Genomic DNA, 112686 nt, shown 5'->3' with positions numbered 1-112686 from the left:
GCGGTGCGGTGTTCGGCTACCTGGCCGGCATCATCTACTGGTTCCCGAAAGCCTTCGGCTTCAAGCTGCTTGATCGCTTCGGCCGTTACTCCTTCTGGTGCTGGCTGCTGGGCTTCTACTTCGCCTTCATGCCGCTGTACGTGCTGGGCTTCATGGGCATGACCCGTCGTCTGAACCACTTCGACAACCCGGCCTGGGTGCCGTGGGTGCAGGTGGCCGTGGTCGGGGCGGTGCTGATCGGTATCGGCATCGTGTTCACCGTGGTGCAGTTCGTCACCAGCTACATCAAGCGCAAGGAAAACCGCGACGTCACCGGCGACCCGTGGGATGGCCGCACCCTGGAGTGGGCGACGTCCTCGCCGCCACCGTTCTACAACTTCGCGGTCATCCCGACGGCGGACAAGATCGACGCCTTCTATGAGGCGAAGAAGAACGGTGTCGAGCTGATGCCCGCGCCGGAGCACTACGAGCCGATCCACATGCCGAAGAACACCGGTAACGGCCTGGTGGTGTCGGCGTTCGTCATCGCCTTCGGCTTCGCCATGATCTGGCACATCTGGTGGCTCGCCATCGTGGGTCTGGTCGGCGCCGTGGTCAGCTTCATCGTGCGTTCCTACGACGAAGACATCGACTACTACGTGCAGCCCGAAGAGATCGCGCGGATCGAGCAGGCGCACCACCAAACCAAAGCCAACGCAGTCGTACAGGCATAACCATGACCGCTTACGAACCCCACTATCCACACGACGCTCATGGCCACGGCCATGAGCACCACCACGACACCAGTGGAATCAAGCTGTTCGGCTTCTGGGTTTACCTGATGACCGACCTGCTGATCTTCGCCACGGTGTTCGCCACCTTCGCGGTGCTGAGCAACTCCTTCGCCGGTGGCCCCACCGCGAAGGAAATGCTCGGTGGCGGCCTGCACCTGGTGCTGGTGGAAACCTTCGCGCTGCTGTTCTCCAGTATCACCTACGGCATGGCCATGCTGGCCACCTACCGTGGCGACAAGGGTGCGGTGCTGCGCTGGCTGGGCATCACCTTCCTGTTCGGCGTGGCCTTCATCAGCATCGAGCTGTACGAGTTCCGCCACCTGATCCATGAAGGTGCCGGGCCGCAGGTCAGCGCCTATTGGTCGGCGTTCTTCACCCTGGTCGGCACCCACGGCCTGCACGTCAGTGCCGGTCTGCTGTGGATGCTGGTGCTGATGTTCCAGGTCGGCAGCCGTGGCCTGACCGACACCAACAAGACCCGCGTGGGGCTGCTCAGCCTGTTCTGGCACTTCCTCGACGTGGTGTGGATCTGCGTGTTTACCGTCGTCTACCTGATGGGGGTGCTGTAATGGCTCACCAAGACAATCACGCCGCTCACGCTGTGGGCTTCAAGGATTACCTGATTGGTTTCATCCTGTCGGTGATCCTCACCGTGATCCCTTTCATGCTGGTCATGCATCCTGAAGCACTGGGCCTGAGCCGTGGCGCGACCCTGATTACCGTGGTGCTCTTCGGTCTGGCGCAGGTGCTCGTCCACCTCGTGTACTTCCTGCACATGAAGACCGACGCGGAAGGCCGCTGGAACGTGATTTCGATGATCTTCACCGTGTTGATCATCGCGTTCGTGGTCGGCCTGTCGGTCTGGATCATGTGGAGCATGCACTATCACATGATGACCAACTGATGCTGGCTCTCCTGAAGCAGTACCTCAACCTCGCCAAGCCAGGCATCGTCTTCGGCAATCTGATTTCCGTGACGGGTGGTTTCTTCCTGGCTTCGCGTGGCGATGCGAACCTGGCGCTGTTCCTCGCGACAGCGCTAGGGGTTTCGCTGGTGATCGCCTCAGGCTGCGTGTTCAACAACTACATCGACAGGGACATCGACCAGAAGATGGAGCGCACGCGTAATCGCGTCCTGGCGCAGGGGCTGGTGTCCCCTGTGCACGCCATCGTCTATGCCTGCGTGCTCGGGGTAGCGGGGGTGGCCGTGCTGTACGCCGCCACCAACACCCTGGCGGTGATGCTGGTGCTCATGGGTTTCGTGGTCTACGTCGGCCTCTACAGCCTGTGGCTCAAGCGTGGCTCGGTGTATGGCACCCTGGTCGGTAGCCTGTCCGGGGCGGCTCCGCCCGTGGTCGGCTACTGCGCGGTGAGCAACGAGTTCGATGCTGGCGCGGCCATCCTGTTGTTGATCTTCAGCCTGTGGCAGATGCCGCATTCCTATGCCATCGCCATCTTCCGTTTCAATGACTACCAGGCCGCGAACATTCCGGTGCTGCCCGTCATCAAGGGGATCTCGGCTGCCAAGCGGCAGATCGTGCTGTACATCGCGGCCTTCGTGGTCGCGACCCTGATGCTGACGCTCAGCGGTTACGCCGGTTACAGCTACTTCGTGGTCGCTGCCTTGAGCGGCGCCTACTGGCTGTGGATGGGCGTGTCGGGTTACAAGGCCGTCGATGATCGGGTGTGGGCGCGCAAGCTGTTCACCTTCTCCATCGTCACCATCACCATGCTCAGCGTGATGATGTCGGTGGATTTCATCTCCTCGCCCGAGCAGGTATTGGTGACTTCCATCAATCACCTGTGCAGCCAGTTCGCCAGTTCAGCGCAGGGGCTCTGCGCGGTGGTGGCGGGTATCTGATCGGCATAGTGGGAGGGGCTTCAGCGGCGGCGGTTGTTGCTGAGGCGCTTCCCACTGTGTTTTTGCCGTAGGGGGTTGGTGGACTGTTCGCTTCGCTACGAGCGGCCGGCGTTCCGGTCCACCCTACGGCATGCCGTGAATCTTCAGCTTTGGCCAGCGGGCTAGCCAGTTCTTCTCATGCAACCTCTGTCGGTACAGCGGCAGTTTCTCACCGCGAAAACGTTCGCTCGGGCGCACGATGAGGGCGAACAGGTCGTCCAGCCCGAGTGGTGCGGCAACGTCGATGCAGTCGTGTTCATCCATGCGCACGGCGACTGCCGTTGCGGTTTCCGGCCAGTGCATCATCGCCTCGGTGGCCGAGGTATAGGGCGCGTCGCCATTGCGCAGGTGCATGCGGGCCTGATTCTTCACGGACCAGGTGACGCTGCCGTCGTCGCCTTGCAGCCGTGCTTCGAGTTTGGCGTCGTGCTCGGCGGTGGTTTGCTGGCGGTCGAACCAGATCACGTCGATGTCGGGCGGCAGCGGTGAGTGCGTACGTTGGTGGAGGTGATCCCAGACGGCGCTGCGCACGAAACCGGCAGCCACCCAGCAGTCGGGCAGGCCGAGGTTACGTACCTGTTTGAGGATCAGCAGGCGTTGCGGGTCGGCCTTGATCAGGACCTGGATACGAGCGATGGGCGTCATGCGTGCAGCCTATCAGCCGCCGCGTTTTACTGCCTGCTGCGCGGTTGGCTGACACAGCGCCTCGACCATCCGTACCAGGGCTTCGATCACCTCGTCCCGGCCAAGCAGCGACCTTTCCTCGACGAGATAGCGGGCTGTGGTGTATTGCACCGCGTTGATCAGCACGAACAGCAGCGCCGGCAGATTCTCGATCCGGTACTCGTCGACATGACGCATCAGGTACTGGCGACACAGCTCGGTCATTTGCCTTTCCAGGGTCTGGAATACCGGCGCTGCATTCAGTCGCTGCCAGTGCCGCAGCAATTCGCGTTGCGTCGGGTCGCCAGCGACCTGCTCGAAGATGCCAAGCAGCACTGCGCGGGTCACCGTGGCGATGTCCCCACCCAGCAGCGGGGGCAGGCGTTCGTGAACCACGCCCATCAGCCGCTCGGCCTTTTGCATCAACAGCGCATCGACGAGCATCTCCTTGTTGGCGAAGTACTGATAAAGCGAGCCGATGCTGACGCCGGCGCGTTGCGCGACGTGATTGGTGGTGAGCCGATCCAGGCCGCGGTCGGCGATTTCCAGGGCCGTGGCCTCGAGCAGCAGGGCGATCATCTGGTTGGCGCGATGCTGCTTTGGCTGCTTTCTCATGCGCGTCCCGTCCGCGAGTTGTTTGCGAGCAATTAGTCGCAATAGCGTAGAGCGACCCCATCAGCAGGCAACCAACCAAGGTATGAAAACCTCCATCGACTCCCGCGTTATCCCGACCCGCCATGGTGCGGACATGCTGCGTGCACGGCAGGTGGCTGCGCCGATTCGGCGTTTCATCAAGGGGGCGAGTGAGCCTGAGCCTGCGCATTGGCAGGCCATCGGTGAGTCGCTGTTGCAGGGCGATGCGCCCATGGACGAGCTGGTGGAGTGGATGTTCGAGGTCGGCCTGGCGCAGGCCATGCCACTTTATAACCAGGCGTTGGCGCAGGGTGTGGCGGCGGTGACCGATGCGCCGCTTGCCCTGCAACGCTTCTTCGCGAGCATCGAGGTGATGCCGGATTGGCTGGATCGCGCACGCTTGCTCGAGGGCGCTCGGGTCTGCTGTCTGTCAGGTTTGACCGGCATGCGTGTGCTGCGTGATCTGGGTTTGCTGGCGGGTTATCAGGCCTCGGCGATCAATCGCACCTTGGTGTTGACTGGCGCGTTGGAGAAGGGCGCTCAGCGCCGTGTCGCGGAAACCACCAAGTGGTGGGTCGACTGTACGCGGCCGGGTGGTATGGATCGCGGTGCTGCCGGTTACCGTGGCACCTTGCACGTAAGGTTGGTGCATGCGCTGGTGCGTCGGAGCGTGTCAGACATGGCCGAGTGGGATGCGGATTATCACGGGGTGCCGATCAACCAGGGCGACATGCACGCTACCTACCTGGCGTTCTCGGTGATCTTCCTGATCGGCCAGCGCATGCTCGGTGTGCCGCTGTCGGTGGGCGAGCGTGAGGCGGTGATGCATCTGTGGCGTTACATCGCCTGGTTGATGGGCGTGGAGGCGCGGTGGTTGCACCTTCATGAGAACGATGCCGTGCGCGCGCTCTACCATAACCTGCTGTCGCAGGCGCCGGCCGATGCCAGCAGTCGTCAGCTTGGCTCGGCGCTGATCGATGAGCCGCTGCAGCGGCATTACCCGAACCTGCCGTGGCTTCGCGGCCGGCTCAATCGGGCGATTCACCTGAGTATCGCGCGCACCTTCATAGATGCTGAGGGATGTCGTGCCCTGGGGCTGCCGGAGCGCATTCTGCCGTGGTATCCGCTGCTCAGTGCGCCACCGCGCTATGTGCTGTACCGCCTGGCACGCTGCCTGCCGGGTGGGCGTCAGTGGCTGATCGAGCGCGGAGGCCGTCGTCAGGAGGCCTATCTGTCGACGCTGTTCGGTGCGGGTCATGCGAGCCTGGCATCACCGCTGCAGATCGCCTCGACTGAGCCCTGACCGCGCTCTGCATTGTCTCCTCGCTGTCGCCGCGACGCCGGACTTGGCGCCGCCTGCGGGATTCGACCAATGGACGCCGGGCGGGCTCTGTTCAAGTCGCAGGCGCCTGTGTAATGTAGATTTCGGGTGTCACGCGCATGGTGCGCATGGCAGGTTTAATCGTGCTGGTCGGGCCGCCGCACACTGCCTCTGCGTGCGCCCATGAATCAGCATCCTCCCTCCAAGGTCGTGCCGGCTGCACGGCGCCTGGCCGACAAGGCCTTCGCCAGCCTTGAGAAATTCCTCCATATCGAAGCGGTCAGTGGCATCGTCCTGCTGATTGCCGCCGCCATCGCGCTGATCTGGGCCAACTCGCCTTACGCCGCCAGCTACGAACACCTCTGGCACACACCGCTGTACGTCGGCATCGGCGATTTCAGCCTGTCCTATTCGCTGCACTTCTGGATCAACGATGCGCTGATGACCGTGTTCTTCCTGGTCGTCGGCATGGAGATACGCCGGGAGATCCACGATGGTTCGTTGTCGACGGTCGGTCAGGTGGCTTTGCCGATGGTTGCGGCCATCGGCGGGGTAATGGTGCCGGCGCTGATCTACCTGTCGCTGAATGGAGCAGAAAACGTGCGCCATGGCTGGGCGGTGCCGACCGCCACCGACATCGCCTTCGCCGTGGGCGTGCTGGCTATTCTCGGTCGCTCGATTCCATCTTCCGCGCGCATCTTCCTGCTCACCCTGGCGATCATCGACGACATCATCGCCGTGCTGATCATCGCGCTGTTCTATTCCGAGGGGCTGGCGCTGGAAGGCTTCGCCATCGCCGGTGTGGGGATGCTCATGGTGCTCGGCCTGCAGCGCATCGGCGTTGGTTGCGCCTGGTTCTATCTGCTGCCGGGCGCGTTGCTGTGGTTCGGTCTGCTCAAGACCGGTGCGCACCCGACCCTGGCCGGGGTGGTGCTGGGGTTGATGACGCCGGTACGCCCGGTGCGTTTCGAGGATCGACCGCTGGAGCTGGCTCGCGATGCGCTGCGCGCCCTCGATGACCGTTCCACGCCCGAGGTGCTGGCGCACTCCGTGCGCAATCTGCGCTATGCCCAGCGCGAGCTGATGCCGCCGGCCGTGCGTGTGCAGATGGCGCTGCACCCGTGGGTGGCCTACGGCGTGATGCCGCTGTTCGCACTGGCCAACGCCGGCGTGGCGCTGAGCGATGTGGATCTCACTCAGGGTAGTGGTATGAGCGTGATGCTCGGTGTGATGCTGGCGCTGGTGGTGGGCAAGCCGGTGGGCATCATGCTGTCGAGCTGGCTGCTGATCCGCGTCGGTGGTTGCCGCATGCCGGAGGGCATGAGCTGGAACTGGATGTGCCTGGTGGGTTGCCTGGCCGGCATCGGTTTCACCATGTCGATCTTCATCGCCAACCTGGCGTTCGCCTCGCCGGCCCTGCTCAGCGCGGCGAAACTCGGTGTGCTGCTGGCCTCGGTCACGGCGGCGGTCATCGGTCTGACACTGGGCTGCGCGATGGTAAAGCGAGCGCGTCTGCACACAATCTGAATCTTTCGGGCCTGCTGAAAGGGTGGCGCTTCTGGTTCAATAGCCAGGCTGCGGATCGGCGTCAGGTGCTGCCTGGCAGCCGAACCGAGGAGGCCATTGAATCGATGAAGGAGACGTCTGATGAGTCTGTCACGCCTGCGCAGCATCTTCGCCTGGGTGCTGGTGTTGGTGCTGCTGATTGCCGTGGTGCTGCTGGGCGTGCGCATCGCCGGGTTGTCCTCGTTGCCGGAGCTGGAGCCCTGGCATCGGCTGATACTCGATGAGCCGAGCGCCGCCGAACTCGATGACATGGACTGGGCCGCCTACCAGGCTGCCGAGGAGCAGGTGTTCGAGGCGCTGCGCCGCCAGATCATCGAGCCCCTGAGTGACGGTAATGCGCATAGCTATAACCGCTACTCCAGTGCCAGCCCGGTGTACCCGGGCAACCTGCCACGCGACTGGAACCGTTCCTTCATCCTGCAACCACCGGGCAAGGCGCGTGGCGTGGTGGTGCTGCTGCACGGCCTGACCGATTCGCCCTACAGCCTGCGGCATCTCGCTCAGCATCTGAGCGAGCAGGGTTTCGTCAGCCTGGTGCCGCGCATGCCGGGCCACGGCACGCTGCCGTCCGGGCTGACCGATGTTCGTTGGGAACAATGGCTGGCGACCACTCGGATGGCGGTTCGCGAGGCGCGTGAGCAGGTGCCGGATGGCCCGTTGTATCTCGTCGGCTATTCCAACGGCGGTGCCCTGGCCCTGCGTTACAGCCTGGCGGCATTGGAGGATCGGAGCCTGGCGATGCCGCAGCGGCTGGTACTGATCTCGCCGATGGTCGGCGTCACCAGCTATGCGCGCTATGCCGGGCTGGCAGCGTTGCCGGCCGTGCTGCCAGCGTTCGCCAAGTCGGCCTGGATGAACGTGCTGCCGGAGTTCAATCCGTTCAAGTACAACTCCTTCCCGGTGCATGCCGCGCGGCAGACCTACGAGCTGACGCATGAGGTGCAGGGGGCCTTCGACAGCGCCGCGCGCGCTGGGCGGCTGGCGCAACTGCCGCCGGTGCTGGCCTTCCAGTCACTGGCCGACAGCACGGTGAGCACGCCGGCGGTGGTGCATGACCTGTTCGAGCGTCTGCCCGCCAATGGCAGCGAGCTGGTGATCTTCGACATCAACCGTTCGCAGGCCATCGGCTCGTTGTTGCGCCCGGACATGAGCGGTCTGCTGGAGCAGCTCGTACCACCGGCGCAGCGTGACTACGACCTGACCGTGGTCGGTGTGGGCGAGCAGGGCGGGCACCAGGTCGAGGCGCGTCGCATCGCTGCAGGCGAGCGTGAGGCGGTGGTCACGCCGTTGAACGTCGAGTACCCGAGCCAGCTGTTCTCGCTGTCCCACGTTGCCTTGCCGTTCCCCCCGGACGACCCGCTGTATGGCAGCGAACCGACTTCCGAGGAGTTCTATGGCGTGGCCCTTGGCACGCTGGCGCCGCGCGGGGAGCGGGGCGTGCTGGTGGTCGGGCTCGCCGGCCTGCAGCGCGTGACCTCCAACCCGTTCTACGCCTATCTGCGTGAGCGTATCGACGAAGACCTGTAGGGCGGCAGCGCGAGGCTGCTTGGGCTTGGGCTCGGTGCGCACGGTGCACCCTACGGGTGTATTGGCTTGATCGGAGTAAGGTTCAGGTTACAACCGGAAGCGACCGACCAGGCCATCCAGCTGGGTCGACAGTGCCTGCAAGTCGCTGCTGGCCTGGTTGAGCTGATCGGCGATGTGCGTGGTGCCGACGGTCAGTTCGTTGATGTCGACGATATTGCGGTTGATGTCCTCGACCACGCTGGACTGTTCTTCGGTGGCGGTGGCGACCTGGATGTTCTGATCGCTGATCTGACCGATATGGCTGTTGATCTGCTCCAGCGCCGCCGATGCCTTGCTCGCGTATTCCACCACCAGCGCGCTCTGCCGTTGTCCCTTGGCCATGGCCTCGACGGCCGAGCGTGACTCGTTCTGCAGGCGGTCGATGACCTGCTGGATTTCCTCGGTGGAGGCGCCGGAACGGCTGGCCAGGGTGCGTACCTCGTCGGCCACCACGGCGAAGCCACGGCCCTGTTCGCCCGCACGTGCAGCCTCGATGGCGGCGTTGAGAGCGAGCAGGTTGGTTTGCTCGGAAATGCTGCGGATGGTGTTGAGCGTGGTGCTGATGGCGTTGGTCTGTGCGGCCAGCGCTTCTATCACCTTGGCGGCCTGCTCCAGTTCGCCGTTGAGGGCGTCGACCTGACGATGCGCCTGGCTGACCACGGCGCTGCCGTCGCTGGCATGCTGAGTCGCTTCGCGGGCGACTTCTGCGGCGTTCTCGGCGTTACGCGCGATCTCGTTGACGGTCGAGCCCAGCTCGTTGATCGCGGTCGCTACCTGTACCGTGCGGTCGCTCTGCGCGGTGCAGTTGCTTTGCGTCAGGCGCGCGCGTTCGGCCACATCGCGGGCCATGCCCGAGAGCTGGCGCGAGTTGTCGGCGAGCTCGCGCATGGCGCCATGCACCTTGTCGATGAACTGGTTGAAGCTGCGCGCGATCTCGCTCAGCTCGTCCTGGCCGGGCAGGTCGATGCGGGTATTCAGGGCCAGGTTGTCGGCGGCCTGGCCCAGGCTGTTCTGCAGCACGCTGACGCGGCGGCGTAGCTGGATGACGATCAGCCAGGAAATGAGGATCGAGACCAGCAGGCCGGTGACGATGATGGCGATTTGGCGGGTCAGGCCATCGTCATAGCTTTGCGCGCTATGCAGGTTCTGTTGCTCGGCCTGCTTGAGCAACGCATCGAGCAGGTCGTTGGCACCCTGGCGCATCACCCCGTAGGTCTTGGCGTACTGATCGCGGTAGATCTGCTGCGCCCTGGCCATGTCGCCAGCGTCGAAGGCGGCGAGCATCGGGTTCAGTTCGTTGTTGACCATCGCCTCGAACTGATCCAGCAGTTGCTGCGCCTGCGCCTTGCGCTCCGGGTTGACCTGGGCAGCCACGGCCTGGCGCATCGCTTCGCGCATGCCGGGCACGTCTTCGTTGCGGGCGTCCTGTACGCGTGATTTCACGCCACGTTCGTCACGCAGCGGGGTTTCCTGCAACAGCATCATGTCGAGGCCTACGCGCATGCGCGGAATGCGCGACGCCACCTCGGCCATGGCGCGCATCGGCGCGGCGGTATTGAGATAGAGCACCTCCGTGTCCCGGTGCATGCTCGACATGCTGCTCAGGCTGGTCAGCGCCACCAGCAGCAGGGCGATGCAGGGGATCGCCACCGCGATGATCAGGCGGGTTTTCAGAGAGAGGGCGTCGAGGCGCATGGGGATACTCCATTTCGAGATAAGGCGCAGGGCAATGCTCAGCCTATCGGGCCGATGTTGCCGCTTCTGTATCGGCAGCGATGGCCCGACGCATGAGGGCAAAGGCGACCTCCGTAGCGAAAAGGAGTAGGCCAGCACAATTACCGGCCAGGAGGGCGCGACACCCTACGTAACCTTATCCTGATGCTTAACTGACTGGCATTAGGCGATGGCCGGCCATCAGGCCGGCCTTCGACGTTCAGGCTTGCAGCAGCGTATCCAGTTCGCCGCCGCGCTCCAGTGCGGCAAGATCATCGAAGCCGCCGACATGGCGTTCGCCGATGAAGATCTGCGGCACACTGCGGCGGTTGCTGCGTTGCAGCATTTCCGCCAGCCGCTGTGGCGAACTGCCCACGTCGATTTCCTTGAAGGCCACGCCCTTGCGCGTCAGCAGTGCTTTGGCGTTCACGCAGTAGGGGCAGTGGCCGGTGGTGTAAAGAGTGACGGCTTGCATGGCGCACCTCCTGTCTTGTCAGACGGCTACGGGCGGAAAGTCGACATCGGTTTCCGCCAGGTTGTTGAGGTAGTTGGTCAGCGTCATCAGGGCGACGTTGGCCACCACTTCGACGATGGCGGCATCGCTCAGCCCGGCCTCACGTGCGGCCTGCAGTTGCGCATCGCTGAGGCGGCCGCGACTATCGACGACCTGTTGGGTCAGGCGCGCCACGGCATCGAATTCGCCGTCACGGGCGCTGCGAATATCCGCCTCGCTCAGGCCAGCCTTGCCGGCGAACAGGGTGTGCGCGGCCAGGCAGTATTCGCAGCCATTGACCTGCGAGCTGGCCAGCGCCACCACTTCGCGCGCCTTGGCATTCAGCGTGCCCTTGCCGAGCGCCTGGGACAGCGCCAGGTAGCCGCTCAATGCCGCAGGGGCGTGAGCCAGGGTGGCGAAGGTGTTGGGAATGAAACCGAGGCCCTTGCGGATGCCTTCCAGTTGCGCCTGGGCGCTGGCCGAGGCTTGTTCGAAGGGCAATGCAGTGATACGCGTCATGGTGATTCTCCAGTCTTGATGGGGAGCTTGTTGTTCAAGCCTGGAGCCATGCTAGTGAATCGATCTGGCTTTTCGGATTCAGATCGTCGATGTTATGCGACAGATCGTCCAGGAGTGCGCAATGACCATGGATCGCCTGTCCAGCCTGCTGCATCACTTCAACCTGCACGCCAGCACCTTCCACCGTGGCGGGTTCTGCGGCACCAGTAACCATGGCGAGCATGAGCCGCATGGCTACATTCACCTGTTGCGCGCCGGGCGCATGAGCTTTCGCGAGGGCGATGGCCGCGAGCTGCGCCTGGAAGAACCGAGCCTGATGCTGGTGGCGCAGCCGCGCCTGCACCGGATGACGGCCAGCGAGGCCGATGGCGCCGAACTGGTGTGCGCCACGCTGGCGTTCGACGGTGGTATCGACAATCCGCTGTCGCGCGCCTTGCCTGGCGCCATCGTCAAACCGTTGCGCGAGCTGCCGAGCCTGAGCGGTTGCCTGGACTGGCTGTTCGCCGAGGCAGAAGGGGAGGACTGCGGTCGTGAGCTGGTGCTCAACCGCCTGTTCGAGTTGATGGTGATCCAGCTGCTGCGGCATTTGATGAACAGCCGCGAGCTGGCTTCGGGGATGATGGCCGGGTTGGCCGAGCCGCGCCTGGCGCGTGCGCTCAATCAACTGCATGAGAGACCGGAACATGGCTGGTCGGTGGCCGAGCTGGCGGCGCTGGCTGGCATGTCACGCGCCAGTTTCGCGGCGCATTTTCACCAGGTGGTCGGCGCCACCCCGGCGGATTATCTGGTGGGCTGGCGCGTCAGCCTGGCACAGAAGCGCCTGCGTGAAGGCCGGCCCATGGCGCTGATCGCCGATGAGGTCGGCTACGAAAGCCCCTCGGCGCTGGCGCGTGCGTTTCGCCGCAAGGTCGGAGCCAGCCCCAGTGAATGGTTGCGCCATGCTGTTCCCTGACGTGTGCAGCGGCTTGCGGCAAGCGGTCGGTAACGATCGCAGGTTCGTGCAATCCGCTGCGCTGGCGTAACATCGCGCCTTGCCCTCGTTTCAGAGCCCATGCGCATGTTTGAAATTGTCCCCACCAGTCCCGAGAAATATCGTCAGCAGACCCGCCGTATCACGATGCTGGTGGCGGCGATCTTCGTCATCCTCGCCATGTTGCTGGCGACACTCAGCGTGCAGCTGTTCGGTGAGCCGGGTGGTGACGACAACTTCCGCTGGAACCTGCTCGGTGTGCTGACTGGCTTTACCCTGACAGCGGCACTGGTGCGCCTGCAGTTCTGGTCACGCCCGTGGATGGCGCCGGCCGTTTACGGCTGGCGGCTCAAGCGCAGCCTGATGCGCATCACCAACGTCATGCATCACGTCAAGGCGGGCGTTGCCCAGGGCGATGAGACGGCAATGAAACTGCTGCGCTTCTATCACCTTGGCGTAACCCAGATGCACCAGCTCGATGGCAACTCCAGTGAACTGAGCCAGATGGTTCACGAGATCGACGCGCACCGAGAGGCGATGGAGCAACAGGGGCTGGATGTGGAGCAGACTCGCCTTGACCTAGCCTGGGTCGAAGCAGTCAAGCGCATAGAGACCACGCGCGCCTGAGGGCGATCAGGCGTGCCGCGCGATATCCTTGATGTAAAGCGCTTCGACCTTCTCCCTCGCCCAGGGCGTCTTGCGCAGAAATTTCAGACTCGACTCGATGCTCGGCTCATGCTGGAAGCAGCGGATGCTGATCAGCTGTCCGAGCCGATCCCAGCCGTGCTTGTCGACCAGCGCCTGGAGAATGGCCTTGAGCGTCAGGCCGTGAAGGGGATCGTTGCTCATCGTGTTCGACTCGGGAGTGGGAGCGGCGATTCTACCGGGAATCGCGCTCAGTAATCGCTCCAGATACCGGCGTCGTACATCAGCCGCATCGTGTAATTGAGCTGCAGGGTCTGGTTGCCACCACAGGCGATCTCTATCTGCTTGCTCTGAGCGGAGGGCGGTGTGACGAGGATGGACGATGCTCCTCTGAGCGGATCGAACAGTGTGTATTGGTACCCACCGTTGCTGAATTCGATGGAGGCATTGCCGTTACCGAAGGAGTTGTAGGTAAACGAACCCAGCGGTGGTTTCTTCTGCTTCGGGTAGGTGAATTCGACCTTGCCGTGCCGGGATGCGCGGTACTGCATATAGCCTGAGGTGCGGGTTACCTCGCGGGACGAACAGAACGCGTAGGCGCGACTGCCGGCCTCGCAACTCCACAGGGTGAGTTCATCTTTGCCACACAGAGAGCTTGGCCAGTACTCGCTGGCGAACTGTTGCCAGGTGGCTGTCAGGATGGAGTCGACGGGTGTGCGCTCCTCCCCGAGAGCAGATGTGGACGTCAGGGCGAGAAGGCCCATCGAAACGGCTCCGATCAGGTTGTTCATCCTGCCACCACACCCCTGAAGTACTCCGTGCGCTCGATGGTCATTCTCAACTTGCATTCCTCGACCTGAACGCCTTGCCAGGGCGAAGGCGTCGAAGAGATACCCGCGAACTGACACTCGGCATCGCGGAAGTTCAGCCACGCCCGTTGTGCTGCGCGAAACAGGCTGACCAGCTCGGTGTTCGGCCAGGTCTGACGCAGGGCGCGTTCTTCTTCCTCGATGCGTTTCAGGGCGAGCTGGTATTCGGCGTTCAACTGTTCATCCACCACCTTGGCTTTCTGGGCGATGCACAGGTAACCGGCCATCACGCCACCACCCTGGGCGTTGCAGGGATCTTCGTCTGCCTCGGCGGCGAGGACAGTGGTCGAAATGAGTAGAAGTAGAGGGTAGAGGTATTTCAACGGTCGTCTCGACAGTCAGGGTGAAGGAGGAAGAGTTCGTCTTGTCAGCTTTAAATGGTGGGGCGTGCAGTCTCCAGCAGGGCTTCCATGAGCAGGGGCTCTGAGTCCGATAAAGACTTGATGCCTTCAACGCACAGATGAATTTCGTCCGACATCCAAAGCAGCCGCTCGCGGGATTGGCCTTTTGCGAGCAACGCCAGTTGATAGCAGTGAAGGCCAAGCGCGTTCATCTCCGAGGTGTCGTTGAATCTCTCCAGAATGAGCTGCGCCAGTTGAGCGATTTCTGACTCATTGGGCTCGTTGCGAACGAGATCCAGCGCTTCGGGGTCTGTCGGCAGGTCTCCCAATGCGAGGTCGATGAGATAGCAGGGTGGTTCACTGGTGCCCAGAATCATCCCATCTGCCCAAGCGATCAACTCGTCCGGTGTTAGCAACCCGATACGGTTTGCGAGGATCATGATTCTTGATTGGGAGAGGAGTGAGGGCATTTCTACTCGTATTGGCGGCAGGCGCAAGTTGTTTCGATTGGAGGCGAAAACTAGGGTCTGTACGAAAAGTCGTCGAGCGAAGGTCAGGCAAGGCAAAAACAGGCGAGGAAGCGGAGTTTACATGCTGTAAATGAGCATTCTGAGCCTGTTTTTAACGCAGCATCACCGAGCGCAGACACTTTTCGTACAGAGCCTAGAGAATGAACAGAGTGAGCAAAAAGTATGGATTGCTTCTTTGTCTCCCTTGTTTCGGACTTTTCTCTTTGTGCTGATTTATTCCCAGTTGCCATCCACGAAAATATTTGCGCCACGATACAATATGGTGATTTCAGGGAAAGTGATATCCCTGCGGTAAATTATTTCGCGTACCCAACTTCCTGAACTGATTGGGTTATCCTCCACTTCGGCTTCAAAGTTGAAAGAGAATACCAGGCAATGACTGGCGTTGTTTTGATACAACGCATTTTCAAAAAATAGCAGGGTAAATGCATCGGCTGGGCTAAAACATTGGTAGGAGGGGCTAAGATAAATTCCATTTTTTCCACCCGTGCGCGTGGCGTTGATGCGTTTGTTAAGGTTGATTGCGGTATAGCCGGCTGCTGAAGTTAAGTGGATATAAATTGGTCGGCCATTCCAGCTGCCTGCATTCAAACGTGTGTTGAGAAGTGAATCGCGATTTCCCGTTGGTTTCCATGCTGGCATATAGTTTCCTACTTGAGTTAGAGGGAAATGAAAAGAAAAGTGGGTGAAGTAAAAGAGCAGATTTATTTTTCGATTGCTTAGGGTGCTAATAAATAAATTTTCCCCTTTTCCTCCGTCCCAGTGAGCGCAGCGAGCGGTTTGAGTCACTTGAGCCATTTGTTATGGCTCGCCACTGCGGGGCAGATTATAAAAAATCTTCATGCCCTTCCAGGTCGGGAGTTGCGTAAACATTAATTTTGTATTTTTTCTGAAGCACACTGATGACTTGCTGGACGTGTGCTCCTGGCTTAGCGGATTTGACTTGATGTTTCATTGAGGAAAATGTATCTAGGGTTATCTTGTTTTTTTCGATGAGTATCCAAATATAAGAGTCAGATTGCAGTCCATGCTCGACATTATCGAAATATTGAGATAGGTACTGCTTTAGCTCTTCATGAAATTCCCAATATTCTTCTGAGTACTCCATTTCGGCGAATATCATCGACTTCTCCTGAAGGGTCTAACGTTTGGCTAAGGGGCGGGCTTTAGCCAGTCCCGAGTGAGCGGCTTGAACCAGTTGTTATATGTGCCTGGCACTAGTAGATAACCTCTGGCTCTTGATCTGCCATGAGCATGATGTAAAGACAGAGGAAGTCAAGGCCGACTTCGTCCGAGTGCTTAACTTGTTTTTTAAATGGCGGGTTCAAGCGTTTCATAACCAGCTCGCCGTCTTTCCATGCGCCGCTCCAGCCAAAATATGGCGGTAATGGTGACCAGCGCTCGGTGTAGTGATATTGGCCATTTTTTATTCCTTCCAATATCCATGTGGCTCCATCAAGCCCGGCATTCTTCTCTTCGGAAGGTAGCGTCCAGAATTGTGCACCATTCAGAAAACTTTTAAGGTTCTGAAGATGGGTTTTAGTTAGTTCAGTTTTTTCTCCGATAATAAGGTTCGAGGATGATTTCTGGAAAATTTTTTTATGATTAAAGTTGGTTTGCTAGTGGGGGTTAGGTCGATTGTGTAGGTCAGAGTGCTGTTTGAGCTGCGAGACCAATAAAAACGATAGATTTCTTTGTTGGGTGATGTGGCTAGATTTTTAATCGGCTGCTCATTAATAGTGTCTAGCTCCCTCATCAAGCTACTGCTGGGTTCACTCGCATAGCAATTAATTGCGAGTATCAAAGAGACTAAAGCTAGTAGTGATTTCATAAGGTACACATAACGTTTAGTTAAGGGGCCGGCTTCAGCCGATCCCGAGTGAGCGAAGCGAACGGTTTGAACCAGTTGTTAGGCGCACACTAGCTGACCGGTGCACGTTTAATTCTGGTTTTTGTTTTGTCGGTGGATAGATCCCAGACTAATAGCGATAGAGCACATAGTGCTAGCGATATTGAGAGCGCTATCCATGATTGTCTTAATAAAGAAACTAGTCCTGCTGCAATGCTCCCTGACGATAGTAACCAAAATATGGCTTCGGTAAGAGCCTCTCCATTGGCAACTGGTGCTTTAGGCAGGCTTGCAAGTACGTAGCTTGCAGAGAGAATGGATAATGAAATTCCCAATATAGCATGCCCTGAAACTCCACCTGTAAATAGGCCATAAATTAAGAAGAAGGGAGAAAAGATGTAAGCGAGGGCGTAAAAGAATACGCTTAAGGCATGTTTTAGCTCAGGGTGCATTGGAAACTTCCTTGTGATCGCTTAACGTTTGGTTAAAGGGCGGGCTTTAGCCCGTCCCAGTGAGCGCAGCGAGCGGTTTGAACCAGTTGTTAGGTGCTCCACTGTGTTATTGCCGTATCAATATCGTTTTCCCAGCAGTGCTCAAGTAATGTGCTCATGTATTTTGTTTTGAGAATAATTAAACTTTTATGCACTGCCTGTCGTTGTTCGGCCGAAAACTCTGAAAATTGCAAAGACTCTGCATTTAATCCTATTTGGTTAATGAATAGACACATGTAAGGCGAGCCTTCTTTGTCGTTCTGCCCTGTTACGGCTAGTTCGATAAATCTTGGTATATAATAGCCCATTGCCTGAGGTGTTAAAAAGGAAGAGACACCCCAGCATACAGTACCAATTTGTTCAGGTGACAAATCGCGCTTGTTTACATTATTGATCTCGTCGTTATGATCTCTACATTCTTCGCAGTGTTCAATATCTGTAGCTGACTCAGGCTTTTCAAAGGCCTCGAATAATTGATACGTACTTTCTACGAAACCAACGATATCCACGATTGCACCTAACGTTCAGGTTAAGGGGCAGTCAAGCGCGTAGCAGTTTGACTGCCCCAGTGAGCGAAGCGAGCGATTTGAACCAGTAGTTAGAGGCTCATATGTACTCAATTGCTTGCCCTGCTTTTATATAGCCATAGATCATGAAGCCAGTAGCTGTGGCGCCACCTGGGACGTGAATGATTTTGAGCGCATTTAATACATTGCTTTTTTCTTGCTCTGTTTGGCAGGAAATTTCAAGCCATTCAATGCACTCGTACCCGCCAATGCGAAAGTGATAAAGCCAATCGTGATCCCAGTTGGAAATGTAACCATTATCAATGCAACGGGTTCTGTAGCTTGGGCTTGGATCAAGGGCGGCCATAGTAAGCCTGATTTCATCCCACTTTGTGTTGTTCATGACACTTGCAACGCTGCTGTCCATAGCATGTGCCTCTAACGTTTGGTTAAGGTGCGGGCTTTAGCCCGTCCCAGTGAGCGAAGCGAACGATTTGAACCGATTGTTAACCGGCAACGTCTTAGACACGATACCCACGGATTGTGATGCCTTCCGGAGAAACCTCGATGGGGAACTGGCCGATCTTTTCCAAAACCGCCACAACAGTGGCCGTATCTTGCTTCTTTTCATACGCCACGCCAGCCCTCGGTTTAAACGCATGTGGAATGAAGACGAACTCCAACCACCGATACTCGAACGGCTGAAACTTACCATCAGCAAAACGTGTAGGTTGTAGATCCCATTCATCAGGGAAAGACACCTCAATGAAATGCTCCGTATCAATAAACTTCCATCGTACTCGCTCAAGCGGAATACCAGCAGAAATCACTGCACGAAATAGCTTTAGCCATTTTGCACTACTCATATAGGAGGTGCTGTAGTTTGCTGCAGCCTGCCGATACTCGACGTCTTCGCTTTGGTTCACTCCATATTCTCTCTTTGCCGGCTAACGTTTGGTTAAGGGGCGGGCTCTAGCCCGTCCCAGTGAGCGAAGCGAGCGATTTGAACCATTTGTTATAGGGCTCACTCCTCAAGCGCCATTTTTATGAAGCACTGGAGTAGCCCCTCATCTTCATAAAGTTCTCGATACTCTGCGAAAGGCAGGTTTCCTTCGTTGTATTGTTTTTCAAAGAATACCTGTAAATGCCACTCATCTGGATCGGCCTTATTGAAATCGAAGTCAATGCCGCCTACATCTGCGGTTCGATATATGTCTACGCCAACTCCGTGAGTCCGATACATCCAGTTTGTCCCGGGAATTTGCTTATTTCCTCGGTTTTCTAGTTTTAGTATTTCCTCAGCGAATTCCAAATCAAATACACGGACAAGAAGCTCCTCGGCCCACTTTCTGTGGGCATACCACAGCGGTATGAGTTTTCGAATCTTGTCGAGGTTATCCATGTTTGCCCTATAACGTTTGGTTAAGGGGCGGGCTTTAGCCCGTCCCAGTGAGCGAAGCGAACGGTTTGAACCACTTGTTAGGCTCCTGTAGTGATACAAAAGAGCAGTTCAATGCTAGGTGCTTCGGGGGGCGACTGATGTAAATCGTAGGACTCTTGGATAGTCTGCTTTAGCCAGGTGTATTCTGAAGAGGTAGTAATTGCGCACTCGAATGCTGTGCCCTGATGCAAAGCTGAATGACCAAGACGGCCACCTGGAAGACGAATCCAGCCCTCCCAGCCAAATACTGGAATTTTGAGTTGTTCCATAAGTGCAATTGCTTCAAGAGCCAGCGGCAAGGGAAGAACGAGCTCCCTCGTTGATGCTGAATACTGTTGGAGATTCTCAAGGCTCATGTTGTGCCTAACGTTTGGTTAAGGGGCGGGCTCTAGCCCGTCCCGAGTGAGCGAAACGAGCGACTTGAACCATTTGTTAGCTGTCAACTGCCCAAAATTCATTCTCTAGGGCTTCCTTTGCAAGTTCTGCTGCGTGGTTATTGTAGAGTGGGCATGCTGCAACGTACTGCAGAAACTCACGGCAAACTCGTTTCTTCCCACCGTCAATTTTAGAGAACTTATCTCGCGAGTATTCCCTAAGCTCGTCATCGTCATCATTCAGTCTGAAGTGGATTATCACACTCCAAGCACTAGAATACTTTGGGCAATCAAATTGCTCTGGAAACCTAAGCAGAGCGACCATGTACGCAGGCAGATAGAACTCAACACCGCTCGAATCTAGGTAGCAAAGCGAGTAATGAAGGCAATCTTTCAGGTGCTCCAGCGGAACATCCCACCACTCACCTATGTAATCCTTCTCAAGTGTAATCTTCCTCAATTCTGTTTCGTCAGAAATCCAATCATCCATCGCCATTGCCGCATACAGGCCACAATGAGTTGGAAATGGGATGGAGCCAAATTCCTCATGTATTTTTCGAAGCAGAGCGGACGCGTTGGTCATGGTGTGGACAGCTAACGTTTGGTTAAGGGGCGGGCTTTAGCCCGTCCCAGTGAGCGAAGCGAGCGGTTTGAACCATTTGTTAGGCGTTTTTGAATAATTTCATTTTTATGTATGAGAGCAATAGCGGGGCGGTAATGATAAAAATTATTACTGCCGAAACCGAGTAGTGCACTGCGGTTGATTTGTAGATTGCAAGGCATAGGAAGTAAATTGAAATTATCAGTGCCGCAAAAAATTTTCTTCTTGTATTTAGATAGAATAACGCGGTCATGGCAGTTGATATTGCGATCACTGTGACAATGAAGCCGATTGATCCGTAACTTGGATCTCTTGCAGCTAACTTTAAACTAATGAATGGATAGCTGAGTGCGAGCGCCCCAAAAAATAGACACGCAACCCAGCTTAGAATGTCTGAAATTTTGAATGTGACTTTTATGACTGCTGAGATCATGATTTGCCTAACTATAAATAGACACCAAATGGTGCATAACCTGCGGCCTGCTTTGGTGGATAACCTTCCTTGTCATCGTGCGATTCCCTGTCTAGGCTGGTGCTTTCCGGGTCAGGACGACCATTTTGGAAGGTTATGCACCATGGATGATAAGCCTCGTTTACTCGATCAGATGCGTGATCGAATTCGCCTCAAACACTACTCCATCCGTACCGAGCGAGTCTATTGCGAGTGGGTGAAGCGTTTCATTCGCTTTCATCGTTACAGACATCCCCAGGATATGGGCGCTGCGGAGGTTGAGGCCTTCCTGACTGATCTTGCTGTACGGCGGGATGTCTCGGCTTCTACTCAGAATCAGGCACTGGCGGCGCTATTGTTTCTTTACAAGGAAGTGCTGGGGCTGGATCTGCCTTGGTTAGCCGATATTGTTCGGGCGAAGAAGCCGCAACGGTTACCGGTGGTATTGTCTGTCGATGAGGTGCGTCGAGTGCTGAGTGGGCTGGATGGCGATATTTGGTTGGTGTGCAGTCTGCTGTATGGCACGGGGATGCGTTTGATGGAGGCACTGCGTTTGCGCATCAAGGATGTGGATTTCTCCCGATACGAAATCATCATTCGCGATGGTAAGGGTATGAAGGATCGCGTGACCATGCTGCCACAACGCTTGGAGCAACCGCTGCGCAATCACCTTGCGGTGGTGAAGGCGCTGCATGAGTTGGAGTTGGCGCAAGGGCGCGGCGATGTATGGTTGCCTTTTGCCTTGTCTCGCAAGTACCCCAATGCGCCCCATGAACTGGGCTGGCAGTATGTCTTCCCGGCAGCTGGGTTATCAGTTGATCCGCGCTCCGGAGCCGTGCGGCGTCATCATCTGGATGAGAAGCGTGTACAGCGCACTCTCAAACGAGTAGCCAAAGCGACCGGTATCGTAAAGCCCATTTCACCTCATACGTTGCGTCATTGTTTTGCGACGCATTTGTTGGAGGCCGGGCAGGATATTCGTACTGTTCAGGAACTGCTTGGTCATGCAGATATCAGAACCACGCAGATCTATACCCATGTTCTCAACCGAGGTGGCCTTGCGGTTCTCAGCCCCCTGGATCGCTGAGCACATATTCCATTTACTACATGTTTCCAGCTGCCGACTGAACTTTTTCGTTGTGCTACGGTCTTGCCCTCGTCCGGGGAAGCGGTTTTTGCCCGGCGTTCTTGCGGCCTGCGTTGGTGCGGTGGTTTCGCTCGGCGCGGGTGTTTTCGCGACGGTGAGAGGCCATGATCGAAATAAGAAACCTGACCAAGCGTTTTGCGCAGCACACGGCAGTCGATGATCTGTCGTTCCAAGTCCAGCCAGGGGAAGTGCTGGGCTTTCTCGGTCCCAACGGGGCCGGTAAATCCACCACCATGAAGATGCTCACCGGCTTTCTCGCACCGACTTCCGGCACGGCGAGCATTCTCGGTTGCGATATCCAGACCCAGACCCTCAAGGCCCAGCGGCAGATCGGTTATCTGCCGGAAGGTGCGCCGTGCTATGGCGACATGACGGTGCGTGGTTTCCTTGAGTTCATTGCCGAGGTTCGCGGCTTTCGCGGCGCCGAGAAGACGCTGCGCGTCCAGCGCGCGGTGGAGCAGGTGGAGCTGGAGAAGGTGCTGGCGCAGAGCATCGAAACGTTGTCCAAAGGCTTCAAGCGCCGTGTCGGTCTGGCCCAGGCGATTCTGCATGACCCGCGCGTGCTGATCCTCGACGAGCCCACCGACGGCCTCGACCCCAACCAGAAACATCAGGTGCGTCAGCTAATCCAGGGCCTGGCGCAGGACAAGATCGTGATCATTTCCACCCACATCCTCGAAGAGGTCACGGCGCTGTGCACCCGCGCCGTGGTGATTGCCCAGGGCCGCCTGCTGGCCGATGGCACGCCGCTGGAGCTGGAGAGCCGTTCGCGCTACCACCAGGCGGTGACGCTGGTGGCCGATGAAGCACTGGATCAGGCCGCCCTCGCGGCGCTGCCGGGTGTTGCCGGTGTCGAGGAAAACACCCGCGAGCACAGCCTGAGCGTGCTCGCGCAAGCGGGCGAGGTGATCTTCCCGCAGGTCAATGCGCTGATCGCCGAGCGTGGCTGGAAGGTGCGCGAACTCAATGTGGAGCGTGGCCGACTCGATGAAGTGTTCCGCACCCTGACCCGGGGAGAGCAGCCATGACCCAGTTGCCCGTGATCTTCAAACGTGAGCTGGCGAGCTACTTCGCCACGCCGCTGGCCTACGTGTTCATCGTGATCTTCCTGGTGCTGTCCGGGGTGTTCACCTTCTACCTGGGCGGCTTCTTCGAAGGCGGCCAGGCCAACCTCTCGGCCTTCTTCAACTTCCACCCCTGGCTGTACCTGTTCCTGGTGCCGGCCATCGCCATGCGCCTGTGGGCCGAGGAGCGCAAGTCCGGTTCCATCGAGCTGCTGATGACCCTGCCGATCACCCGCTTCGAGGCGGTCACCGGCAAGTTCCTGGCGGCCTGGGTGTTCGCCGGCATTGCACTGCTGCTGACCTTCCCGATGATCATCACCGTCAACTACCTGGGCGAGCCGGACAACGGCGCCATCGTCACCGGTTACATCGGCAGCTGGTTGTTGGCGGGGGCTTATCTGGCCATCGGCTCGTGCATGTCGGCGCTGAGCAAGAACCAGGTGATCGCCTTCATCCTCGCGGTCAGTGCCTGCTTCCTGTTCATCGTCAGCGGTTTTCCGATGGTGCTCGACGCCTTTGCCTGGGCGCCGCAGTGGCTGGTGGATGCCATCGCTTCGCTGAGCTTCCTGGTGCGCTTCGATGCCATCAGCAAGGGCGTGATCGATTTGCGCGACCTGCTGTATTTCCTCTCGCTGATCGCTGCCTGGCTGACCGCCACTGCCGTGGTCATCGATCTGAAGAAAGCCGACTGAGGAGCGCCCATGAAAAAGCTGATCTATTCCGGCGCCGGGTTGCTGCTGATCGCGGTCGCCTTCGTCGCCTTCAACCTGCTGGCCGGCCTGGGTCTGGGCGGTGCCCGCCTGGATCTGACCGAGCAGAAGCTCTACACCATTTCCGACGGCACCAAGCAGATACTTGGCGAGCTGGACGAGCCGATCAATCTGTACTTCTTCTACTCGGACAAGGTGGCCAAGGATCTGCCGGCGCTGCGCACCTACGCCCAGCGCGTGGAAGAAATGCTCAAGGCCTACCAGGCGCAGGCCGGCGGCAAGATTCGCCTGCACATCATCGACCCCGAGCCGTTCTCCGAGGACGAGGACAAGGCCGCCGAGTTCGGCCTGCAGGGCATCCCGCTGCAACAGGGTGGTGATTCGATCTACTTCGGCCTGGCCGGCACCAACGCGCTGGACGACACCCAGGTGATCCCGTTCTTCGCCCTGGATCAGGAGGAGCATCTTGAATATGAGCTGAGCCGTCTGGTGCAGACCCTGGCTCAGCCGCAGTTGCCGGTGGTTGGCGTGCTCTCCGGGCTGCCCATGACCGGCGGCTTCGACATGGCCGCACGCCAACCGACGCCGCCGTGGATGGTGCTGGAGCAGGTGCGCCAGCTGTTCGATATCGAGACCCTCAAGGCCGACATCGACCTGATCCCCGACAACATCTCGGTGCTGTGGCTGGTGCATCCGAAGCATCTGCCCGAGCAGGCGTTGTACGCCATCGACCAGTTCGTGCTGCGCGGCGGCAAGCTGATGGTGTTCGTCGACCCTTACGCCGAGGCCGATACGGGTGATATGCCGGGCGAGGTGGCGATGGACAGAGCATCGAACATCGAGCCGCTGTTCAAGGCCTGGGGTTTGCGCATGGTGCCGGACAAGGTGCTGGGCGACGGCTCCTACGCGATGTCGGTGAACATGGGCCAGAACCAGCGCCCCGTGCGTCACGCCGCCTGGTTGAGCCTGCCGCGCAAGGCGCTGGATCAGACCGATATCGCCACCGCCGGGCTGGAGAGCATCACCGTCGCCACTGCCGGGATTCTCGAACCGGTGGAAGGCGCGAAGACGCGTTTCACGCCGCTGATGCAGAGCTCCGAATACGCCATGCCGTTCGATGCCCAGCGCTTCGCCATGCTGAGCAACCCGGAGGAGCTGATCCGCGAACTGGAGCCGACCGGCGAGCGCTACACCATTGCCGCACGTATCGACGGCCCGGCGCAGAGCGCCTTTCCCGATGGCATCGAAGGGCGCAAGGATGGGCTCAAGCAGGCTGACAACATCAACGTGATCGCCGTGGCCGACACCGATATCCTCAGCGACCGCATGTGGGTGCAGGTGCAGGATTTCTTCGGTCAGCGCATTCCGCAGCCCTGGGCCGACAATGGCACCTTCACCATCAATGCGCTGGATAATCTGGCCGGTTCCGAAGCACTCATCAGCGTGCGTTCGCGTGGCCGCTTCAGCCGTCCGTTCGTGGTGGTGGAAGCGTTGCAACGTGCTGCCGAGCAGCGTTTCCGTGACAAGGAGCAGGCGCTGCAGGCGCGCCTGGCAGAAACCGAGCAGCAACTGGCGGCACTGCAGCAGAGCGACGACCCCAGCAAGGCACTGGAGTTGACGCCGGAGCAGCAGACGGCACTGCAGCGTTTCATCCAGCAGAAGCTGGAGATACGCAAGGAGCTGCGCGATGTGCGTTACCAGCTCAATGCCGATATCGAGGCGCTGGGCCGCACGCTCAAGGTGATCAATATCGCCCTGGTGCCGGCGCTGCTGACCCTCGGTGTGCTGGCGCTGTGGCTATGGCGGCGTCGCCGCGTCGCTTAGGTTTCGGAACGTAGGGTGCGCCGTGCGTACCACAGTGGATGTATCGGTGCGCATAGCCTGGGCGGCCCCGCGACACCCTACGTGACTCAGTCGTATTCGAGAGTGAGAGTTCATGGGACGTAAAGGTCTGATCGCATTGATCGTTATCGTGCTGCTCTGCGTGCTCGGTTATCTGGCCGTGCAGCAGAACCAGCAGCAACGCACGGCGCAGGTCGAGCGGGCGCCCTGGTTGGCGGCCGAGCAGGCTTACCTGAGCAGTCTGCAAGCCCTCGAGATCGAGCAGCCTGGCCAGCCGGCGGTGCGTATCGAGCGTCGCGGCGATGCCTGGGTGGTGCCGGCCAAGGCGGACTATCCCGCAGCGCCGCAACCCTTGGCCGAGCTGCTGCGGGCACTGCGCGAGGCGCGGACGGTAGAGGCCAAGACGACCAACGCGCAGTGGCATGGGCGCCTGGGCCTGGCCGAAAGTGGCAAGGAGGGCGAGCAGGCGCTGCGATTGAAATTACAGTTCGAGGGGCACCCCGATCTGAATCTGCGCCTGGGCAATCCGTCTCTGCAGGGCAGTGGCCAACTGGTACGTCGTGCGGGGGAGGATCAGGTCTGGCAGATCGATCAGTCGCTCGCGCCCCCTGTGATCGAGTTGGAATGGCTGGATCGCCGGATCACGGATATTCCATTCACCAGCGTGCAACGCCTGGCGTTGAACTACGCCGACGGTGAGAAGCTGACACTGAGCAAGGCCGATGCCCAGCAATACAATTTTGCCGTCGAGCAATTGGCCAGTAACCAGACGCTGAGTTTCGAGGGCGCCGCCAATGGCATGGTCACGCTGTTTTCCAATCTGCTGTTTGCCGATGCCGCGCCGTTGTCGCAGATCGGTTTCAAACAGGCGCCGATGTTGAAATTCCAACTGAGCGGGTTCGATGGGCAGTCACTGGCGGGCGCCTTGTACAAGCAGGGTGATCAGCATTGGCTGGTGCTCGGCAAGCACGAAGGCTTCAAGGCTGATGAGGTGATTGGGCACGGTGACTGGGCCTATCGACTGGACGCAGATCAGGTTCAGCGGCTGACGAAGAAGTTGCGCGATCTACTGGCTAAAAGCGGGTAAAGCCGGCGCTAAGCCTTATATTTTCTGGTTTTCTATTGGTTCCAAAAAAGTGCTTTTCAGTCACAGATCATGCTCTATACTCGGCCTTCGGCTGCAGCAAGAACGCTATTCGCTTGACCTGCTCCACGCTCGAAGTGCCGGGGTCGGCGAGCGATGAGAAGAACGTTTTTACCGAGCCATCAAAGCGCCTTCGGGATAATAAAAACATAGCGAGTTTGGAGAAGTTGGTAATGGCAGATCGCGAGACGGGTACCGTCAAATGGTTCAATGATTCCAAGGGTTACGGGTTCATTCAGCGCGAAAGCGGCCCGGACGTATTCGTTCACTACCGCGCCATCCGCGGCGATGGTCACCGCACTCTGGTCGAAGGCCAGAAGGTCGAGTACAGCGTGACCCAGGGCCAGAAAGGACTGCAGGCGGAAGACGTTTCTGCACTCTGAGCTGTAGCTCGAAAGCACAAGGCCCGTCACTGACGGGCCTTGTCGTTTCTGCGGGTCTGTAGGGTGGGTTAGCGGCGCGGAACGCAGAATAGCAGTCACCGCTGTAGTGGTGCGCCGCGTAACCCACCAGGCGATAGACCTCGTTGCGCCGATGGTGGGTTACGCCGCAGCAGACATTGTGGGTGATCCTGGCAACTGTGACGGGCGGCTAACCCAGCTTACGGGACTGCGACAACCGGGTAGGGTGCGCTGTGCGCACCGCTGGTTTGACGCGATATTGGAGTCGGTGCGCACAGCGCACCCTACGGCTCAGCCCACGTTTACTTACGCCCCTCGGCATTGGCGGCGAGCACGTCGGTGCGGGCTGCCATGATGAAGTCGTTACGGTGCAGGCCGCGCATTTCATGGCTCCACCAGGTCACGGTGACCTTGCCCCATTCGGTGAGCAATGCCGGGTGATGGCCGACTTCCTCGGCGATGGCGCCCACGGCGTTGGTGAAGGCCAGGGCGTGGCGGAAATTCTTGAACAGGTAGACCCGCTCCAGTTCCATGTGGTCGTCGCGCACTTCGATGTTCCAGTCCGGAATCTCGCGAATCAGTTCGGCAAGTTCCTCTTCCGAGACGTGCGGTGCGTCGGCGCGGCAGGCTTCGCATTGGGCTTGGGCAAGGCTCATGGAGTTCTCCTGGTTTTTGTAGCCCGGATGAAATCCGGGGCCATGTCTGTGGGTGATCCCGGATTTCATCCGGGCTACTCGCTGGCAAGCCTGACGGCATGTCCGCTCTATGCGGCTTTCGGTGGAAATTTAGGCGCATGCAGCCCCATCTGTCTGGCCTGTTGTACCAGCGCCATGATGTCCTCCTGGGCCAGCTCGAACAGACGCTTGAGATCCGGCAGGACGAAATACAGAGGTTGCAGGATATCGATGCGGTAGGGCGTACGCATCGCCTCCAGCGGATCGAAGGCCTGGTGCTCGGGCACGTCGGACAGTGCGTAGCGGGTTTCCTTCGGCGAGGAAAGGATGCCGCCGCCATAGATGCGTCGACCCGTTGGCGTGTCGACCAGGCCGAACTCGATGGTCAGCCAGTACAGCCGCGCCAGGTAGACGCGCTCTTCCTTGCTCGCCTTGAGGCCGAGCTTGCCGTAGGTGTGGGTGAATTCGGCGAACCAGGGATTGGTCAGCAGCGGGCAGTGACCGAAAAGCTCGTGGAAGATGTCTGGCTCTTGCAAGTAGTCCAGTTCCTCGGGCGTGCGGATGAAGGTGGCCACGGGAAAACGCTTGCTGGCCAGCAGCTCGAAGAAGGTCTGGAAGGGGATCAGCGCCGGTACCCGAGCGACGTTCCAGCCGGTGCTGGCTTCGAGCACGCGGTTGACTTCGCCAAGCTGCGGGATGCGCTCGAGGGGCAGGGCGAGCTGCTCGATACCGTCGAGGTACTCCTGGCAGGCACGCCCCTGGATCACCTCGAGCTGGCGGGTGATCAGCGTGTGCCAGACCTGATGTTCACTGTCCGGATAGTGGATAAAGCCGCTTTCATCCGGTTCCCGTGCCAGGTACTGCGTGCTCTTCATCGCTGCCTCCTGTTGTTATTGTCTTGACCGGAGAATGGGCCCGTTGTGCCGTATGTGGCAGAGGCCGAGCGACGGGTGCCCATGCGCGCCTGCGGTAATTTCGTAAAGAATTGATTACGGATTTCCGGCAGCCACAGAGCGTCACCTTGCTGCTGCGCTAATCTGTCACATATTCTTGACGGAAAATTCGCAGCCACGGTCGATTGCTCGCCTTGGCGGCCCATAACAAGACCGATAAGAGCCTGCGCCATGCGTATCAAGATCCACTGCCAGAACCGTGTCGGCATCCTGCGCGACATCCTCGAACTGCTGGTCGACTACGGCATCAACGTGGCACGCGGCGAAGTCGGGGGCGAGCAGGGCAACGCCATCTACCTGCATTGCCCGAACCTGATCAACCTGCAGTTCCAGGCGCTGCGCCCGAAGCTGGAGGCCATTGCCGGGGTGTTTGGCGTCAAACGTGTTGGCCTGATGCCCAGCGAGCGCCGTCACCTAGAGCTCAATGCTTTGCTCGGCGCCCTGGATTTCCCGGTGCTGTCCATCGACATGGGCGGTTCCATCGTCGCGGCCAATCGCAGTGCTGCGCAGTTGCTCGGCGTGCGTGTTGACGAGGTGCCGGGAATTCCGCTCTCGCGCTACGCCGAGGAATTCGACCTGCCCGAGCTGGTGCGGGCCAACAAGGCGCGGATCAACGGCTTGCGCGTGCAGATCAAGGGCGACGTGTTTCTTGCCGATATCGCACCGCTGCAAAGTGAGCATGACGAGAGCGAGGCACTGGCTGGTGCGGTGCTCACCCTGCACCGGGCTGATCGTGTCGGTGAGCGCATCTACCACGTGCGCAAGCAGGAGCTGCGCGGTTTCGATTCGATCTTCCAGAGCTCCAAGGTGATGGCCGCGGTGGTGCGTGAGGCGCGGCGCATGGCGCCGCTGGATGCACCGCTGTTGATCGAGGGCGAAACCGGTACGGGCAAGGAGCTGCTGGCGCGCGCCTGCCACCTGGCCAGCCCGCGTGGGCAATCACCGTTCATGGCGCTCAACTGTGCCGGCCTGCCGGAGTCGATGGCCGAGACCGAGCTGTTCGGCTACGGCCCTGGGGCCTTCGAGGGCGCGCGTCCGGAAGGCAAGCTCGGCCTGTTGGAGCTGACCGCAGGCGGCACGCTGTTTCTCGATGGCGTCGGTGAGATGAGCCCGCGCATGCAGGCCAAGCTGCTGCGTTTTCTGCAGGATGGTTGCTTCCGCCGCGTGGGCAGCGACGAGGAGGTGTACCTGGACGTGCGAGTGATCTGCGCCACCCAGGTGGACTTGTCCGAACTGTGCGCACGTGGCGAATTTCGCCAGGATCTCTACCACCGTCTCAACGTGCTCAGCCTGCATATCCCGCCGTTGCGCGAATGCCTCGATGGCCTGGCGCCGCTGGTCGATCACTTCCTTGATTCGGCCAGCCGGCAGATCGGTTGCAGTCTGCCGAAGCTGGCGCCGCAGGCCTTCGAACGCATGGCGCATTACCACTGGCCGGGCAATGTGCGGCAACTGGAGAACGTGCTGTTCCAGGCCGTATCGCTGTGCGACGGCGGTACGGTGAAGGTCGAGCATATTCGCCTGCCGGATTACGGCGCACCGCAGCCTCTGGGTGAATTCTCGGTGGAAGGCAGCCTCGACGATATTCTCGGGCGCTTCGAAAAGGCTGTGCTGGAGCGCCTGTATCACGAGCACCCGAGCAGCCGCCAATTGGGCAAGCGGCTCGGGGTTTCCCATACCACCATCGCCAACAAGCTGCGTCAGCATGGGTTGGGCAAGGAATAGCAGCGACCTACGACCTTGGTGCAATAGGCAGGGCAGGCACCTGCAGCGACACTGAGGCCGTCCCAATGATCCTGCGTGATTTGGGTGCAAGCGTTTCCGCATTCCTCCCCTGGAATGCCTTGAATGGGCGGGCGACCAATTTGGTCGCCCTTTTTTTGCCTGTCGGTTCTGCCTAGACGCCCTGGTTCAGCCGCTCGATCAGCGCGCGCACGCTACCTGGCAGCGCGTCCAGTTCACGCACCAGCATGCTGCGTTCGCGCACCGCCCAGGCTTCGTCCAGTTGCAGGGTCGCCAGTTGCATGGTGCGGCTGTGCCGCAATGCCGATGACTCGGGAATGATGCCGATGCCCACACCGGCCTCGACCATCCGGCAGATCGCCTCGAAGCTTGAAACCTGAATTCTCAGCGCCAGGCTGCCACCGAGCTTTTCCACCTGTTCGCGCAAAAAGCTCAGCAGGGTGCTGCCTTCGTGCAGGCCGATATGCTGATAGGCGAGGGTGTCGGCGAAACTCACCGACTTGTGATGCGCCAGCGCATGGCCCAGTGGCACGGCCAGCACCAGGCGGTCGGTGCTGAAGTGCAGCACTTGCAGGCCGGGCGCCTGCACCGGGCCGGCGATGATGCCGAGATCTGCTGCACCATCGAGTACGCCACGCACGATGTCGCGGCTGAGGCGCTCCTGCAGGTCGACGGTGACGCCGGGGCGTTCGGCGAGAAAGCCGGCCAGCACCTCGGGGAGGAATTCGGTCACCGCCGTGGTGTTGGCGAAGATGCGCATATGCCCGGCGGCATCGGTGCCGTATTCGGTGAATTCGCTTTTCAGGTAGTCCACCTGGCGCATGATCAGCCGTGCATGTTGCAGCAGGCGCTGGCCGGCCGGCGTCAGCTCGACACCGCGACTGTCGCGATACAACAGACGACTGCCGAGCTGGCTTTCCAGTGCCTTGATCCGTGCGCTGGCGGCGGCCGGTGAGAGGAACGCCTTGCGTGCACCTTGAGTCAGGCTGGGCGACTCGGCGATATGGATGAACAGGCGCAGGTCGGCAAGATCGAAGTGCATGGGTTCCTCTGCTTCTGTGGGAGGGGCCGGGCGGCGATCCGCTTTAGCCGCGACGCCCTGGCTTCCCCGGAAAACATCGCGGCTAAAGCCCCTCCCACATAGAAATATGGCGTTCAGAATATCCGAACGCTGGGTTAAATAAATGCGGATTCTATGAACGCTCGTCAGCGTTGCATGCTTCGGCTCACACAAGAACGAGCTGGAACCTGCCCCCATGAGTGACTCTGCTGTTTCTGCCTGGATCGGTCGTAGCGAAGAGGCTCACGACCAACTCAGTCGCAATCTGGTCAAGCGCATTGCCGCCACCCTCGGCGAAGCCACACCGGCGCATGGCGAGGCGCTGCCGCCGCTGTGGCATTGGGCCTTCTTTCAGGAGCCGTTGAGCGAGAACCAACTGGGCGAGGACGGGCATCCGGCACGCGGAGGCTTCCTGCCGCCAGCGGACAATCGCAACCGCATGTGGGCTGGCGGTCGTGTCGAGTTCTTCCAGCCGCTGCGCGTGGGCGGCGAAGCCAGCCGGGTATCGACCATCAAGCACATCGAGGAAAAGCACGGGCGCACCGGCGCGCTGCTGTTCGTCACCGTGCAGCACGACTACCTGCAGGACGGCCAACTTGCCATTCGCGAAGAGCAGGACATCGTCTACCGCGAGCCCAGCCCACCCAAGGCCAGCAGTGGCGAGCCGCTGGTGGCGGGCGATTGGCGCGAGGCGGTGACGCCGTCCAGCATCCTGCTGTTTCGCTACAGCGCGGTGACCTTCAACGGGCATCGCATTCATTACGACTGGCCCTACGGCACCGAAACCGAAGGCTACGGCGGTCTTGTCGTGCACGGCCCGCTGATCGCCACGCTGAACCTGCGCGCCTTCTGCCGTGCCAACCCCGAGGCACGTCTGCGCCGCTTCGCCTACCGCGGCCTGCGTCCGCTGATCTCGCCGCAACCCTTCGAGGTGGGCGGGCGTCTGCTGGGCGAAGGCCAGGCCGAGCTGTGGGCCGGCAACGAAGCCGGCCTGGCACAACGCGCCGACGTGCAATTCGACTGATTTTGTAGGGCGGACTCAGGAGCCTAAGCGAACAGTTCGCCGACTGAGGTGAGCCCAACACCAAGCGGCGTACTGCTTCCGAGCGGCCGGCGTCCCGGTACGCCCTACGTTTGGTACCCGAGCAGACATATGCCACACATGATTCCGAGGAAGACCGATGAACCACAACAATAACGAAGAACTCAACGCCATCCGCGAAGGCGTGCGTGCCCTGTGCGCGGAATTTCCCGCCGAATACTGGCGCAAGATCGATGAGGAGAAGGGCTTCCCCGAAGCCTTCGTCACCGCCATGACCGAAGCCGGCTGGCTGTCGGCGATGATCCCGGAAGAGTACGGCGGCTCGGGTCTGGGCCTGGCCGAAGCGTCGGTGATCCTCGAGGAGGTCAACCACTGCGGCGGTAACTCCGGCACCATCCACGGGCAGATGTACAACATGTTCACCCTGCTGCGTAACGGCAGCGAGGAGCAGAAGCGCTACTACCTGCCCAAGCTGGCCAGCGGCGAGCTGCGCCTGCAATCGATGGGCGTCACCGAGCCGACCACCGGCACCGACACCACCAAGATCAAGACCACCGCCGTGCGTCAGGGCGACAAGTACGTGATCAACGGCCAGAAGGTGTGGATCTCGCGCGTTCAGCATTCCGATCTGATGATCCTGCTGGCGCGCACCACGCCGCTGGCCGAGGTGCAGCGCAAGTCCGAGGGCATGTCGATCTTCCTGGTCGACCTGCGCGAAGCCATCGGCAACGGCCTGACCGTGCAGCCGATCGCCAACATGGTCAACCACGAGACCAACGAGCTGTTCTTCGACAACCTGGAAATCCCCGCCAGCAGCCTGATCGGCGAGGAGGGCAAGGGTTTTCGCTACATCCTCGACGGCCTCAATGCCGAACGCACGCTGATCGCTGCCGAGTGCATCGGCGACGGCCGCTGGTTCATCGAGAAGTCCGCGCAGTACGCCCGTGATCGCGTGGTGTTCGGTCGGCCCATCGGGCAGAACCAGGGCGTGCAGTTCCCCATCGCCGAGGCGCATATCGAGATCGAGGCCGCCGACCTGATGCGCTGGCGCGCCTGCGAGGAATACGACGCCGGGCGCAACGCCGGAGCGGCAGCGAACATGGCCAAGTACCTGGCGGCCAAAGCCAGCTGGGAGGCGGCCAACGCCTGCTTGCAGACCCACGGTGGCTTCGGTTTTGCCAACGAATACGACGTCGAGCGCAAGTTCCGCGAGACCCGCCTGTACCAGGTGGCACCGATCTCCACCAACCTGATTCTGAGCTACGTGGCTGAGCATCTGCTCGAACTGCCACGTTCGTTCTGAGGTGCCCGTCATGAGCCATACCCAAGTCCTGGCAAGCTTCCTCGCCGAACTTTCCTACGAACAGCTCCCCGAGCACGTACTGGAACGCACCGAAGATCTGTTCCTCGATTGGCTCGGTTCGGCCCTGGCCAGTGAAGGTGCAAGGCCGATCCCGCTGTTCGAGGCCTATGCGCAGAAGATGGGACCGGCCGCTGGCCCGGCGCGCATTCTGGTCAACGGCCGCGGCACTTCGGCCTACTTTGCCGCCCTGGTCAACGGCGCGTCGTCCCATCTGGTGGAGCAGGACGACCTGCACAACAGCTCAGTGCTGCACCCGGCCACCGTGGTGTTCCCGGCGGCCCTGGCGGCGGCGCAGGATCTCGGCAAGTCCGGTCGCGAGCTGCTGCTGGCCTCGGTGGCCGGCTACGAGGCGGGCATTCGCATCGGCGAATTCCTCGGCCGTTCGCACTACCGCATCTTCCACACTACCGCGACGGTCGGCACCCTGGCTGCCGCCGTGGCGGTGGGCAAGCTGCTGGACTTCGACCGGCAGCAGTTCATTCACCTGCTCGGCAACGCCGGCACTCAGGCTGCTGGGCTGTGGGAATTCCTGCGTGACGCCGCCGACTCCAAGCAGCTGCACACCGCCAAGGCGGCCGCCGATGGCCTGCTGGCCGCCTACTTCACCGAGCAGGGCCTGACTGGTGCGCAGAACATTCTCGAAGGCGAGCAGGGCATGGCTGCCGGCATGTCGAGCGATGCCGATCCAGCGGCGTTGTCCGACCGTCTTGGTCGCCGCTGGGCGCTGGTGGAGACCTCGTTCAAGTACCACGCCTCCTGCCGTCACACCCATCCGGCTGCCGACGCGCTGCTGGCGCTGATGCAGCGCGAGAAGCTGCGTCACGGCGATATCGCCAGGGTCATCACCCATGTGCACCAGGGCGCCATCGACGTGCTCGGCCGCGTGCAGGTGCCGCAGACCGTGCACCAGGCCAAGTTCTCTATGGGTACGGTGCTCGGCCTGATCGCCGTGCATGGTAAGGCGCAGCTCACCGAGTTCGAGAACCTGGCGCTTAACGACGATGACGTCGCCGAGTTTCGCGACAAGGTCAGCATGCGTCTCGACCCCGAGGTGGACAACGCCTACCCGGCGCGCTGGCTGGGCCGGGTCGAGGTGGTCACGGTCGATGGTCGCCCCCTGCGCGGCGCCATCGACGAGCCCAAGGGCGACCCCGGCAATACCCTCAGCCGCACCGAGCTGGAAGACAAATTCCGCCGCCTGCTGGCCTTCGCCGGCAAACGCAGCAGTGATGAGGCGGGCGAGCTGATCGCCAAGGTCTGGCGTCTGCGCGAGACCGATGACCTGAGCCAACTGGCCTGATCGAGGACATGGACATGAACAACGCACAACAACCCCGGCCACTGGATGGCATCACCGTGGTCAGCCTGGAGCACGCCATCGCCGCGCCGTTCTGCACCCGCCAGCTCGCCGACCTCGGCGCGCGGGTGATCAAGGTCGAGCGTCCCGGCAGTGGCGACTTCGCCCGTGGTTATGACGAGCGCGTCAACGGCTTGGCCTCGCACTTCGTCTGGACCAACCGTTCCAAGGAAAGCCTGACCCTCGACCTCAAGCAGGACGACGCCATGCAGGTGCTCGGCAGCCTGCTGGCCGATGCCGACGTGCTGGTGCAGAACCTCGCGCCCGGCGCGGCGGCACGCATGGGCCTGTCGTTCGAGGCGTTGCACGAGCGCTTTCCCCAGTTGATCGTCTGCGACATCTCCGGCTACGGCGAAGGTGGCCCGTACGAGCAGAAGAAGGCCTACGACCTGCTGATCCAGAGCGAGGGCGGTTTTCTTTCCGTCACCGGCGGGCCGGGCGAGGAGGAGATGGCCAAGGCCGGCTGTTCCATCGCCGATATCGCCGCCGGCATGTACGCCTACACCGGCGTGCTGTCGGCGCTGATGTTGCGCGGCAAGACTGGCGTCGGTAGTCGCGTCGACGTGTCGATGCTGGAAAGTCTGGTGGAGTGGATGGGCTACCCGCTGTACTACGCCTACGACGGCGCCACGCCACCACCGCGTGCCGGGGCCGCGCACTCGACCATCTATCCCTACGGTCCGTTCCCGGCTGGCGACGGCGGCACGGTGATGCTCGGTTTGCAGAACGAACGCGAATGGCAGGCGTTCTGCGCCAAGGTGCTGGAGCAGCCGGAACTGGCTGGTGACGAGCGCTTTTCCGCCAACTTCAAGCGTTCGGCCAACCGCGCCGAGCTGCGCGCGATCATCGTCGAATCCTTCGCCAAGTTGAGCGCAGCGCAGGTCATCGAGCGCCTGGAGCAGGCGCAGATCGCCAATGCCCAGGTCAACGACATGGCCGGCGTCTGGGCTCACCCACAACTCGAAGCTCGCCAGCGCTGGCGCCAGGTCGACAGCCCCAGTGGTCGTCTACCGGCGTTGCTGCCACCGGGGCGCAACAGCGCCTTCGAACCGCGCATGGACGCCGTGCCTGCGCTGGGTCAGCACACCGATGCGCTGCTCGCCGAGCTGGGTTACGCCGCCAGTGACATCCAGCGCCTGCATGAACAGGGGGCGATATGAACTCGCCTGTTTGCGGATTCAATCCGGTTGCGTGTCGCTGCGTAGGGTGCGCTGTGCGCACCGATGAACCCAGAAGCTGGTGCGCACGGCGCACCCTACGGGGCAAGGTATGAATTCACAGATAATCCGCAGTGCCCTGTTCGTGCCGGCGAGCCGGCCCGAGCGCATTCCCAAAGCGCTCGCCGTCGGTGCCGATGCGGTCATCGTCGACCTTGAAGATGCCGTGCAGGAAAGCCTGAAGGTCGAGGCTCGGGCCAATCTCGATACCTTTCTCAGCAGCAATCCCGAGGCGCGACTGCTGGTGCGGATCAACGCGCCGGAACATGCCGGGCACGCTGCCGACATCGAGTTATGTGGCCGTCATGCTGGTGTCATCGGCGTGTTGCTGCCCAAGGTGGAGTGCGCTGCTCAGGTGGCGCGCGTGGCGGCCTGTGGCAAGCCGGTATGGCCGATCATCGAGAGTGCTGCGGGACTGCTGGAGCTGCCTTCCATCGCCCGCGCCAACGGCGTCGAGCGGTTGTCCTTCGGCGCTCTCGATCTGGGCCTCGACCTGGGGCTGAGCAGTGGTAGCGTCGCCGCTGAACGCATCCTCGACCAGGCTCGTTACGCCTTGCTGCTGCACTCGCGCACGGCCGCTCTGGCGGCGCCGTTGGACAGCGTGTTCCCGGCCATCGAAGACCGCGAGGGGCTCACTCGCACTGCGCGTGATGCCCGTGACATGGGCTTCGACGGCCTGCTGTGCATTCACCCGACGCAGGTCGACACCATCCATCGCGCCCTCTGCCCGGCGCCAGAGGAACTGGACTGGGCACGGCGAGTGATGGCGGCTGCCAGCAGCGGCGAGGGCGTATTCGTGGTCGACGGCCAGATGGTCGATGCCCCGGTGCTTGGTCGTGCCCGTCGCTTGCTGCAACGCGCGGGAGAGTCTCCCGCCTGAAAACCGGTCGGGCGATCACGTCCGGCCACCCTCCACCCACGTACCGACCTACAAAAACAATGAGGTAACGTCATGTTCAAACTCACCGCCAAGGCGCTGTTGTGCGCTGCATTCCTGACCGCCGGCGCTTCCTTGTATGCCGCCGAAGGCCAACCCATCGTCATCAAGTTCGCCCATGTGGTGGCCGAGCACACGCCCAAGGGACAGGGCGCGCTGATCTTCAAGAAACTCGCCGAAGAACGCCTGCCGGGCAAGGTCAAGGTCGAGGTCTACCCCAACTCGTCGCTGTTCGGTGACGGCAAGGAAATGGAAGCGCTGCTGCTCGGTGACGTGCACATGCTGGCGCCGTCGCTGGCCAAGTTCGAGCACTACGCCAAGCCGATCCAGATCTTCGATCTGCCGTTCCTGTTCGACAACATGGAGGCGGTCGACCGCTTCCAGGCCAGCGCCGAAGGCAAGGCGCTGCTGGCCAGCATGGAGGGCAAGGGCATCACCGGCCTGGCCTACTGGCACAACGGCCTGAAGCAGCTCTCGTCGAACAAGCCGATGCACGAACCCAAGGATGCGCGTGGCATGAAGTTCCGCGTGCAGGCCTCGGCGGTGCTCGACGAGCAGTTCAAGGCACTGCGCGCCGCGCCGCGCAAGATGAGCTTCGCTGAGGTCTACCAGGGCCTGCAGACCGGCGTGGTCAACGGCACCGAGAACACCTGGTCGAACTACTACAGCCAGAAGGTGCATGAGGTGCAGCCGTACTTCACTGCTTCCGATCATGGCCTGATCGACTACATGGTGATCACCAACACCAAGTTCTGGAAAGGCCTGCCGGACGATGTGCGCGCCGAGCTGGAATCGATCATGGTCGAAGTGACCGCCGAGGTGAACCGTCAGGCTGACGACCTCAACAAGGAAGCACGTGCCGCCATCGTCAAGGCTGGCACCAGCGAGATCATCGAGCTGACGCCCGAGCAGCGCGAGCAATGGCGCGAAGCCATGCGCCCGGTGTGGAAGAAGTTCGAGAAGGATATCGGCGCCGAGCTGATCCAGGCGGCCGAAGCGGCGAATCGCGGTTGACGCGTGGGTAATTCGGTCACGCCTGCCATGGCGCGGTGGTCTGTCCATTGAGGGCAATCCAGCCGAACCACAGGCCACCTCAAGACCATGGTCTTAGACCGGTAAGACCATGGTCGAATGGCCTCACGAAGGGTTGGGAGATACAAAAGGCAGCATAGAAAAACAACTACCGGAGAGGTTTCCCCGATGAGTGCTGCGTCCCTGTATCCCGTGCGTCCCGAGGTGGCTGCCCGAACCCTGACCGACGAGGCCACCTACAAGGCCATGTACCAGCAGTCGGTGGTCAACCCCGAAGGCTTCTGGCGCGAGCAAGGCAAGCGCATCGACTGGATCAAGCCTTACACCAAGGTCAAGCAAACCTCTTTCGACGACCACCATGTCGACATCAAGTGGTACGCCGACGGCACCCTGAACGTCTCCTACAACTGCCTCGACCGTCACCTGGAAGAGCGCGGCGACCAGATCGCGATCATCTGGGAAGGTGACGACCCGTCCGAGCACAAGGAAATCACCTACCGCGAGCTGCACGAACAAGTGAGCAAGTTCGCCAACGCCCTGCGTGGCCAGGACGTTCACCGCGGCGATGTGGTGACCATCTACATGCCGATGATCCCCGAGGCGGCCGTGGCCATGTTGGCCTGTGCCCGTATCGGCGCCATCCACTCGGTGGTGTTCGGCGGCTTCTCCCCGGAAGCGCTGGCCGGTCGCATCATCGACTGCAAGTCCAAGGTGGTGATCACTGCCGACGAGGGTGTGCGCGGTGGCAAGAAGGTACCGCTGAAGGCCAACGTCGACGACGCGCTGACCAACCCGGAAACCAGCAGCGTGCAGAAGATCATCGTGGTCAACCGCACCGGTGGCAGCATCAAGTGGAACCAGCACCGCGACATCTGGTACGAAGACCTGATGAAGGTCGCTGGCAGCGTCTGCGCACCGAAGGAAATGGGCGCCGAAGAAGCCCTGTTCATCCTCTACACCTCCGGCTCCACCGGCAAGCCCAAGGGCGTGCTGCACACCACTGGCGGCTACCTGACCTACGCTTCGCTGACCCATGAGCGCGTGTTCGACTACCGCCCGGGCGAAGTCTTCTGGTGCACCGCCGACATCGGCTGGGTCACCGGCCACACCTACCTGATCTACGGGCCGCTCTCCAACGGCGCCACCACCGTGATGTTCGAAGGCGTGCCGAACTACCCGGACGTCACCCGCGTGGCGAAGATCATCGACAAGCACAAGGTCAACATCCTCTACACCGCACCGACTGCCATTCGCGCCATGATGGCCGAAGGTAAGGCTGCCGTGGCCGGTGCCGATGGTTCCAGCCTGCGCCTGCTCGGTTCGGTGGGCGAGCCGATCAACCCCGAAGCCTGGCAGTGGTACTACGAGAACGTCGGTCAGAGCCGCTGCCCGATCGTCGATACCTGGTGGCAGACTGAAACCGGTGCCTGCCTGATGACCCCGCTGCCGGGTGCTCACCCGATGAAACCGGGTTCCGCTGCCCGTCCGTTCTTCGGTGTACAGCCGGCTCTGGTGGACAACCTGGGCAACATCATCGAAGGCGCTGCCGAAGGCAACCTGGTGATCATCGATTCCTGGCCGGGTCAGGCACGTACCCTGTACGGCGATCACGATCGCTTCGTCGACACCTACTTCAAGACCTTCCGTGGCATGTATTTCACCGGTGACGGTGCGCGCCGCGACGAAGATGGCTACTGGTGGATCACCGGCCGCGTCGATGACGTACTCAACGTCTCCGGCCACCGCATGGGCACCGCCGAAATCGAGAGCGCCATGGTCGCCCACCCAAAAGTGGCCGAGGCCGCAGTGGTGGGTGTGCCACACGACATCAAAGGCCAGGGCATCTACGTCTACGTGACCCTGAATGCGGGCGAGGAGTCCTCCGAGCAACTGCGTCAGGAACTGCGTAACTGGGTGCGCAAGGAAATCGGCCCGATCGCCACGCCGGATGTGATCCAGTGGGCGCCGGGGCTGCCGAAGACTCGTTCGGGCAAGATCATGCGCCGTATCCTGCGCAAGATCGCTACCGCCGAATACGATTCCCTCGGCGACATCTCCACGCTGGCCGATCCTGGCGTGGTGCAGCACCTCATCGACACGCATCGCCAGATGCAAGCCGCCTGCGCCTGATCGGCAACGGCACACCAAAGCCCCGCCCGGCCACAAGCCCGGCGGGGCTTTTCATTTCCTGCTTTTGATTAATCCTATATTTAAGTTGTACATAAATAGTTATTTGTACAATTTTCCGCAGTATGCATAATGTCGCTGTGCCACCTCATGGCATGCATCTCTCCTGTTTCAGTGTTTAGCGTGCCTTGGCCTGTGTGCCGAGGTCGTTGGATTCCTGCGCCTGTCCATTTCCTCAGCTCAGAGGTCTTCGATGTTTGCCAATCTCAGCATGTCTCAGAAGTTGTATGCGGGTTTCGGTCTCGTCCTGTTGGTCATCGTCGGGCTCGTGCTTTCAACATGGCGAGGCTTCGATCAGGTCGACAGCACGGTGAAAAAGAACATCCACACCTATAACGTGATCAATGAGTCAGCCTCCTTGCTGGTCAGCCTGATCAACATCGAGACCGGCATGCGGGGGTTCGCACTGACCGGGCGTGAGCAGTTCCTCGCACCCCTGACCGCTGGCGAGAGCAGTTTCCAGACGCATTTCGCGCAATTGCGTCAACTGACTCGTGACAACCCGGCGCAGCAGCGCCGCCTCGATCAGTTGCAGGCGCTGCATGACCAGTGGTTGCGCGAGGACATCGACAGCAGTGTCGAACTGCGTCGCCAGGTGTCGAGCGGTGCCAGGGGCCTGGATGCCGTCGTCGAGCAGATCGCTGCCGGCCATGACAAGGCGAAGATGGACGCCATGCGGCAGTTGCTGGACGATATCCGTGGGGAAGAAAGCGCGCTGCTCGAACAACGCACCGTGGCCATGAACAGCGCCAAGTCGATGTCGCTCACCATCCTTCTGCTCGGCGGACTGTTGGCCACGGTGCTTTCCGTCGGGGTGGCGCTCGCCATGTCGCGCAGTATTGCCGGGCGTCTGCAGCAGGTGGTCGAAGTCGCTCGCAGGGTCGCCGATGGCCGTCTCGATTCGAAGATCGAGCAGGCAGGGCGCGATGAAATTGGCGTGCTGCTCGATGCCTTCATCACCATGCAGGATCGCCTGCGCGAAATGATCGGGCAGATTCGCTCTGGTGCCGAGCAACTGGTGGCGTCGGCGCAAAACATTTCCAGTGCGTCCACGCAGCTGTCGGTATCGACTCAGGAGCAGTCGCATGCGGCCTCCAGCATGGCGGCCACGGTCGAGGAACTGACGGTCAGCATCAACCATGTCGCCGACAACGCCAACGAGGCTCACGGCCTGTCGAGCGAGTCGGGAAGGCAGTCGGCCGAGGGCGGTACGGTGATCCAGAGTACGCTGTCGAGCATGCAGCGCATCGCCGACACGGTGCAGGGAGCGGCGGCGCAGATCGCCGAGTTGGGCCAGCATTCGGATCAGATTTCCTCCATCGTCAACGTGATCAAGGAAATCGCCGACCAGACCAATCTGCTCGCGCTCAACGCCGCCATCGAGGCTGCGCGTGCCGGTGAGCAGGGACGTGGTTTCGCCGTGGTGGCGGATGAGGTGCGCCTGCTGGCGCAGCGCACCGCCAACTCCACGCAGGAGATCACCGAGATGATCAAGAAGATCCAGACCGGTACGCGCAATGCGGTGGGCAACATGGAGGTCGGCGTGCAGCAGGTCAGTAGCGGGGTGGAGCAGGCCAATCAGGCCGGCGACGCAATCGTCACCATCCGTGCGGCCTCCGAGCGCGTGGTCGGTGTGGTCGATCAGATCTCCCTGGCTCTACGCGAGCAGACGGTGGCCAGCCAGGACGTGGCGCGCAACGTCGAGCGCATCGCGCAGATGTCGATGCAGAACAGCGAGGCCGTGGCCGATACCGCACGCACGGCAAGGGATCTGCAGCAGCTGGCCCTGTCCCTGGAAAGACAGGTGGATCACTTCAAGCTCTGATTCGTCAGCAGCCGGCGTCTTCTCCTGATCAGGAACCGTTCAATGGACATTGTCAGCCAGAGCATCTTCCCTGAACCCTTTCGTGCGGTTGGCTGTGCCGAGTGCCATAAGCCCGCAGCGCTGGGGTTCGATTTCACCATGGCGTTCCAGTTGATCCTGGATGTCGAGGAGCAGCGGCCGTTCGCTTACGAGGCGCTGGTACGCGGGCTCAATGGCGAGTCTGCGGGGGAGATACTCGGGCGGGTCAACGACGGCAATCGCTATCGCTTCGATCAGGCGTGCCGGGTCAAGGCCATCGAACTGGCGGCGCACCTCGGCCTGCACAGGATTCCCGACTGCCTGCTCAGCATCAATTTTCTGCCCAATGCGATCTATCGTGCCGAGACCTGCATTAGCGCCACCCTGGAAGCCGCCAGGCGCTTCGATTTCCCGCGTGAGCGGTTGATGTTCGAGGTGACCGAGGGCGAGCAGATTCACGATGCCGAGCACCTCAAACGAATCTTCACCGAATATGGGCGACAGGGTTTCACTACCGCCATCGATGACTTCGGCGCGGGTTACTCAGGGCTCAACCTGCTGGCGGCTTTCCAGCCGCACGTTCTCAAGCTGGACATGCTGCTGACCCGTGGCATCGACCATGATCCGGTGCGCCAGGCCATAGTCGCCGGGATCGTGCTGGTCGCTCGACGCCTGGGCATTCGAATCATTGCCGAAGGCATCGAGACCCCAGGGGAGCGTGATGCGCTGAGCGAGCTGGGTATTCGTTACATGCAGGGCTACCTGTTCGCGCGTCCCCAGCTTGCTCTGGTCGGTCAGCACTGAGGCAAGCTTGTTCGTCTTGCCGGTATCGCGCTTCAGCAGACATGAAAACGCCCCGTCGGCGAGGGGCCGAACGGGGCGTTCGCACTGCGTGGCTCAGTCTTAGAACCCGTTCACGATCTCGCGAGCTAGAGCCATACAACACCGATGGCGATCCCGCAAAAACAGGTGAGGAACGGTCGGAGTCGCGCTCGACTTTACAAGCGGTAAATGAGCAGTACTCACTTCGTTCGCCCTTCGGGCCGCGCTAAAGCGCGTTAGCTGCAAGCAGCTTCCGACCGGGCTGGCGCTCCAGCCTGTTTTTAACGCAGTAGGGCCGACGCGCAGCAGATCGTGAACTGGTTCTTACAAAGCGCCGAACACCTTCTTCGCCAGGCTGGTGGCGGCTGCGGCCGGGTTCTCACGGATGCTGGCTTCCTGCTTGGCGATCATCTCGAACAGGCCATTGAGCGCCTGCTCGGTGACGTAGCCTTCGGCCGTGGCGTTCTTCGCGTCGCCTACACCGAAACTGGCGGCCTGGCTGGCAAAGGCGTTGTACTGCTGGGCCAGGCCGACCTTGTCGGTGGCCTGCTTGACGATGGGCAGGAACTTGGCACGAATCTGCTCGCGGCTGCTCTTGTTCAGGTACTGCGTGGCGGAATCATTGCCGCCGCTGAGAATCGCCTTGGCGTCAGCCACGGTCATCTTCTTCACGGCATCGACCAGCAGCGCCTGGGCTTGTGGCACGGCGGCTTCGGCGGCCTTGTTCATGCTCTCTTCGAGCTGATCGACCTGGGCGCCCATGCCCATCATCTTCATGGTCTTGGCGGCTTTGCCGAGTTTGCCCGGCAACTCGATGCGCACGTCCGGGTTGTTGCTGAAACCGCCGGGAGCGCCCAACTGCTTGACGGCCACCTGGGCGCCCTGGATCAGCGCGTCTTTCAGGCCGCCACTGGCGTCCTGCTGGCTCAGGTCGGAGAGGGACAGGGCGAAGACGTTGGCCGAGAGCAGCAGGCCAGCGGCGAACGTGGTGAGGCGCAACATGGTGTTCATCCTTGCATCGGGGGGGAATAGCGTCAGCTTAACGGAGTCTGCCGCACTGGCAAGCCAGCCGATAGGCGTGGATGGGCAGCGCCTGCGGCGATGGCTATGATCAGGGCCATGAATTCTCCGCTGCCCATACGAAATTCCTGCCCGCCGGGTGCCTGTGACTGTCAACGCGATGAGCTGTTGGCCAGGCCGGGCGCCGACACACGTGTGTTGCTGTTGACTCGCAACGAGGAGCAGCGCCTGCTCGAGCGTCTGGAAAACCTGCAAAGTCTTGAAGACCTCGAACGCATGCAGCAGCGTATGTTCGAAAACCTGGGCATTCGCCTGCATATCGAACCCGCGTATGGCGAGGTACGCAGCATGCGCGGCATTCACATGCGCTTCGATGCGCATCCTGGTTTGTGTCGCAAGACGCGGCAGAGCATCCCGGCGGCGATCCGCCGGGCCATGGAGAAGCGCCCGGAAATCGCCTGGCGTCTGCTCGACGCCAATGACCTGTTCAGCGGCCTGTGAGCGTTCAGCCCTGTCTGGCTTTGTGCAATGCCAGGCGATAGGCCTCGACCAGCTCCTGCAGCAGGGCATTGGCCATGTCCGACTGTTCCGGACTCGGCTGGCTTCTGAGCAGCTTGCTCAGGCGAGCGGCCTGGTATTCGGCGGCGGCTTGATGCTGGCAGGGTTCATCGCGGCGAGGCAAAGGCAGCGCAAAGCCCTGGCGGGGCAGCGCATGACGCCTGACGGGTAGGCTCACTGTCGGCAGAGGTTGTAGATAAGGGCGTTTGTAGTTCATCGGTCTCGCTCTCCAGGCGCGGCTTCGAAGAGCAGGCTGATGCCTTGGCGTTCCTTGCTGATCAGCCGCTGGCGCATGTGTTCGATCAATTGACGGGCTGTCGAGGTGATCCCTTTGTGCGGCGGAGTAAGGGCATGCAGGATCGTTGGGCAGAGTTGCTCGCTGAGACAGGCACGTTGCAGGCGCTGCTCGATCAGATCCTCGCTGCAGGCATAGAGCGGTACGCATGCCAGCCCCAGGCCGGCTCGGGCCGCCTTGAGCAGGGTATTGGTGTTATCGGCCAGCAGCGCCGGCTGATGGATATCGCGCAGGCCGGCTTGCAGCTTCCAGGGCCGTGGCAGGGTGTTGGTGCCAAGCGTCAGCAGGTGTTCGTCACCCACCTCGTCGAGGTGTTTCGGGTTGCCAAGCCGGGCGAGCAAGGCTGGCGTGCCGACGATCACCATGGTCAGCTCGGCAAGCGGCCGGGCCACCAGGGTGCTGCTGTCGGTGGGCACCTCATCGAGGCTCAATGCCAGATCCAGGCGCTGGGCGGCGAGATCCAGCGAGCCGTCTTCCAATGTCAGGGCGAACTGCACACTGGGGTGGCTGCGCTGGAAGCTGGCCATGGTATTGAGCGTCCACTCCGATAATGAGCTGGGCGCCGCCAGACGGATCAGGCCGCTGGCCGTGTTGTTGGTTTCCAGTGCACAGAGCAGCGCCGCTTCCATGGCGTTGATCATGTCCAGGGCGTGGCGATAGATCTGCTCGCCGATGGTGGTCATGGCGAACAGCCGGGTGTTGCGATTGAGCAGTTGCACGTTGAGCGCACGTTCCAGTTGGGCGATGCGCCGACTCAAGCTGGACTTGGCCACGCCAGTGCGATCAGCCGCTCCAGAGAAGCTGCCGGCCTCGACCACCTGCACGAACCAATAGAGATCACCCAGCATCCTGGCGGCCATGTTGGTCTGCAGTTGCTGTTTTCGGTACGTAGTGTTCGATCCGTGTGAACGGTCATTCATTCAGCTTCCCCCGGCAATGCGCTATCTTATGCGCCGCTCCGAACACGGGCTTTTGCTGGAGCGGACGAAGGTTTTGCTTGAGGGGATTGCTACCGGTTTCCTCACACCTGGAAGGGAAACGAGTAGTCATGTTCGCAAGCAAAGAAGCCGTTCAGAGTCCGTTGATTCTGGTGATCGACGATATGCCGGAAGCGCTGCAAACGCTGCTGCAGCAAATTCGTGCCCAGGGCTGGCGTCTATCGCTGGCCAGCGAAGCCCGGCAGGGGCTGCAACGTGCCCTGGCTCTGCGCCCCGATCTCATCGTGCTCGATGTGCGCATGCCGCAGATGGATGGCTTCACCCTATGCCGTCTGCTGCGCGAGGCACCGGCCACGCGCAATACGCCGATCATCTTCCTGACCTCGGCCGGTAGCCTCGAAGAGCGCCTCGAAGGCCTGGAGATGGGCGGCGTCGACTACGTGCTCAAGCCTTTCGAAGCCGCCGAGGTCATGGCGCGCATTCGCATTCACCTGCAGCTGTCGCGTACCGGACAGCCGCAGGGGGCGATCGACAATCCGCTCGAGCCGGTGGATGAAGAGGTAGTGATTCTGCAGGCTGCGATGCGCCTGATCGCGCAGAACCTGGCGGATCTGCCTTCGCTGGCCGAGATCGCCCGCAAGGTCGGCACTCATGACAAGCGTCTATCGGCGATCTTCCGTCAGCATCTGCAAACCACTGTCTTTGCTTACGTCCGCGAGGCACGCCTGCGCAAGGGCCAGGAGTTGTTGACTAGTAGTGGCATGAGCGTGCAGGACATCGCCGAGCTGATCGGCTTTCGCAGCGCCTGTAACTTCACCACGGCGTTCCGTGAGCGTCAGGGCATGACGCCCAGCCAATTTCGCCAGCAGATGCGAGAGCCGAGTTGAGCGGGGCGCTGCCCAACTGGAGCAGTTGTCTACTGCTTGCGCTGTTGCTGATGCTTATGCAACAGGCGCTGGCGGCAGATGGCAGGCCGTCCTGCCATCTCGACGGTGATGTGCCGATCCGGGTGTTGGAGGACGCCTCCCGCGAGCTGGGCGTGGAACGGGTGCTGGCTGCAGACGAACAGGATTTCTGGAGCCTGCCGCCAGGCTCTTTTCCGATCGAGTTCAGTCACTCGGCCTTCTGGTTGCGATTCACCCTCAGCGCCCCTGCGGATGCCTCCTGTTCCAACTGGTTGAGCGTAGGCGAGCCCCGGCTCAACGATGTACAGGTCTATGTGCGGCGTGGCGACGAGATGAATCGGATGCACGCCGGACGCGACTATCCCATCGAGCAATGGCCGACCCGCACACGTACTCCACTGTTTCCGTTGATGCTGGAGGAGGGCGAGCAGGTCGAGGTGCTGGCGAGGGTGACGACTCGCGGCGTGCTGATGATTCAGCCGCGCCTGTGGGGCGAGCTGGAATTGCTGCAGAACAGCCCGCAACTGTACATGGCGGACGGCCTGGTTTTCGGCATCGTGCTGCTGATCGTGCCGTTCAGCCTGATCGTCGGCTTGCAGATTCGTTCCGGGCTGCTGGTGATCAACGCCCTGGCGATCCTCGCTTACGTGATGCTGGCGTGCATCGCCAATGGCTACCTGTTCTACCTGCCTGCGCTGCTGCCCTACGGTAGCGAAGTCAGCAGCCTGATGGGCTGTACGGCCCTGCTGTTGTTCATGTCGTACCTGTATGTGCTGTTCAAGGTGCGGCAGATGTCCGGATTCTGGCGTACGCTGCTCATGATCAGCGCGCTGCTGCTCGGAGGCCTGCTGTTGTCGGGGGTGCTGCTCGACTACACCGTCACCCGCGGCCTGTTTAGTGAGTTGCGCTGGGTATTCTACGTGCTGGTGCCGCTGCTCTGCCTGGCCGCCTGGCACAGTGGCCTGCGGCCGAGCTGGCTGGCCTGGTCGCTGAGTGGTTTCTTTACCCTGCAGGCACTGGCGCGTTATGTCTTCGGCATCAGCGATGCCGCGTGGCAGTACGGCGAGGACTCTCTCGGGCTGGCCTCCAGCCTGCCCGGTGTGCTGTTGCTGGTTTGCACCCTGATCATGGAGTTTGCCCATAGCCGGCGCCGCGAGCGCCTGGCCCTGGCCGAGTTGGATGCCCAGCGCAACGCCGAGCACGAGCGTCTGGAAAACACTGTGGAGCGGCGTACCGAGCAGTTGCGCGAATCCTTGCGTGCGCGTAGTTCGCTGTTGGCACGCATCACTCATGATCTGCGTTCGCCGCTGTCGAGCATTATCGACTATGCCCGCCTGCTGCGTGCCGAGACCCGTCAGGATTATCCGCAGAAGATCGAGCGCAATGCGCGCCGTCAGCTGGAGCTGATCGACGAGCTGCTGGAGTTCTCGCGCAGTGAATTGCAACAGCAGGAACTGGTGTTGGCGCCCGGCTACCTGTACGGCTTTCTGAGTGAGATCGAGGACGAGGCGCGCTTCTTCGCTCAGCGCCAGGGCAATCAGTTGCACTGTCAGTTCGGTGTCGATCTGCCGCCGCTGGTGCAGGCCGATTTCCGCCGCCTGCGGCGGATTTTGGTCAACCTGCTGGCCAATGCCGGCAAGTTCACGCACCAGGGCCGGATCGATTTCAGCGTGAGCTTGGTCAGGGCCGAAGTTGATGAAGTGGAGCTGTCTTTCAGCGTCAGCGATACTGGCATCGGTATTCATCCGGAAGATCGTGAACATTTGCTGCAGCCCTTCAGCCGCGGGCGCAATGCCAGGCGCTACGAGGGCAGCGGTTTGGGGTTGTCGATCGTCAATCAACTCCTGGAGCAGATGGGTAGCGAGTTGCTGATCGATACGCGACCGGGACACGGCAGCTGCTTCTCCTTCCACCTGCTGCTGGCGACTGCCGATGAGCACGAACTCGACGTGGTGATGGAAGAGAGCCGCGGCATTGCCATCCGTGGCGAAGACCGTCGTGTGCTGATCGTCGATGACACCGAGCAGAACCGCGAAAGCATCAGCGATCTGCTCGGTGGCTATGGCTTCGATACCTTCGTCGCCGAAGACGGCGCCCAGGCTCTGCTGGCGCTCGAAGAGACGGCCTTCGACCTGTTGATCACCGATCAGATGATGCCGGTGATGGACGGCTGGCAGTTGCTGTCGGCGGTTCGCACGTCGTATCCAGCGCTACCGGTATTGTTGTACTCCGCAGCGCCGCCTCTGCGCCCAGCATCCTGCAGCCCGGCCTTGGCCTTCGATGCCGCGCTGCTGAAACCTGCCGATGGCGGCGAGTTGCTCGAACAGATAGCCAGGTTGCTGGACACGGCATGATGCGTCTGGCGCTGCTGTTCGTCCTGCTGGTTGTCAGTGAGATGGCCGTAGCCACGGTATGTGCCGATCAATCACCTGCGCGCCTCGAGCACCTGGCAGCGTTCGAGGATCGTGGCGCGCAATTGCGTCTGGAGCAGATTCTGGCTTTGCCGGATCAGGCTTTCAGCAACCTCGAACAGGGCTATCTGTTCGCCAATTACACCCATTCTGCGTATTGGGTGCGCTTCTCCCTGGCCGATGTGGCGAGCCGCGAGTGCATGCGCTGGCTGACGGTGGGCGATCCGCGCCTGAACGATATTCAGGTGTTCATCCAGCGCGCTGGCCAATGGCAGCGCATGCATGCCGGCAGTGCCTATCCCGCCGAGGAGTGGCCGGTACTGGCGCGCCAGCCGAGTTTCCCCCTGTACGCCGAGGACGACGGTAGGGTGTTGATTCGCGCGACGAGCCGCTCGGCGCTGATCGTCGAACCTATCCTGTGGTCATCGCAGGCGATGCTCATGCAGCGTCAGATCAGTGCGTTGGTCGATGGCCTGAGCCTGGGGATCGTGTTGCTGGTGGTGCCTTTCAGCCTGATCGTAGGCGCCATCATGCGCTCGCCCTTGTTGCTCGCGCACGCGGCAACCGTGCTCAGCTATATCGTCGTGACCTGTGTGCTGAACGGCTATCTGACCCATTGGCCGGCGTTGCTGCCGTGGAGCGACGTGATCCGTTCGCTGGTCAGCGTGATCAGCTTCGCCTGCTTCCTGGGCTATGCCCGCGTGCTGCTGCAGGTGCGTCATCTGCCGCGCTACTGGGGGGTGTTGTACGGCGCTTTGCTGGTGCTGTTCATCGGCAGCCATCTGTGGACGCTCTTGCTAGATCACGCGCAGGGCGGCGCCTTCACCGATCTGCTCAGACGCTTCACCGTCTACCTGCTGATGCCGCTGACCTTGCTGGTCGCCTGGTACCGCGGGGTATCGCTGATCTGGATGGCCTGGGCCGTGCCGCTGCTGTATCTGGTGCAGTTCTTCATGCGCTACGTGCTGCAGGCTGACCAGGTGATCTGGCAGTCGCGCCAGGATTTTTTCAGCCTCTCCTCCATCGTTCCGGGGGTGGTGATGCTGACCTGTACGCTGCTCACCGAGCTTTACCGCAGCCGCAAGCGAGCGATGCGGGCGCGCAGCGAACTTGAGGATCTGCGTCAGGCGGAACAGGGCCGGCTGGAAGGCATGGTGCAACGCCGTACCGAGCAGTTGAGCGAGTCTCTACGGGCACGTGGGGCGATGCTGGCACGCATCACTCATGACCTGCGCACGCCATTGCTGGATATCGTCGACTATGCGTGGCGTCTGGTCGCCGAGAGTCGCCATGACTATCCACAGCGGATCGCACGCAGTGCTCACCGCCAATTGGCGTTGATCGACGAGTTGCTGGAGTTCTCCCACAGCGAGCAGCCACAGCATGAGGTGCCGGGTGATCTGCACCTCTTCCTGCGGGAGATCGCGGAGGAGGTGGAGCCGCTGGCTCGGCGGCAAGCCAACGATTTTGAGCTGCACCTGGCGACGGATGTACCGCAGCAGGTGAGTGCCGATTTCCGGCGCCTGCGCACGGTGTTGCTGAACTTGCTGGGCAATGCCGCCAAGTTCACCCGTGACGGTCGCATCCAGCTACATGTGAGCTGCCTGCCGCGTGGTGTTGCTGGGCTAAGCCTGCAACTGCAGGTGGCAGATACGGGGCCGGGCATACACCCTGACGACCAGCAGCGCCTGCTGCAACCTTTCGAGCGAGGCGCGGGAGTCGAGGCAGTCGAGGGCAGTGGCCTTGGTCTGGCCATCGTCACTCAGGCGTTGCAGGCCATGGGCAGCGCCCTGCAGGTACAGAGCGACGGCGTGTCAGGTAGCCGCTTCAGCTTTGAGCTGAACCTGGCGCTGCCGGGCGAGCGAGTGGAGGCTCTGGCATGAGGCGTCTGTGGCCGTGCTGGCCCGGCCTGCTGGCGTTGCTCGGCAGCACGGCACTGGCGCAGGTGGCCGGCGAGGAGCCGGCGCTGCTACAACTCGATGACCTCAGCGTCAATGCCCGCCAGCGCCCGGAGAAGGCTGGCGACGTGCCCATCGCGATCAGCGTGATCGAGGGGCGGCAACTCGACGAGGCAGGGCTGATGCGCGCCAGTGAGCTACCGGAGCGAGTACCTGGCCTGTCGCTGGCCGCACCCAATGCGCGGCAGGCCAGCTACGCCATACGTGGGCTGGGTTCGAGCGGCTACAACGATGGGCTGGACGGCAGTGTTGGGGTGTTCGTCGACGGGGTTTACCTGGGGCGACCGGGTATGTCCCTCGGCACTCTCTTCGACCTTGAGCGTGTCGAGGTGCTGCGTGGCCCGCAGGGCACCCTGTATGGCAAGAACAGCACCGCCGGCACGCTGAATTTCTACAGTCGCCTGCCCACCTTCCATCCTCAGGCCAACGGCGAGGTGACGATAGGCGAAGACGGACTGCGCCGCTATCGCGGGGTACTGTCTGGCGAACTGGTAGAGGGCGTACTGGCAGGGCGGCTGTCCGGCTACGACAGCCAGCGTGAGGCGGCGGTCGACAATCTTCATCCAGGCGTTTCATCGCGTGAGCGTGATGAGCAGGGGCTGCGCGGCCAGTTGCTGTGGCAGCCGGACGAGCGGTTCAGTGCACGGCTGATTCTCGATCACGACCAGCGCCGCGAAAATGTCGCCCTGGCAGCCAGCAACTACAGCCGGGCGACCGTGCAACGCAGCGCCTATGTGGGTTATGCACTGCCGCCAATCGACCCCTACGCCCGCGAGGTCGATCATGACCGGGAAAGTTTCGCCGATGTGCGGCAGAACGGTATTTCGCTGGAGTTGAACCGCTACTGGGACGACGGCACCACGCTGACCAGCATCAGCGCCTATCGCGATTGGCGTTACGACACCCGGCTGGATGCCGATGGCACCGGCCTGGCGGTCGCAGCCGGCAGTGCCGACCTGAAGCACTGGCAGTTCAGCCAGGAACTGCGCCTGGCCGGTTCGCTCCATGAGCAACTCGACTATGTGGCCGGGCTCTACTACCTGAGGCAGAACCTGGCGCGTGACATCGGCGTGGGTTTCGGTGGCGATGCGGCGGCGTTCTTCCTGGGTGATCGGCCCGAGCTGAACCAGCCGCCGTTCGGCTCCCTGCCGCCAAGCGTCATCCCGGCGTCTTTGCTCGAAGGCGCCCAGCAACATCTCGACAGCGAGCAGCGCAGCGAGAGCCGCGCCCTGTTCGGCCAACTGACCTGGCACCTTACGCCGCGCCTGGCAGTCACTCCAGGCCTGCGCTACACCCATGAACGCAAGCGTGCCTGGCTGTCGCGCACGGTCTCCAACCTGGCGCCGCTGGTGTCCAACCCGCTCGACCCGCTGGATCCCTTGTGGCAGTGGGGCGGCCCGCTGCTGCGCCAGGTGGCGCTGGGTGGGGACTACTATCGACGCGACGCTATCGACGAGCACAATCTGTCTGGCCACCTGAGCATCAGCTACCGCTTCAACGATGACCTGCTCGGCTACGCGAGTTGGTCACGTGGCTACAAGGCTGGGGGCATCAACCTCGATGTGACCAGCCGCTATGCACAACCCACCTTCGCTGCCGAGCGAGCCACGTCGCTGGAGGTCGGCCTCAAGCAGTGGTTGTGGAACGAGCGCGCTTGGTTGGATCTTGCGATGTACCAGACCGATGTCGACGACTACCAGGCACTGACCAACAGCCCGCCGGCCGATGCGTTCTCCCCGCCGCTGCGCGACAACCTGATCAATGTCGGCCAGGTTCGCCTGCGTGGTGTCGAACTGGACGGCCGTCTGCGCGCCAGCGAACAGATCGAACTGCGACTGGGCGTCGCTTACAGCGATGCCCGCTACCGGGACTTCGCCAACGCGCCCTGTGCACCGCAAAGCCAGAGCTGGACATGCGATCTGAGCGGGCAGCGGCTGTTCAATGCGCCGCGCTGGGGTGTCACGGCTGGTCTCGATTATCGCCAGCCGCTGGAGCAGGGCCTGGCCGTCTTCGCGGGGCTCGATTACAGCTTGCGCAGTGCATCGCAGGGCACTCTGGAAGGTGGTGCCGGCAGCCAGCAGCCGACTTATGCGCTCACCCATCTGCGCTTCGGTCTTGGCCGCAGCGATGGTGGTTGGGAACTTGAGCTATGGGTTCGCAATCTGTTTGACAGGCAGTACATCACCGCCGTGCGTGGTCAGCTCGGTTCTGGCGACTACGGGGTGGTGGTCGGCGAGGCCAGGCAGCTCGGTACCACCTTGAGAGTGGCCTACTGAGCTCCCTCGCGCAGGCGCTCCGGCAAAACTTCCGTCCCGCCTTTTTTGCGTCCAACCTACTGTTTTAAAAGTACTTTTCACGAATCAGTGATTGGTCTCGATCTTTGCCAGAGAGGATCGGGGTTGCGCACGCAGCAACGCTACTTCCCGCTCCGCTGCCTTGTTCGCGGACTCCCCATCGCGAAACTTGCGCCCTCATTTGGGAGCTGTGGATTCGCCTGCCGATTCGTCGTTCGCCTCGACCGAGAATGTCGAGAGCATGACGTGCTTAGCACGCTGAACGACTGAATCGCCAAGGTTGGCGAATCCCTTGGGCGCACTGCGCTGGGGGAGAGTTGCATGTTGTCGACACCGAAGCATCGGTCGTGGCTGCTTGGCTGCGCACTATTGGGGGCGGGGTTGTTGCCGCTGGCGGCGCACGCCAGTCTGGGTATCAGCAAGACGCGGGCACCTGGCTTTGCCGACCCGGTCTACGTCGGCGATACCGACGGCTTTCTCATCCAACTGACCAACAACTTCAATGATGGCGACATCACCGATGTCACCTTCACCGACAACATGCCCGCCGGTTTCCGTGTGGCGGGGGCGGGCGTCGTCTCGACCACCTGCGCCGATGGCAATGGCAACCCGGTGCCTTTCGTTGGCAGCGTCGCAGCGGCGCAAGGCAGCAACAGCATCACACTCAGCGGCGGCGTGATTCCCTCACGCGGCGCCGGCACCCAGGCTGGGCGCTGCGAGATCGTCGTCCAGGTCACTTCGACCACTGCCGGTAGCGGCAACAACGTCATTCCTGCCAATGCCGTCAGTGGTACCTACAACGGCAGCACAGTGCGCAACGCCGACCCGGCGCAACAGTCGCTCAACTTCCTCACCCTGGCGGCGCCGACCATCAGCAAGAGCTTTGCCGCCGGCACCATCGTCAAGCGTGATCAGGCCACGCGCCTGAGCATCGTCATTCGCAACAACGCCTCGCAGCCGCTGCCGCTGAACGGAGCTGGCGACAGCCCGGCCTTCGCCATTCGTGACCGTCTCGCTGACTACGGCCTGCAGGTTGCCCCCAGCCCTGATGCACAGATCAACTGCGGTGCGACGCCACCGAGCTTCAACCCGGTTGCCGGTGCCGGCGAGATCAGCGCGGTTGGCGGCGTGGTGCCGGCCAATGGCACCTGTACCCTGAGCGTGATGGTGGTAGCCGATGGCTCGGCCAGCGCTTATTCGGTGGGCCTGACCAACGTTATCAACCGCACCACCGATTTCGGCAACAAGCGCGGCCTGGTGCCGCCGAGCAACGCCAGCGCCAACCTCACCGTCACCGCGCCGCTGCGTGTGGCCAAGAACTTCAACCCGGCCACCGTGGCGGCCGGCCAGGAAGCGTTGCTGACCATCACCCTGACCAACGCCAGTCCGCTGACCACGCTCAACCTGCAAGCCTTCAGCGACGATATCGACGGTGCGGCCAACGGTCTGCAGATCACCTCGGCGCCGACTGCTACCTGTACCGGCGGCTCCAGCCTCAATGGTCTGGGCGGGCAGGGCACCCAGACTCTGGTGTACAGCAGCGGCACGCTGGCGCCCAACAGCAATTGCGTGATCCGCGTGCCCTACACGGCGACGCTGAGTGCGGCGGGTGTACCCGAGTCCTTCACCAATACCATTCCGGCCGGCGGCGTCAGCGTCAGCAATCCGGATGTGTTCAGCCAGGGCGCGGCCGCTTCGGTCACCGTGGTCGATCAGTTCCTCATCGAGAAAACCAGCAGCCCGGATGTGGTGGCTCCCGGCAACCCGGTGTACTTCAGCGTGGCGGTGCGCAACTACTCGACCACCGCGCAAAGCGGCGTGACGGTGACCGACCACCTGCCTAGCGGGATGGTGCTGCTGAGCGCACCGAACCGGACCAATCCTTCCATTACCGGCGCCGGTTGCAGTGGCGCGGTCGCCGTTGGCGGCAGTGCCACCAGCCCGACCTTCACCTTCGACATGGGCGCGGGCGCGGCGGGTAACCCGGCGATCTGTACCCTGAATTTCTGGGGCATGGTGCCGGCCGATGCCAGCAGTGGCGCGGTGATCAACGAGATTCCGGCCGGTGGCGTGTGCGCCAGCGGTATCTGCAACCACAGCTCGACGTCTGCGCAGTACAGCGTCAGCAGCTCAACGTTGACGGTGGAGAAGGGCTTCGATGCCAGTTCCAGGCCGGAAGGCAGTGCGGCGACCATGACCATCGACCTGGTCAACCTGTCGGCGCAGGCACTGAGCGACGTCAGCCTGCTCGACAACCTGCCGCTGGGCAGCAACAACACGCCGATGCAGGTGGCATTCCCCAGCAACGCCGCCACCACCTGTGGCGGTACTCTGGTTGCGGTGCCGGGCAGCAACGAAGTGCGTCTCACCGGGGCCAGCGTGCCCGCCCGTAGCGGTGACGGCCTGGGTGCGGTCGGCCGCTGCCAGGTGCGGGTGAACGTGGTCGGTGCTGCCGGTCATTACGTCAACTCCCTGCCTGCTGGCGCCGCCAGCGGTGTCGAGCGTTACGCCGATGGCACGCCCAATCCGGATCGCGTGCAGAGCCCTGGCCCGGTCAACGCCAGCATTGATTTCCTCTCGGCACTGGCAGGCAACAAGACCTTCGTGCCCAACCGCATCCAGCCGGGTGGTCGCTCCACTGTCACCATCAACCTGAGTAACTCGCAGGCTGGTGTGCTGACCAACGTCAGCATCACCGACGACCTGCCGGCCGGCATGACCGTGGCCAACCCGGCCAATGCCTATTCCACCTGCGACGGCGCGCCGACGATCAATGCCGCGCCTGGCAGTAGCCAGGTGACGCTCAGTGGCGCACGGATTCCCACCGGCAGCTGCGACCTGTTGTTCGACGTCACCGCCACGGGCGGCGGCGACTGGGTCAACAGCATCGCCGCCGGTCAACTCAAGGCCGACGGTGGCGTGCAGAACATCACCGCGTTTGGCGCCACCCTGCAGAACGCCAGCGGCGGCGGTGTCAGTGTGACCCTCAACCACGCCACGGCCAGCGTCGCTGCGCCGGGTGCGGTGACCCAGCTGACCCTGACCCTGTTCAACAGCGGCAGCCTGGATCTGAGCAACCTGACGCTGGACAGCTTCTTCACCGATGATGGTCTGGTGGGCGGCGCGCCGACCGGCGAGCGTATCGCTGGCGTACCCAACGTCAGCACCACCTGCCCCGGTGGCGGGGTCAACGCACCGGCCAACGGCAATCGCCTGGCCCTCAGCGGGGCGAGCCTGGCGGCGGGGCAGAGCTGCACCGTCACGGTGGACGTGACCATGGTCAACACCGGCACGGTCACCGCCGTGATCCCGGCCAGCGCGATCAGCACCGACCAGGGCGTCAGCAACGTCGATCCGGCCTCGAGCAGCCTGCAAACCAGCAGCGGCCTTGGCCTGGTCAAGCAGTTCACGCCCAAGGTGATCGCACCGGGTGAGCGTTCACGTCTGCGCATCACCTTCTACAACCCGACCACCCAACCGATCAGCGACTTGAGCGTGGTCGACACCTATCCGGCTGGCCTGGTCACGGCAAGCCCGGCCAACGTCGTCAATACCTGTCAGGGCAGCGTCAGCAGCAGCTCCGGCCAGGTCAGCCTGAGCGGCGGTCAACTGCCCGCCGGAACGGGCGCGGCTCCGGCTTCGTGCTACGTGGAGATCGACGTGACCGCCAATAGCCAGGGCGAGTACGTCAACACCATTCCCGGCGGCGGCCTTACCGGTAGCGCCGGTGGCAGCCCGGTGACCAACAACGAGGACACCACCGACACCCTGCGCGTCACCTCGCCGCTGACCGTGCACAAGGCTATTGCCACGCGCACGCTGGATGCCGGTAACCCGGTCGGTTTCACCACCGGCACGGCCAATGGTTCGGCCGGTGTGCCGATGCGCCTTGCCATTCGCCTGGATAACCCCGGCAGCAGCCCGCTGACCGGTCTGGCCTACACCGACACCTTGCCCGACGGCCTGGTCGTGGCCCAGGTACCCAATGCCAGCAACAGTTGCAGCGGCACGCTGAGCGTCACGCCGTCGGGCACCAGTGTGCGCCTGTCCGGTGGTGCGCTGGCGGGCAACGCCAGCTGTCTGGTCGAGGTGGATGTACTGAGCAACATCGCCGGCACCTACACCAACAGCATCGGTGTCGGTGCGGTGAGCAGTTTCGAAGGCGTCCGTAACGAGGAGCCGACCCGCGCGCGTCTGATCATTTCCAGCCCGCCAAGCGTCAGCAAGCAGTTCGCCCCGGCGGTGATCCCGCCAGGCGGCATCTCGCGCCTGACCATCTTCGTCAACAACCCCAATGCCACGGCGATGACCCTCAGCGCCGCGCTGGTCGATAACCTGCCGACCCTGCCGGGTGCCGTGCGCGTCGCTGCCACACCGAATATCACTGGCAGTTGCCCGGCTGGCGCCATCACCGCCGCGGCCAACAGCGCCAGCGTGCGCCTGGCCAGCGGCACCGTGGTGCCTGCCGGCGGCTGCACCATCGAGGTGGACGTCACCGCCGATACGGCGGGGGAGCACACCAACATCATCCCGGCCGGCGCCTTGCAGACCGACATGGGCAACAACCCGGAGCCGGCCCACGCGCCGTTGACGGTCAGCACCCTGGGCTTCATCTCCGGTCGTGTGTATCTGGACAACGACCTGAGCGGCAGCTATTCGGCTGGTACCGACAGCCCACTGGCCGGTGTGGCCATCGAGCTGCGCAGTGGCGCCAGTTGCGCCAGCGGTGCGCCGGTCAGCGGCATCATCGGTCTGATCAACCCGATCAACACCGATGCCGCTGGCAACTACCTGTTCGCCGGGCTGCCGGCCGGCACCTATTCGGTATGCCAGGCCAGCCAGCCGGCGGGCACGCTGAACGGCCAACCGGTGGCCGGTGGCATCGTCGCGGTAAACGGCAGCAGCGGCACCGCCGGTACGCCGGGCAACCCGAGCGAGACCAGCAGCCAGATCGCCGCCATCGTGCTTCAGGGCAACGGTGCTGGTGGTGAGGTCAGCGGTTCGGCCGGCAACGACTTCCCCGAAGTGCGTCCAGCCAGCCTCAGCGGTTCGGTGTTCGTTGATCTCAACAACGATGGCATTCGTCAGAGCGGCGACAGCGGCCTTGCTGGCGTGCCCATCGAGCTAAGCGGTACCGACTGGCTCGGCCGTCCGGTCACGCGCAACACGGTCACCGACAGCAATGGTGATTACCGTTTCAGCGGCCTGCCGCCGGGTGATTACCGCGTGACCGAGCCGACCCAGCCGAACGGCACCACCAACGGCATCACCCGCGCTGGCAACAGCGACGGCAGCACGCCCAGCGTGACGCCGGTGAGCAGCACGCCGAGTATCATCGATGGCGTGCGCCTGAGCCCTGGCTACGTGTCGGAAAACAACGACTTCGGCGAGATCCTCAATGGCCGCGCCATTCACGGCAAGGTGTTCCACGACCGTGATGTGGACGGTGCACCGACCTCCGGTGACAGTGGCCTGGCGGGCCAGCTCATCGAGCTGAGCGGTACCGACGTCAACGGCAACAGCATCACCCGTAGCACCACCACCGATAGCAACGGCGACTTCAGCTTCACCGGCCTGCCGCCGGGCACCTACACCCTGGTGCAGCCGAACCAGCCCAACGGCCTGATCAATGGCTCGACCACGGCCGGTACGGCAGGTGGCGTGGTCAGCGAGACGCCGAGCACCATCACTGGCATCGACCTGACCGGCACCGCGTTGTCGGTGGACAACTGGTTCGCCGAGGTGTCCATCCCGTCGCTGTCCGGCACCGTGTGGATCGATACCAACCATGACCGCATCCGTGATCCGGGCGAAACCGTGTTGCCCGGCTGGACCGTCGAGCTGCTGCAGCACGGCACGGTGGTCGCCACCACCACGTCCGATAGCAACGGCGCCTATGCCTTCAACGACCTGACGCCGGGTAACGGCTACGAAGTGCGCTTCCGCCACCCGGATTCCGGCACGCTGTTCGGCCGTCCGGTGCCGAACGAGCAGGGCATCGGCTATACCCCCGGTACCTCCGGCCCGGGCAACCCGGCCGGTGCCGACAACAGCGGCGGTACGCTCAGCGGTATCACCATCAGCCATGGCCGCAACGTGGTCGAGCACAGCTTGCCGATCGACCCGTCCGGTGTGGTGTACGACGCCATCAGCCGCCAGCCGGTGCGTGGCGCCGTGGTCAGCATCAGCGGCCCGCCCGGTTTCTCCGCCGCCGACGTGCTGGGCGGTTCGCTGAGCCAGACCACCGGCAACGATGGCCTGTATCAGTTCCTGCTGCTGGCAGGCGCACCGGCGGGCACCTACACCCTGACCGTGACCGCACCGGCGGGTTACCTGCCGGCACCGTCGGCGCTGATTCCGGCCTGTACCAATACCCTGCCGGTCACGGCGGTACCCGACCCGGCGCTGGTGCAGAACAGCAACCTGGCACCGGCCGAATCGGTGACCCTGCATGACCCGGCCACCTGCCCGGCGAGCAGTGCCGGCCTGGCAGGCGGCGCCGGCAGCACGCAGTACTACTTCAGCTTCGTGCTCGACGGCAGCAGCGCCGATCTGGTCAACAACCACATCCCGCTCGATCCGGTGATGGGCGGCGCCATCGTCATGACCAAGGTGTCGCCGAAGGTCAACGTCACCCGCGGTGAGCTGGTGCCCTATGTGCTGACCGCACGCAACACCCTGGGCACCTCGTTGGCCGATATCGCCATCGAGGATCAGATTCCACCGGGCTTCCAGTACGTGAAAGGTTCGGCGCAGGTCGATGGTGTGCCGCAGGAACCCGAGATGGAAGGGCGCCGTCTGCGCTGGCCGCCGCGCACCCTGGTCGGTGGCCAGGTGGTGACCGTCAAGCTGCTGCTGGTGGTCGGTTCCGGCGTGGGTTTCAACGAGTACGTCAACCAGACCTGGGCGCTCAACCTGGCGGTCGGCACACGTGTGTCGAATGTCGCCAGCGCCACCGTGCGCGTGGTCGCCGACCCGACCTTCGACTGCTCCGACCTGATCGGCAAGGTCTTCGACGACAAGAACCGCAACGGCTACCAGGACGAAGGCGAGCCCGGTCTGCCCGGTGTGCGTCTGGCCACGCCGCGTGGCTGGCTGGTGACCACCGATGCCCATGGCCGCTACCACATCGCCTGCGCCGACGTGCCCGGTGATCTGCGTGGCAGCAACTTCATCCTCAAGGTCGACGAACGCACCCTGCCGAGCGGCTACCGCATCGTCACCGAGAACCCGCGCGTGGTGCGCATGACCCAGGGCCGCCTGGTCAAGGCCAACTTCGGCGCCAGCATCCACCGCGTGGTGCGCCTGGATCTGACCGGTGATGCCTTTGCCGGCGAACACCTGAGCGAGGACTACCTGGCACGCATGGATGAGGTACTGGCTGCGCTGTATGCCGAGCCGTCGATCCTGCGGATCGCCTACCACCTGCCGGTGGGCGGCGATGCCGAACAGGCCCGTGCACGGATTGGCCATGTCAGGGATTTGATCAAGGAACGTTGGGAGCCCCGCGAGTGCTGTTACGACCTGCAACTGGAAGAAGAAATCGTACCGGCGACCGAAAGCGTGGAGGTGATCCGATGAGCATGCGCAAACTGCTGGCGTGCACCGTTGCCGCCATGAGCCTGAACCCGCTGGCGGCCGCCGTGGCCCAGGCCAGCGAACGCTGTGAAGTTGGCCAGGGCTGCGGCCTGCAAGGCCCGCGTGGGGCGATGGAAGACGAGTCGCTGCTGCAGCGCCGGCCTTTCACCCCCGGCGGCCTGCCGGCCCTGCCGCACAATGCCGAACGTGAGTTGCCGCGTGAGAAGCTGATTCTCTGGCAATACGAAGGTGCGCTCGGCGAGCGCGAACACCTGTTGGAAGTCGGCGAGGAAACCATCGACACCGTCGCCCTGCGCGACGGCCTGCCGGTGGTGCGTTTCGCCTCGGGCCGCTCGGCGGTGCCGGATACCGACAGCGATGCCCTGGCCAGGCTGATGCAGCGCCTGGGCGACAAGCGCAACCTGCGCCTGCGTCTGATCGGCCATACCGACCCGCAGCACCTGTCGGAACGCACCCGTGCCATCTACCAGGACAACCTCGGTCTGGGCTTGCAGCGGGCCAAGGAAGTCGGTGCGATCTTCCGTGAGCGCCTGAACCTGCGCCCAGAGCAACTGATGTTCGACAGCCGTGGGCCGAGCGAGCCGCTGGTGCAGGGCGACAGCCCCGAAGCCTGGGCCACCAACCGTCGTGTGGAAGTGGAAATCTGGTACGACGAATCCATCGTCAGCACGCCGGCCAAACCGCAGGAGTGCGCGCCCGGTAGCGTCTCCGGCGAAGGCGTCGCACCGTTTCGCCTGAGCATCGACGGCCAGCCGCAGGGCGGCCAGGCCGCCGGCAGTGCCGATACCCAGCGCTGCGTGGATGTGGCCCTGGCGCGTGACCTGCTGCAGGTGCGCTACGACAACCTGTCGGCCAAGCCGCGCCTGAACCTGACGTCCAGCGCGCGCCTGGCGCGTGTCGGCCAGCCGCTGAGCTTCCGTGGTTCGAGCAACTACCTGCACTGGATCGACCGCGCCGAAGTGCGCATCGTCGGCAAGAAGCGTTTGTTCGGTGAGCCGGAGCTGCTGGAAACCCTCAAGCTCGACGAGCAACTGCAAGGCCACTGGACGCCGTCCGCCAGCCTACCGGAGCGCGTCTATTACCAACTGCGTGTCTATGACGCCGAAGGCCGCTACGACGAGACCAGCCCGCAACTGATCAACGTTGCCCGTGGCCAGCGCGAAGCCGAGGAAGAGGCCGAGAGCGAGGCCAACCTGCTGGCCGGCTACGACGGCAATCGCCTGGAGCGGCACAGCATCCCGGTGGCTGGCGGCACCGTGACCATCAACGGCAAGCAGGTGCGCGAAGGGCAGCACGTGTTCGTCATGGGCAAGCCGGTGCCGGTCGATGGCAACGGCAGCTTCGCCAGTGCGCAGATCATCCCGCGCGGCCTGCATACCGTGGAGGTGGCGGTGCTCGACGAGCAGGGCAAGGGGCGCATCTACCGCCGCGACCTGCGCCTGCCGCAGCAGGACTGGTTCACCGTGGCCATCGCCGACTTCACCGTCGGCCAGCAGAACACCAGCGGCCCGGCGAGCCTGGTCACCGGTGAGGATCGCTACTACGACGACAAGCTCTACGCCGATGGTCGGCTGGCCTTCTACAGCAAGGGCAAGATCGACGGCAAATACACCGTCACCGCCAGCGTCGACACCGGCGAGGAGCCGGCCGACAGTCTGTTCAGCAACTTCAACGACAAGGATCCGCGCGAGTTCCTGCGTCGTCTCGACAACGAGGCTGACAAGGGCTGGACCACCTTTGGTGACGACTCGACGCTGATCGAGGATGCGCCGACGCGTGGCAAGTTCTACGTGCGGGTCGAAGACGAGAAGTCCCATGCTCTGTGGGGTAACTTCCGCCAGCAGATGCGCGACACCGAGCTGGCGCAGGTCGATCGCAGTCTCTACGGCGCCCAGGCGCGTTACCGCAGCGACGGTTTCACCAGCTTCGGCGAGCGCCGTCTGCAGGTCGAAGGCTTCGCTGCCGAGCCTGGCACCGCCTCGGCCCGTGAGGATTTCCGCGGTACCGGTGGCTCGCTCTACTACCTGCGCCACCAGGATCTCACCGTGGGCAGCGAACGCGTGCGCATCGAGGTGCGTGACAAGGATTCCGGCCTGGTGCTGCAGAGCCAGGATCTGGTTGCCGGCATCGACTACGAGATCAACGCCATGCAGGGCCGGGTGATTCTCAGCCAACCGCTGTCGGCCAACGCCGATGGCAGTGGCCTGATCCGCTCCGGTGGCAGCCTGTCCGGGCATCCGGCGTTCCTGGTGGTCGGCTACGAATACTCGCCGGGGCTGGATCGCCTCGACGACCTGGCCTACGGCGGCCGCGTTGCCTACTGGGCCAACGACAAGGTGCGCATCGGCGTCACCGGCAGTCAGCAGCAACAGACCGGTCGCGAAGACCAGACCCTGGGCGGCGGCGACCTGCTGTTGCGCCACAGCGAGGGCACCTGGTTGAAGGTCGAGTCGGCGCAGAGCCGTGGTGACAGCCTCGACCAGCGTTTCTCCTACGACGGTGGTTTCGGCTTTGGCGAGCAGATCGCCGGCACCGATTCGCGCGCCCGTGCCAACCGCCTGGAAACCGCCTTCGATCTGCGTGACGTGGTCACCGATGCCGAAGGACGCGGCACCTTCTACTACGAGAGCCGCGACGCCGGCTTCGCCGCGCCAGGGCGTCTCACCGACCTGGCCACCGATCAGGTGGGCGGCAGCTACACCGCACCGCTCAGCGAGAAGACCGAGGTGACCCTCAAGGGTGACCAGACGGACGAGGAGGGCGGCCGTTCGCGGCGTGCGGTCGAGGGCATCATCGCCTACGACCTGAGCGAGGCCTGGCGCCTCTCCGCCGGGCTGCGCAACGATCGGCAGACCTACGGTGGCGCCTATCGCAGCCTCTACACCGGCACCTACGCCGGTTACGACAACGGTGAGCGTGACGAGGGCGAGCGCAACGACGCCATTCTCCAGGCGCTGTACCACCAGGCCGATGACTGGTCGCTGTACGGCTTCACCCAGGGCACCGTCAGCCGCGACGCTGGCCGCCAGGCCAACAACCGCCTCGGCGTGGGCGGCGACTATCGCCTCAACGAGCGCACCTCGCTCAATGGCGAGCTGTCCGGCGGCAACCTCGGCCTGGGCGCCAAGGGCGGGATCAACTACGACGCCTCCGAGCGCACCAACCTGTACCTCAACTACCAGCTCGACAGCGACCGTGGCGACGATGGTTTCGCCAGCCGCAGTGGCCTGGTCGGCACCGGTCGCACCGGGCAACTGGTATCCGGTGCCCGTTCGCGCTGGACCGACAGCACCAGCGTGTACGCCGAGCAGCGCATGCAGCATGGCGAGCAGGCCGGTCTGATCCAGGGCTACGGCCTGGACTTCGCTCCGGACGAGTTCTGGAGCTATGGCCTGAGCACCGAGTTCGGCACCTTCAACAGCGAGACCGAGTACGAACTCAAGCGTCGCGCCTACGGGGCCAAGATCGGTTACAGCAATGGCGACCTGCGTTACGCCAGCCGTCTGGAGTACCGTCAGGATCGCAGTCAGGTGCAGGATCTGTCCGTGTGGCTGATGCGCAACAACTTGAGCTACCAGGTCAACCCGGACTGGCGCTTCCTCGGCCGCCTGGACTTCTCGGTGGGTGACTCCGACCGGGGCGATTACTTCGACGGTGACTTCGTCGAGGCCTCGCTCGGCTACGCCTACCGCCCGGTGCTCAACGACCGCCTCAATCTGCTGGCCAAATACACCTACCTGTCGGATCTGCCGCCGCCGGATCAGGTGTCCACCGCCACCGGTACCAGCGTCGACTACGCCCAGCGCAGCCACGTATTCGCCATCGATGGTATCTACGACCTCAACGAACGCTGGAGCGTTGGCGGCAAGTACGCCTACCGCCTCAGCGAACTGCGCATGAGCCGCGATACCTCGGCCGACTGGTTCAACAGTCGCGGCCAGCTCTATGCGGCGCGGGTCGACTGGCACGTGGTGAAGAAGTGGGATCTGATGGTCGAACTGCGCCGCCGTGAGGAATCACAGGCGCGCGACAGCAAGAACGGCGCGTTGGTCGGCGTCTATCGGCACTTCGGCAATCACTTCAAGGCAGGCGTGGGCTACAACTTCAGTGACTTCAGCGATGACCTGACCGACCTGTCGTATCGCAGCCAGGGCTGGTTCTTCAACGCCATCGGCAAGTACTAAGCCCCCCGGAAACGACAACGCCACGCTCATGCGTGGCGTTGTCGTTGTGGGCGGTCGAGCTGTTGTCACCAAGGCAGGGGCTGTCCGTCATAGGCGTGAAAGCTGCCGCTGTGCTGTGGGCCGAGCCTGTCGATCACCTGCAGCATCTGAGCTGCAGCCAGTTCGGCTGGGCGCGCGTCAGTCGCTCCGCGAAAGGGTTGTGACAAGGGGGAAATCACCGTACCGGGATGCAGGCTGAGCAGGCGTGCTTTGGGCTTGCTGCGCGCCAGTTCGATGGCGGCGGTCTTGATCAGCATATTCAGCGCCGCCTTGGACGCGCGGTAGGCATACCAGCCGCCGAGGCGGTTGTCGCCAATGCTGCCGACCTTGGCCGAGAGCATGGCCATGGCCCCCTGTTTGTCGAGCAGCGGCAGGAAGTGGCGCAGCACCAGGGCAGGGCCCAGGGCATTGACCTGAAATACCGCCTGCAACGCATCGGCCTCGATGGCGGACAGGCTTTTCTCCGGGGCGATGCCATCGCGATGCAGCAGCCCGGCACTGTGCAGGATCAACTGGTATGGCCCTTCATCAGCCAGGGCCGCGGCAGCTTCGGCGATGCTGGCCGGCGTTTCGAGGTCGAGCGCGGGCGAGCTTCGCCGGCTCAGTTCACGCACGCCGACGCAGTTGGGGTCAGCCCGTAACAACTGGCAGAACGCCTGGCCGATACTGCCACTGGCGCCGATCACCAGCGCCTTGTAGCCGCTGCCCAGGCTGGTCAATCTCATGGTTGCGCGGCACCACGGCGGAAGAACAGCGTCACCTGGCCCAGTTCGATGCCGAACTTGCTCATGCTCGAACGGTTGATCAGGGTGTCGTCGTCCATCAGGTACATCCAGTCGTCGAAGTAGACGACATAGGTGCTGTCATCCACCGGCAGGTTGAGGTGGTAACGCCAGCGCAGGGCATTGCCGGCCACTTCACCGATGGCTTCGCCGGCCACGTCGTCGGCGGTGCCGATCCAGCGACCGGAGTCATCCGGGGTCAGCGTCCAGACCCGACGCTGACGCGTGCCGTCGCTGTACAGGAAACGCTCGTCGAGGATCAGCTTGTCGCCGTCGCGACGGCTCTGGATATCGACGTGGAAGCGTTTGATCACCTCCCCGGAGCGATCCTGAAACATGCCCCAGGCCTGCACCGGGCCGGCGAAGAAGGTGGGCAGATCGAGCACCGGTTTCTCGTTCGCGTAACGCTCGACCGGCACCTGGCCGCAACTGATCAACAGCAAGCTGGTGAACAGGATCAACAGGGTTTTCATGGGATACCTCATTGGGCCAGGCCGAGCAGAGCCGCCCGCAGTTTCGGGCTGCGGGTCTGCGGATCGAGCCAGATGGAGAAGAAGGCGCGGGCGAATTCCGGGTCGTCGATGACGTGCTGCAACTTGCCGTCGACGTAGAACCGGCACCCTTCATCGGGCAGGAACACGCCCGTGATGCGGGTGCCGTCCTGCACATCGACGAAGGCCTGGCGCATCTGCTGCGCCCAGTCCTGTTGTTGCTCGCGGTCGAGCGGCTCGCCGTTGATACGGCGAATTTCATCGAGGCTGGTGTCGACCAGGGTTTCCCGACTGATGCTGCGCCGGTAGGTGAGTTCCAGGGCGAAGGGCTGCGAGAAATCCACGCGCCGCTCCGGGCTCCACAATTTGGCGTTGTACACCGAGAAGCCGAACCAGCTGAAATCGCCGCTGCCGATCAGGCTGGCCTGCGGCAGCCGTTCACGCCAACCGCTCTGGGTATTGGCCAGCACGGGCAGGCTGGCCAGGAGCAGAAGCAGCAGCACGGTTGGGCGCAGAGGAGGTCGCTGTGGTGCAGCCATGGTCATTCCCTCTGATTCGGTCGGTGTGAGCCGCACCCAGCCGTTGGCTCGGATACCCGGCGGCTGCGGGCATGCAATAAAAAAATCCGGTAACCAAAAAGGGGAGAAGAGCGTTACCGGATTGCGCAGCTTGTCGAACCGCCTGCTGTCAGGCGGCAAACTCCTCTTCAGTGAAGGTCATCAGGCTGGCCTTGCCAGCCTTGATTTCGTTGAGCAGTGTTTCGGCTTCGGGCAGCACCCGAGCCACGAAGAAATCGGCGGACTTGATCTTGGCCGAATAGAAATGAGTTTCCGCGCTGCCTGCATCCAGTTGCCGGCGGGCAACCTGAGCCTGCTGCGACCACAGCCAGGCCAGACTGCTGAGGGCGAACAGGCGCAGGTACGGTGTGGCAGCGGCGGCTGCCTGTTCCGGATCCTTGCTGCCTTCGCTGGCCAGCCACAGGGTGGCCTGCTGCAGCTGCCGCAGCGTCTGGGTAACGGCCGCCGCGTGCGGTGCCTCGGGGTTGGCCTTGAGCCAGCCCTCGACCAGGGCGAAGAAGGCGCGTACCGCGCGACCGCCACCGAGGGCGAGCTTGCGGCCAACCAGATCCAGCGCCTGGATGCCGTTGGTGCCTTCGTAGATGCGGGTAATGCGGCTGTCACGCACCAACTGTTCGATGCCCCAATCCTCGGTGAAGCCGGAGCCGCCGAGCACCTGCAGGCCTTCGTTGGCGCAGGTGAAGCCCTCATCGGTGAGGAAGGCCTTGACCACTGGGGTGAGCAGTTGCACCAGGTCGTCGGCCCGGCTGCGCGCTTCGGCGTCTTGCGCACCATGGGCGATGTCCTGTTGTAGGCCGGTGAAGTAAGCGAGTGCGCGGCAGCCCTCGATCATCACCTTCTGCCGTAACAGCATTCGCCGCACGTCCGGATGTACCAGGATCGGGTCAGCCGGCTTGTCGGCGGCTTTCGGCCCGGAGATGGAGCGGCTCTGCAGGCGTTCGCGGGCGAAGCCGAGACTGATCTGGTAGGCGCCTTCCGCCACGCCCAAACCCTGCATGCCGACCATCAGGCGCGCCGAGTTCATCATGGTGAACATGCAGCTCAGACCCTTGTTCGGCTCGCCGATCAGCCAGCCTTTGGCACCCTCGAAGTTCATCACGCAGGTGGCCGAACCCTTGATGCCCATCTTGTGTTCCAGACCGCCGCAGAGCGCCGGGTTGCGGCTGCCATCTTCGAGGAACTTGGGTACCAGGAACAGGGAGATGCCTTTCACGCTGTCCGGCGCATCCGGCAGCTTGGCCAGCACCAGATGGATGATGTTGTCGACCAGATCATGCTCGCCGCCGGTGATCCAGATCTTGGTGCCGCTGATGGCGTAGCTGCCATCGGCCTGGGGCACGGCACGGGTGCGGATCAGACCGAGGTCGGTACCGCACTGGGGTTCGGTCAGGCACATGGTGCCTGTCCACTCACCGCTGATCAGGCGCGGCAGGTACTGCGCCTGCTGCTCAGGGGTGCCGTGGCTGGTCAGGGCATTGATGGCGCCATGGGTCAGGCCTGGGTACATGCCCAGCGACAGGTTGGCTGAGCAGGTCATTTCCTCGACCAGCATGTTGAGTACGTGGGGCAGCCCCTGACCACCGAATTGCGGGGTGCAGGCCAGAGCCGTCCAGCCACCTTCGGCGAACTGTTTGTAAGCCGCCTTGAAACCTTCAGGCGTGCGTACCGAGTGAGTCAGTGGATCGTACTGGCAACCCTGCTTGTCGCCGGGGCCATTGAGGGGCGCCAGGACGTTCTCGGCCAGCTTGGCAGCCTCTTCGAGAATCGCACCGCCCAGGTCAGCACTGAGCTCCTGATGCTCTGGCAAGGCCTGAAGGGTCGTGTAGGCATCGAGCACTTCCTCGAAGACGAAGCGCATGTCACGAAGCGGGGCGCGGTATGACGGCATGGCGATTCACTCAAAGCTGTACAAGGATTTTTTGTGTACAGCTTTTGTATAGCTGCGCGCATCATTTTGCAACCCCCTGGAGGAAGGTTTGTGCCGGCATTGCTGAATCCCCAGGCTCGCGCTTGCCGAAGTCGCTGGAGCAGGGTTGTGCACGCTGTACAGGTTTTGCTGCAGCAGACAGCAAAGCGCCCGGCGGTGCCGGGCGCGAACGATGGGGCTGGGCTTACCAGGGCAGGGTGTTGCCCTGGTAGTCGAGGAAGGCGCACAGGCGTCGGCCCAATTGCTGGGTGATCACCTCGCGCAGGCCCTCGGCGCTCTGCTCCACGCTCAAGGGTGCGCTGTCGCCGCCCATGTCGGTGCGAACCCAGCCGGGGTGCAGCGCCAACAGGCTCCAGGGCTGCTCAGGCATCTGTGCCTGCCAACTGCGCAACAGGCTATTCAGGGCCGCCTTGCTGGCGCCGTACAACGGCATGTCGGCAGCGAGCGCCAGCTCCACGCTGGCCATCTGCGAACTCATGCAGGCAATCACGCCGCCGTCGATCACATGCCCGGCCAACTGCTGAGCCAGGCGTATCGGCGCGACGGCATTGGCCAGAAACAGCTGGCCGATGTCCGCGCTTTCGGCCTGGCGCGGATCCTGATGGGCGGGGCCATAGACCCCGGCATTGAACAGCGCACAGTCCAGGCGCTGGCCGTTCAGGGCGGCTTCGATGCTGCTGGCGGCGTCGAGTCGGTTGAGGTCGCAGGTGATCACCTGCAGGTCATCCGGGTGCTGGGTGCGTAGCGCCTCCAGCGGGCTGGCCGGACGCAGTTCGCGTACTACGGCGTGTACCTGCCAGCCGGCGTCGAGAAAGGTGCGAACCAGGCCGAGGCCCAGCCCGCGCGAGGCACCGCAAATCAGGATCTGGCGTTTCACGGCCACTGCATTTCTCCTTTGAGCACTTTTGCGCTCAGTTCCAGGCTGCTGTCATCGTGCAGCTGAGGATAGCGCGCCTTCATCGCCGCGATCAGCGCCTGGCTGTCCTTGGCCTTGGGCAGTTCCTGCTGCACCGCCAGCAGGTAATCGCGGGTGAAACGCAGGTCGGCCAGGTTCATCGCCGGCTCGCCGAGGTAGTGGCCGGGGATCAGCGTGGTCGGTTGCAGGGCCTCGAGTTCGTCCAGCGACTTCAGCCAGTTCTGCCGTGCTTCGGCGCTTTGCGCATCGGCGACCCACAGATGGATATTGGCGCTGGTCAGCACGCCACCGACCACGGCCTTGATGCTGGGAATCCACAGGCTGGTGTGCTGCGGGTCGTGGCCGACCACGTCGATGCGCTGGCCTTCCAGCTCCAGCTGATTGCCTTGCAGGGCTTCAGGCACCAGGGTGCGGGCTGGTGCGCTGTCTTTGAGGATCGGGCCCCAATAGGCCAGTTTGGGCGCGCGGGTTTTCTCGATGTAGGCAACGGTGGCCGGCGTGGCCAGTACCTTGGCTTCGGGATAGGCGCGAGTCAGCACATCGAGGCCGAAGTAATAGTCCGGGTCGCCGTGACTGATGAAGATGGTAGTCAGGCGTTTGCCGCTGGCGCGGATACGTTCGACCAGTGCCTGGGCTTCGCGATTGGAGAACTGCGCATCCACCAGGATGGCGTCCTTTTCGCCGCTGATCAGCGTCGAACTGACCGGAAAGACGGCGGTTTCGCGCGGGTTGTAGGTATCCAGCGTCAGCGGCTGGGCGAGGGCGCCGCCAGCAGCGGCAAGCAGGCCGAGGCCGGCGATGAGACGGGTGGCGAGGGACATGGTGATCTCCAGGCAGGTAGGGTGCGGCGCATCTTATGTGCTATCTGTCGAGCGAAAAGCCCCGTAAGCTGGCCATATTTGTTGCGTGAATCGAGCGGATCATGGATCGACTGACAGCGGCGCGGGTTTTCGTCGAGGTGCTGGAGCGGGGTAGTCAGACGGCTGCTGCCGAGGCGCTGGACATGTCGCGGGCGATGGTTTCGCGTTATCTCGCCGAGCTGGAAGCCTGGGCGGGCGTGCGTCTGCTGCATCGCAGCACGCGCAAGCTGAGCCTGACCGTGGCCGGTGAGCAGATGCTGCCGCAGTGCCGCGAGCTGCTGGCGCTGGCCGAACGCATGCAGGCGCTCGGACAGGGCGTGGATGACACGCCGCGTGGCACCCTGCGCATCACCTGTAGCCAGTCCTTCGCTCAGGCCTGGCTGGTGCATGCGTTGCAGGCCTTCACCGAGCGTTATCCGCAGGTCAACGTCGACCTGTTGGTGGGCAGCGAGGCGGTCAATCTGGTGGAGGCACGCATCGACCTGGCGCTGCGCATCACCAACCAGCTCGACCCCAATCTGATTGCCCGACGTCTGGCGGTATGCCGCTCGGTGGTCTGCGCCAGTCCGGATTATCTGGTGCGGCACGGCGCGCCGCAGCGGCCGGAGGATCTGGCCCGGCATAACTGCCTGGCCTATGCCTATTTCGGTCGCAGCCTGTGGGAGTTCGAGCACCAGGGCGAGATGAGCGCCGTGGCGGTTGCCGGCAGCCTCAGCGCCAATGAATCGATGGTGCTGCTGGAGGCGACCCTGGCCGGCGCCGGCATCAGCCTGCAGCCGCTCTACTCGGTGCAGACACTGCTGCGCGAGGGACGCCTGGTTCGCCTGCTGGCGGATTATCGGCCACCAGAGTTGGGCATCCATGCGCTGTACGGGTCGCGCCGGCAGATGTTGCCGGCGATGCGCCTGCTACTCGATTTCATCGCCGAACGCCTGGCCAGCGAGGCGCACTGGCAGCATTAAAAGCTGCTTGCATTTGGCCAGCCGTCTCCGAGAATGAGAGAGATCGGACAAGGACTTCTCCATGCCAGCACTCTTGACCTTCGGCAAACGCGTTCGCCAACTCTGGCATGCTGCGGATCTGGCTTTGGTCGGTCAGCGACGCGAGCGCCGTATGCGCATGCTGGCGAGTCTGGTCATGGTCTTCATGGGGTTGCTCTGGGGCCTGTTCTTTTCCTCGCGTGGCTACTGGGCCATCGTCGCCATGGACGTGACCATCGTTCTCAGTGGCCTGGCGGTCTTCGGCCTGACCCTGCGTAACCGGGCGCGCAGCGCCAATCTGATCCTGTTCGGTGCTCTGACCCTGATCGTGGTGGCTTCGACGCTGCTGCTCGACCCGCCCACGCTCACGGCGCCGCGAGCCACTCATCTCTACCTGCTGCCGGTGGCTTTGGGCGCGTTGATGGCCTTCCGCGACGACCCCCTGTGGTTGCGTTATGGCGTCTCGCTGTTCTGCCTGTTGCTGTTCGTTGCGCTGGCCGCTTCGAACTGGCGGCCTACCGATCTCTACGCCTTGCCGGATGATGTGCGGATCATCGGCTCCTGGGTACAGGGGCTGGTGGCCATGACCCTGTTCTTCCTGCTGCTACATATCCTGCAGAGCGACACCGCCGAGCGTTCCGAGCTGGATCGGGATTTGCGCGCGGCCGTGCGCGAGCAGCAGTTCGTGTTGTACTACCAACCGCAGCTCAATGATGCCAATCGGGTGATCGGCGCCGAGTTGCTGATTCGCTGGCAGCACCCGCAGCGCGGGCTGCTGGCTCCGGGTGAGTTCATCGACCACGCCGAGAACACCGGGCTGATCATTCCCATCGGCCAGTGGGTGCTGGAACAGACGGCCACACGCCTGCGGCAATGGACGGATGACCCGCTCTTTGGCGACATAGGGCTGGCGGTGAACATCAGCCAGAAGCAGTTCTCGCAGAGCAGTTTCGTCGCCGAAATTCTCGGATTGATCGAGCGTCATGGCATCGATGCCCAGCGCCTGGAGCTGGAGTTGACCGAGACCCTGATCGTCCGCGACATGGAAGACCTGACGCGCAAGATGACGGCGCTGGTCGAGCATGGCGTGCGCTTTTCGCTGGATGACTTCGGTACCGGCTTTTCCTCCCTCAGCCACCTCAAGCGCCTGCCATTGAGCAAGTTGAAGATCGATCGCTCGTTCATCTTCGATGTGCTTACCGATGCCAACAGCGAAACCATCGTGCGTACCGTGATCGCCCTCGGCCAGAGCATGGGCATGACGGTGATCGCCGAAGGCGTGGAAACCGAGGCGCAGCGGCGCTTTCTGGCCGACAACGGCTGCAGTCAGTTCCAGGGCTACCTGCTCGGCCGGCCGATGCCGCTGGCGGACTTCTGCGCCTTCGTGCAGCGTCACAACGCCTGAGACGACGTTCCGTCCATCTACCATCTCCAGCTCCGAGTGAACTCGAAGCAAGCGGCGAATGTCTGTCTGCTGTCGGCCTGTACCGGCAGGAATAGATGGCTATTTGCCGCTAGCGTGGCGTCTTCGTCGCGGATTCTGCCTGGATCGTGCTTGAGCATGTGCTCGTGCGTGTGGCCGGCAACGTTCATCCCGTTCGCCGGGTTCGTCTGACTGCCACGTGAAGATCGCCCCATGTTTTTATCTCGTCATGCTCCATTTCAACCCCGCATTCTCGGTGCCTGCCTGCTGCTCGGCGGCCTGCTTGGCGGCGCTCAGCCGTCGTTGGCGGAAGAAGCCGCCAGTAACCAGCGTTGGGTCAGCGACAGCCTCAATACCTATGTGCGCAGTGGCCCCACCGATGGCTACCGTATCGTCGGCACCCTGGTTTCCGGGGAGAAAGTGGAGCTGTTGCGCACCCAGGGCGACTACAGCCAGGTGCGCAGCGCCAGTGGCACCACGGTGTGGATTCCCAGCCGCGACCTGCAGTCGGTGCCAGGCCAGGCCGAGCGCCTGCCGCAACTGGAACAGAAAGTCGCCGATCTCACCGCCGAACTGAAAGGCATCGACGATGCCTGGAAGGCGCGCGTGCAAGGCATGCAAGAAACCCTGGACACGCGCAAGAACCTGATCGACGAGCTGCAGGCCGCCCGCGGTGCGCTGGACGCCGAGCTGACCACCACCCGTTCGCAACTGCGTGATGCCCAGGCGCAACTGGGTGAAGAACAGCAGCAGGTGCTGATGCGCTACATGGCCTATGGCGGCAGCATCGCCGGTGCCGGGCTGCTGCTCGGCCTGATCCTGCCGACCATGCTGCGGGTCAAACGCAAGCGCAGCGATCAGTGGGTCTGAGTCCTCAGAACGTCTGTTGCCCGTGATGCTTGCAGCTCCCGTCGCAGGTGCCGGGGCAGGCGCAGCCGCTGGTGCTGCGCCCGGTGTCGCGCTCGACGCGGCGCGCCACAGCGGGATCGTCGGCGAACGGCAGCATGGTCGCCTCGTCGAGGTCACGCTGGCTGCCGCCGCCCAGGCTCAGCTGTACACCGACGAAGAACACGGCGAGGGCCATCATCCACCAGGCTTCAGCCGGCATGAGCGACTTCTCCGCTGTGCTGCGTCACTTTGACCTTGCTGCGTAGGGTCAGCCAGGTATTGAGCGCCATCAGCAGCATGCCGGCGAGGAAGCACAGGCCGCCGACCAGACGTACCACGAAGCCCGGATGGCTGGCTTCCAGCGCCTCGACGAAGGAGTAGGTGAGGGTGCCGTCCTCGTTGACCGCGCGCCACATCAGGCCCTGGGTGATGCCGTTGACCCACATCGAGGCGATGTACAGCACGGTGCCGATGGTGGCCAGCCAGAAGTGCGCATTGATCATGCCTGTGCTGTACATGCCGTCGCGAGCGAAGACCTTCGGGATCAGGTGGTAGAGCGAGCCGAAGGTGATCATCGCCACCCAGCCCAGCGCGCCAGCATGCACGTGGCCGATGGTCCAGTCGGTGTAGTGCGACAGGGCGTTGACCGTCTTGATCGCCATCATCGGGCCTTCGAAGGTGCTCATGCCGTAGAACGCCAGGGATACCACCAGAAAGCGCAGGATCGGGTCGGTGCGCAGCAGGTGCCAGGCACCGGACAGCGTCATCATGCCGTTGACCATACCGCCCCAGCTCGGCGCCAGCAGGATGATCGACATCACCATGCCCAGGCTCTGCGCCCAGTCCGGCAGCGCGGTGTAGTGCAGGTGGTGCGGGCCGGCCCAGATGTACAGGGTGATCAGTGCCCAGAAGTGCACGATGGACAGGCGGTAGGAATACACCGGGCGGTTCACCTGCTTGGGCACGAAGTAATACATCATCCCCAGGAAACCGGTGGTGAGGAAGAAGCCCACGGCGTTGTGCCCGTACCACCACTGCACCATGGCATCGGTGGCACCGGAATAGATCGAGTAGGACTTGAACCAGCTCACCGGCACCGACAGGTGGTTGACGATGTGCAGCATGGCGATGACCAGGATGAAGGCACCGAAGAACCAGTTGCCGACATAGATGTGGCGGGTCTTGCGCTGCGTCAGCGTGGTGAAGAAGACGATGCCGTAGGCGACCCAGACGATTGCCATCCACACCGCGCCGGTGAATTCGATCTCGGCGTATTCCTTGGTGGTGGTCAGGCCCATGGGCAGGGTCACCAGCATGATCAGGATGGTCGCCTGCCAGCCCCAGAAGGTGAATGCGGCCAGTTTGTCGGAGAACAGTCGCGTCTGGCAGGTGCGCTGCACCGCGTAGTAGCTGGCGGCGAACTGTGCGCTGCCAGCGAAGCCGAACACTACCAGGTTGGTGTGCAGGGGGCGCAGGCGGCCGAAGCTCAGCCAGGGCGTGTCGAAGTTGAGTTCCGGCCAGACCAGCTGGGCGGCGATGAGTACGCCGGTGCACATGCCCACCACGCCCCAGAAGAGGGTCATCAGGGTGAACTGGCGGACGACCTTGTAGTTGTAGGCCGGGTGAGGAGCAGCAGATTGCATCGCGGTAACCTTCCATACAGTAATGCGGGCGCAGCCGCGCGAATGGCGAAACTGTAGGGAGGCTGGGAAAAACAAAACAGACTCAGAAACTGCTGTCTGATGCGTATCAGATGGAGCGATTGGCAGCGCGCGCCACGTTCGGCGCGCGCTTTCAGGGCTTACGCCTGGGCGGTCAGGTGGCGGGCAATGCCCTTCTTCAACGGCAGCAGGCCCTGTGCCACACGCAGGCCGGCGCCGCGCAGCAGGCGGGCGGGCAGGTGGTCGTTGGTGTACAGCTCCACCAGCAGGTTGGTGGCCTGGTACAGCGGCCAGGTGGCCAGGCGCAGTTGGCGCTCATAGCGGGCCAGTGGTGCAGCTGCGCCGATATCCTGGTGTTTGCCATGGGCGGCCAGCAGGGCGTCGCTGAGCAGTTGCACGCCGATCAGACCGAAGTTGAAGCCATGCGCGGTGACCGGGTGCATGCCCACCGCGGCATCGCCGAGCAGCGCGCAGCGCCTGCCGACCATGCGCCGTGCATAGGCGCCTACCAGCGGATAGGCGTGGCGGCTGCTGATCAGTTGCATGGCGCCCAGACGACGGTCGAAGCGCCGTTCCATCTCGCGGGCGAAGCTGATTTCATCGAGCTTCTGCAGATGTTCGATCTCGCGTGGCGGGAGGGTCAGCACGGTCGACGACTGCCGACCGTTGAGCGGCAACAGGGCGAGGGTCTGACCGTAGCCGAACCACTCCCAGGCCACCTGCTGATGATCCTGCTCATGCTGCATGCGGCACACCAGCATGGTCTTGCCGAAGTCCTTGAGCTGCGCACCGATGCCGAGCTGACGACGGGTTTCCGAGAAACGGCTGTCGGCCGCGACCAGCAGGCGCGGTTGCAGCACCTGGCCGTCTTGCAGCACCAGTTTCACCTCGCTCTCGCTTTGCTGGATGGCGCGCACGTTGGTGTCGCACAGTAGTTGCACATCGGCGCACTCGCTGACGGCCTGATAGGCGGCGCGACGAATCGCCTGGTTGGCCACCAGATGGCCGAGCCGCTCGGCGCCGGCTTGCTCGGCGCGGATCTTCAGGGCGAACAGCGAGGGGCCGTTGAACACCTGGGCATCGCGCAGCACGGCGACGTCCTCGGCAGGCAGGCGTGCCCATAGCCCAAGGCGTTCGAGCAGCGCCTGCGAGCCATGGGTGAGGGCGATCTCGCGACCGTCGAAGGCCGGTTCCGCCAGGGCCTGCTCGGCCTGGCGCTCCAGCACGACGATGGACAGACCGTGCCCGGACAGGGCGCGCGCCAGGCACAGGCCCGCTGGGCCGGCGCCGACGATGACGATATCGGGTGACATGCTGCTGCTCTCCGTGCGGACTCGGGAAAGCCCGAGTCTAGGCCGGGGAGTGGCGGCGGATATTGTCCGGGATCATGCCGGGAGTGCGGATGGGTATTTCGGTGCGCACGGATCAGGAGTAGCCGCGGACGACTGTAGGGTGCGCCGTGCGCACCAGCTGTCAGGCGCTCTCAGCGCCAGGCCACACCGCGGCGTAGCCCGGATGCAATCCGGGAAAATTCCTTCTCCGGCCCCGGATTTCATCCTGGCTACAGCAACCCTGCCACCAGGCGTCCGAGCACTTCCATGGCCTGTTCGCTGCGCGGATTCCACGGGTGGCCGTAGTTCAGCCGCGCGCAGTGACGAAAGCCCTGGCTGGCGGAGAAGATCGGCCCCGGCGCCAGGCTGATGCCCTGGGCCAACGCCAGACGCAGCAGTTGCAGCGAGTCCAGACGCTCGGGGAATTCGAACCAGAGGAAGTAGCCGCCTGCCGGCCGCGTGACCCGCGTGCTGGCCGGAAAGTGCCGGGCAGCCGAGGCGAGCATCGCGCTCTGCTGCATTTCCAGGGCATGGCGCAGCTTGCGCAGGTGGCGGTCGTAGCCGCCGTGCTGCAGATAGTCGGCCAATGCCGCCTGGGCCGGCACCGAAGGGGAAATGGTGGTCATCAGCTTGAGCCGGGCGATCTGCTCGGCATAGCGTCCGCCCGCTACCCAGCCGATGCGATAGCCCGGCGCCAGGCTCTTGGAGAAGGAGCTGCAATGCATCACCAGGCCGTCGCGGTCGAAGCTCTTCACCGGCTTGGGTGGGTGGCTGCCGAAGTACAGCTCGGCATACACGTCGTCCTCGATCAGCGGCACCTGATGCTCGACCAAAAGGTCGTACAGCGCCTGCTTCTTGGTCTCGCTCATGCTCGCGCCGAGCGGGTTCTGCAGGCTGCTCATGAACCAGCAGGCCTTGATTGGTAGTTGCTTGAGACTTTCCGACAGGGCGTTCAGGTCGATGCCCTCGCGCGGGTGCACGGGGATTTCCACCGCCTTGAGCTGCAGCCGCTCCAGCACCTGCAGGCAGGCGTAGAAGGTCGGCGATTCGATGGCCACCAGGTCGCCTGGCTGGGTCACGCACTGCAGGCAGAGGTTGAGCGCCTCCATGGCGCCGTTGCTGATCACCAGCTCCTCCATCGGCAGCATCACGCCGCTGACCATGTAGCGCAGGGCAATCTGCCGGCGCAGGTCGGCGTTGCCGGCGGTCATGTCGGCGATGATCTCGTGTGGCGAGAGCATGCGCAGGGCGTGCGCCATGCTCTTGGCCAGGCGCGGCAGGGGGAACAGGTCAGGGCTGGGGAAGGCCGAGCCGAAGGCCACGGTGTGTGGGTCTTTCAGCGAGGCGAGTACGGAGAACACCAGTTCGCTGACGTCCACCTCGGTGGTCTGCGCCGCGTGGGCGGTCAGTTCCGGCTCGTGCAGCGGGCGCTTGGCGTGTTCGCGGACGAAGTAGCCGGAACGTGCCCGCGCCTGAATCAGCCCGCGGTCTTCCAGCAGATAGTAGGCCTGGAACACGGTGGACGGGCTGACTCCGTAAGTGCGGCTGGCGTGGCGCACCGAAGGAACCTTCTCTCCGGGGCCGAGCACGCCGGTGCGGATCAGCTCGGCGATCTCGTCGGCGAATTTTTCGTAGCGTTTCATCCTGTCCTGGTTCACCGACGCAAAGGGTACGGACGAACACTTTACGGGGTGAGCGGCAGACATGGCAGTGCCTCATGAATGGGAACGTACATCGACTGTAGGAGCGGCTGGGCGGCATCCCGCTTCAGCCGCGATCGAGGGGCGCAGCGCTTATCGCGGCTAAAACGGAATGCCGTCCAGCCGCTCCTACAAGGTGTGGCATGCGGGGTTCAACGCAGCGGTGCCAGGAAGGTGCTCTTGGTGCTCACATGGCTCTGCGAATCGGCTTTGTCGCTTACCTCGAAGCGTATGGTCTGCGGGCCGGCGCCATTGTGCGTGGCGGTCAGCGCGACGCTCACCGGCAGGTCGCGGATCTCGCCCGGAGCCAGGTTCAGCGTGCTCGGGCCGTGCAGCTCGAAGTCGCCGGCGTCGACCAGGCCGATGGCATAGCTACGTGGCTGCTGGGTCTTGTTGATGATCTTCAGGCTGTAGATGTTCTCGATCTGGCCCAGGGCGTTCTCGCGGAACAGACCACGGTCGCGGGTCACGTCCAGGGATATCAGCGGTCGTTCGTTGAGCGCCCAGACGAAGGCGCCGATCATCACGGCCAGCATCGCCGCGTAGCCGATCAGGCGTGGGCGCAGCCAGTGGGTCTTGCCGCCGGCCAGCTCGTGTTCGGAGCTGTAGCGCACCAGACCTCGGTCATAGCCGAGCTTGTCCATCACGCTGTCGCAGGCGTCGACGCAGGCGCCGCAGCCGATGCACTCCAGTTGCAGGCCATCGCGGATGTCGATGCCGGTCGGGCAGACCTGGACGCACATGGTGCAGTCGATGCAATCGCCGAGGCCTTCTGCCTTGTAGTCGGCGTCCTTGCGGCGCGGGCCGCGGTTTTCGCCACGGGCAGCGTCATAGGAGATGACCAGCGTGTCGCTGTCGAACATCACGCTCTGGAAGCGCGAGTAGGGGCACATGTCGCGGCACACTTTCTCGCGCAGCCAGCCGGCGTTGATGTAGGTGGCAGCGGTGAAGGAGAGCACCCAGAACGCGGTGGTCGCGCCCATTTCCAGGGTCAGCAAATCAGTGGTCAGCTGACGCACCGGGGTGAAGTAGCCGATGAAGGCCATCGCGGTGACCACGCTGACGGCCAGCCACAGGCCATGCTTGGCGCTGCGCCGAGCCAGTTTCTGCAGTGACCAGGGCGCGGCATCAAGCTTGATGCGCTGGCCACGGTCGCCCTCGGTGATCTGCTCGACACGCATGAAGACCCAGGTCCACACGCTCTGCGGGCAGGCGTAGCCGCACCAGACGCGGCCGGCGAGCACGGTGATGAAGAACAGGCCGAAGGCGGCGATGATCAGAATCGCTGAGAGCAGGATGAAATCCTGTGGCCAGAAGGTCGCGCCGAAGATGTGGAACTGGCGGTTCTCCAGATCCCAAAGTACGGCCTGGCGGCCATTCCAGTCGATCCAGGCGGTGCCGAAGAACAGCAGGAACAGCAGGCCGGCACCGAGCAGGCGCAGGTTGCGAAAGCGTCCGGTGAAGCTGCGCGTGTGGATCGGGCCGCCGGCCTGGGCCGGGGTCAGGCGGATGGGTTTGGCAGGATCGATGGTCTCGATGGCCCGCACGGGGATACGGTCAGTCATGTTGTTGCCCTCATCAGGCGTTTATCAGGCTGGCGCCATGATCAGAGGGGAACTGATCGCAAAACAGACTCAGGTTTTCGATAAAAAAGCGGATCAGATGCGTCGGACAAGCGTGCTGAAAAACACCTGATACGCCTCCAGGCCAGGTCATATCTGGCGTCTGCAGTTTTAAGCCTTTGCGATAGAGATGCGCACCTGCGACATCGCGCCGCGCCAATCAGCGCTCGGTAGTGGCAACTGCCTCGCCCATCTGATCTGGTTTTTTTAGGCTTTTCTGGCGCTGTTTTCGAAGCACACCTGGCAGGCATAGTCGACGCCCCGTGATCAGGAGGCCTGCCGGCATGTACCAATACGACGATTATGACCGCGCGCTGGTGCGCGAGCGCGTGGCCCAGTTCCGCGACCAGGTACAGCGGCGCCTGGCCGACGGGCTGAGCGAAGAAGAGTTCCTGCCGCTGCGCCTGCAGAACGGCCTGTACCTGCAGAAGCATGCCTATATGCTGCGCGTGGCGATTCCCTACGGCACCCTGTCAGCCAGCCAGATGCGCGCGCTGGCGCATATCGCCCGCGAGTACGACCGGGGCTATGGCCACTTCACCACACGGCAGAACATCCAGTTCAACTGGGTCGATCTGGAGCGTGTGCCGGACATCCTCGACTGGCTGGCCGACCATGACATGCACGCCATCCAGACCTCGGGCAACTGCGTGCGCAACATCACCACCGAGGCCTTCGCCGGGGTCGCCGCCGACGAGTACCTCGATCCGCGCCCGCTGGCCGAGATCCTCCGCCAGTGGTCGACGGTCAACCCGGAATTCCTGTTCCTGCCGCGCAAGTTCAAGATCGCCCTGTGCGCCGCTGAAGAGGATCGTGCAGCGATTCAGGTGCATGACATCGGCCTGCAGCTGTATCGCGACGAGGCCGACGAACTGCGACTGCGCGTGTTGGTCGGTGGTGGTCTGGGACGCACGCCGATCATCGCCCAGACCCTGCGTGAAGGGCTGCACTGGCAGGATTGCCTGTCCTACGTCGAGGCCATCCTGCGCGTGTACAACCGCCATGGCCGGCGCGACAACAAGTACAAGGCGCGCATCAAGATCCTGGTCAAGGCACTGGGCATCGAGGCCTTCGCCGCCGAGGTGGAGCGCGAATGGCAGCCGATCAAGGATGGCCCCGCGCGGCTCACCGAAGATGAATACCAGCGCGTCGCCGCGTCTTTCCACAAGCCGGCCTATGCCCCTCTGGATGCCATTGACCTTGAATTCGGCACTCACCTGGCCCGCGACGAGGCCTTCGCCCGCTGGGTGTCACGCAATGTCATGGCGCATCAGGTGCCCGGCTACCTCAGCGTTGTGCTGTCGACCAAGCCCGGCATCAGCGCGCCGCCCGGCGATGTCACCGCCGAGCAGATGGAGGCCGTAGCCGACTGGAGCGAGCGCTATGGTTTCGGCGAGATTCGCATCGCGCACGAGCAGAACCTGGTGCTGCCCGATGTACGCAAGGGCGATCTCTATGGACTCTGGCTGGAGGCGCAGGCAGCAGGGCTGGGCACCGCCAACGCCGGCCTGCTCACCGACATCATCGCCTGCCCGGGCGGCGATTTCTGCGCGTTGGCCAACGCCAAGTCGATCCCCATTGCTCAGGCCATCCAGCAGCGTTTCGACGACCTCGATTACCTGCACGATCTGGGCGAGCTGAGCCTGAACATCTCCGGCTGCATGAACGCCTGTGGTCATCACCACATCGGCAACATCGGCATCCTCGGCGTCGACAAGAACGGCAGTGAGTGGTACCAGTTGACCCTCGGCGGCAGCCAGGGCCAGCAAGCGGCGCTGGGCAAGGTGATCGGCCCGTCGTTCGCCGCCGAGCAGGTGCCGGCTGTGATCGAGCGCATCGTGCAGACCTACGTCGACTATCGCGAGGTCAACGAGGGCTTTCTCGATACCTTCCAGCGCATCGGCCTGGAGCCCTTCAAGGAACGCGTCTACACCCGGGAGGTGGTGGCATGAACAATCTGATCCGCCTGGTCGATGGCCAGGCCTGCATCGTCACTGATGATCCCTGGCAACTGCATGATGCCGAGAATACCGGCACGGCGCCGCTGATCCTGCCGCTGGCCGCCTGGCGCGAACGGCAGTCGGCCGAGGTGCTGCAGGGCAGGGCGATGAGCGCCGATGGCCTGCTGCTGCAAGTGGATGATGAACCCGAAGAACTGCAGCCGTTCCTGCCCAGCCTGGCGCTGATCGCCATCGACTTTCCCAGCTTTCGCGACGGTCGTGGCTACAGCCAGGCCTACCTGCTGCGCACCCGCCTGGGCTGGCGTGGCGAGTTGCGCGCGGTGGGCGATGTGCTGCGTGACCAGTTGGCGCATATGCGCCAATGCGGCTTCGATGCCTTTGCCGTGCGTGCCGACAAGTCGGTAGAGGATGCGCTCAAGGGCCTGGCGGGGTTGAGCGTGCTGTACGGCCGTTCGGTCATCGAGCCGCGTCCGCTGTTCCGGCGGGGGCGTGCCGGCGCCGAGGCAGAGCCGACATGACGCTGCTGCGCGGACTGTTCTGGCTGGTGCTGCTGCAACTTGCCGGTATCGCCCTCAACCACTGGCTGTTGCCGATGTTGCCGGGGTCGATCATCGGCCTGCTGTTGCTCTCGGTCTGGCTGATGTGGCGCGGCGCCGTGCCTGAGCCGTTGCAGCAGGCCGCGGGCGGTCTGTTGCCCTACCTGCCGCTGCTGCTCGCGGTACCGGCCGCAGGCATCATGACCAGCAGCGATCTGCTGCTCGGCGAACTGCCGGTGATCGCTGCTGCGCTGGTGCTGTCGCTGCTGGTCACGGTGCCGTTCTGCGGCTGGTTGTTACAGACGCTGATCCGCCGTCAGGAGCGCGACCGATGAATGTACTGACCCAGCATCCGCTGTTCGCCATCGCGCTGACGCTGGCGGCGTTCCTGTTCGCGGCCTGGCTCTACCGGCGCAGTGGCTGGCTGGTGCTGCAACCGGTACTGGTTTCCGTCGTGCTGATCGTCGCCACCTTGCTGCTGTGCGGCGTGGACTACGCGACCTACCGCGCGGGCGCCGAGCCCATCGCCTGGCTGCTCGGCCCGGCCACCGTGGCGTTGGCCGTGCCGCTACAGCACAACATCGAACGCATCCGCCAACTGTTCTGGCCGGTGATGATCACCCTCACGGCCGGCGGTGTGCTGTCGGTGGCGCTGACCCTGGCCATCGGTTGGGCCCTGGGCGCCGACTGGAGCGTGGTGATGAGCCTGGCGCCGAAGTCGGTGACCATGCCGATTGCCATGCCGGTGGCCGAGCAGATCGGCGGTATCGCTTCGCTGGCGGCGGTGATGGTGATGCTCACCGGCGTCATCGGCACTGCCCTCGGGCCGTTGCTGCTGCGCTGGGCAGGTGTCGAGCACCCGGCTGCCCGTGGCTTGAGCTACGGCATCAACGCCCACGCCATCGGCACCGCCCATGCCTTGCAGGAAGGGCAGGAGTGCGGTGCGTTCGCCGCGCTGGCCATGAGCCTGCTGGGTATCGCCACCGCCTTGCTGTTGCCACTGCTGTTCGCCCTTTGAGCAAGGGGGCGGAATCCCGCCACCCTTGACCTCTCGCTCGGCCGAGTTTGGCGAGAACTCGCCAGCCCCGGCCGCAGCAGCGGGCGGCCAGGCCCCAGACTATGGCTGAATCCTTTCAGCGGCATGCATCTTGCTCTTGCAGGGCGCGAGCGGAACGAGCCCACCAAGAGGCCTGGAACACCCTTCCTTCCGCAGCGCTGCACACCTGCAGCATTTGTCCCATGAGCGGCCTAAGAACCTATTTTGGATCTGCTGCGCGTCGGCTAAACAGTGTTAAAAACGGCCTCGGAATGCTCATTTACAGCACGTAAACTCCGCTTCCTCGGCCATTTTTGCCGCTGTTTATCTCTAGCTCGCGAGCTCCTAAACAGGCTCTAAACCGGTCGCTGTCAGAAACCTTGCGCGTACGGCGTCCACCGTGCGTCACCATTGGACTGTGTCATGAAGAAAATCCTGCTGACGCTGCTCAGCCTCAGCCTGATCGGCTGCTCCAACAACCGCGAGCCCGAGAAAACCGTCGATGTCCTGCTGATCGGCGCTGGTGTGATGAGCGCGACCCTGGGCACCTACCTGCACGAGCTGGAGCCGACCTGGAACATCGAGATCTACGAGCGTCTCGACCGCGTCGCCGGTGAGAGCTCCAACGCCTGGAACAACGCCGGTACCGGTCACTCCGCTTTCTGCGAGCTGAACTACACCCCGGAAACCGCTGATGGTGGCATCGATATCAGCAAGGCCGTGGCGATCAATGAGTCCTTCGAGATTTCCAAGCAGTTCTGGGCCACTCAGGTCGAGCGCGAGGTGCTGAGCAAGCCCAAGAGCTTCATCAACACCACGCCGCACATGAGTTTCGTCTGGGGTGAGGAGAACATCGAATACCTGCGCAAGCGCCACGCCGCGCTGCAGCACAGCAACCTGTTCCGTGGCATGGAGTTCAGCGAGGATCACGCGCAGATCGCCCAGTGGGCGCCGCTGATCATGCAGGGCCGTGACGAGGGCCAGCACGTTGCCGCCACTCGCATGGCCATCGGCACCGACGTCAACTTCGGCGAGATCACCCGTCAGCTGGTCGACTCGCTGATTGGCAGGGGCCAGGCGCGTCTGCACCTGGAGCACGAGGTACGTAACCTCGAGCGCAACGACGATGGCACCTGGCGTGTGACCGTGGCCGACCTGGCCAAGGATGAAGAGAAGGTGGTCGACGCCCGCTTCGTCTTCATCGGCGCCGGTGGTGGGGCACTCAAGCTGCTGCAGAAGTCCGATATCGAAGAAGCCAAGGGCTATGCCGGCTTCCCGGTGGGCGGGCAGTTCCTGATGACGCGCAACAAGGAAATCGTCGCGCAGCACCTGGCCAAGGTGTACGGCAAGGCCTCGGTCGGTTCGCCGCCCATGTCTGTACCGCACCTGGACACCCGCGTGATCGATGGCGAGACCGTGCTGCTGTTCGGCCCGTTCGCCACCTTCTCCACCAAGTTCCTCAAGCAGGGTTCGCTGCTGGACATGTTCAGCACCCTGACCACCGACAACGTCCTGCCGATGGCCAACGCCGGTATCGACAACTGGTCGCTCAGCACTTACCTGATGGGCCAGCTGATGCTGAGCCAGGAAGACCGCATGGATTCGCTGCGCGAGTACTTCCCTGACGCCCGCAGTGAAGATTGGCAACTGCTGCAGGCCGGCCAGCGTGTGCAGATCATCAAGAAGGATGCGGAGAAGGGTGGCGTGCTGCAGTTCGGCACCGAAGTGGTGACTTCCGCCGATGGCAGCATCAGCGCGCTGCTGGGCGCCTCGCCGGGCGCCTCGACCGCCGCACCGATCATGCTGCACCTGATCGAGAAAGCGTTCGCCGACAAGGTTGCAACGCCTGAGTGGCAGGCACGCCTGAAAGAGATCATCCCGTCCTACGGGCAGAAGCTGAACGATGATCTGGAGCTGACCAACCGCATTCGTCAGTGGAGCAGCGAGCGCCTGCAACTGCAGCATGTGGAAGTGGCGCCGGACGTGGAAATGGCCGTTGAGCCCGAGCCGAAAGCCGTGACTCTGTAAGGCGTCCAGGCGTTACGAAGAACCCGCCCTGCGTGATGCGCAGTGCGGGTTTTTTATTGGGCGGTCGTTCGTATTTCGTGGCGAGTAGTCCGGATGAAATCCGGGGATTGTTCGAACCGATGGTCTGATTGATCGCGGCTGAAGCCGCTCCTACGAGATCCGCGTAGCTGTTGTAGGAGCGGCTTCAGCCGCGAACAGCGTTTACGTGTCTGAAGCAAGAGCGAGTAGGGCGTACCGGGGCGCCGGCCGCTCGGAAGCAGTACGCCGTTGGCGTTTCGATGGTGGGCCGTGGTGTCGAATGGGGCGTGGATCGGCGGACTGTTCGCTTCGCTCCTGAGTCCGCCCTACGTTGGTCGGTGCTCCGATCCGCCCTACGCTGGCTTTTCCGGATTGCATCCGGGCTACGGTCTACTCGGTCAGGGTCATCAGGATGTCGGCGTACCAGGTGCAGTTCAGGCCCAGGGCTTCGTCCTGTTCCTCGTCGCGGTTGCCGAGCAGGCGGGTGGAGTGGATACCGAGCAGGTGCCAGGGCAGGTCGCCGTCCACGCTGGCTCGTTTGACCACCGGGGCGCCGCTGATGCCGCGATGGGTACGCCCATCGGTCAGGAAGTAGCCAAGCCCCTGGAAGCGCAGGCCGAAAGAGGAGGCCAGCCCGGCATGACGCGCTACCGGCATGCGGTGCAGGGTGTCCTGAAAACCCAGTGGAAAGCCGACGACCAGCAGCGTCGAGCCGATTTCAACATGCTCGTCGGCTTGCAGTAGGTGCTGTGGGGTGAACGCCTGATAGGCGCCGTTGTGGGGAAGGGCGGCCTGATCGAGTTCGATCACCGCCACGTCGATCTCGCCAGCACCATCCATGCCCTGGCGCCACAGGTGCTGGTCGCCGTCATACAGCGGGATGGCGAAGCTGACGGTGCTGGCCAGGTTGTTCGCGTCGGTGTGCAACTCGATCTGCAGGCTATCGGGCTGATGGCCGCTGGGCTCATCGAGCACCACGTGACGACTGGTCACCAGAAACAGCCGGCCGTCGCGCTGGAAGAAGAAGCCGCTGGCATTGGTCAGTATCTGCCCAGCCGCCAGGGTGGTGATACGTGCTGCGCTGAGCATCAGGGAGTCGATCATTGCCAGGGCCTCCTGCCGGTGTGTGGTCTATCACTGACTGCCAAACCCGTGACAGGTTCGGCTGGTCGCATCGAGCCACCGCCAGGCTGGATGTAAAAAGCGACATCCACGATGCTGACGCGAAATGCGGCGTGGAGCGGTAGGGTGGGCCGCCCAGGCCGTGCGCACCGGTGGCTATGGTGATTCGAAGGTGCGCACAGCGCACCCTACACACATCATGGCGCGGCCGGTTCGTCCTCGTTGCGATCCAGCGCCACCTGCCGGATCGACAGGCGAATCTCGGCTGGCAGCACGCGCTTGGCGGCGCCTTCGGCCAGCTCGCTGAGCAGCGGGTGATGGCTGAGCTTGCCGGCTTCGTCCTGGCGCAGCACGCCCTGATCCAGCAGGCTCTGGATGAAGTGGCGGAACAGGCTCTTGTCGAAGAACTCCGGCGCGTTCAGGCCATGCAGGATCGACAGGCGCTGGGCCATGACCGTGCACAGGTCTTCCAGCTCCTCGGCGCTGATCGCGTTCTGCCCGGCGTTGAGCAGCAGGGCAATGGCCATGTAGAAGCGTTGCAGGGTCTGCGCCACCGAACGCGACAGCAGCGTCAGTAGCACGAACTGGCGCGAGCTGGGCGCCGGGCGCACGTACACATCACCTTCGGTCTTCAGCAGGCCCTGCTCGACGAATGCCGCCAGCCACTGGTCGATCACGCCTTCCAGCTCGCTCTGTTCCCAGCGAATGAACAGCTCGGCCTGCAGGTAGGGATACAGGGCGCCGGCGTAACGCAGGATCTGCTCGCGGCTGATCCGTGCGCTGCTCTGGAAGAAGCTGGCCAGCAACGCCGGCAGGGCGAAGATGTGCAGCACGTTGTTGCGGTAGTAGGTCATCAGGACGGCGTTCTGCTCGTCCAGATAGAGGATCTTGCCCAGTGCATCCTTCTGCTCGGCCAGCAGATCCATGCCCTGCACATGCTTGATCAGCGCCAGGCCGTCGCCTTCCGGCAGGGTGGTGTGCGGCGAGTAGGGCACCGCGCGCAGCAGCGCCAGATACAGATCGAGCACGCGCGACAGGGCGCGCTCATCCAGCGCCAGTTTGCTGGTGGAGAGCAGCGCTAGGGCCACCAGGTTGACCGGATTGATCGCTGCCGCCTCGTTGAGGTGGCGCGCCACGCGCTCGCCGAGGCGGTTGGTGGTGTCGTTGAGCCAGGCCGGGCGGTACTGCGGGCCGAGATCCTGTTCGCGCCAGTCGGGTTGCTGCTGGTCGAGGAATTCCGCCAGCTTGATCGGCTCGCCGAAGTTCACCGAGACCTGGCCAAAGCGCTGCTTGAGCGCGCCGAGCACCTTGAACAGGTCGAAGATCGACTCCTTCTTCTTGCTCGCGCCGCGCAGTTCGCCCAGGTAGGTACGGCCTTCCAGCACGCGCTCGTAGCCGATGTACACCGGCACGAAGACGATGGGCAGGCGGTGCGAACGCAGGAAGCTGCGCAGGGTAATCGCCAGCATGCCGGTCTTCGGCCGCAGCATGCGCCCGGTGCGCGAGCGCCCGCCCTCGACGAAGTACTCCACCGGGAAGCCCTTGCTGAACAGGGTGTGCAGGTATTCGTTGAACACCGCGGTGTACAGCGGGTTGCCCTTGAACGTGCGGCGCATGAAGAAGGCGCCGCCACGGCGCAGCAGGCCGCCGATCATCGGCATGTTGAGGTTGATGCCGGCAGCGATGTGCGGTGGCGTCAGGCCGTTGCGGAACAGCAGGTAGGACAGCAGCAGATAGTCGATATGGCTGCGGTGGCAGGGCACGTAGATGATTTCGTTGCCCTGGGAAATATCCCGCACGCCTTCGACGTTGTGAATCTGGATGCCGTCGTAGATCTTGTTCCAGAACCAGCTCAAGACCAGTTCGAGGAAGCGGATCACCGTGTAGGTGTAGTCCGAGGCTATCTCGTTGCCATAGCGCAGTGCCTGGGCTTCGGCCTTCTCCAGGCTGATCTTCTCGCGCTCGGCCTCTTCGACGATGGCTTGGCGCACCAGCGGGTCGTGCACCAAGCCTTTGACCAGATTGCGTCGGTGCGACACATCCGGGCCGATCACCGCGGCCTTCTGGTTGCGGAAGTGCACGCGCAGGATGCGGTGCACCATGCGCAGGGTGCGCTCCTGGCCCTTGTCCTGCTCGATCAGCTCGCGCAGGTGGATCGGCGTGGAGAACTGCACGCGGGTCTTGCGCCCGAGTATCAGGATGCTCACCAGCCGGCGCAGGCGCCCGGTCACGGCCCAGCTGTCGGCGAACAGCAGCTTCCATGGGCTGGTTTCACGATCCGGCGACTGGCCCCAGAACACGCTGACCGGGATGATCTGCGCGTCGTCCACGGCGTGCCGGGTGAGGGCGGTGACCACACGATCCAGGGTCGGTGAAATGCCGCGCTTGTCCTGGCGGCCGAACCAGTCCGGCTCCGGTGTCAGGTAGAAGAAGGCGGCCGGCTCCATATGTTCTCCAACCGCTACCGGCAATACCGGGCGCGGCAGGCCGGCCTTGGTGCACTCGCGGTCGACCACTGCCAGATCGCTCACCGAGGGCTGCTGCAGCACGTAGAACACCGGCTTGCTGCGGTCGAGCTTGAGGGTGAAGGCGGACTGGTTGATGGTTTCCGAGCGTACCCAGAGGTACAGCAGGCGGCGCAACGATCCGAAGACGAGGCGGCGAAAAGGGGAACGGGTCATACGGGCTCTTGCATGCGGGAGCGGACAGGCGCTCGGGAGGCGCCTAGTTTGCCGCAAGCCTGGGCGGCGGGCAAAAACTCTTGTGCTCTGCAGCGCGCGTGCTGCGAGCAGCCGTGGGCTCTCGGGCCGGCGCCAAGCGTTTCAGGCCTGGGTGCTGCAATCAGGAGAGCAGCACATAGTCGAGCAGATATTGACTGGCTGTGAACAGCGCCACGATCAGCCCCGTCAGGCCGGTGCAGATGAGCGCTTGCTGGGGGCCTGTCGTGGCGCTGCTGATTTTCTGAATGAAAACGATGAACCCGGCGACGAACAGGCAGGCGGCATAGGGAATGGCGAACGAGCTGGCGCCTGGGCTGGCGATGTTGGCTGCGAGAATGGGGGCTGACGCCAGGATGAAGATGAGGAACGAGAGCAGGCTGACTTTCAGCATGGTTCGGTATGGGCGCTCGATACGCGTCTTTGGATTCTTGCCGAACAGCTTGAGTGTGAAACCACCCAGCACAATCAGATAACCCCACATCAGCGGGGCGATAACGATGGCAATCAGAAAAAACGGCGGTGCTGATGTCACGGGGTTCCAGGCTTCCGGCTATGGGACGGGCTGCAAGGTAGCACGGGGCTGTAAGTGAGGGCAGGCCACCTTGCTGAGGCGTCATTTGTCCAGGCGCGTGCTGGCGCTTCGCGCTTCAGGCCAGCTTCATGATGACTACGCCGGCGGCGATCACTGCGCAGGACAGCAGGCGGATCGGCCGTAGAGGCTCCTTCAGCAGCACCATGCCCAGCAATACCGCGAAGACCACGCTGGTCTCGCGCAGTGCCGATACCAATGCCACGGGAGCCTGGGTCATTGCCCAGATGACGAGGGTATAGGCCGCCATCGACATCGCCCCACCGGCCAGCCCGCCCCGCCAGTGCGACCCCAGTTGCAGGAAGGCGCGTGGCCCACGGCTGATGGCCAGAACGATCGCCATCACCACGCCGTTGACGCTGAACAGCCACAGCGAATAGCTCAAGGCATCGCCATTGCTGCGCGCGCCGATGGCGTCGCTGAGGGTATAGCCGGCAATGAACAGCGCCGTCATCAGCGCGCAGAACAGCATCGCGCGCTGCGGCGCTTGCTGATGGCCGCCGCGTATCGCCATCAGCCAGATACCCATTACCAGGATCAGCAAGCCGAGCAGCTGCAAGGCGCTCAGGCTGTCGTGCAACAGCAGCAACGACAGCAGCGCCACCATCAGCGGTGAACTGCCTCGGGCGATGGGGTAGACCTGGCCCAGGTCGCCATACTGATAGGCGCGGGCGAGGAAGAAGTTGTAGCCGATATGCAGCAGCGCCGACAGCGCGATCCATGGCCAGGCCGCCGCTTGCGGCAAGGCCACCAGCGGCAGTGCGCACAACGCGACCAGGCCGGCGCCGACCTGGATCAGGGTGGCGGTCAGGAAACGGTCGAGGCCGATTTTCAGCAGGGCATTCCAGCCGGCATGCAGGGCAGCGGCAGCGATGACGGCGAGAAAGACCGTGGTGTCCAAAGCGGGCCTCGGAGGCTGGTGGTTGTCGAAGACGTGCTGCAAGAGCCCGAACGCGGGGCGATGTGGCTGGGCTTACGCGTCGGTCGTCAGTCTGCCGCAACCTCGATATTCGGGCAAAACCCATTGCAGCCTGATGGCGGCACAACGGCACTGCAGTGCCTATGATTCAGGGCAAGGCGATAGGAAAAGCCCCGCGATGCTGAACGAGGAGCGATAACAGAGGCTTTCCGGGTCGATGCAGTTTCCCCCAAAAGCCCATGACAACAAGACACAGCCCGCTTATGTGATGGCCTGGAGAACAAGGCGATGACCCCGCCCAGACTGCCGGATGACGAGCACTATTCAGCCGCTCGCCGCGCTCGTATCGCAACACCCTTGAACCTGTTGATTGTTCTGGCGAGCGTGTTCGTTGCCGTTGTCTGGTTGATCACCCTGCAACGGATCGCGTTCGAGCGTGAGCAGACGCTGGCCTCGGAGATGGAGTCCAACTCCAGCCTTGCCATCGCCTTCGAGCAACAGGTATTCCGCACGTTGAAGGCGGCCGAGCAGGTGGCGGCCTTCGTGCGGGAGCAATACCGCCAGCAAGGCAGGGCAATCGACTTGCGCCGCTGGGTCGAAGAGGGCGTGATCCGCGAGGAGATGTTCACCATCGTCAGTGTGGTGGACGAGCATGGCGATATCGTCAGCAGCAGCCAGAACACCGGTGCAGTCAATTACGCCGATCGTGAGTTCTTCACAGCGCAGCGCGACGCGCAGGCCGATCGGTTGTTCATCAGTCAGCCCGTGCTCGGGCGGGTTTCCGGACGCTGGCTGATACCGTTGTCACTGCGTATCGAGCGCGACGATGGCCGCTTTGCTGGAGTCGTGGTGATGGCGGTCAGTCCGGAGGACGTCACGCATTTCTTCCATCAGGTCGATCTGGGGTCGCAAGGGCTGCTGGAACTCACCGGCCTCGACGGTGTAGTGCGTGCGCGCAAGATTGGCCCACGCAGCGAGTTCGGCGTGGGTGCCGCGCCACTGGCCTGGTTTCAGCGGCAGAAGCTGCAAGATACCGATGATTTCTACGACAGCGGCGAGGCCTTGGATGGTGTGGCCCGTATCGTCAGCTACCGCACCATGGCCGACTACCCTCTGATGGTCACCGTGGCCACGGCTTATGACGAGGAAATGGTCACGACCCTGCAGCGTCGCTCGACCTACCTGCGTGCTGCAGTTGGTGTCACTTTGGTGGTGGGCATCTTCGTTGGCCTGCTGATGATGATGCTGGTACGTCAACGTGCTGCCACCGATGCCTTGCAGGGCAGCGAAGCGCTGTTTCGCGCTACTTTCCACCAGGCCGCCATGGGCATCGCCCACGTCACGCCCGATGGCGAGATCCTGCGGGTCAACGAGAAGTTCTCGCGCATGCTGGGCTGCCCCGCCGAGGTGTTGCAGGGACGCAATATTTTCGAATTGAGCGATCCCGACGCGGCCAGCGCGGCACAGGACTTTCTGCATGAGCAACTAAGCAGCGATTCGCGGGCGCTTTCTCCAGAGATCGAGAAGACCTACCGGCGGCAGGATGGCTCGCGGCTCTGGGTCTGCGAGGCGCTGGGGGTGGTGCGCAATCGCGAAGGCCATCCGGATTTCCTCGTGCTGGTCACCCAGGACATCACCGAGCGCAAGCACCTGGAAGCGCGGCTTTCACACGATGCGCAGCATGACGGGCTCACTGGCCTGCCCAACCGAGGGTATTTTCGCCAGCGGCTGGATCGGGTGCTGGCCTCGGAGCGCAGTCCGGGGCGGCTGTCGGCCGTGCTGTACATCGACCTGGACGGTTTCAAGGCGATCAATGACAGTCTCGGGCATGCCGCCGGTGATGTGCTGTTGCAGCAGGTCGCCAGGCGGCTGGAGGATTGCGTGCGTGGCGAAGACACGGTGGCGCGTTTTGGCGGCGACGAGTTCGGCATCATCCTCACCAACCTGGGCAGCAAGCAGGACTGCGAAGCCGTTGCACGCAAGGTGCTGGCAACGCTTGAGCAGCCCTTCGACCTGAACGGCTCGCCGGTGCGCATATCGGCAAGCATCGGGGCTGCGATGTTCCCCCTGCACGGCCACGATGGCCACGATTTGGTGCAGCATGCGGACAAGGCCATGTACGCAGCCAAGCACGCCGGCAAGAACCGCTTCAACTGGGTAGCGGAATAGCGGGGGCGATATCCCCCTATCAGGTGCTGCGTTGAGGGCCGCTGCTCAGGTCGCCATGGTCAACTGCTTGCGCCATCTCCACTCGATCCTTGCCAGGCCACCGACGAAGGCTGCCTCGCCAACAATATGGATGAACCCCAGTGGGGATAGGGTCTGCACCAGGAGTGCGGCGATGCACAGACAGACCACTGCCCAGGCACCATTGGCCCATGCCAGCAGCCCAATGGATATTTCGCTGCGCCGGGTACGGGCAGCCAGGAAGAAGGAATAGCAGGCGTAGGCAATATTGACTGCGCCGATGAACCTCAGAAGTGCCTCTGGCGCGGCGTACCAATCACTCAGTTGAGCGCTGAACGACAGCACGACGAGGCCTGCCAAGGCAGCGGCTGTACAGTCTAGCCAGAGGATGTTGAGGCGCATACGCTTCGCTCGGTGCGTTCAGGACTGCCGTGCCGTCAGCAGGAACAGCAGGGTCGAGGCGATGACCAGCAGATCCAGCGCGATGGCAGGCGCTACGCTACCCAGAAATTCCTGTCCGTAGATCACCACCAGCGATACGAAGATGGCTTTGCTCAGCGCAGCGATGGAAGCAGAGAAAACCCGATGTCTTTCATTCAATGCGCCATAGATCATCACGACGCCGATAAGCCCGACCAGTGCCGACCAACTGCGGATGATGATCGACTCCAGCTGGCCGTCGAACGATGTGCCGAACATCGACTCGAGTGCTGCCTGTGGCGCGACCAGGCCATAGAACATGGTGGCGGTCAGAACCCCGGATACCAGCATCAGCCATTTGAAGTGTCGTGCGATGAAAGTCATGGTGCGTGCATTCCCTTGTCGTGATGAGTGCCGTGCAGCTTAGCTGGAATCAGCGGGAGGATTTTCACTTCCGCTCACTCGTTTTTTTGGGGGCTGTTGGTGGGCTGAAGTGGAGTACCGCCCGGCCCACCCTACGGTAGGTGGCATGAGAGCTGGGCGACGATCAGCTTCAGCCCAGAAAATCGAAAGGCTGCTATTGCTGCCGATTCCGTAGGAGTAAGGGTTTATGTTTGTCGAGTGCACAAGGATCTCGGGTAGGTTCTAAGGCGATCTTGTGTTGATATGACTTCAATTGTAGTTATAAAGACTTCGATTTTTTGCTGTCATTATGACTTCAATCTTTCCAATTTGTTGATTTATATAAATAAAGTTATTGGCATGAAATCTGAGATGGCAGTGGGTGCAACGCCTACTACTAAAAGGAAACTCAGATGAAACCCATTGCCTTGCTCGTGCTCTCCCTTGGCTTTGTCGCCATCAACGCTGTGCAGGCCGCCGAAGTGGTGGCCGAACGTGAAGAAAATTTGGTTGGTGCCGGTTTCGGCGGGCTGTCCGGCCTGATGCTCGGGGCTGCTGCTGGCGGCCCGATTGGTGCGCTGGTCGGTGCAGTCGTGGGTGGCTGGTCTGGCGCACAGGTTCAGGAAGCCAGCGGTAGCAGCGGCACCGCCTATGTCGTGCGGCATGACGACGGACGTGAGCAGTGGGTGCGCTCGCCGAATGCCCGCTTCGCACTGGGCCAGAACGTCGAATTGCAGCAGGGTCGCCTGCAACTCCAGTGACAGCGATTTTGCCGTGGCGGATCGGTCGTTGCGGCGCCTTCTCTCTTTGCGTTTCGAGGTGCACATGAGTACGAACTTTCAACACCGTCTGGCCGTCGTTACTGGCGCCAGTTCCGGCATCGGTCTGGCTGTCTGCGACCTGTTGCTGCAGCGCGGCGCGCGCGTGCTGGCTTTCTCCCGCCGATTGGCCGCGCTGGAGTCGCTGCAGGCGCGTTACCCCGAGCAGTTGCATTGGTGCGCGGGCGACGTCACCGATATCGATGCACTGCATGCGCTGGCCGAGCGTGCCGGTCGGCTCGGCGCGGTGGACTATCTGGTGCCCAATGCCGGTATTGCACGGCTGGCGCCGGGTTGCGATCTGCAGGCATTCGAGCAGCAGTGGCAAGTCAACGGCGCCGGTGCGCTGAACACCTTTGCCGTGCTCAAACCCCATCTAGCGCGGCCGGCGTCGGTGGTGTTCATCAGCACCTTCTTGCGGCAGTTGGGTTTCGCCGGGCTGGGTGGTTATATCGCCAGCAAGGCGGCGCTCTCGGCCTTGGTGCGCAGCCTGGCGCTGGAACATGCAGGTGAAGGGCTGCGCCTGAATCTGGTGTCGCCGGGGCCGACCGCCACGCCGATCTGGGGCAGCCTGGGCCTGGCGGATGACGCCCTGGCAGGCGTCGCCAGCGAGGTGAGCAAGCGCCTGGTCGATGGCGAGTTTCTCAGCCCGCAGGCTATCGCTGAAGTGGTGTTGTTCCAATTGTCCAACGGCGCTCGCGGTGTCTACGGCCAGGACTGGGTGGTAGACAAGGGCTACACGCTGCAATGACTGATGTGGGGCGCGACCTGCGCCCCGTTTCTCAGCTGATTTCCACCTGGTAGCGGAAGTTTTCCGCTGCTGCACGTGACAGGCGATATTCGAGCGGGGTGCGGTCATAACCCAGCGCCGTTCGCTCGATCACCACGATGGGGCTGGCGGTGGCCACATTCAGAGTGGTGGCGGTCTCGGCGTCGGCAGCGGAGACACTGAGGGTTTCCTGTGCCGAGGCGATGCGCTGGCCGCAATGTTGTTCGTAGAAGGGATAGAGCAACTGCGGGAAGTCATTCGGGTCGACGTCGAGCAAGTTCGCGAAGCGTGTGGCCGGCAGCCAGATGCGCTCATGGAACAGCGGCCGTCCCTCGATCAGCCGCAGGCGTTGCAGATGGATACAGAGTTCGTCATCGGCCAGTTTCAGTGCCTGGCGAGCGGTTGCGTCGGCGGGGGTTTGCCGGCAGTCGAGGATGCGGCTCTGCGGCACCTGGGATTGTCCACTGGCGTTGACCTGGCGAAAGAAGCGAAACAGCGAACCGTCGAAATTCGGTCGACGTACGAAGGTGCCACGGCCTTGCGCACGCAGCAGAAGGCCCTCGGCGACCAGGGTTTCCACCGCCTTGCGTACCGTGCCAATGGCCACACCGTACTGGCGGGTGAGCTCCGCCTCGGTAGGGATAGCCTCGCCCGGCAGCCATTCACCTGCGGCAATTTTCCCCAGCATCTCGTCGCGCAACCGCTGGTACAGCGGCAGGCGTTCGTCCTGTCCCAGAGCCGTGGTGCTCATAAACCTCAAATCCGAAATTCGACCGGCCGTCACTTTACCACTGCCTCGTGCGTTGACAGCACTCGATCTCTGTAGATACAGTCATCTAATCATATATATGAATAGATGTTTTATAAGAGGGCATGGCTCGTACCAGCCAGCCCGAACAACAATCGACAGAGGTATCGCTTCGTGACGCCCATGCCTTATGCCGGTATTACCGGCATCGACACCCATGCGCACATCTTCCGCCAGAATCTTCCGATGGTGCCTGGCCGCCGCTACAGCCCCAGCTACGACGCCACGGTGGAGCAATACTTGGAACACATGGACGGCTGTGGCTTGTCTCATGGCGTGCTGATCCAACCCAGCTTCCTGGGTACCGACAATCACTACATGGTCGCGGCGTTGCAGCGTTTCGCGCAGCGTCTGCGCGGGGTGGCGGTGGTCGATGTCCAGGTCAGCGAAGCCGAGCTGGACGAGCTGGCTGCCGCAGGGGTGGTGGGCATACGCCTGAACCTGATCGGCAAGGCGCTGGAGGATTACGCCGGCCCGGCCTGGAATGACCTGTTCCGCCGTCTGGCACGACGTGGCTGGCAGGTGGAGATCCAGCGCGGTTTCACCGACCTGGCGCTGATCGTGCCGACGATTCTCGAATCCGGGGTGACGGTGGTGATCGACCACTTCGGCCTGCCGGCGCCGAGCGTACGGCTGGACGACTCGCAGCACGATGGTTTCTTCGCTCTGCTTGGCCAGGCGCCGGTGTGGATCAAACTGTCGGCGGCTTACCGCAGTCAGTCCGACCTGGCTCGTGCCCAGGCCATCGAAGCGCGCCTGCGCGAAGCCTGTGGCGGAGTGGGCCGCTTTCTCTGGGGCAGCGATTGGCCCAACACCCAGTTCGAATCACAGACCCGCTACGATCAGCAGTTCGCGCTGCTCGAGGCTCTGTTGCCCAACCCCGAGGAGCGCCGCCGCGTTCTGGTGGACAACCCCGCAACGCTATTCGGGTTCGCCTCGGCGTAACTCCGGCCAACACCAGAACAATAAGGAGCACACACCATGATGAGCTTGCTCGTCGTCGCCGCGATCGTCCTTGCCGTCGCGTTGGGCTACACCACCAAGATCAATATCGGCCTGTTCGCCATTGCCTTCGCCTACCTGCTGGGTTGCTTCGGCATGGGCTTGAGCCCGGGCGACATCATCAACATGTGGCCACTGAAGATCTTCTTCGTGATCTTCTCGGTATGCCTGTTCTACAGCTTCGCCACCGTCAACGGCACGCTGGAAAAACTCGCCGGGCACCTGCTGTATCGCTGCCGTAACGTGCCGCACCTGCTGCCCTATGCGATCTTCATCACTGCCAGTGTGATCGCCGGCATGGGCGCCGGTTATTACACCGTGCTGGCCTTCATGGCGCCGCTGACGCTGCTGCTCTGCCAGCGCACCGGCATGAGCCTGATCCTCGGTGGTCTGGCGGTGAACTACGGTGCACTGGCGGGCGCCAACTTCGTTTCCAGCCAGAGTGGCATCATCTTCCGGGGGCTGATGGCGACCGCTGGCGTGCCGGAGAGCGAGGCCTTCGTCAATGCCCTGGCGATTTTTGCCAGTACCGCGGTCATTCCGATCCTGGTGATTTCTGCGTTCGTGTTCCTCGGCGGCCATGGCCGCAACCTGAAGAATGCGGTGCTCACCGCCGATCTGCCGGAGGCGTTCAACCGTGAGCAGAAACTGACCCTGTTGTTGACCGTGTTGATGATGCTGCTGGTGTTGGCCGCGCCGCTGGCGCTGCTGGCCTTCCCGGACAACGAGACGGTTCGCTTCATCAACAGCAAGGTGGATATCGGCCTGATCGCCAGCGTGTTCTCGGTGATCGCGCTGCTGCTCAAGCTCGGTGACGAGCGCAAGGCCATGGCTTCGCTGCCATGGGCCACGCTGATCATGATCTGCGGCGTCGGCATGTTGATTTCGGTGGCGATCAAGGCGGGCACCATCGATGCCCTGGCCTCCTGGATCGGCGGCAATATCCCACCGCTGATGGTGCCGGTTGCCTTCGGTGTGGTGGCGGCGCTGATGTCGATCTTCGCCAGTACCCTGGGCGTGGTGACGCCAGCGCTGTTCCCCATGGTGCTGCCGCTGTCGGCCTCGATGTCGATCGATCCGATGATCATCTTCATCGCCATCGTGGTCGGTGCGCAGGCTACCTCGATCTCGCCGTTCTCTTCCGGCGGCAGCCTGCTGCTGGGTTCCTGCACGGACGACAAGGTGCGCTCCACGCTGTTCTCGCAGCTGTTGCTGCGCGCTGCGCCCATTGGCTTCGTCGCGGCGATGCTGTTCAACCTGGCGCTGACCTTCCTGTTCTGATGAAAAAGCCCCGGCATCTATTGATGCCGGGGCTTCGTGTTGCTGTGACCGCCGCCTTTGCTGGTCAACTTCTCGCTACGACTTTCTCTCTCCTTCAGTGTGCTCGCTACTTCAGTCGATAGCGCAGCAGTTCGTCCTTGCTCAGCAGGTGCAGGCGACCCGGTGCGACCTGGTAGATCGCTTCGGCCAGGCCCACGTCGACGCCCATGTCGCGAAAGTACGTGGCCGGGCTGAATGGCTGGCGGCCGTGCGCTGCCTGAGCCAGTGCCGAATCGCCTGCGGGGAAGGGCGGGCGGCGCAGCGCCACGTGGCCGTTGATGGTGCGCTTCTTGCCGGCTGCCAGCAGGTAGACGCAACTGCCCTGGCACATGCCGTCTGACGGTACCAGCGTCTCGAAACCGGTTTCCCGCAGCAGGCGGCCCATGCGGATGGCTTCTGGCGCACTGCCGCCGATGCTGTCGAGCAGGACGATCTTGCGCGTGTACTTGCCGGGGTTGGCGCGCAAACCTTCCAGCAGTTTCTCGTAATCGCCGGGGGCGATCTCTTCGGAAATCTTGGCTGCCAGCAGGCCAGCGTTGGCTTCGACGCTGACTTGCGCCTGGGCCGTCAGGGTGGTGAACAGGGCGGTGCCGATCAGGGCGAGTCGTAAACGCTGGGCAATCATCAGGCGGGCACGGGATAGTGGCTGGGGAGGTAGACGATACCTGCCGGCGCACCATCTGGCATCTATCAAACCTGCGCGCTTTTCTGTTGCACCTTCCACGCCCAGGCGAACAGCAGCAGGCCACCAACGGCTGTGGCTGCGCCGATGTAACCGGTGACCGTCCAGCCCATGCCGGCGCTGATGGCCAGGCCGCCGAGCCAGGGTCCGAGGGCGTTGGCGACGTTGAAGGCGGCATGGTTGGAGGCCGCCGCCAGGGTTTGCGCGCCCGTGGCGACATCCATCAGGTGGGTCTGCAGGGCCGGGCCGAGGGCGATCATGGTGCCGAGGGCGAAGATCGCCGGCAGGATCGTCCACAGGCTGTGCGCGGCGAACGGGAAGGCCAGCAGCACCAGCGTGCTCCAGGCCAGAATCCAGGCCACGGCGCGCAAACGCAGGCGGTCGAACAGCCAGCCGCCGGCACTGTTGCCGACGATGCAGCCGGCGCCGAACACGCCCATGGCCAGGGGAATCCAGCCGGGGCCGACCTGGGTGACGTGAAGCAGGGTCGGCGCCATGTAGCTGAATACGCAGAACATCCCGGCGAAACCGATGGAACCGATGCCCAGTGCCAGCCAGATCGGTGCGCGATTGAAGGCGCGCAGTTCGCCCGAGGGACTGCTGCGCTGCTCGTGCGGGTCGGCCGGCAGGAAGATCGCGACCATGGCGATGGTGGTGATGGCGATGATGCCGACCAGGGCGAAGGCGTAGCGCCAGCTCATGAACTGGCCGAGCCAGGTAGCCAGCGGGTTGCCGATCAGGATCGCCACGGTCAGGCCGGCCAGCACCCGGCTCACCGCCTTGGCACGCTTGTGCGGTGGCGCCATGGAGGCGGCCACCAGCATGGCGATACCGAAGTAGGCGCCGTGCGGCAGGCCGGCGATGAAGCGGAAGATCAGCAGCGGTTCGTAGCTCGGCGCCAGGGCGCTGGCGAAGTTGCCGAGAGCGAAGCAGCCCATCAGCAGCAGAAGCAGGATGCGCCGTGGCAGGCGTGCGCCGAGCAGGGCGAGCACCGGTGCGCCGACCACCACGCCCAGCGCATAGGCGCTGATCACGTGGCCGACCTGAGGTTCGCTGACGCCCAGATCCTGGGCGACGTTGGGCATCAGGCCCATGATGGCGAACTCGCCGGTGCCGATGGCGAAGCCGCCGAGGGCCAGGGCGAGTTGAATGAGAAGGATCGCGCCTGGCGACAAGGTGGTCGCGGCGTCGCTGGAATGGCTGCTCATGAATGACCTGGAGGAGGGGAAAAACAGGCGCTCGATTATATTCTCCCAGCGCCTCGCTTGGGTATTCGTAGCCGCTCTATTTCGGGCTTTATGACGAGTGGTTCGAGGTGTTGGCGGCTTTCACGTAATCGACGAATGCGCGCAGCGGCGCCGGCACGTGACGACGGTTGTGGTAGTACAGGTAAGGGCCTTCGAAATGCTGCCACCAGTCCTGCAGGAAAGGTCGTAGCTGGCCGCTCTCGAGTTGCGGGCGAATGTATTCCTCGAAGGTGTAGAGAATGCCTTGCCCTGCGCAGGCGGCGGCGATCAACAGATCCTGCGAGGAGCTGATCAGCGTGCCTTCGGGGGCGATACGCAGGGTTTTGCCGTTCTGCTCGAACTCCCATACGCCGAGCTTGCCGCTGGCGAAGCGATAGCCGAGCAGGCGATGGTCGCTCAGCTCGCTGGGGTGCTGCGGGGTGCCATGTCGCTGCAGGTAGTCGGGGGCGGCGACGGCCATGAAGCACTGTCGGCGTGGGCCGATGGGGATGGCGATCATGTCCTTGGCCAGGCTTTCCTCGTAGCGGATGCCGGCGTCATAGCCTGCCGCGATGACGTCGATGAAGGTGTTGTCCATGTTCACCTCCAGCGCGATACCGGGGTAGCGGCTGAGAAAACCGTCCACCAGCGGCGGCAGGATATGTCGGGCGATGACACCGGGTACGTGCAGGCGCAGCGAGCCGACCGGGTGCTGCGGATCTTCCTGCAGGTCGTTGAGCGCGATATTGATTTCATCCAGTGCCGGGCGCAGACGCTCCAGCAGGCGTGCGCCGATTTCCGTCGGTGTCAGGCTGCGGGTGGTGCGGTTGAGCAGGCGCACGCCCAGTTCCTTTTCCAGGCGGCGCACGCAGTCGCTCAGCGACGATGCCGACATGCCGCGCCGCTGCGCCGCCGTGCGAAAGCCGCCAGCCTCGACCACGGCGGCGAACAGGGCGATATCGGACAGATTCGGTTGGCGCATGAGCGTCGACTGGGTAATGACGAAGCGCATGATGATGCGACCTGGCAACGCGTTTGCCAATCCAGCGGATCGGTTTCGTAGCCCGGATGCAACCCGGGGGAGTCTGGCGGATGTTCCCGGATTGCATCCGGGCTACGAGTGGTGGGATACGGTAATACCCTGTAACTGTCCGCCTGACCGTATGCGCTGTTCGGCCGAGGGCGGCTTATCGGACAGCGCTTCTGCCTGCACCCTATGTCCAGCGTCGTAGCCTTCGGCGCATCGAGCTAACGGACACGAGGAAGCAGCCAATGGACAAGAAGTGTGAAAGCGGGCGTGGCCATACACGCCGGGATGCCCTGAAGATGTTCGGCGTGGTGGGTGGTAGCCTGGCCCTGCACGGTGTGATGGGCGGTGTGCCGTCGTTCGCCTGGGCCAGTGAAGTGGCGGGCTGGCAGGCAGCGGATATGCCGTCGCTGGTCGGCAAACGCATGCTGGTCACCGGTGGCAGCAGTGGCATGGGCTTCGAGGATGCGCTGGCGCTCAGCCGCGCGGGGGCGCAGGTGATCATCGCCGCACGCAATGCGCAGCGCGGCGCCGAGAGCATCGAGCGTATTCGGGCGCAGGTGCCGGATGCCCGCGTGCGTTTCGAGCAGCTGGATCTGGCCGACCTGTCGTCGGTACGCAGCCTGGCTCAGCGTCTGAACGCCGAGGGCGAAAACCTGGATGTGCTGATCAACAATGCCGCGATCATGGCGCCGCCGCAGCGCGGGGTGTCGCGCGATGGTTTCGAGATGCAGCTGGCGACCAACTTCCTCGGCCACTTCGCCCTGACGGGGTTGCTCCTGCCGTCGCTGCGCAAGTCATCCGATCCACGGGTCGTGACCTTGGCGAGCATTGCGGTGAACCGCGGCCGTATCAATTTCGATGACCTGCAGTCCGAGCGCGACTACAACCCCTACGCTGCCTACGCCCAGTCGAAACTGGCCTGCCTGATGATGGCGTTCGAGTTGCAGCGGCGCAGCCTCGCCAATGACTGGGGGGTACGCAGCGTTGCCGCGCATCCGGGGGTGGCGGTGACTGAACTGGTCGAGCGTGGGCCAGGGCTGGAAAGCGAGTTCGCGCGCGAGTGGGCGAAGGATCGCGAGGTTTATCACTCGGCGGCGCAAGGCGCGTTGTCCTCGTTGTTCGCAGCGACGGCTGCCGATGCCGAGGGTGGTCGCTACTACGGCCCGACCGGTGAAGAGGAAAAGCGTGGCCCGTTGGGTCTGGCCAAGGTGCCGGATGCGGCGGCGGACACCGATGACGCCGCACGGTTGTGGTCGGTGGCCGAGCGCCTGACCGGCGTCAAATACGGCTGAGGCATGACGGTACGCACGCATCGGCGTGCGTCATAGAGGAGCTTCCCATGTCATCGTTGACGATGTCGCAGCGCGTGGCCGTGGCCATCAACGCGCAGCGCGACGAACTGTGGCCGGCATTGGCCGGTTTCAGCCTGTTCTTCTGCCTGTTCTCGGGCTACTTCATGCTGCGGCCGATTCGCGAGGCGATGGGTATCCTTGCCGGGGTGGAAAATCTGCAGTGGTTGTTCACCGCCACCTTCGTGGTGATGCTGGTGGCTGTGCCGCTGTTCGCCTGGCTGAGTTCGCGGGTGCCGCGCCTGCATTTCATCGATTGGGTGTACGGTTTTTTCACCCTGAACCTGCTGCTGTTCGCCGTGTTGTTCTTCACCCGTGACGAGAGCGTATGGCTGGCGCGCGGTTTCTATGTGTGGATATCGGTCTACAACCTGTTCGTCGTTTCCGTGGCCTGGAGCCTGATGGCCGATGTGTTCGACAGCGAGCAGGCCAAGCGCCTATTCGCCTTCATCGCCGCTGGTGCCAGTGTCGGCGGTTTGGCCGGCCCAGCGCTGAGCGCGCTGTTGATCGGAAGCCTGGGGCAGGCCGGGTTGATCGTGTTGGCAGCGCTGTTGCTGGCCGTAGCGCTGATGCTCAAGCAGGTACTGATGCGGTGGCGTGAGCAGGGTGGTGCAGGGCGTGCTGGCGCGGTGCAGGCCGAAAGTCCACGGCGGCCGGTGCCGGGCAATCCCTTCAGCGGTTTGACCCGGGTGCTGGCTTCACCCTATCTGCTGGGCATTGCCGGGTTCGTGATTCTGTTGGCCACTGCCAGCACCTTTCTCTATTTCGAGCAGGCGCGCCTGGTGGCTGAGCTGTTCCCGCAGCGCGCCGATCAGGTGCGGGTGTTCGGGGTGATCGATTTTGTGGTGCAGGCCGGCGCGCTGGTTTCCCAGCTCTTTATCACCGGGCGTATCGCCAGGCGCATGGGCGTGCGGGTGCTGCTGGCCTGTGTGCCGCTGCTGGTGTGCGTCGGTTTCATCGGCCTGGCGTTGATGCCGACCTTCGCCATGCTCGCTGCGCTGATGATCGTGCGCCGCATCGGTGAATATGCCTTCGTCCGCCCCGGGCGGGAGATGCTCTTCACCCCGTTGGATGCCGAGAGCAAGTACAAGGCGAAGAACTTCATCGATACCGTGGTGTACCGTGCGGGCGATGCCATGAGTGGCTGGCTCAAGAGCCTGCTCGACATGTTCGCTCAGGGCGCCTGGCTGGTGGCGTTGGTGGGGGCGGCCTGCGCTGCGCTGTGGGGTTTGCTCGGCTGGTACCTGGGCAGTCAGGCGGATCGCAAGGTCACTGAGCAGCAGGTCGCGGTGACCTAGGTTCTGTACGAAAGGTGCCTGCGCTCGGTGATGCTTCGTTAAAAACGGGCTGGAGCGCCAGCCCGGTCGAATGCTCATTTACAGCTCGTAAAGTCGGACGCGACCCCGGTCGTTCCTCACCCGCTTTTGTGGGGCCGCTGACCTTCGCTCGGCGACTTTTCGAACAGAACCTTGGCAGCTGTTGTGCCGGAGCCACCTAGTGGCTCCGGCATGGCGTGTCAGCCGCGAGCCGGAATGTTCAGGCCGCGCTGTACTGCCGGACGAGCGAGGAAGGCATCGAGAACGCGACGCACGTTGGCGAAGCGCTCGAACTGCACCAGCTCGGCGGCTTCGTAGAAACCCACCAGGTTGCGAATCCAGGGGAACACCGCGATGTCGGCGATGCTGTACTCGCCAGCGATCCAGTCGCGGCCTTGCAGGTGCTGATCGAGCACACCGAGCAGGCGGGCCGATTCGGCGACGTAGCGATCACGCGGGCGCTTGTCTTCGTACTGGCTGCCGGCGAATTTGTGGAAGAAACCGAGTTGGCCGAACATCGGCCCCAGGCCGCCCATCTGCCACATCAGCCATTGAATCGTCTCGTAGCGGGCAGCGGCGTCCTTTGGCAGCAGCTTGCCGGTCTTTTCCGCCAGGTAGATCAGAATCGCCCCGGACTCGAACAGCGGCAGCGGGTGACCATTGGGCCCATCGGGGTCGAGGATGGCGGGAATCTTGTTGTTCGGCGCCAGCGAGAGAAACTCGGGGCTGAACTGGTCATCGCTGTCGAAGCTGACCAGATGCGGCTCGTAGGGCAGACCGATCTCTTCCAGCATGATCGAAACCTTGACGCCGTTGGGGGTGGGCAGCGAGTAGAGCTGCAGGCGCTCGGGATGCTGGGCAGGCCATTTACGGGTGATGTGGAAGGGGCTGAGGTCGGTCATGTGGGTTCCATGTCGAATGGGACGAAGAAAGGACGATCAGAACACGAGTGGTGGGGCGCAGGAAATCGATCCAGCTGCTAGTAGTCATCGACTCGGGCAATCCTGCCCGGTTCCCTGTGCGCGAGCGAGGCGGTATGGTGCGGGTTTTCATCCACCCGGCACGGAGCCCATCGGCATGAGCCTGCACGGTACTTACGATTCCCAGAACATCTTCGCCCAGATCATTCGCGGCGACTTGCCCTGCTACAAACTTTACGAGGACGACGATGTACTGGCCTTCCTCGACCTGTTCCCGCAATCCAAGGGCCACAGCCTGGTGATCCCCAAACGTGCTGCCGCGCGCAATATCCTGGAGATCGACGAAGCCAGCCTGGCCAAGGTCATGACCGTGGTGAAGAAGGTCGCCCAGGCCGTCGTCGATGAATTGCAGCCGGCTGGTGTGCAGATCGCACAGTTCAACGGCGCGCCCGCCGGGCAGACGGTGTTCCATATCCATATGCACGTGATCCCGCGTTTCGAGGGCGAAGGCCTCGGTATTCATGCCGCCAACAAGGCCGACCCGGCCGAACTGGAAGCGTTGCAGGCGCGTCTGGTCAAACGTCTACAAGGCTGAAACGAGAATGCCCGGCCGAGTGAATCGGTCGGGGCATTCTCGTGGGTTTGCGTTCAACCGTTCTGGTTGTTCAGCCCACCCCATTCCATGAACCGCACGGCATGCACTTCGCCCTGGCTGTCGCGGTAGACCAGCACGCTGGGCACGACACCGCTCTTGCGGCTGTTGTCGGTGCGTTGCAGCACCTGGTCGATGTCCAGCTGCATACCGTAGTGATACTGCTGCACGTCCAGCTTGCTGATGTCAGGTGCTTTTTCGCTGGCGAACGCCATGGGTGCGAAAGCGGCGATGAGTGTGGTGGTGATAGCGGCGAGTTTCATGGTGATGGTCTCCGATCAGTGGCGCCGAAGTGTGTGGCGCTGGGGTCGAGAGAGATGAAAACATCACGCTGTTCATTGATGAAATCGATGCTTGTGCTACTGAACATTGCTGCCGTCGATACCTTGCTCGCCGGCTCGTCAACACCAATACTCAGGCGGCACTCATCTGCCCATGGAGGGCTTCATGCGTTCGACTCTCATCGTTCTACCTCTGCTTTTGCTGGCGGGTTGTTCATCGTTTCGCGGTGATCCGGAAAACATCAAGCCGGTGTCTGAAGATCGCCTGCTGGCGTTTCAGGAGGCGCAGGCGAACAGCGCGCAGATCGTGGTCAATCGCGATTTCGGCGTGATGGGGGGCGGTTGCTACGTGGCCATCGAGGTTGATCGCAAGGTCGCTGCGCGAATCGGTATGGGCGAGGTCGCCACCTTCCAGGTGCCGCCGGGTACGCGTGTGGTAGGCATCACGCCGGATCGCATGGATGACACCCTGTGCGGCATGGGCCGACTGCTGCGCGAAGTGGCGGTGCCGGTGAAGACTGGCGAGACCCACAGGCTGCGCATCATCAGCCAGAACCGTGGTGGCTTCGATATCGTGCCGGATACGCCCTGACGCACAGGGCACGGAACGTTCAGCGGGTCAGCGTAGCTTGCCCGTTCGCTGTGGATCCTCGGCCCACCAGATACGCTCGACGCGACCGATCAGGTTGGCCCGTGGCACGCTGCCCCAGAGGCGGCTGTCAGCGGAGTTACGACGATTGTCGCCGAGCATGAACAACTCGCCCTCGGCGATGGTCGTTTCGGTCAGGTCGCCGTAGTTCCGATCTGGCGCGTTCAGGGCTGGGGCAGGGTGCAGGTACGGCTCGTCCAGCAACTGGTTGTTGATGTAGACACGATGATCACGCATCGCCAGGCGGTCGCCGGGAAGGCCGATGATGCGCTTGACGTAAACGACGTCATTGACCGGGCTCACGAAGACCACCACGTCACCACGCTCGGGTTCGCTACCGACATAGGCCCAGACACTGCTGAGAATGTAGTCACCCGTTTGCAGGGTAGGCGCCATCGAGTTGGCCGGCACCTGATTGGGCAAGTAGCCCGCGATGCGCGCTCGCGGATCGAGCGTAGCCGGGCCCAGTGGATTCAGCAGATAGAAGCCGAGCATCAGCAGGGCTAGGGCGATGAAGCCTGTCCAGAAATTCCAGCGCATGGTCGATCCTTGTACCTGTGGAGGGCGCCACCTTAGTGGAGTGTGCGACGCGCCTGCAAGCCGTGTCGTTCAAGTGCGTGCCGGATCAAGCGCAGCGCTGGGTATCGCGGTTAGAATCGGCCGGTCGAAGAGGGAGAGCAGTTGTGAACGGATTGCCGATAGCGATAGTAGGGGCGGGTACGGCCGGCCTGGCCAGTGCAATTTTTCTGGCCCGCCAGGGCTACGCAGTACGCCTGCTGGAGCGGGTCGAGCAGTTACAGCCGGTGGGCGCGGGCATCCTGCTGCAGCCCTCCGGCCTGGCGGTATTGCAGCGCCTCGGCCTGCTGGCTGAGTGCACCGCACTGGGCGCTCCGGTCAGTCGGCTGTACGGCACCAGTTGCCAGGGGCGGACGATCCTCGACACGCGTTATCACGACTGGCAGCCGGGCAGCTTTGGTCTTGGCATCCACCGCGGCGTACTGATGACGGCATTGCTGCATGCAGCGCAACGTGCCGGCGTGCAGGTGGAAACCGGTGTCACTGTCAGTCGTTTCGAGCAGGCCTGCGGCCATATCCGACTGCTGCGGCAGGACGAGAATGGCGAGGAATTTCCCATGGGCGACTTTGCCGCGCTGATCCTGGCGGACGGCACGCGCTCGACCCTGCGTGCGCAGATGCAGGTACGCCAGTGGTCACGCCCCTATCCCTGGGGCGCCCTGTGGAGCATGTTGCCGACGTCGGTGAAGGCCGGCTCCGGTGAGCTGCGCCAGTGGTATCGCGGTTGCCGGGAAATGTTCGGGCTGATGCCGACCGGTTGTACCCATCAGGCCCGTGAAACGTCACTGACCAGCCTGTTCTGGAGCCTGCCGCTCAGTGAGCATGACGCCTGGCGAGCGAGTGGACTGGAGGCCTGGAAAACCCGCGTGCGTAGCCTGGCTGGCGAGCCAGCCGAGGTTTATCTCGAACAACTCCATGACTCCGCGCAACTGACCCTGGCCGCCTACGCGGATGTGCGCATGCAGCGCTGGCACGATGGCCGCGTCCTGGCCATCGGTGACTGCGCCCACGCCATGAGTCCGCAACTGGGGCAGGGCGCCAATATGGCATTGGTCGACGCAGCAGCGCTGGCCGATGCACTGGGTGATGCCACTGAGCGGGAGCAGCAGTCTCTCGATTGGAATGCGGTCTTCGCTCGCTACGGCGATACGCGTCGTGATCACCTGCGTTACTACCGCCAGGCCAGCCGTCTGCTGACGCCCCTGTTCCAGTCCAACAGCAACCTGTTGGCGGTGATGCGCGATATAGCCCTGATGCTCGCCCGGCACAACCGCTTCGGTCGCCAGCATGCGGTCAGCACCCTCGTCGGTGCGCGTAATGGCTGGCTATGGTCGGGAGCGCAGAAGCGCGAGCTGCATGCCTGGAAAGGCGAGCGGGAGGCGTGGGAAGAAACTTCCACAACCTAGCGCAGCGTTAGCTGCTGAGCTGAACGCTCGGTACGTCTGGGCGCAGAGCAAGGCCATCACCCTGCTCGGTCACGGCAACGGCATACAGTTGCTGATCCTCCGTCACCAGGCACCAGTCATAACCACCGGGCAGGTTCATGTGCTGGGGGGCCAGAAGAATCCTCGTGGAGAAGCTGGCGGCAAGTGTTTGGGCAAGGCGAATATCATCGATAGCTAGCGTTTCGGCCGCCCAGCAAAGCATTGCGCTCTGGCGGAAGCCCGCGTCGTATTCAAGGTGTATCAGGAAGCCGGCCGCCGCCTCATTGCGGTAGTTCAGAGACTCCATCCCTGGGGATACCACCTCGTTGAGGCGGGTGAGAAGAAGTGCTTCAGGGATTAGCTTCTCGATGAAAAGGTTGATCGATCGACTCATGGTTCTTCTGAATTTACATGGGGCCATCTGGCTATGGTGACGAAGACTTCATCGCTATCTGTGTCGCAGATATAACGGGCTTCTCCGTATGAACTGCCATGTTCGGCGAGTAGCTTGTTGTTCCAGCATTGCGAAATTATCTGAGCAAGAGCGATGGCTTGATCGGTCTTCAACTCATCGAACAGGCCGGTTATTTCCAGTAGATTCATCCAGTACTGGGCGCGATCCGCATCCTGTGTGCTTTCTACGAGTTCGCGATGACGGTTCGCATCGTAAAGCTCACGGATGAATACCCGGCCGTCCATCACCGTCATATCGGGTGAAAATAGTTGTGCGTAATGAATGAGAAAGTCGAAGTGTAGTGGTGTGGTCGCGTATACAGCATGCACATAATCGATGCCAGAAATGGCTGGATCGTTGTTGTGTTTTTTGAAATCAATAAAGCTGAACGGCTGGTCACTATTCACGTGCGTTGCTCTTACCCTAGGTTGCCTTAGCGTAGGCCATATGGCTGTACGGAGACTGTGTAGGAATCAGGAATCAGCGCTTACGGCGATCAGGGGCTGATCACTCCACGCAACCCGGTTTTCAGCGAATAGGTTGTGGAGCGCTGCAACAAGCCCCTGGCTCAGCTCGCCTTGTGGAATATCACGAATTCCATACGCTTCGATGAGGCGATGGCATCTGTCAGTGGCACTGATATCCCATAAATACCAATGTGAGGTTTCCTCGATGTCCGAGCTGAAAGGGTTGTGATGGGCAAGTGACTTTATGTAATCGAGTGCAGCGGCCTTCTGCGCCGACAAGTCGTCAGCTTTCAAGGTTGGAATATGGAGGAGGTCGCTGGCGATAAGACGGTAGAGCGTATCTACGGCTAGCTGCCAACGCAGGACAGTGTCCTTGCTGTTTGTCAGCCCGCTGGTCATGGCATCCGCGCAATAGCTGTCATAGCAGAACACACGTAGCCAATCTTGAATTGCTAGTGCGGGAAATTCATATGCGCTCATTGACTGTTTCTGTTCTTTCAGGAGTTAAAGTTCTGCTGGTGCTCTGTTTTTTGTAATGATAATGCTGAAAGAATCAGATATCCGGATAGGTTTCCAGAAACCATTCGATGCTGTCTTTCATTCGGTGTATTTTTTCTGAGTCCAGATTCTTGATGGTCTCTTTCAGTATCTTTGCCGCTTCGAGAACCTCTGGGTGCTCCACCGCTACGCCGGAATCTACGGTGATGCACTCGATCATGGCGTTCAACGTGGCTGTATTCAGGTGTTCTGGGGGGCTCTTGATCAGTCCGATCCCTTCTGAATATTGATCGAATAAAGCGTTTCGAACGCCGCCGCCTGAAAATATTCATCACCCTTGCTGGTGCACAAGATATCCAGTGCCAAATACTCTGTGAGTTCCTTGTTCAGGTACCTTAGCCGATTCAATGCATTTGCAGCGGCATCGTAGTCTCCGAGCTCGGCTACTTCCTCTCGTAGCTCCTCTTCTGCCTTGTTCATCGTCAGACCGGAAGTAGTTGATGGAGTAGGCTGCACGTTTTCATCAGGCACAGGTGCCTTGTATTGTGTGGCTATGTTTTTTGTTCTTTTTACTATGCCTGGAATGGCGGACTATTGGTGGTCTCGGGGCTGGAGACTTTAGTGAATTCATGGTTGTGGTGGATGCGAGAGATGAGTTCCTTGGTGAGCATTTTGTATATGTCTTTGTCTAGCGTGTCGGTACTCACGAATTGCACTTCGGTTATATGGTAATTCGATTGCAATTGATGGTTTATCTCTTCCAGTCCACTAATCACCTGGGTGAGTACATCATCGCTTTCTATCGTGGCGTTGTGCATCTCGCTTGCTTGAAGTTTGCTGATCTTTACGGATTCACTGGATCCAAGCGACAGTCCCAGCAAGTTGTGTTTTGTGCCCGTTATTCGAATGGCTCTGTAATAGGTGCCGTCGTAAAGAAATTGCATGATCAACCTCTTCCCCTGCCTGTTAAAACTGTCGCCGGCGGATGTCGGCAGGTTCCTTGATCAGCATTCGATATGGATCAATGACCTATGCGCAAAGTCTTGCTCAGTGGCGTTCACCGCTCAGTTGCGTTGCAGCTCGAGCAGGGCTTTCTGGCTGAGATCCAGCCATTCCTTGTGCAGCACGCGATAGTGCCGGGCAGAGCGGCGGGCGTGGGTCTGGATTTGCTGCAACAACTCGACCGCTTCGCGCTCGCGCCCCAGTCGACGCAGTAGCAGGGCATAGCGGTAGTTGGCTTCCGGGCTGGCGCAATAGCTGCCGAGGGCGCGGTATTCCTCCTCGGCCTTGAAATCGTTGCCCTGGCCTTCGAGGGCGCGGGCATACAGCAGGTGGCCGTCGCTGGAGCGGAAGTCGGGGTTGTGGGGGATCAGTTGATCGAGGCTCGCCTGGCAACCAGCGAAATCACCCAGGGCGAAGCGTGCCCTGGCCAGGCCAAGGAGGATGTCGGGCGCATCGCTGTGGATGCCGCGCAAGGCCATCTGGTAATGCTTGGCGGCTTCCTCCGCCTGACCCATGCGCAGCAGTTCATCGGCGAGATTGACGCGAGTGTCGCGAGTGTCGCGAATTTCCAGCTCATCGCGCAGGGCGCGCAGATGACGCTGCGGGTCGACGCTGTCGTGCAGGCGGTTGAGGGCGCGGCGGCCACGACGGCTGCCGAGCAGATCCGGTAGCATGATGCCGAGAAAGTAGATCAGGCAGCCGAGGCCGGGCAGGGCGATGATCAGGTACAGCCAGTAGCGTTCCTGACCACTGCGTACCACGTGGAGGCCGCAGGTGACTTGGCAGGCGATGACCAACAGGGCGAGCAAGGGCATGGTGCGATCCAGTCCTTTGGAGTGCGAAGGGATGCGTATCAGAGCACGGATCATGCGTGTTGTCAGGTGACGCGTGCACGGCTGTGGCGTACGTCACGTGATAGGCTGCGCGGCTGTTTTCATGTCCATCAGGATGCGTGCATGCCGTCGTCGCTGGAGATCTTCGCCAACCTCTTCTACCTGGTTTCGGTGCTGCTGGCGGCACGCAATTCGGTGCATACCTGGGCGGTCGGGTTGGTCGGCTGCGTGCTGTTCGGCTGGTTGTTCTTCAGCGTGCAGTTGTATGCGGATGTCACCCTGCAGGGCTTCTTCATCGTCACCAGTCTGCTGGGCTGGTGGAGCTGGTTGCACGGTCGCGGTGGTGAGCCCATGCCGATCAGTCGCTCGGCCTGGCCGGGGTTGTCCCTGGCACTCGCCGTGGCGGTGCTGGTGGCGCTGGCCTATGGCGTCCTGTTGCACCATTTCACTGATGCCTACGCGCCCTTCATCGATTCGCTGGTGTTGACCTTCAGCGTGCTGGCGCAACTGCTGCTGATGCGCCGCAAGCTGGAAACCTGGTACGGCTGGGTGCTGGTCAA

At 62.4% G+C, this 112686-nt stretch carries 106 protein-coding genes and 3 pseudogenes (2 of these 109 running past the window's edge); 52 read left to right on the top strand and 57 right to left on the bottom strand.

Annotation, left to right across the window (positions count from 1 at the left end):
* The 4 genes in view from cyoB to cyoE are tightly spaced (at most 2 nt apart) and all read left to right on the top strand, a layout consistent with a single transcriptional unit that may run on beyond the window.
* Positions 1-713, top strand: partial view of a cytochrome o ubiquinol oxidase subunit I gene (gene cyoB, locus HS968_RS17780; RefSeq protein WP_182367739.1) — the final stretch only. The gene continues 1276 nt to the left of window position 1, outside the view; the window shows 713 of its 1989 coding nt (coding positions 1277-1989); the start codon falls outside the window, past its left edge; it ends in the stop codon at positions 711-713.
* A 2-nt stretch (positions 714-715) separates the two neighbouring features.
* Positions 716-1342, top strand: coding sequence for a cytochrome o ubiquinol oxidase subunit III (gene cyoC, locus HS968_RS17775; protein ID WP_179622132.1), 627 nt, complete (start codon positions 716-718; stop codon positions 1340-1342).
* Positions 1342-1677, top strand: coding sequence for a cytochrome o ubiquinol oxidase subunit IV (gene cyoD, locus HS968_RS17770; RefSeq protein ID WP_182367736.1), 336 nt, complete (start codon positions 1342-1344; stop codon positions 1675-1677). Before cyoC ends, cyoD begins: the two co-directional genes overlap by 1 nt.
* A complete protein-coding gene (cyoE, locus tag HS968_RS17765; protein WP_182367733.1) occupies positions 1677-2633 on the top strand; it encodes a heme o synthase in 957 nt (318 codons plus the stop codon). Before cyoD ends, cyoE begins: the two co-directional genes overlap by 1 nt.
* A 123-nt stretch (positions 2634-2756) precedes the next feature.
* Here the strand turns inward: cyoE and HS968_RS17760 are convergent, their stop codons facing one another.
* Positions 2757-3317, bottom strand: a complete 561-nt coding sequence (locus HS968_RS17760) for a nucleotidyltransferase family protein (RefSeq protein ID WP_182367730.1) — start codon at positions 3315-3317, stop codon at positions 2757-2759.
* A gap of 12 nt (positions 3318-3329) precedes the next feature.
* The gene (locus HS968_RS17755; RefSeq protein ID WP_182367727.1) at positions 3330-3950 is read right to left on the bottom strand and encodes a TetR/AcrR family transcriptional regulator; all 621 of its coding nucleotides are present in this window, start codon (positions 3948-3950) and stop codon (positions 3330-3332) included.
* Positions 3951-4032: 82 nt separating this feature from the next.
* Between HS968_RS17755 and HS968_RS17750 the strand changes: the two genes are divergently transcribed.
* From HS968_RS17750 to HS968_RS17740, 3 genes are all read left to right on the top strand, one after another.
* Entirely contained in the window at positions 4033-5271 is a 1239-nt protein-coding gene (locus HS968_RS17750; RefSeq protein ID WP_202884194.1) for an oxygenase MpaB family protein, read from the top strand.
* Positions 5272-5472: 201 nt separating this feature from the next.
* Positions 5473-6816, top strand: coding sequence for a Na+/H+ antiporter NhaA (nhaA, locus tag HS968_RS17745; RefSeq protein ID WP_182367724.1), 1344 nt, complete (start codon positions 5473-5475; stop codon positions 6814-6816).
* Between the two features lie 120 nt (positions 6817-6936).
* Positions 6937-8382 (top strand): alpha/beta hydrolase, encoded by a 1446-nt coding sequence (locus tag HS968_RS17740; protein ID WP_182367723.1) that lies wholly within the window; start codon positions 6937-6939, stop codon positions 8380-8382.
* Between the two features lie 87 nt (positions 8383-8469).
* On the opposite strand, the pseudogene HS968_RS26800 reads toward HS968_RS17740, so the two are convergent.
* The 4 genes and pseudogenes from HS968_RS26800 to HS968_RS17725 form a co-directional block, all read right to left on the bottom strand.
* Positions 8470-9066 (bottom strand): annotated as a pseudogene (locus HS968_RS26800) (methyl-accepting chemotaxis protein); the annotation flags it as partial.
* Between the two features lie 303 nt (positions 9067-9369).
* Positions 9370-10116 (bottom strand): annotated as a pseudogene (locus HS968_RS26795) (MCP four helix bundle domain-containing protein); the annotation flags it as partial.
* A 238-nt stretch (positions 10117-10354) separates the two neighbouring features.
* Positions 10355-10609, bottom strand: a complete 255-nt coding sequence (grxC, locus tag HS968_RS17730; protein WP_182367717.1) for a glutaredoxin 3 — start codon at positions 10607-10609, stop codon at positions 10355-10357.
* Between the two features lie 18 nt (positions 10610-10627).
* Positions 10628-11146, bottom strand: a complete 519-nt coding sequence (locus HS968_RS17725; protein WP_182367714.1) for a carboxymuconolactone decarboxylase family protein — start codon at positions 11144-11146, stop codon at positions 10628-10630.
* A gap of 121 nt (positions 11147-11267) precedes the next feature.
* On the opposite strand from HS968_RS17725, the gene HS968_RS17720 reads away from it, so the two are divergent.
* Positions 11268-12098, top strand: coding sequence for an AraC family transcriptional regulator (locus tag HS968_RS17720; RefSeq protein WP_182367712.1), 831 nt, complete (start codon positions 11268-11270; stop codon positions 12096-12098).
* A gap of 105 nt (positions 12099-12203) precedes the next feature.
* A complete protein-coding gene (locus tag HS968_RS17715) occupies positions 12204-12743 on the top strand; it encodes a DUF3087 domain-containing protein (protein ID WP_182367709.1) in 540 nt (179 codons plus the stop codon).
* A 6-nt stretch (positions 12744-12749) separates the two neighbouring features.
* Here the strand turns inward: HS968_RS17715 and HS968_RS17710 are convergent, their stop codons facing one another.
* The 14 genes from HS968_RS17710 to HS968_RS17650 all read right to left on the bottom strand — a co-directional run bounded on the left by HS968_RS17710 (position 12750) and on the right by HS968_RS17650 (position 19745).
* Positions 12750-12965 carry a VF530 family protein gene (locus HS968_RS17710; protein WP_106736480.1) on the bottom strand — a complete coding sequence of 72 codons (216 nt, stop codon included), beginning with the start codon at positions 12963-12965 and terminating at the stop codon, positions 12750-12752.
* A gap of 47 nt (positions 12966-13012) precedes the next feature.
* Positions 13013-13552, bottom strand: a complete 540-nt coding sequence (locus HS968_RS17705; RefSeq protein ID WP_202884193.1) for a hypothetical protein — start codon at positions 13550-13552, stop codon at positions 13013-13015.
* Entirely contained in the window at positions 13549-13953 is a 405-nt protein-coding gene (locus HS968_RS17700) for a lysozyme inhibitor LprI family protein (protein WP_238338853.1), read from the bottom strand. The genes HS968_RS17705 and HS968_RS17700 overlap by 4 nt, the downstream gene beginning before the upstream one ends.
* Before the next feature lie 50 nt (positions 13954-14003).
* On the bottom strand, positions 14004-14441 hold the full coding sequence (locus HS968_RS17695; protein ID WP_182367705.1) for a hypothetical protein: 438 nt from the start codon (positions 14439-14441) through the stop codon (positions 14004-14006).
* A 273-nt stretch (positions 14442-14714) separates the two neighbouring features.
* Positions 14715-15299 (bottom strand): hypothetical protein, encoded by a 585-nt coding sequence (locus HS968_RS17690; protein WP_182367702.1) that lies wholly within the window; start codon positions 15297-15299, stop codon positions 14715-14717.
* A gap of 28 nt (positions 15300-15327) precedes the next feature.
* Complete coding sequence (locus HS968_RS17685; protein WP_182367699.1) at positions 15328-15624, bottom strand: hypothetical protein; 297 nt, start codon at positions 15622-15624, stop codon at positions 15328-15330.
* Positions 15625-15718: 94 nt separating this feature from the next.
* On the bottom strand, positions 15719-15940 hold the full coding sequence (locus HS968_RS26405) for a hypothetical protein (protein WP_238338852.1): 222 nt from the start codon (positions 15938-15940) through the stop codon (positions 15719-15721).
* A 481-nt stretch (positions 15941-16421) separates the two neighbouring features.
* A complete protein-coding gene (locus HS968_RS17680) occupies positions 16422-16802 on the bottom strand; it encodes a hypothetical protein (protein ID WP_182367697.1) in 381 nt (126 codons plus the stop codon).
* An 89-nt stretch (positions 16803-16891) separates the two neighbouring features.
* Positions 16892-17350 carry a DUF6714 family protein gene (locus HS968_RS17675; protein ID WP_182367694.1) on the bottom strand — a complete coding sequence of 153 codons (459 nt, stop codon included), beginning with the start codon at positions 17348-17350 and terminating at the stop codon, positions 16892-16894.
* 97 nt (positions 17351-17447) lie between these two features.
* Entirely contained in the window at positions 17448-17774 is a 327-nt protein-coding gene (locus HS968_RS17670; protein ID WP_202884192.1) for a DUF6678 family protein, read from the bottom strand.
* A 94-nt stretch (positions 17775-17868) separates the two neighbouring features.
* Entirely contained in the window at positions 17869-18273 is a 405-nt protein-coding gene (locus HS968_RS17665) for a DUF6678 family protein (protein WP_182367691.1), read from the bottom strand.
* 98 nt (positions 18274-18371) lie between these two features.
* The gene (locus tag HS968_RS17660; protein ID WP_182367688.1) at positions 18372-18749 is read right to left on the bottom strand and encodes a DUF6896 domain-containing protein; all 378 of its coding nucleotides are present in this window, start codon (positions 18747-18749) and stop codon (positions 18372-18374) included.
* Between the two features lie 77 nt (positions 18750-18826).
* Positions 18827-19144 (bottom strand): hypothetical protein, encoded by a 318-nt coding sequence (locus HS968_RS17655; RefSeq protein WP_182367685.1) that lies wholly within the window; start codon positions 19142-19144, stop codon positions 18827-18829.
* A gap of 76 nt (positions 19145-19220) precedes the next feature.
* A complete protein-coding gene (locus HS968_RS17650) occupies positions 19221-19745 on the bottom strand; it encodes a DUF6714 family protein (RefSeq protein WP_182367682.1) in 525 nt (174 codons plus the stop codon).
* A gap of 593 nt (positions 19746-20338) precedes the next feature.
* On the opposite strand from HS968_RS17650, the gene HS968_RS17645 reads away from it, so the two are divergent.
* The 6 genes from HS968_RS17645 (at position 20339) to HS968_RS17620 (ending at position 26504) form a co-directional block, all read left to right on the top strand.
* The gene (locus tag HS968_RS17645) at positions 20339-21301 is read left to right on the top strand and encodes an integron integrase (RefSeq protein WP_182367679.1); all 963 of its coding nucleotides are present in this window, start codon (positions 20339-20341) and stop codon (positions 21299-21301) included.
* Positions 21302-21465: 164 nt separating this feature from the next.
* A complete protein-coding gene (locus HS968_RS17640; RefSeq protein ID WP_179622111.1) occupies positions 21466-22389 on the top strand; it encodes an ABC transporter ATP-binding protein in 924 nt (307 codons plus the stop codon).
* Positions 22386-23117 carry an ABC transporter permease subunit gene (locus HS968_RS17635; RefSeq protein ID WP_003244158.1) on the top strand — a complete coding sequence of 244 codons (732 nt, stop codon included), beginning with the start codon at positions 22386-22388 and terminating at the stop codon, positions 23115-23117. Before HS968_RS17640 ends, HS968_RS17635 begins: the two co-directional genes overlap by 4 nt.
* Positions 23118-23126: 9 nt before the next feature.
* Positions 23127-24959, top strand: coding sequence for a GldG family protein (locus HS968_RS17630; RefSeq protein ID WP_182367676.1), 1833 nt, complete (start codon positions 23127-23129; stop codon positions 24957-24959).
* 112 nt (positions 24960-25071) lie between these two features.
* Complete coding sequence (locus tag HS968_RS17625; protein ID WP_182367673.1) at positions 25072-26064, top strand: DUF4340 domain-containing protein; 993 nt, start codon at positions 25072-25074, stop codon at positions 26062-26064.
* 230 nt (positions 26065-26294) lie between these two features.
* Positions 26295-26504: a cold-shock protein gene (locus tag HS968_RS17620; protein WP_106736466.1), complete on the top strand. Its 210-nt coding sequence runs from the start codon at positions 26295-26297 to the stop codon at positions 26502-26504.
* A gap of 320 nt (positions 26505-26824) precedes the next feature.
* Here HS968_RS17620 and HS968_RS17615 read toward each other — a convergent pair whose 3' ends face one another.
* Positions 26825-27178: a 4a-hydroxytetrahydrobiopterin dehydratase gene (locus tag HS968_RS17615; RefSeq protein WP_106736465.1), complete on the bottom strand. Its 354-nt coding sequence runs from the start codon at positions 27176-27178 to the stop codon at positions 26825-26827.
* A 107-nt stretch (positions 27179-27285) separates the two neighbouring features.
* Positions 27286-28071: a phenylalanine 4-monooxygenase gene (gene phhA / locus HS968_RS17610; protein WP_182367670.1), complete on the bottom strand. Its 786-nt coding sequence runs from the start codon at positions 28069-28071 to the stop codon at positions 27286-27288.
* 249 nt (positions 28072-28320) lie between these two features.
* On the opposite strand from phhA, the gene HS968_RS17605 reads away from it, so the two are divergent.
* Positions 28321-29874, top strand: a complete 1554-nt coding sequence (locus HS968_RS17605; RefSeq protein WP_182367666.1) for a sigma-54-dependent transcriptional regulator — start codon at positions 28321-28323, stop codon at positions 29872-29874.
* A 172-nt stretch (positions 29875-30046) separates the two neighbouring features.
* Here the strand turns inward: HS968_RS17605 and HS968_RS17600 are convergent, their stop codons facing one another.
* On the bottom strand, positions 30047-30934 hold the full coding sequence (locus tag HS968_RS17600) for a LysR family transcriptional regulator (RefSeq protein WP_182367663.1): 888 nt from the start codon (positions 30932-30934) through the stop codon (positions 30047-30049).
* Positions 30935-31148: 214 nt separating this feature from the next.
* Here HS968_RS17600 and HS968_RS17595 point away from each other — a divergent pair, with 214 nt between their 5' ends.
* The 10 genes and pseudogenes from HS968_RS17595 to HS968_RS17555 all read left to right on the top strand — a co-directional run bounded on the left by HS968_RS17595 (position 31149) and on the right by HS968_RS17555 (position 42734).
* On the top strand, positions 31149-31976 hold the full coding sequence (locus tag HS968_RS17595) for an FAS1-like dehydratase domain-containing protein (RefSeq protein ID WP_182367661.1): 828 nt from the start codon (positions 31149-31151) through the stop codon (positions 31974-31976).
* A 157-nt stretch (positions 31977-32133) separates the two neighbouring features.
* Positions 32134-33297 (top strand): acyl-CoA dehydrogenase family protein, encoded by a 1164-nt coding sequence (locus HS968_RS17590; RefSeq protein WP_092376736.1) that lies wholly within the window; start codon positions 32134-32136, stop codon positions 33295-33297.
* A gap of 10 nt (positions 33298-33307) precedes the next feature.
* Complete coding sequence (locus tag HS968_RS17585; RefSeq protein WP_182367659.1) at positions 33308-34657, top strand: MmgE/PrpD family protein; 1350 nt, start codon at positions 33308-33310, stop codon at positions 34655-34657.
* A 14-nt stretch (positions 34658-34671) separates the two neighbouring features.
* Positions 34672-35874 (top strand): CaiB/BaiF CoA transferase family protein, encoded by a 1203-nt coding sequence (locus tag HS968_RS17580; RefSeq protein ID WP_182367657.1) that lies wholly within the window; start codon positions 34672-34674, stop codon positions 35872-35874.
* Positions 35875-35983: 109 nt separating this feature from the next.
* On the top strand, positions 35984-36811 hold the full coding sequence (locus tag HS968_RS17575; RefSeq protein ID WP_182367654.1) for an HpcH/HpaI aldolase/citrate lyase family protein: 828 nt from the start codon (positions 35984-35986) through the stop codon (positions 36809-36811).
* Positions 36812-36883: 72 nt separating this feature from the next.
* On the top strand, positions 36884-37882 hold the full coding sequence (locus tag HS968_RS17570; protein WP_182367652.1) for a TRAP transporter substrate-binding protein: 999 nt from the start codon (positions 36884-36886) through the stop codon (positions 37880-37882).
* Positions 37883-38068: 186 nt separating this feature from the next.
* A complete protein-coding gene (gene acs, locus HS968_RS17565; RefSeq protein ID WP_182367649.1) occupies positions 38069-40030 on the top strand; it encodes an acetate--CoA ligase in 1962 nt (653 codons plus the stop codon).
* Positions 40031-40280: 250 nt separating this feature from the next.
* A pseudogene (locus tag HS968_RS26790) lies at positions 40281-41009 on the top strand (CHASE3 domain-containing protein); the annotation flags it as partial.
* A 39-nt stretch (positions 41010-41048) separates the two neighbouring features.
* Positions 41049-41912 (top strand): methyl-accepting chemotaxis protein, encoded by an 864-nt coding sequence (locus HS968_RS26785; protein WP_407681664.1) that lies wholly within the window; start codon positions 41049-41051, stop codon positions 41910-41912.
* 42 nt (positions 41913-41954) lie between these two features.
* Positions 41955-42734, top strand: a complete 780-nt coding sequence (locus HS968_RS17555) for an EAL domain-containing protein (protein ID WP_182367643.1) — start codon at positions 41955-41957, stop codon at positions 42732-42734.
* A 342-nt stretch (positions 42735-43076) separates the two neighbouring features.
* Here HS968_RS17555 and HS968_RS17550 read toward each other — a convergent pair whose 3' ends face one another.
* Positions 43077-43754, bottom strand: coding sequence for a DUF4197 domain-containing protein (locus HS968_RS17550; protein ID WP_119692916.1), 678 nt, complete (start codon positions 43752-43754; stop codon positions 43077-43079).
* 117 nt (positions 43755-43871) lie between these two features.
* Between HS968_RS17550 and HS968_RS17545 the strand changes: the two genes are divergently transcribed.
* Positions 43872-44273 carry a hypothetical protein gene (locus HS968_RS17545; protein WP_182367641.1) on the top strand — a complete coding sequence of 134 codons (402 nt, stop codon included), beginning with the start codon at positions 43872-43874 and terminating at the stop codon, positions 44271-44273.
* Positions 44274-44277: 4 nt separating this feature from the next.
* Here HS968_RS17545 and HS968_RS17540 read toward each other — a convergent pair whose 3' ends face one another.
* Together HS968_RS17540 and HS968_RS17535 are read right to left on the bottom strand one after the other, a co-directional pair.
* Positions 44278-44547, bottom strand: a complete 270-nt coding sequence (locus HS968_RS17540) for a hypothetical protein (RefSeq protein WP_182367639.1) — start codon at positions 44545-44547, stop codon at positions 44278-44280.
* On the bottom strand, positions 44544-45485 hold the full coding sequence (locus HS968_RS17535) for a LysR family transcriptional regulator (protein WP_182367637.1): 942 nt from the start codon (positions 45483-45485) through the stop codon (positions 44544-44546). Before HS968_RS17535 ends, HS968_RS17540 begins: the two co-directional genes overlap by 4 nt.
* 188 nt (positions 45486-45673) lie before the next feature.
* On the opposite strand from HS968_RS17535, the gene HS968_RS17530 reads away from it, so the two are divergent.
* The 6 genes from HS968_RS17530 to HS968_RS17505 all read left to right on the top strand — a co-directional run bounded on the left by HS968_RS17530 (position 45674) and on the right by HS968_RS17505 (position 64914).
* Entirely contained in the window at positions 45674-46450 is a 777-nt protein-coding gene (locus HS968_RS17530) for a response regulator transcription factor (RefSeq protein WP_182367635.1), read from the top strand.
* On the top strand, positions 46447-48822 hold the full coding sequence (locus tag HS968_RS17525) for a hybrid sensor histidine kinase/response regulator (protein ID WP_182367633.1): 2376 nt from the start codon (positions 46447-46449) through the stop codon (positions 48820-48822). The genes HS968_RS17530 and HS968_RS17525 overlap by 4 nt, the downstream gene beginning before the upstream one ends.
* Positions 48819-50762: a sensor histidine kinase gene (locus HS968_RS17520; RefSeq protein ID WP_182367630.1), complete on the top strand. Its 1944-nt coding sequence runs from the start codon at positions 48819-48821 to the stop codon at positions 50760-50762. Before HS968_RS17525 ends, HS968_RS17520 begins: the two co-directional genes overlap by 4 nt.
* Entirely contained in the window at positions 50759-53113 is a 2355-nt protein-coding gene (locus HS968_RS17515; protein WP_182367627.1) for a TonB-dependent receptor, read from the top strand. The genes HS968_RS17520 and HS968_RS17515 overlap by 4 nt, the downstream gene beginning before the upstream one ends.
* A gap of 339 nt (positions 53114-53452) precedes the next feature.
* Positions 53453-60712: a DUF7933 domain-containing protein gene (locus HS968_RS17510; RefSeq protein WP_182367624.1), complete on the top strand. Its 7260-nt coding sequence runs from the start codon at positions 53453-53455 to the stop codon at positions 60710-60712.
* Entirely contained in the window at positions 60709-64914 is a 4206-nt protein-coding gene (locus HS968_RS17505; protein ID WP_182367621.1) for an OmpA family protein, read from the top strand. Before HS968_RS17510 ends, HS968_RS17505 begins: the two co-directional genes overlap by 4 nt.
* A gap of 65 nt (positions 64915-64979) precedes the next feature.
* On the opposite strand, the gene HS968_RS17500 is transcribed toward HS968_RS17505, so the two are convergent.
* The 6 genes from HS968_RS17500 to HS968_RS17475 all read right to left on the bottom strand — a co-directional run bounded on the left by HS968_RS17500 (position 64980) and on the right by HS968_RS17475 (position 70468).
* The gene (locus HS968_RS17500; RefSeq protein ID WP_182367619.1) at positions 64980-65678 is read right to left on the bottom strand and encodes an SDR family NAD(P)-dependent oxidoreductase; all 699 of its coding nucleotides are present in this window, start codon (positions 65676-65678) and stop codon (positions 64980-64982) included.
* A complete protein-coding gene (locus HS968_RS17495; protein ID WP_182367616.1) occupies positions 65675-66208 on the bottom strand; it encodes a DUF3833 domain-containing protein in 534 nt (177 codons plus the stop codon). Before HS968_RS17495 ends, HS968_RS17500 begins: the two co-directional genes overlap by 4 nt.
* Before the next feature lie 8 nt (positions 66209-66216).
* Positions 66217-66765: a chalcone isomerase family protein gene (locus HS968_RS17490; RefSeq protein ID WP_182367613.1), complete on the bottom strand. Its 549-nt coding sequence runs from the start codon at positions 66763-66765 to the stop codon at positions 66217-66219.
* Between the two features lie 148 nt (positions 66766-66913).
* The gene (locus tag HS968_RS17485) at positions 66914-68692 is read right to left on the bottom strand and encodes an acyl-CoA dehydrogenase C-terminal domain-containing protein (RefSeq protein ID WP_182367610.1); all 1779 of its coding nucleotides are present in this window, start codon (positions 68690-68692) and stop codon (positions 66914-66916) included.
* A gap of 223 nt (positions 68693-68915) precedes the next feature.
* A complete protein-coding gene (locus HS968_RS17480; RefSeq protein WP_182367607.1) occupies positions 68916-69614 on the bottom strand; it encodes an SDR family oxidoreductase in 699 nt (232 codons plus the stop codon).
* Positions 69605-70468, bottom strand: coding sequence for an MBL fold metallo-hydrolase (locus tag HS968_RS17475; protein ID WP_182367603.1), 864 nt, complete (start codon positions 70466-70468; stop codon positions 69605-69607). Before HS968_RS17475 ends, HS968_RS17480 begins: the two co-directional genes overlap by 10 nt.
* Positions 70469-70569: 101 nt before the next feature.
* Between HS968_RS17475 and HS968_RS17470 the strand changes: the two genes are divergently transcribed.
* The 3 genes from HS968_RS17470 to HS968_RS17460 all read left to right on the top strand — a co-directional run bounded on the left by HS968_RS17470 (position 70570) and on the right by HS968_RS17460 (position 73780).
* Positions 70570-71469, top strand: coding sequence for a LysR family transcriptional regulator (locus tag HS968_RS17470; RefSeq protein WP_182367601.1), 900 nt, complete (start codon positions 70570-70572; stop codon positions 71467-71469).
* A 61-nt stretch (positions 71470-71530) separates the two neighbouring features.
* Positions 71531-72892 (top strand): putative bifunctional diguanylate cyclase/phosphodiesterase, encoded by a 1362-nt coding sequence (locus tag HS968_RS17465; RefSeq protein WP_182367598.1) that lies wholly within the window; start codon positions 71531-71533, stop codon positions 72890-72892.
* 231 nt (positions 72893-73123) lie between these two features.
* Positions 73124-73780: a TIGR04211 family SH3 domain-containing protein gene (locus HS968_RS17460; RefSeq protein WP_119692899.1), complete on the top strand. Its 657-nt coding sequence runs from the start codon at positions 73124-73126 to the stop codon at positions 73778-73780.
* Between the two features lie 4 nt (positions 73781-73784).
* Here the strand turns inward: HS968_RS17460 and HS968_RS17455 are convergent, their stop codons facing one another.
* The 5 genes from HS968_RS17455 to ccoG all read right to left on the bottom strand — a co-directional run bounded on the left by HS968_RS17455 (position 73785) and on the right by ccoG (position 80055).
* Positions 73785-74018: a cbb3-type cytochrome oxidase subunit 3 gene (locus HS968_RS17455; protein WP_182367595.1), complete on the bottom strand. Its 234-nt coding sequence runs from the start codon at positions 74016-74018 to the stop codon at positions 73785-73787.
* Entirely contained in the window at positions 74008-75441 is a 1434-nt protein-coding gene (gene ccoN / locus HS968_RS17450; protein WP_182367592.1) for a cytochrome-c oxidase, cbb3-type subunit I, read from the bottom strand. The genes HS968_RS17455 and ccoN overlap by 11 nt, the downstream gene beginning before the upstream one ends.
* A gap of 158 nt (positions 75442-75599) precedes the next feature.
* Positions 75600-76772: a 5-demethoxyubiquinol-8 5-hydroxylase UbiM gene (ubiM, locus tag HS968_RS17445; protein WP_182367589.1), complete on the bottom strand. Its 1173-nt coding sequence runs from the start codon at positions 76770-76772 to the stop codon at positions 75600-75602.
* A 248-nt stretch (positions 76773-77020) separates the two neighbouring features.
* A complete protein-coding gene (gene mapR, locus HS968_RS17440; RefSeq protein WP_119692895.1) occupies positions 77021-78433 on the bottom strand; it encodes a GntR family transcriptional regulator MpaR in 1413 nt (470 codons plus the stop codon).
* Positions 78434-78642: 209 nt separating this feature from the next.
* Positions 78643-80055 carry a cytochrome c oxidase accessory protein CcoG gene (gene ccoG, locus HS968_RS17435; RefSeq protein ID WP_179622081.1) on the bottom strand — a complete coding sequence of 471 codons (1413 nt, stop codon included), beginning with the start codon at positions 80053-80055 and terminating at the stop codon, positions 78643-78645.
* 341 nt (positions 80056-80396) lie between these two features.
* On the opposite strand from ccoG, the gene HS968_RS17430 reads away from it, so the two are divergent.
* The 5 genes from HS968_RS17430 to HS968_RS17410 all read left to right on the top strand — a co-directional run bounded on the left by HS968_RS17430 (position 80397) and on the right by HS968_RS17410 (position 85673).
* Positions 80397-82064 (top strand): nitrite/sulfite reductase, encoded by a 1668-nt coding sequence (locus HS968_RS17430; protein WP_182367586.1) that lies wholly within the window; start codon positions 80397-80399, stop codon positions 82062-82064.
* Complete coding sequence (locus HS968_RS17425; RefSeq protein WP_182367584.1) at positions 82061-82591, top strand: DUF934 domain-containing protein; 531 nt, start codon at positions 82061-82063, stop codon at positions 82589-82591. The genes HS968_RS17430 and HS968_RS17425 overlap by 4 nt, the downstream gene beginning before the upstream one ends.
* Positions 82588-82944, top strand: coding sequence for a CidA/LrgA family protein (locus HS968_RS17420; protein ID WP_119692891.1), 357 nt, complete (start codon positions 82588-82590; stop codon positions 82942-82944). Before HS968_RS17425 ends, HS968_RS17420 begins: the two co-directional genes overlap by 4 nt.
* The gene (locus HS968_RS17415; RefSeq protein ID WP_182367582.1) at positions 82941-83627 is read left to right on the top strand and encodes an LrgB family protein; all 687 of its coding nucleotides are present in this window, start codon (positions 82941-82943) and stop codon (positions 83625-83627) included. The genes HS968_RS17420 and HS968_RS17415 overlap by 4 nt, the downstream gene beginning before the upstream one ends.
* Before the next feature lie 441 nt (positions 83628-84068).
* Entirely contained in the window at positions 84069-85673 is a 1605-nt protein-coding gene (locus HS968_RS17410) for a malate:quinone oxidoreductase (protein ID WP_182367579.1), read from the top strand.
* 408 nt (positions 85674-86081) lie between these two features.
* Here HS968_RS17410 and HS968_RS17405 read toward each other — a convergent pair whose 3' ends face one another.
* From HS968_RS17405 to HS968_RS17390, 4 genes are all read right to left on the bottom strand, one after another.
* On the bottom strand, positions 86082-86795 hold the full coding sequence (locus HS968_RS17405; RefSeq protein ID WP_182367576.1) for a S1 family peptidase: 714 nt from the start codon (positions 86793-86795) through the stop codon (positions 86082-86084).
* Positions 86796-87010: 215 nt separating this feature from the next.
* On the bottom strand, positions 87011-89494 hold the full coding sequence (gene plsB / locus HS968_RS17400; protein WP_182367571.1) for a glycerol-3-phosphate 1-O-acyltransferase PlsB: 2484 nt from the start codon (positions 89492-89494) through the stop codon (positions 87011-87013).
* Between the two features lie 160 nt (positions 89495-89654).
* The gene (locus HS968_RS17395; RefSeq protein WP_170965176.1) at positions 89655-89924 is read right to left on the bottom strand and encodes a hypothetical protein; all 270 of its coding nucleotides are present in this window, start codon (positions 89922-89924) and stop codon (positions 89655-89657) included.
* Between the two features lie 256 nt (positions 89925-90180).
* Positions 90181-91023, bottom strand: a complete 843-nt coding sequence (locus tag HS968_RS17390) for an EamA family transporter (protein WP_182367568.1) — start codon at positions 91021-91023, stop codon at positions 90181-90183.
* Between the two features lie 306 nt (positions 91024-91329).
* Here HS968_RS17390 and HS968_RS17385 point away from each other — a divergent pair, with 306 nt between their 5' ends.
* Positions 91330-93210 (top strand): sensor domain-containing diguanylate cyclase, encoded by a 1881-nt coding sequence (locus tag HS968_RS17385; RefSeq protein WP_182367565.1) that lies wholly within the window; start codon positions 91330-91332, stop codon positions 93208-93210.
* 45 nt (positions 93211-93255) lie between these two features.
* On the opposite strand, the gene HS968_RS17380 is transcribed toward HS968_RS17385, so the two are convergent.
* Positions 93256-93630 carry a hypothetical protein gene (locus tag HS968_RS17380; protein ID WP_182367552.1) on the bottom strand — a complete coding sequence of 125 codons (375 nt, stop codon included), beginning with the start codon at positions 93628-93630 and terminating at the stop codon, positions 93256-93258.
* Positions 93631-93648: 18 nt separating this feature from the next.
* The gene (locus tag HS968_RS17375; RefSeq protein WP_182367549.1) at positions 93649-94032 is read right to left on the bottom strand and encodes a hypothetical protein; all 384 of its coding nucleotides are present in this window, start codon (positions 94030-94032) and stop codon (positions 93649-93651) included.
* A gap of 431 nt (positions 94033-94463) precedes the next feature.
* Here HS968_RS17375 and HS968_RS17370 point away from each other — a divergent pair, with 431 nt between their 5' ends.
* A complete protein-coding gene (locus tag HS968_RS17370; RefSeq protein ID WP_182367546.1) occupies positions 94464-94811 on the top strand; it encodes a hypothetical protein in 348 nt (115 codons plus the stop codon).
* A gap of 64 nt (positions 94812-94875) precedes the next feature.
* A complete protein-coding gene (locus tag HS968_RS17365; protein ID WP_182367543.1) occupies positions 94876-95619 on the top strand; it encodes an SDR family NAD(P)-dependent oxidoreductase in 744 nt (247 codons plus the stop codon).
* A gap of 31 nt (positions 95620-95650) precedes the next feature.
* On the opposite strand, the gene HS968_RS17360 is transcribed toward HS968_RS17365, so the two are convergent.
* Positions 95651-96388: a GntR family transcriptional regulator gene (locus HS968_RS17360; RefSeq protein ID WP_182367540.1), complete on the bottom strand. Its 738-nt coding sequence runs from the start codon at positions 96386-96388 to the stop codon at positions 95651-95653.
* A 171-nt stretch (positions 96389-96559) separates the two neighbouring features.
* Here HS968_RS17360 and HS968_RS17355 point away from each other — a divergent pair, with 171 nt between their 5' ends.
* A complete protein-coding gene (locus HS968_RS17355; protein ID WP_407681635.1) occupies positions 96560-97390 on the top strand; it encodes an amidohydrolase family protein in 831 nt (276 codons plus the stop codon).
* 36 nt (positions 97391-97426) lie between these two features.
* A complete protein-coding gene (locus HS968_RS17350; protein WP_179622066.1) occupies positions 97427-98728 on the top strand; it encodes an SLC13 family permease in 1302 nt (433 codons plus the stop codon).
* A gap of 106 nt (positions 98729-98834) precedes the next feature.
* Here HS968_RS17350 and HS968_RS17345 read toward each other — a convergent pair whose 3' ends face one another.
* The 3 genes from HS968_RS17345 to HS968_RS17335 all read right to left on the bottom strand — a co-directional run bounded on the left by HS968_RS17345 (position 98835) and on the right by HS968_RS17335 (position 101657).
* The gene (locus HS968_RS17345) at positions 98835-99392 is read right to left on the bottom strand and encodes a COG3904 family protein (protein WP_182367537.1); all 558 of its coding nucleotides are present in this window, start codon (positions 99390-99392) and stop codon (positions 98835-98837) included.
* Between the two features lie 65 nt (positions 99393-99457).
* Positions 99458-100657, bottom strand: coding sequence for an MFS transporter (locus HS968_RS17340; RefSeq protein ID WP_106736410.1), 1200 nt, complete (start codon positions 100655-100657; stop codon positions 99458-99460).
* A gap of 88 nt (positions 100658-100745) precedes the next feature.
* The gene (locus HS968_RS17335; protein ID WP_119693388.1) at positions 100746-101657 is read right to left on the bottom strand and encodes a LysR family transcriptional regulator; all 912 of its coding nucleotides are present in this window, start codon (positions 101655-101657) and stop codon (positions 100746-100748) included.
* 290 nt (positions 101658-101947) lie between these two features.
* Here HS968_RS17335 and HS968_RS17330 point away from each other — a divergent pair, with 290 nt between their 5' ends.
* Positions 101948-102997: an SDR family oxidoreductase gene (locus tag HS968_RS17330; RefSeq protein WP_182367534.1), complete on the top strand. Its 1050-nt coding sequence runs from the start codon at positions 101948-101950 to the stop codon at positions 102995-102997.
* 47 nt (positions 102998-103044) lie between these two features.
* A complete protein-coding gene (locus HS968_RS17325) occupies positions 103045-104352 on the top strand; it encodes an NTP/NDP exchange transporter (protein WP_182367531.1) in 1308 nt (435 codons plus the stop codon).
* Between the two features lie 218 nt (positions 104353-104570).
* On the opposite strand, the gene HS968_RS17320 is transcribed toward HS968_RS17325, so the two are convergent.
* On the bottom strand, positions 104571-105272 hold the full coding sequence (locus HS968_RS17320) for a glutathione S-transferase N-terminal domain-containing protein (protein WP_182367528.1): 702 nt from the start codon (positions 105270-105272) through the stop codon (positions 104571-104573).
* Between the two features lie 175 nt (positions 105273-105447).
* Between HS968_RS17320 and HS968_RS17315 the strand changes: the two genes are divergently transcribed.
* Positions 105448-105885, top strand: a complete 438-nt coding sequence (locus tag HS968_RS17315) for an HIT family protein (RefSeq protein WP_182367525.1) — start codon at positions 105448-105450, stop codon at positions 105883-105885.
* Between the two features lie 53 nt (positions 105886-105938).
* Here HS968_RS17315 and HS968_RS17310 read toward each other — a convergent pair whose 3' ends face one another.
* Positions 105939-106205, bottom strand: a complete 267-nt coding sequence (locus tag HS968_RS17310) for a DUF2790 domain-containing protein (protein WP_106736404.1) — start codon at positions 106203-106205, stop codon at positions 105939-105941.
* Between the two features lie 184 nt (positions 106206-106389).
* On the opposite strand from HS968_RS17310, the gene HS968_RS17305 reads away from it, so the two are divergent.
* The gene (locus HS968_RS17305; protein WP_182367523.1) at positions 106390-106815 is read left to right on the top strand and encodes a 3-isopropylmalate dehydratase; all 426 of its coding nucleotides are present in this window, start codon (positions 106390-106392) and stop codon (positions 106813-106815) included.
* Between the two features lie 27 nt (positions 106816-106842).
* Here HS968_RS17305 and lepB read toward each other — a convergent pair whose 3' ends face one another.
* Positions 106843-107412: a signal peptidase I gene (gene lepB / locus HS968_RS17300; RefSeq protein ID WP_182367520.1), complete on the bottom strand. Its 570-nt coding sequence runs from the start codon at positions 107410-107412 to the stop codon at positions 106843-106845.
* Positions 107413-107555: 143 nt separating this feature from the next.
* Between lepB and HS968_RS17295 the strand changes: the two genes are divergently transcribed.
* The gene (locus tag HS968_RS17295; protein WP_182367517.1) at positions 107556-108854 is read left to right on the top strand and encodes an FAD-dependent oxidoreductase; all 1299 of its coding nucleotides are present in this window, start codon (positions 107556-107558) and stop codon (positions 108852-108854) included.
* A gap of 7 nt (positions 108855-108861) precedes the next feature.
* Here the strand turns inward: HS968_RS17295 and HS968_RS17290 are convergent, their stop codons facing one another.
* The 7 genes from HS968_RS17290 to HS968_RS17260 form a co-directional block, all read right to left on the bottom strand.
* Complete coding sequence (locus tag HS968_RS17290) at positions 108862-109266, bottom strand: hypothetical protein (RefSeq protein WP_182367514.1); 405 nt, start codon at positions 109264-109266, stop codon at positions 108862-108864.
* Positions 109263-109733, bottom strand: coding sequence for a hypothetical protein (locus HS968_RS17285; RefSeq protein ID WP_182367511.1), 471 nt, complete (start codon positions 109731-109733; stop codon positions 109263-109265). The genes HS968_RS17290 and HS968_RS17285 overlap by 4 nt, the downstream gene beginning before the upstream one ends.
* A 66-nt stretch (positions 109734-109799) precedes the next feature.
* Positions 109800-110273: a hypothetical protein gene (locus tag HS968_RS17280; protein ID WP_182367508.1), complete on the bottom strand. Its 474-nt coding sequence runs from the start codon at positions 110271-110273 to the stop codon at positions 109800-109802.
* 73 nt (positions 110274-110346) lie between these two features.
* The gene (locus HS968_RS17275; protein WP_182367505.1) at positions 110347-110511 is read right to left on the bottom strand and encodes a hypothetical protein; all 165 of its coding nucleotides are present in this window, start codon (positions 110509-110511) and stop codon (positions 110347-110349) included.
* 44 nt (positions 110512-110555) lie between these two features.
* Positions 110556-110822, bottom strand: a complete 267-nt coding sequence (locus tag HS968_RS17270; RefSeq protein WP_182367504.1) for a hypothetical protein — start codon at positions 110820-110822, stop codon at positions 110556-110558.
* Between the two features lie 41 nt (positions 110823-110863).
* Positions 110864-111235 (bottom strand): hypothetical protein, encoded by a 372-nt coding sequence (locus HS968_RS17265; protein WP_182367501.1) that lies wholly within the window; start codon positions 111233-111235, stop codon positions 110864-110866.
* A gap of 120 nt (positions 111236-111355) precedes the next feature.
* A complete protein-coding gene (locus tag HS968_RS17260) occupies positions 111356-112108 on the bottom strand; it encodes a tetratricopeptide repeat protein (protein WP_182367498.1) in 753 nt (250 codons plus the stop codon).
* Positions 112109-112249: 141 nt separating this feature from the next.
* Here HS968_RS17260 and pnuC point away from each other — a divergent pair, with 141 nt between their 5' ends.
* Positions 112250-112686: the 5' portion of a nicotinamide riboside transporter PnuC gene (gene pnuC, locus HS968_RS17255; RefSeq protein ID WP_182367495.1), read on the top strand. It continues 130 nt past the right edge of the window; the window shows 437 of its 567 coding nt (coding positions 1-437); the start codon lies at positions 112250-112252; its stop codon lies beyond the right edge, outside the window.

The organism is Pseudomonas berkeleyensis (assembly GCF_014109765.1).
GTDB lineage: Bacteria > Pseudomonadota > Gammaproteobacteria > Pseudomonadales > Pseudomonadaceae > Aquipseudomonas > Aquipseudomonas berkeleyensis.
The sequence above is the reverse complement of the archived record's forward strand: the minus strand, read 5'-3'. Positions and strand labels throughout refer to the sequence as shown.

Excerpts from the sequence above, each read along its gene's own strand:
- cyoC (WP_179622132.1), top strand. The coding sequence starts at position 716 with ATGACCGCTTACGAACCCCACTATCCACACGACGCTCATGGCCACGGC.
- cyoD (WP_182367736.1), top strand. The coding sequence starts at position 1,342 with ATGGCTCACCAAGACAATCACGCCGCTCACGCTGTGGGCTTCAAGGAT.
- cyoE (WP_182367733.1), top strand. The coding sequence starts at position 1,677 with ATGCTGGCTCTCCTGAAGCAGTACCTCAACCTCGCCAAGCCAGGCATC.
- HS968_RS17760 (WP_182367730.1), bottom strand. The coding sequence starts at position 3,317 with ATGACGCCCATCGCTCGTATCCAGGTCCTGATCAAGGCCGACCCGCAA.
- HS968_RS17755 (WP_182367727.1), bottom strand. The coding sequence starts at position 3,950 with ATGAGAAAGCAGCCAAAGCAGCATCGCGCCAACCAGATGATCGCCCTG.
- HS968_RS17750 (WP_202884194.1), top strand. The coding sequence starts at position 4,033 with ATGAAAACCTCCATCGACTCCCGCGTTATCCCGACCCGCCATGGTGCG.
- nhaA (WP_182367724.1), top strand. The coding sequence starts at position 5,473 with ATGAATCAGCATCCTCCCTCCAAGGTCGTGCCGGCTGCACGGCGCCTG.
- HS968_RS17740 (WP_182367723.1), top strand. The coding sequence starts at position 6,937 with ATGAGTCTGTCACGCCTGCGCAGCATCTTCGCCTGGGTGCTGGTGTTG.
- grxC (WP_182367717.1), bottom strand. The coding sequence starts at position 10,609 with ATGCAAGCCGTCACTCTTTACACCACCGGCCACTGCCCCTACTGCGTG.
- HS968_RS17725 (WP_182367714.1), bottom strand. The coding sequence starts at position 11,146 with ATGACGCGTATCACTGCATTGCCCTTCGAACAAGCCTCGGCCAGCGCC.
- HS968_RS17720 (WP_182367712.1), top strand. The coding sequence starts at position 11,268 with ATGACCATGGATCGCCTGTCCAGCCTGCTGCATCACTTCAACCTGCAC.
- HS968_RS17715 (WP_182367709.1), top strand. The coding sequence starts at position 12,204 with ATGTTTGAAATTGTCCCCACCAGTCCCGAGAAATATCGTCAGCAGACC.
- HS968_RS17710 (WP_106736480.1), bottom strand. The coding sequence starts at position 12,965 with ATGAGCAACGATCCCCTTCACGGCCTGACGCTCAAGGCCATTCTCCAG.
- HS968_RS17705 (WP_202884193.1), bottom strand. The coding sequence starts at position 13,552 with ATGAACAACCTGATCGGAGCCGTTTCGATGGGCCTTCTCGCCCTGACG.
- HS968_RS17695 (WP_182367705.1), bottom strand. The coding sequence starts at position 14,441 with ATGCCCTCACTCCTCTCCCAATCAAGAATCATGATCCTCGCAAACCGT.
- HS968_RS17690 (WP_182367702.1), bottom strand. The coding sequence starts at position 15,299 with ATGGCTCAAGTGACTCAAACCGCTCGCTGCGCTCACTGGGACGGAGGA.
- HS968_RS17685 (WP_182367699.1), bottom strand. The coding sequence starts at position 15,624 with ATGATATTCGCCGAAATGGAGTACTCAGAAGAATATTGGGAATTTCAT.
- HS968_RS17680 (WP_182367697.1), bottom strand. The coding sequence starts at position 16,802 with ATGCACCCTGAGCTAAAACATGCCTTAAGCGTATTCTTTTACGCCCTC.
- HS968_RS17670 (WP_202884192.1), bottom strand. The coding sequence starts at position 17,774 with ATGGACAGCAGCGTTGCAAGTGTCATGAACAACACAAAGTGGGATGAA.
- HS968_RS17660 (WP_182367688.1), bottom strand. The coding sequence starts at position 18,749 with ATGGATAACCTCGACAAGATTCGAAAACTCATACCGCTGTGGTATGCC.
- HS968_RS17655 (WP_182367685.1), bottom strand. The coding sequence starts at position 19,144 with ATGAGCCTTGAGAATCTCCAACAGTATTCAGCATCAACGAGGGAGCTC.
- HS968_RS17650 (WP_182367682.1), bottom strand. The coding sequence starts at position 19,745 with ATGACCAACGCGTCCGCTCTGCTTCGAAAAATACATGAGGAATTTGGC.
- HS968_RS17645 (WP_182367679.1), top strand. The coding sequence starts at position 20,339 with ATGGATGATAAGCCTCGTTTACTCGATCAGATGCGTGATCGAATTCGC.
- HS968_RS17640 (WP_179622111.1), top strand. The coding sequence starts at position 21,466 with ATGATCGAAATAAGAAACCTGACCAAGCGTTTTGCGCAGCACACGGCA.
- HS968_RS17635 (WP_003244158.1), top strand. The coding sequence starts at position 22,386 with ATGACCCAGTTGCCCGTGATCTTCAAACGTGAGCTGGCGAGCTACTTC.
- HS968_RS17630 (WP_182367676.1), top strand. The coding sequence starts at position 23,127 with ATGAAAAAGCTGATCTATTCCGGCGCCGGGTTGCTGCTGATCGCGGTC.
- HS968_RS17625 (WP_182367673.1), top strand. The coding sequence starts at position 25,072 with ATGGGACGTAAAGGTCTGATCGCATTGATCGTTATCGTGCTGCTCTGC.
- HS968_RS17620 (WP_106736466.1), top strand. The coding sequence starts at position 26,295 with ATGGCAGATCGCGAGACGGGTACCGTCAAATGGTTCAATGATTCCAAG.
- HS968_RS17615 (WP_106736465.1), bottom strand. The coding sequence starts at position 27,178 with ATGAGCCTTGCCCAAGCCCAATGCGAAGCCTGCCGCGCCGACGCACCG.
- phhA (WP_182367670.1), bottom strand. The coding sequence starts at position 28,071 with ATGAAGAGCACGCAGTACCTGGCACGGGAACCGGATGAAAGCGGCTTT.
- HS968_RS17605 (WP_182367666.1), top strand. The coding sequence starts at position 28,321 with ATGCGTATCAAGATCCACTGCCAGAACCGTGTCGGCATCCTGCGCGAC.
- HS968_RS17600 (WP_182367663.1), bottom strand. The coding sequence starts at position 30,934 with ATGCACTTCGATCTTGCCGACCTGCGCCTGTTCATCCATATCGCCGAG.
- HS968_RS17595 (WP_182367661.1), top strand. The coding sequence starts at position 31,149 with ATGAGTGACTCTGCTGTTTCTGCCTGGATCGGTCGTAGCGAAGAGGCT.
- HS968_RS17590 (WP_092376736.1), top strand. The coding sequence starts at position 32,134 with ATGAACCACAACAATAACGAAGAACTCAACGCCATCCGCGAAGGCGTG.
- HS968_RS17585 (WP_182367659.1), top strand. The coding sequence starts at position 33,308 with ATGAGCCATACCCAAGTCCTGGCAAGCTTCCTCGCCGAACTTTCCTAC.
- HS968_RS17580 (WP_182367657.1), top strand. The coding sequence starts at position 34,672 with ATGAACAACGCACAACAACCCCGGCCACTGGATGGCATCACCGTGGTC.
- HS968_RS17575 (WP_182367654.1), top strand. The coding sequence starts at position 35,984 with ATGAATTCACAGATAATCCGCAGTGCCCTGTTCGTGCCGGCGAGCCGG.
- HS968_RS17570 (WP_182367652.1), top strand. The coding sequence starts at position 36,884 with ATGTTCAAACTCACCGCCAAGGCGCTGTTGTGCGCTGCATTCCTGACC.
- acs (WP_182367649.1), top strand. The coding sequence starts at position 38,069 with ATGAGTGCTGCGTCCCTGTATCCCGTGCGTCCCGAGGTGGCTGCCCGA.
- HS968_RS26785 (WP_407681664.1), top strand. The coding sequence starts at position 41,049 with ATGCAGGATCGCCTGCGCGAAATGATCGGGCAGATTCGCTCTGGTGCC.
- HS968_RS17555 (WP_182367643.1), top strand. The coding sequence starts at position 41,955 with ATGGACATTGTCAGCCAGAGCATCTTCCCTGAACCCTTTCGTGCGGTT.
- HS968_RS17550 (WP_119692916.1), bottom strand. The coding sequence starts at position 43,754 with ATGTTGCGCCTCACCACGTTCGCCGCTGGCCTGCTGCTCTCGGCCAAC.
- HS968_RS17545 (WP_182367641.1), top strand. The coding sequence starts at position 43,872 with ATGAATTCTCCGCTGCCCATACGAAATTCCTGCCCGCCGGGTGCCTGT.
- HS968_RS17540 (WP_182367639.1), bottom strand. The coding sequence starts at position 44,547 with ATGAACTACAAACGCCCTTATCTACAACCTCTGCCGACAGTGAGCCTA.
- HS968_RS17535 (WP_182367637.1), bottom strand. The coding sequence starts at position 45,485 with ATGGCCGCCAGGATGCTGGGTGATCTCTATTGGTTCGTGCAGGTGGTC.
- HS968_RS17530 (WP_182367635.1), top strand. The coding sequence starts at position 45,674 with ATGTTCGCAAGCAAAGAAGCCGTTCAGAGTCCGTTGATTCTGGTGATC.
- HS968_RS17520 (WP_182367630.1), top strand. The coding sequence starts at position 48,819 with ATGATGCGTCTGGCGCTGCTGTTCGTCCTGCTGGTTGTCAGTGAGATG.
- HS968_RS17515 (WP_182367627.1), top strand. The coding sequence starts at position 50,759 with ATGAGGCGTCTGTGGCCGTGCTGGCCCGGCCTGCTGGCGTTGCTCGGC.
- HS968_RS17510 (WP_182367624.1), top strand. The coding sequence starts at position 53,453 with ATGTTGTCGACACCGAAGCATCGGTCGTGGCTGCTTGGCTGCGCACTA.
- HS968_RS17505 (WP_182367621.1), top strand. The coding sequence starts at position 60,709 with ATGAGCATGCGCAAACTGCTGGCGTGCACCGTTGCCGCCATGAGCCTG.
- HS968_RS17500 (WP_182367619.1), bottom strand. The coding sequence starts at position 65,678 with ATGAGATTGACCAGCCTGGGCAGCGGCTACAAGGCGCTGGTGATCGGC.
- HS968_RS17495 (WP_182367616.1), bottom strand. The coding sequence starts at position 66,208 with ATGAAAACCCTGTTGATCCTGTTCACCAGCTTGCTGTTGATCAGTTGC.
- HS968_RS17490 (WP_182367613.1), bottom strand. The coding sequence starts at position 66,765 with ATGGCTGCACCACAGCGACCTCCTCTGCGCCCAACCGTGCTGCTGCTT.
- HS968_RS17485 (WP_182367610.1), bottom strand. The coding sequence starts at position 68,692 with ATGCCGTCATACCGCGCCCCGCTTCGTGACATGCGCTTCGTCTTCGAG.
- HS968_RS17475 (WP_182367603.1), bottom strand. The coding sequence starts at position 70,468 with ATGTCCCTCGCCACCCGTCTCATCGCCGGCCTCGGCCTGCTTGCCGCT.
- HS968_RS17470 (WP_182367601.1), top strand. The coding sequence starts at position 70,570 with ATGGATCGACTGACAGCGGCGCGGGTTTTCGTCGAGGTGCTGGAGCGG.
- HS968_RS17465 (WP_182367598.1), top strand. The coding sequence starts at position 71,531 with ATGCCAGCACTCTTGACCTTCGGCAAACGCGTTCGCCAACTCTGGCAT.
- HS968_RS17460 (WP_119692899.1), top strand. The coding sequence starts at position 73,124 with ATGTTTTTATCTCGTCATGCTCCATTTCAACCCCGCATTCTCGGTGCC.
- HS968_RS17455 (WP_182367595.1), bottom strand. The coding sequence starts at position 74,018 with ATGCCGGCTGAAGCCTGGTGGATGATGGCCCTCGCCGTGTTCTTCGTC.
- ccoN (WP_182367592.1), bottom strand. The coding sequence starts at position 75,441 with ATGCAATCTGCTGCTCCTCACCCGGCCTACAACTACAAGGTCGTCCGC.
- ubiM (WP_182367589.1), bottom strand. The coding sequence starts at position 76,772 with ATGTCACCCGATATCGTCATCGTCGGCGCCGGCCCAGCGGGCCTGTGC.
- mapR (WP_119692895.1), bottom strand. The coding sequence starts at position 78,433 with ATGAAACGCTACGAAAAATTCGCCGACGAGATCGCCGAGCTGATCCGC.
- ccoG (WP_179622081.1), bottom strand. The coding sequence starts at position 80,055 with ATGACTGACCGTATCCCCGTGCGGGCCATCGAGACCATCGATCCTGCC.
- HS968_RS17430 (WP_182367586.1), top strand. The coding sequence starts at position 80,397 with ATGTACCAATACGACGATTATGACCGCGCGCTGGTGCGCGAGCGCGTG.
- HS968_RS17425 (WP_182367584.1), top strand. The coding sequence starts at position 82,061 with ATGAACAATCTGATCCGCCTGGTCGATGGCCAGGCCTGCATCGTCACT.
- HS968_RS17420 (WP_119692891.1), top strand. The coding sequence starts at position 82,588 with ATGACGCTGCTGCGCGGACTGTTCTGGCTGGTGCTGCTGCAACTTGCC.
- HS968_RS17415 (WP_182367582.1), top strand. The coding sequence starts at position 82,941 with ATGAATGTACTGACCCAGCATCCGCTGTTCGCCATCGCGCTGACGCTG.
- HS968_RS17410 (WP_182367579.1), top strand. The coding sequence starts at position 84,069 with ATGAAGAAAATCCTGCTGACGCTGCTCAGCCTCAGCCTGATCGGCTGC.
- HS968_RS17405 (WP_182367576.1), bottom strand. The coding sequence starts at position 86,795 with ATGATCGACTCCCTGATGCTCAGCGCAGCACGTATCACCACCCTGGCG.
- plsB (WP_182367571.1), bottom strand. The coding sequence starts at position 89,494 with ATGACCCGTTCCCCTTTTCGCCGCCTCGTCTTCGGATCGTTGCGCCGC.
- HS968_RS17395 (WP_170965176.1), bottom strand. The coding sequence starts at position 89,924 with ATGCTGAAAGTCAGCCTGCTCTCGTTCCTCATCTTCATCCTGGCGTCA.
- HS968_RS17385 (WP_182367565.1), top strand. The coding sequence starts at position 91,330 with ATGACCCCGCCCAGACTGCCGGATGACGAGCACTATTCAGCCGCTCGC.
- HS968_RS17380 (WP_182367552.1), bottom strand. The coding sequence starts at position 93,630 with ATGCGCCTCAACATCCTCTGGCTAGACTGTACAGCCGCTGCCTTGGCA.
- HS968_RS17375 (WP_182367549.1), bottom strand. The coding sequence starts at position 94,032 with ATGACTTTCATCGCACGACACTTCAAATGGCTGATGCTGGTATCCGGG.
- HS968_RS17370 (WP_182367546.1), top strand. The coding sequence starts at position 94,464 with ATGAAACCCATTGCCTTGCTCGTGCTCTCCCTTGGCTTTGTCGCCATC.
- HS968_RS17365 (WP_182367543.1), top strand. The coding sequence starts at position 94,876 with ATGAGTACGAACTTTCAACACCGTCTGGCCGTCGTTACTGGCGCCAGT.
- HS968_RS17360 (WP_182367540.1), bottom strand. The coding sequence starts at position 96,388 with ATGAGCACCACGGCTCTGGGACAGGACGAACGCCTGCCGCTGTACCAG.
- HS968_RS17350 (WP_179622066.1), top strand. The coding sequence starts at position 97,427 with ATGATGAGCTTGCTCGTCGTCGCCGCGATCGTCCTTGCCGTCGCGTTG.
- HS968_RS17345 (WP_182367537.1), bottom strand. The coding sequence starts at position 99,392 with ATGATTGCCCAGCGTTTACGACTCGCCCTGATCGGCACCGCCCTGTTC.
- HS968_RS17340 (WP_106736410.1), bottom strand. The coding sequence starts at position 100,657 with ATGAGCAGCCATTCCAGCGACGCCGCGACCACCTTGTCGCCAGGCGCG.
- HS968_RS17335 (WP_119693388.1), bottom strand. The coding sequence starts at position 101,657 with ATGCGCCAACCGAATCTGTCCGATATCGCCCTGTTCGCCGCCGTGGTC.
- HS968_RS17330 (WP_182367534.1), top strand. The coding sequence starts at position 101,948 with ATGGACAAGAAGTGTGAAAGCGGGCGTGGCCATACACGCCGGGATGCC.
- HS968_RS17325 (WP_182367531.1), top strand. The coding sequence starts at position 103,045 with ATGTCATCGTTGACGATGTCGCAGCGCGTGGCCGTGGCCATCAACGCG.
- HS968_RS17320 (WP_182367528.1), bottom strand. The coding sequence starts at position 105,272 with ATGACCGACCTCAGCCCCTTCCACATCACCCGTAAATGGCCTGCCCAG.
- HS968_RS17315 (WP_182367525.1), top strand. The coding sequence starts at position 105,448 with ATGAGCCTGCACGGTACTTACGATTCCCAGAACATCTTCGCCCAGATC.
- HS968_RS17310 (WP_106736404.1), bottom strand. The coding sequence starts at position 106,205 with ATGAAACTCGCCGCTATCACCACCACACTCATCGCCGCTTTCGCACCC.
- HS968_RS17305 (WP_182367523.1), top strand. The coding sequence starts at position 106,390 with ATGCGTTCGACTCTCATCGTTCTACCTCTGCTTTTGCTGGCGGGTTGT.
- lepB (WP_182367520.1), bottom strand. The coding sequence starts at position 107,412 with ATGCGCTGGAATTTCTGGACAGGCTTCATCGCCCTAGCCCTGCTGATG.
- HS968_RS17290 (WP_182367514.1), bottom strand. The coding sequence starts at position 109,266 with ATGAGTCGATCGATCAACCTTTTCATCGAGAAGCTAATCCCTGAAGCA.
- HS968_RS17280 (WP_182367508.1), bottom strand. The coding sequence starts at position 110,273 with ATGAGCGCATATGAATTTCCCGCACTAGCAATTCAAGATTGGCTACGT.
- HS968_RS17275 (WP_182367505.1), bottom strand. The coding sequence starts at position 110,511 with ATGATCGAGTGCATCACCGTAGATTCCGGCGTAGCGGTGGAGCACCCA.
- HS968_RS17265 (WP_182367501.1), bottom strand. The coding sequence starts at position 111,235 with ATGCAATTTCTTTACGACGGCACCTATTACAGAGCCATTCGAATAACG.
- HS968_RS17260 (WP_182367498.1), bottom strand. The coding sequence starts at position 112,108 with ATGCCCTTGCTCGCCCTGTTGGTCATCGCCTGCCAAGTCACCTGCGGC.